Here is a 114,637-nt window from a genome sequence, read left to right on the forward strand (position 1 = left end):
GCCGGCTGTACGCCCCTGACGTGATCTTGGGCGTCTATACGCCCGACGAGCTTGAAGAAACGAACCGCGAAATGCGCGACATCACGCCGGCCGCGCCTGCAGCAGATGATCGCACCATCGATCAGCTGCCGGAATGTACGGACGAGCTGTTCAAGCAAAAAACGCCGGAATGGCGCCAAACCATCCTGAGCAAGAAGAAAACGCCGGCGCAGCTGATCGCAATGCTCAGCACCCGCGCCACGTTCACCGAAGTACAAAAAATGACCATCGACAGCTGGTCGCGCGAAAACGACTAATCGCCACATCCAACAATAAAACAATCGAGGACACATCATGCAACGCGAAAACACTCTCACCCGCGAAATCCACAATCTGCTCCAGGGCAGCGACGACTGGCACGCTTTCCGCTTCGACCACTATGGCGCCAGCGAGGCGGCCGCGATGCTTGGCCTTTCGAAAAAAGTAACCCGCAGCGAACTGGTGCGCATGAAGGCTACCGGCCTGGCGAAGGAATTCGGCGACTGGGTGCAAGAAAACATCCTGGACTACGGCCACGAAGTCGAAGCGCTGGCGCGCCCGCTTGCCGAGCGCATCATCGGCGACGACCTGTACCCAGCCACGCTGTCGCTGGGCAAGGAAAGTGCATCCTGCGATGGCCTGAATATGGCAGAGACCATCGGCTTCGAGCACAAACAATGGAATACCGAGCTGGCCGCATCGGTGCGTGCCGGCGTGCTGCCAGACGAGCACCAGCCGCAGGTCCAGCAGCAGCTGATGGTGACCGGCGCCGAGAAGTGGCTGTTCATGGCGTCCGATGGCACTGAAAACAACATGGTCTGGATGTGGGTCTATCCAGACGCGGCCTGGTTCGAGCGCATTGTCGCCGGCTGGGAGCAGTTCGACGTCGATGTGGCGAACTACATGCAGGTTGACCATTCGGTGAAGCCAGAAGCTGTGCCCGCCGCCGCCCTGCCCGCACTGGTCGTGCAGACAGAAGGCAAGGTCGTCAGCAGCAACCTGATGGCCTACCAGAAGGCGGCCGAGAAGTTCCTGTCGACCATCAAAACCGACCTGCAGGACGACCAAGACTTCGCGGATGCCGAATACAACGTCAAGTTCTGCGGCGAGGCTGAGGCCAAGCTGGAGCACGCCAAGGGCGCCGCGCTGGCGCAAACCTCCACCATCGACGAGGTGATGCGCACGGTCGACCACATCAAGGCGCAATTCCGCAGCAAGCGTCTGGAGCTGGAAAAGCTGGTCAAGACCCGCAAAGAGCAAATCAAGGAAACGATCCTGAACGACGGCCGCCGCGCTTACGCCGATCACGTTGCCACGCTGGAAACTGAGATTGCCCCGATCCGGCTGCAACTGGTCACGCCCGACTTTGCCGGCGCCATGAAGGCCAAGCGCACCCTGGCCAGCCTGCACGATGCGGTCGGCACCACCCTGGCCAATGCCAAGATTGCGGCCAATACCCAGGCAGCCGACTACCGCGCCAAACAGGCCTGGTGCCGCGAGCACGCCGCTACCTATGGCTTCCTGTTCATGGACATGGCCAACATCATCGGCAAGCCCATGGAAGACTTCCAGCTCGTCATTACCAGTCGCATCGCCGATCACAAACGCGCCGAGGAAGCGAAGGCCGAAGCCGAGCGGGCCCGGATCCGCGAAGAGGAGCGCGTCAAGGCAGAAAAGGCAGCCGCCGAAACGATCCGCCTGGCTCAGGTCGAATCTGACCGCCTGGCAGCTGAGGCCACGCAGGCCGAGCGCGAACGCGCGGCAGCCGACACGCAGCGCCAGCTGGCGAAGCAAGCCTCGCAGATCGCTGCCGAGCGCGCCGCCGAGCCGGTCGCCCAAGTGGCGACGCCCAAACCTACCGCGCCTATCACCGCGCGCCGCGCGCCGGCAGCCGCCGCACCGGCACCGGCGCCGATCCGCCCAGCGCCAGCACCTGACCTGCTCGACGCCGCTGCCGATGACCTCTACCCATCCGACAGCGACATCCTCGATGTGATGTATGACCAGTTCGGCCTGACGGCGGCCGAGGCCATCGATCGCCTGGCCAAGTTCGACTTTGCCGCCGCGCGTGCCGGCCTGGTCGCCGAAGCAGCATAAACACCGCCCCGCCCACCACCTGGAGAAACTAATGAATACAGCAGTCGCAGCACCCCAAATTACCCTGCAAACCATCCAGTCCTCGCAGATCGCTGCTATCGGCCACTGCCCGGCTACAGAAACCCTGGCCGTGCAGTTCTTCCGCAAGGGCGCGCCGGCAGACGTGTACCACTACGCCAACGTCACGGCCACCGAATACGCGGCCTTCGCCGGCGCCGAATCCATCGGCAAGCACTTCTACGCGCACATCAAGCCGCATGCCGACAAGCACCCGTACACGAACATGGGAACGCCGGCCATCGAGCTGGCGCCGGTCAAGCTGAGCAAGGAACTGCTGGCCGGCCTGCTGACGGGCCGCGAGTATGGCAAAGAAATGGCGAAGGAAGAAGAACTGCAGGCCAAGGCGGCCGGCCTGATCGTGATTTTCGGCGCCAGCGATGACTTGATGGAGCTGCGCGGAGCCATCAACGACGAATTTTCCTGCTATGGCGGCGGTGTCGCCCTGGTCGATGCCAAGGGCGTGCTGCCGTTCCGCGAGGATATCGATGACGACGAACAGCTTAAGGACTATTGGGCGCGGGTGCCAGCTGCGCGCGCGGTGGATGCCCTGCGGGCCAAGGAAGACGGCTACAGCTGGACCTACCGCACCGACGTGCCGCACGCCACCTTCGAAATCGTGGAAGACGGCGAGCCGTACTGCCGCGGCATCGTGATCGACGTTGTAGACCTGGGCGGTGCAGCGTGAGCAGCCGCGCCGAACACCAGGCAAAGGCGACCGCGCAGCTCCAGGCCACATGCGACAGGTTCAACACCGCGCACCAGGTCGGCGCCGCCGTCAGCGTCGAGCTGGATAGCGGCGAGGTCCGCAAGACGGTCACGACCAGCGAAGCGCAGGTGCTCAGCGGCCACACCGCAGTCATCTGGCTGGATGGCATCAGCGGCTGCTATGACCTGGAACGCGTGACGCCGCTCCCGCCAGCCAGCACGGCCGCAGGATCGCCGCCATGACGAAGCAAACCTACTTCCTCGTGCACGACGAGGCGCGGCGCCGGGCGGTTGAATTTGCCAAGACCGCGCCGCCCGGCTGGATGGTGGTGTTTTCCGAGCCGAAGAAGAAGCGCGCCCAGGAAGAGAAGTACCACGCGATGATCGGCGAGATCGCCAAGCAGGTCGAGCACATCGGGCGCAAGTGGGATGCGGATGACATGAAGCGGCTGCTGGTGGACGAGTTTGCCGACGAAATGCGCCTGGCCGGCACGCCGCTGCACCACGACGGGCGGGTGACGCCAAGCTTCGACGGGCGCCGGATAGTGCAGCTGGGCGTCCAGACCAGCGACTTCTACGTGAAGGAAGCCGCGCAGTTCATTGAATTTTTGTATGCCTTCGGTGCCGCGCGCGGCGTCGTGTTCTCAGAATAAGGAAGCGCCATGTTTTTCAAGAATCTTCAAGTCTACCGCCTGCCCGCAAACTGGCCCATGAGCGCCCCGGAGCTGAACAGCATGCTCGAGCGCCAGGCCTTCACGCCCGCCACAAGCATGGATCTTCTGCGCCAAGGCTGGGCCGCGCCGCGCGGCGCCGGCGAGCCGCTGGTGCACGCCGTCGGCGGCCAGTTCCTGCTGCAGCTGAAAATCGAGAAGAAGCTGCTGCCGTCGACCGTGGTCAACCAGGTGGCCGCCGCCCGCGCGCTGGAAATGGAAGAAGCGCAAGGCTTCGCGCCCGGCAAGAAGGCAATGAAGGAACTGAAGGAGCGCGTCACCGACGAGCTGCTGCCGCGCGCATTCGCCATTCTCAGCACCACGGCCGTATGGATCGATCCGGTCAACGGCTGGCTGGTGGTGGACGCGGCCAGCCCGGCCAAGGCCGATGAAGTGATCAAGCTGCTGCTGAAATCCGTCGATAAGCTGCCGCTGGAAAGCCTGCGCGTGCAGCGCTCGCCGGTCGGCGCCATGACGGAATGGCTGCAAGCGGACGAATCCCCTGCCGGCTTCACAGTCGACCAGGACGCGATCATGCGCGCCACCGGCGAAAGCAAGGCCCAGGTGGCATACAAGCGCCACACGCTGGAAGCGGATGATATCCGCCGCCACATCGCCGCCGGCAAGCAGTGCACGCGCCTGGCCATGACCTGGAGCGACAAGATCAGCTTCGTGCTGGACGAGTCGCTGGCCATCAAGTCCGTCAAGCCACTCGAAATCATCAAGGAAAGCGCCACCCGGAACGACGACGAGCGCTTCGACAGCGACTTCGCACTGATGTCGGGCGAGCTGGCCAAGATGCTGGCCGATCTGGTCGAGGCACTTGGTGGCGAAGCCGAGGTAGATGCGCGGCCGCCGGGCCCGACCGTTGACGCGGCGCCGGCCAAAGGCCACGAACCAGTGCGCGAACAACGCGTGGTGCTGGAATTAAACGGCGAGGCGCTCGGCACCGTGCCGGCAGGCGACGGCAGCGCGAGCGACCCGATGTATGACCAGGCCGTCGAGTTGGTGCGCAGCCGGCAGCGCGCATCGATATTGCTGGTGCAGCGATATTTAGGTATTGGCTACAACCGAGCAGGCAACCTCCTGGAAGCAATGGAGACGCAGGGGGTGGTGAGCTGCATGACATCGAATGGCAATCGAACGGTGCTGGCTGCGTCAGGAGCGGCACCATGAGCAGCCGCAGGCCTATACCTGCGCAGGAAACCCCGGCCGAGGCCGCCTACAAAGTGGACCGTGCCGTCCTGCGCGCGATCCACACCTGCCAGCCCGTGCTATTCGAAGGCAAGCAACACCACTTGCGCGGCATGAGCGCCCAGGTGCTGGGTGGCGGCGTGTCTTCCACGATTTACCTGATGGGCGACGCGACACCGCGCCAGCCCAGTGAGATAACCTTTTTGGAACATGCAGAATGAACAGCAAGGCTAGTATTGACGCGCTGGAGCAAGGTGTTCCTCCTTCGGTCGCCGCAGTACCGCAACAACTGGCCGTGCAGGATGGCTGGAAGCTGGTGCCCGCCGAGCCAAATGACGCCATGCAGGCCGCTGGCGCGCAGGCTGTGCGGATCGACACCACGGCCATCAATAAAATTTGGACTGGCAATGCTGTGTTCCGCGCCATGCTCGCTGCAGCGCCGGCCGCTCCAGCGATTCAGCGCGAAGCAAACCCGCATGCCGTACTTTACGCCGCGTTAGATCTGAATGGCCACGTCGTCTACAGCCACGAGAGCCTGGAAAACGTGGAAATGAACAGCAGGTACATCAAAACGCCAACGCGAGTTGTTGGCTTGGCCGCTATCGCTGTCAGTAAGGCGAATGGGAGCGCGCCATGAACATGAGCGAGCACGACGTGGTGGCCAGGATGGTTGCCGCAATCGAGCGTGCGCACCAGCCCCTTACTTGGGTGAAGCTGGAACGCTACGTCGAAATATCAGGCGATTCCGTCGATTCCGTGCAGGCCCGCCGCAAGGCTGGAAAATGGCTCGACGGCAATCAATGCAAAATTGTGGATGGCCGGCTGTGGATCAACCTGCCGGCAGTAGAAGAATGGGTAGCAAAATGGGAACAAGCAAGTCCAGCCCGCCAGGCGTCGAACTCCGGTCGGGCGTCCAAAGCGAATCGATCCGCATAAAATTCATGTACCGGGGCACCGAGTGCAGGGAAACGTTGAAGCTCGCCCACAGCAAGGCAAACATCAAATACGCCGAGCGGCTGCGCGGCGAGATCCTGAACGCCATTGCGCTGGGAACTTTCAATTATGCCAAGTACTTCCCCGAATCCATGCAACTGAAGAAGCTCGGCTTGCAACCTCGGGGCAAGGATGTAACCGTCGGCGACCTGCTTAAACAGCAGTTCGAAATCTACGAGCGCATCCTCGCGCCCAGCACGCTGAAAAGCTACAAACGGGTGCTCAACAAAATTCTACTAGAGCAATGGGGCGACACCCTGCTCAACGAGCTTACGCCGGCCGCGCTGCGCACCTGGATTGTCGATCTGTCGCTGAAAGCCACCTCGGTCCGTCAAATTCTCATTCCTCTGCGCGGCGCGCTCGAGCTTGCGATAAACGACGACCTGATCGACAGCAATCCGCTGGATCGGGTGAAATTGCAAAAAACCTTAGACCGCGACGCGTACAAGGCGGAATACGAGGTAGATCCGTTCTCCGCGCAGGAGATTGCGGCCATCCTCGGGGCGGCCCAAGGCCAGGCCAGGAACGTCTTTCAGTTTGCCTTCTTCACGGGAATGCGCCCGAGCGAGTACATTGCCCTTCGCTGGGAATCGATCGACTGGGCCGGGTTCAAAGCGAAAGTGGAGCGTTCGCGCGTGATGGGCGAGTCCCGAGAGGAGCTGAAGACGCGCGCCGGCCGGCGCTTGGTCGACCTGCGGCGCGGCGCCGTCGAGGCGCTGGTTGCGCAGAAACAACATAGCTTCCTCGCTGGCGGCCTGGTGTTCCTTGATCCGGCCACCGGCCAGGGCTGGGACAACACGCAGCGCCTGAGCCTCTTCTGGGCGGCAATGATCAAGAAAGCCCAGGTCCGCTACCGGAATCCGTATCAAACAAGGCACACCTTCGCGTCGACACTGCTCTCGACGGGAGCCAACGCAATGTACGTGGCAAAGCAAATGGGGCATACCGATACGACCATGATCACCCGGACGTATGGCCGCTGGGTTGAGCAGGAAGGTGGCGTGCTGCCTGATCAGTATTGCAAAATGACTGATGGGCTAAAGGCAGGGGTCGCTTAATATTTTCGCCCACGTTTCGCCCATGCAAACGGCAAAACGACTGGAACCCGCATGGATGCTTGCTTGTGGTGGCTAAAAGCAAGTTATACAGAAATTTTCATTTCTTGTCTTAAACCATTGCAAACCGCCGTGGCCGTCGTGCCACCAAGCGGGAAATGCGACGTGACGGCCTGCAAATGGCTGAAATGGCCCAGTTTTCGCTTTCCCCCCTTTCGATGACGTTGCCGAGATTGCCCAGCGCGCCCCATGAAACTGTCATGCCCAGGCCGGAGCAGCGCGCCTCCGCCATGGCAGTGCCCGCACGGGGTCCCGCTTCAACCCGGCCGATGTTCGTTTCGATGATGATCAGGGGGCGTCCACTGGCCTGGTAATGACGCAAGATGCCGCATCCTGGCGGATGATGTGGCCGCCGGCCACGGTCAACGGCGTGCCGTCGCTGGCGGTAGGATTGATCAGCACCACGGGGCCCGAGACACCGGACGCATTCGCAGGCGCGCCGGCAGTGACCAGACATTCGATCGTCGCCCCCATTGCTGAGCGCTTCATGCCACGTGGGAAAATTGTAATGTTGCGGCAGTCTGCGTCGATGCGAAGCTTGGCCTGGTTGGCATTGAAGGGTGCATCGTGCTCGGTACTGAAAGCATTAATGGTACCGTTCGAGCAATTCACAAAGTAGCTGTTAGCCGCGCCGGAAACACTGCCAGCGTCGAAGCCACTTCCGTTATTGCGTTCATGGAAAGAATCGAAGGTAAATCCATTCAAACTCCCAAGATAAAGGGCATTGCCTGTGCAGCCGGTGATGCTGACGCGACCAAAATTGACGTCGACCATGCGCGCCTGTGTCGCGCTGTAGGCAGTCTGAATCCCATAGCGGCCCGCATTTTCCATGGAAATGGACGAGAACTTGATGCTGCGTAGCCTGGTTCCAGCTGGCGTGTTAACGCCGATGCCGCCATCGCGCACGCCGCGCACATACAGCGCCATTCCCGCAGAGGCATGCACGACCGTGTAAGGGTCCTTGCCTGGCATCTCCTGGTTGAAAACCGTGATCGTGTCGGCAACTGCGTCCACTTCCCACACGACCAGGCCGTATGTGGGGGCGCCGGTGTTACTGCCGGACATAAAAACACGATGCCCGGGCCGCACGCCGGAGGCCGCGACCTGGCCGGGCGGCACCTGGATGCGCCGCGACTTCACGCTGGCCAGCACGCCTGTTGGCCCGACACTATATTTCGGCATCGACACGGCATCGATCGTGGTCGCGTCTGCAATTACCTTCTTGGCGCCGATGGCCGTGAATGGTCCGATATCGACAAATTCCAGGGAATTGTCCAGCTCCAGGCCAGTGCCGCAGTCCTCGAAGAACAGCGGCCCAATTTTAAGATGCTTCGACGGAAAGTTCGGCAGGCTGCCACTGGCGATCGTCCCCCCCGATGCATGGAAGCCAAAGCCAAGCTCGTTGCGGGCGCGCACGGATTTGATGATCGTTTGCGTCACATTGCTATAGATGAGAAAAAAGCCGCCAGAAAGCTCGTCGCCACCGCGGTTGTAGAAGCAGCGATGTCCGCCGCCATACGTTTCCAAATCGCCGAAGCTGTTATCCCGCACTTCTGGCCAGGTCGTGCCGCCGTCCGTCGATTCGCCATGCATGTGCAGCGCACGATAGCCATTCTCGAAACCGCGAAACCGCCCCACCGTGAAGCGGGTGACCTTGCCGACCACGATGCCGCCATGGAAATAGGCATGGGCGCAAATGATGCCGTCGATCCTGGCATCGGTCGGATCGACAATGCGCAGGCAGTTGCGAAAAGTGTCATCAGCCAGATAGTTGTACGGGTAGGCGTGAGTCCAGTTGCCGTCCAGTGTGGCCCAGCCTCCTGCACACGTCAGCGACCAGTTCGCACGTGCGATAGACGTAAAAATATTGATACGGGGATGAAAATTCAGGTTTGCCGGCGAAGGCTGCATTGTCGTCGGCATTTTGCTGAGCACGACACACCCCGGCCCGCACGCGGCAGACACGGATACCACGCTGGTGCCGTATTGAATTGCACCGAAAGGGTTTCCTGCCTGCAAATCAGCAGCACCATCCGACACCTGCATGCCGACCTGGATACCGCTGGTCTCCTCCACGGACACCACGCAATTATCACCTGTCCAGCTTGAAGCGACGACGGCCTTGTCCCGTACTTGAATGACTGCACCTGGCTCGAAGTCGATATGCAAATTTTCCGGACCCACCAATGTCTGATTCACGATATAAGGCTGCGCTCCCTTGCGAATGAACATCCGTCCGAAGCCTGTCGCTGCGCGGGTAATAGTTGCATTCAAGTTGGCCGCGTCAGTCGCTCCTGACAAATCACCACTGGGCAACGGCGCTTGAATCCCCCCATTCCGATGATCAGGCCGCCAGTTGCCTGGCGAACTGCCGCCATGTCAGCGGCGTCAGCGGCGTCAGCGGCGTCAGCGGCGTCAGCGGCGTCAGCGAACGGGCCAATGGCAGCAAGCGTGCCAGCGCCAATGGCCCAGGACTGCGGCGTATCGTTCCCATCCGGCGCCGGATCGAGGTGGCAGACCATGTCAGCAGCGCTCGTGCTGCCGCTGATATGCAGGACTTGCCCCTCTGGCAAGGTAATGGTGTGTGGCGTGGCAGTTGCGGTGGTGGTTGGCATGTCGCCCCTAGTGCGTGCGGTTGATGGAATGACCGGCGCGCAGCGGGCTGGTCGACTTCGGCTACTTTAACGCCTTTTTCCGGCTTCTTGGCAGATGCCGGCATGACGACGACAGCGCGCCCGGCTGGAGGGACTAGCCAGCGTTGCAGTTCGGCCTGAAACACCCGCGACAGTCAGGTGGACATGGTGCGCATGCCACAGCCCCATGCGGGACAGACCGCGTCCGCTGCTTCGTGGCTGGTTCTTACCAGCAGGAAAGCCGCGCGCTTGGCTCCTTCCGCATACTGGCAAGCATCGCCGCAGCAATAGCTGCGCCGTTCGATCTCATGGATATGCATCATTGTCCCGTCCCGTAGTAAAAGCCCGTGAAACCATCGCAGACACGCACGCCACCCGCCAGTTGCAACTGGCGAATGTACTCGCACGACTTTTCAAATGCCGACTTAGTCAACAGCAAGTTGTCACCGGTGGCATCTTCGCCGCTGCCCGTGTCGCCCATTCCGGTGACACCGTGCCAGAAGGGAAACCAGGTATCGCCGTAGGCGACGATAACATCGGCCATGCGCTTGATCTGCGATGCCTTTTGCCAGCCGGGAATATGCCCCGTCACGCCGCCGCTTACCCTGGCAACCCCGCTGCCGACGGCACTGCCCCAATCGCAGGCGCCGACGTGGTGCGGGTTATCGATGCCGAACGGCGTCACGCTCACATTGATTTTCCGGGCATGGCGCTGCATCTTGATGCCCGTCCCCCTGATGATCTTTTCCGACAGGCGACTGCTCGACGATTGCGGTGACGCATAGAATTCCAGGCCGCGCGTCATGCCGGCGTTCAGGTACATCGCCGTCACCGGAAGCACCTCGTACAGCAGTGCGCCGGGCGAGGTAATCGTGCTCATGGCATCGGCCCCGCCCAGGTGGTTGGTGCTGTGGTTGATGCAATCCCAGCCAGCGTCATAGGCCACTTGCAAAAAGGGATTCACGCCGCTCCAGTCGCTCACCACCTTGTCGCCATTGAGCCAGACGCGCCTGGGCACCGCGACATAGCCCTTCCAGTTATAGGTGTTGAAAATAGGCAGATAGTAGCTGGCCATGTCGGCGCCCACGGAGTCGGTGCCAAGCACGATCTGCGCCTGGGTGTCGAAATCCGTCCAGATGGAATCGAAGTACACATCCGCGCCCGCCATGTTCGACATGTCGATCTTCAGGCCGGTAATGGGTGCATCCTTGATATTGGCCGCCGCGCCCGTACGATACGCGCCGCCCAGCACGCCAAAGGGGTGATATTCGGCGACGCCGGAACCGCTGACATAAGCATTCGGATCGCGCATGACGAACTTGAGGAAATTCCAGCCTTCCCGCACCTGGTTCGAGTTGAAGCCCACCGTCAACGCATGCGCGTTCGAGCCGGCGGCATCCGTCGTCAACGTGAAGCCGATCGAGCCGGCCGGGGTTCCACCGGGCTCATAGCCGGGCAGGTTGTCGACATACACCCAGAGGCCGATTTTTCCTTTCAGGTCCTTGACGCGCGCGGACGCCGCGAAATTCGCCATTTTGATTTCATGCGTCGCGTTGGTGTTCGGAGACCAGCGCAGCATCTCGGCCTGGCCCGTGCGGCTGGCGATGCCGACCAGATTGCCGGACGCATCATAGCCGCCGTATCCCTGGACCAGCACAGGCGTGCCGCCGGCGACAACCCACACGCCACTGGTAAAATTTGCGACCATGCGGCCCGCACTCTTGAGACCACGCAAGATGCCCGTGGGCTGCCCGCATGCGAGGACGCGCCCCTCCCCCGCCTGAAAAGTCGGCACCAGCCTTGCCGGCGGGTCTGTCGCTTGTAGCGTGTTCACGGCATTGTCTATCATCGTTTACAACCTTTCCATGTCAGTTAGATCACAGTGGACTACCGGCCAGCCATCCTGGCCATGCCACCCAGGCGCCCAGTTCCAATAAAAAAGCCCGCGCAGTGCGGGCCCGGCAAGGCAGTGTCGCGTCAGGCGGCGGCGCTGGCATTGACAGCCATCAAATGACGCCGCACAGCCGCCTTCGCTACACGCTGCCGCCGGGCTGGGCGCCTCAGCCGGACGGTGGCGGCAACGCTGGCATCGGCGTCCAAGCCGCTTCGCGGTCAGCGGGATGGGTTAAGCCGGGCGCTTGCATATCCCACTCGCCGTCGTTGCAATGCGTCCGCCCACGTTGAACGGGCATGGCATGGCCTGTTTTTTTCAGCATTGCTCGCAATGGCTGGCTTTGCGGCCGCGTGCCGGTCCGCCAAACGCCGCGGCAACAAAAAAGCCCGCCGAAGCGAGCCGCGCCCAGTCACATGGTCAGCATGACCGGGAGGATGAAAAACAGCCACGATGCGACGTCGCCGCTGGCGGACCGGCCGCCCTGCCAGCGCGACCTGGAGTGCAGGTCTGTTTCAGGAGAATGGTTGCCGGCGCCGGCGAAGGGGACAACGATTTTTACTTAGATCATATTGCCATCCTAACACCGAATACTGTACATAAACACAGTTTGCAGAATTTATGTGCAAACGACGCCTGCGGTTAAAAACGCCGCGCAGCGGCGTCACCCATCCGCCGCCGGCGCCAACGGGGCCGGACCAGCCTGCGTGGTGAGCGGGGCCGCGCGCCGGCCACGCATGGGCGGCGCGCTGGCACAAGGCATGCGTCATGGAATTATCGCGTCTGGAATGGATGCGCGGCCGGCCACTCGTTGGCGGGCACGGGCGGGAGGGCATCGGGGGCAGCCGGCAAGGAAAACACCGAATCGAAGGCTGCCGGGCGGCACATCAGCGGGCTTCGTCAGCGGTCATGTGGATGGATATCCCCACCCTTGATGAGGAACGACGCGCCGCGATCAGGCCTTCGCCGGCTTGCTGCCGGCCCTGCGGCGGCGCGCCTCTTTCGGGTCCGCCTGCAGCGGGCGGTACACTTCGATGCGGTCATGCGCGCGCAACACGGTATCGAGCGATTTCTTCTTGCCATAGATACCGACCATGTTCACGGTCAGGTCGATGCCAGGATGCTCATGCAATAAACCGCTCTGCGCCAGCGCCTGCCCGAGGGTGGTGCCGGCAGGCACCGTCAAGCTGCGCAGGAAGCTGCTGTCCGGCAAGGCATGACAGACTTGCACTACCATATCCTGCGTGCCGGCGTCAGCCATACACGGTCTCCGCGCGCTTACAGAAGGAATCGACCATGCTGTTGGCGATCATGCCGAAGACGGGGCCGATGATCTGCTCGAGCACGCGGCTGGAAAACTCGTAATGCAGGTCCAGTTCGATCTTGCAGGCGTCCTCGCGCAGGGCCTTGAAGGTCCACACGCCATCGAGGGTCTTGAAAGGACCGTCCACCAGCTTCATCTTGATGGAGCTGAAAGGCGTGTTCTCGTTGGACGTGGTGAAGCTTTGGCGCACGCCGTGGTACTGTATGCCCACGCTGGCGACGACCGTGTTCTCGCCGCGCTCGCGTATTTCGACCGCGCCGCACCAGGGCAGGAATTTGGGATAATCCTCCACCGCCGCCACCAGCGAGAACATCTGCTCGGCGCTGTAGCCGAGAAAAACTGATTTATGTACTACTGCCATTGAAGAACCATTTGCTATGATGTTGGATACATTTGATTTTATCGCGCTTGCGCGAGACAGTAGTTTAACCGACCCGCGCACATTTACCATCTCATGACCATAGCAGACAACAGAAAAGCCTTCCACGACTACTTTATCGAGGATCGCTACGAAGCGGGTATCGCCCTGGAAGGCTGGGAAGTCAAAGCCATCCGCGACGCCCGCGTACAAATCAAGGAAGCCTACGTTGTCGTCCGCGGCGACGAACTGTTCCTGTTCGGCGCGCACATCAGCGCCCTGCCGACCGCCTCCACGCATATCCACCCGGAAGCCGTGCGCACTCGCAAGCTGCTGCTGCACCGCGCCGAAATCGATAAACTGATCGGCAAGGTGGAACGCTCCGGCTATACGCTGGTGCCGCTCAACCTGCATTTCAAGGGCGGTCGCGTGAAATGCGAAATCGGACTGGCGAAAGGCAAGAAACAGCACGACAAGCGGGCCGCGGAACGCGACCGCGATGGCGCGCGCGAAGTACAGGCGGCAATGAAGACGCACCGCCGCTGATCCAGGCAGGCGCGCATAACGCCCTGCCCTTCCGACAAACCCGGCTAAATGCCGGGTTTTATTTTGTCCCTTGCGGCTGGAAATGGGAAATTCAAAACGCGGCAACGATGGCGAAACAGGGGGATAAAACGAATAAGGCGGGAGCGAGGATTGATATCATTAAAATATCACTCGAATAACTGCGGGGGAATGAGGCTGGCCAGACCGGCCAAAAAGACAGACAGTAGAAAGTTCCGGATGCTTGCAGGCTGCTTGCTACGACACAGAACAAGCATCCGAATGAACGGTGTATGGGATTACACCTTCAGCAGATCACGCGACTTGCCCGAATCGGTCCATTCCTTGACCCATTTCGGTTGACGGCCACGGCCAGTCCATTGCTGCGTCGGATCATCCGGATTGCGATAACGCACGGCGACGGTACCGGTCTTGGCGCGAATACCCGTGCCAACCAGATCTTTGACGGAAACGCCAACGCTCTGGGCGATCGCCAGAATTTGCTCGCGCGCTTTGGACAGATCGTCCTGTTCGCGCTTCTTCATTTGCTTCTTGATGTCATCCTGCAGCGTACGCAGTTCGGACAGGGATAAGCTGGACAGATCCATGATATTTCCTTGTGTGAGTTGAAAAATATAACTGAACAGTTAAATTCTATCCAATTGTAACGCGACTGAGGTGATTTTTTTTGAAATTTGATTGTTTTTTACAATTCTTTTGGTAAAAAACCTACTTCTCATGGCTTGACGACGGAGGAAAACTGCAACGTCGTCAGGATGCGCATGGCAACCGAGGCAGCGGCACCATCAGCCCTGCTGTCTGAATCGCACAATTCAATACACACCATCCACAGCATTTATTTTGCAGCACTTTTTGATTCATTGCAATTTATAGTAATTACAAATAGCAATTTAAAATGCATATGGGAGCAATACTATCGCAATCAAACCCGCTGTAGGCAAAGGCACGCCTTTACACGCATGGGGTCATAATGACCGCAATAGTCAGGAGGCTGCGTGAGCGGACTCTACTTTAATTGAAAACAACATTCAACGCCGTACTGCAGAACATAATGCAGAAAGTACGCACAGCATAGCATGAAGAAAAAACGTCCGCCTGCATCAATTCAAACATGAATAGCCTCATGTCCCTCGCCATTTCTCAAGGAAAATCCAAATGCAAACCGCCCGCTATTCGGCGGGCGGCATTTTTCTCCAACGTGCAGCAAACTTACTGCCGGCTCACTACGGACTTACTATTCGCTAACCAGTCAGGACGGCACTCAGGGCATCGCCACGCCGCTTTTCGGCTTCTGCGTTTTGACCACCTGCATCGCCGTCGCAATCAGGCTGCTCATGTCGCCCAAATTGGCGGGCACGATAATCGAGTTATTCGTTTTCGCCAATTGCGCGAACGCGCCCACATACTGCTCCGCCACCTTCAGGTTGACGGCATCTTCGCCGCCCGGTTCGCGGATGGCGGCGCCCACCTGGCGCAATGCCTCCGCGCTGGCCTGCGCCAGCGCCACGATGGCCGTGGCCTGCCCTTCCGCGCGATTGATGGACGCCTGCTTTTCGCCTTCCGAACGGGCAATCGCCGCTTCGCGCTCACCGCTGGCAATATTGATCTGTTCCTGCTTGCGCCCTTCCGACGCGGCGATCAGGGCGCGCTTTTCACGCTCCGCCGTGATCTGCGCCTGCATCGCGTGCAGGATTTCCTTCGGCGGCGTCAAATCCTTGATTTCATAGCGTAATACCTTGACGCCCCAATTGGCCGCCGATTCATCGATGGCATTCACGATGGCCGTATTGATATGGTCGCGCTCTTCAAATGTCTTGTCGAGTTCCATCTTGCCGATGACGGAACGCAAAGTGGTCTGCGCCAATTGCGTAATGGCGGCAATGTAATTCGACGAACCATATGAAGCGCGCATCGCGTCCGTAATCTGGAAATACAGAATCCCGTCCACCTGCAATTGCGTGTTATCGCGCGTAATACACACTTGCGGCGGCACATCGAGAGGTATTTCCTTGAGCACATGTTTATAGGCGATGCGGTCAACGAAGGGCACGACGATATTCAAGCCGGGGCCCAGTACCGCGTGGAATTTACCTAGCCGTTCCACCACCCAGGCATGCTGCTGCGGCACCACATTGACCGTCTTGAAGACAAATACCAATGCCAGCAATAACAAGATCAGCGACACGCTTCCGATGTTTACTTCCATAATCTACTCTCCTGGTTATCCAACAATCAAACGGCTGCCGCGCACGGCGCGTATGGTGTATTGTCCGGCCTGCGTATCGCTGCCGGGAATCAATTCCACATCCCACAAGGCGCCGCGGTACATGACCCGCGCCGCGCCATCGACCCAATGCGCCACCGTCACGCTTTGGCCGATATCCAGATTTACATTCGGATCCTGGGCGGCGTCGCGCCGCGCCGCCTTGCCAAAGCGGCTGCGCCGCAATAACAGGGTTGCCACCACGCCGACAACGGCAGCCGTCACGGCCTGCCAGCTGCCATTTCCACCGGCCAGTGCCACCAGGCCGCCGGCACTGATGCCGATGGCAATCATCAACAGATAAAACGTGCCCGTAAACAGCTCCAGGATCAATACCGCGCCAGCCGCCACAAACCAGCCTACCCATTCAGCCATGATGCCTCCGTCTTTTTGAATCCGAAAATGAAAAACCCCGCAGCCTATATAAGCGACGGGGTTACATTGCAGTGCTGCCTGATATTATTCTTGCCAAACACCTATATACAAGCAGTCTAACGCAATTCCGGATGACGTCAATAGCCAGGGGCGAATTAGCGCCGCTGGCCAGGCGTTTATTCCTCCAGCAGGCTGCGCAACATCCACGCCGTCTTTTCATGCAGGTCCAGGCGCTGCGTGATCAGGTCGGCCGTCGGCTGGTCATTGGCTTTTTCCAGCAGCGGGAACAGGCGGCGCGCCGTGCGTGCCGTCGCTTCCTGTGCCGCGACCAGGTGGCTGACCATCTCCAGCGCCGGCGGCACGCCATCGATTTCCTTGATCGATGCCAGCTTGACGAATTCCTTGTAGGTGCCCGGCGCCGGATAGCCGAGGGCGCGGATACGTTCGGCGATCAGGTCCAGCGCGCCCCACTGCTCCGTGTATTGGGTCATGAACATCAGGTGCAGGGTGTTGAACATCGGGCCCTTGACGTTCCAGTGAAAATTGTGGGTCATCAGGTACAAGGTATAGCTGTCGGCCAGCAGGCCGGACAGGCCTTCCGCGATCTTCGCGCGGTCCGCTTCGGAAATGCCGATGTCGATCTTTGCAGCTTTGGTCGGTTTCTTGCTTGCCATGTGAACTCCCGTTTCAATGTATTGGTGGAATCATTTTAGCTGATCTGGCGCAAAGCCATCGAATACAGGCGTGCGCCGCATGGTTATCGCCATCCCCGTCAATACAGGCATAAAAAAACCCGCTGCGGTATTACCGGCAGCGGGTTTTATCAGTCACGGAAACGTCTTACGCTTTCAGCGCGGCCAGTTTCTGCCAGGTGTCGATCACCGAGTCGGGATTCAGGGACATCGATTCGATGCCCTGCTCCATCAGCCAGACGGCGAAGTCCGGATGGTCGGAAGGACCCTGGCCGCAGATGCCGATGTACTTGCCGCGTGCCAGGCAAGCCTTGATGGCCAGGGCCAGCAGGGCCTTCACGGCAGGATCGCGCTCGTCGAAGTCGGCGGCCAGCAATTCCATGCCGGAATCGCGGTCCAGGCCCAGGGTCAGCTGGGTCAGGTCGTTCGAACCGATCGAGAAGCCATCGAAATGGTCGAGGAACTGGTCGGCCAGGATGGCGTTCGACGGCACTTCGCACATCATGATGACGCGCAGGCCGTTCTCGCCGCGCTTCAGCCCATTCTTCGCCAGCAGGTCGATGACTTTCTCGGCCTGGCCCAGGGTGCGCACGAATGGCACCATGATTTCCACGTTGGTCAGGCCCATGTCATTGCGCACGCGCTTCATCGCTTCGCATTCCATGTTGAACGCTTCGGAGAAGTCGGCCGACAGGTAGCGCGCCGCGCCGCGGAAGCCCAGCATCGGGTTTTCCTCGTCCGGCTCGTAGCGCGAACCGCCGATCAGCTTCTTGTACTCGTTCGACTTGAAGTCGGACAGGCGCACGATGACTTTTTTCGGCCAGAACGCGGCGGCGATGGTGGCGATGCCTTCGGCCAGCTTGTCGATGTAGAACGCTTTCGGCGAAGCGTGGCCGCGCGCCACCGATTCCACGGCCTTTTTCAGGTCGGCGTCGATGTTCGGGTATTCCAGGATCGCGCGCGGATGCACACCAATATTGTTATTGATGATGAATTCCAGGCGCGCCAGGCCCACGCCGGCGTTCGGCACGGACTGGAAGTCGAAGGCCAGTTGCGGGTTGCCCACGTTGAGCATGATCTTGGTGTCGAGCTTCGGCAATTCGCCGCGCGACACTTCCGACACTTCCGTTTCCAGCAAGCCGTCGTAGATCTTGCCTTCGTCGCCTTCCGAGCACACCACGGTGACAAACGTGCCGTCCTTCAGCACGTCGGTGGCGTCGCCGCAGCCGACGACGGCAGGCACGCCCAGTTCACGCGCGATGATCGCCGCGTGGCAGGTACGGCCGCCACGGTTGGTGACGATGGCCGACGCGCGCTTCATGACCGGCTCCCAGTTCGGGTCCGTCATGTCGGCAACCAGCACGTCGCCCGGCTGCACGCGCTCCATGTCGGCCGGATCGTGGATCACGCGCACGGGACCGGCGCCGATCTTCTGGCCGATGGCACGGCCGGAAGTGAGTACGGTGCCCGTGCTTTTCAGCTTGAAGCGCTCTTGCACGTCGGTCGCCTTTTGCTGCGACTTGACGGTTTCAGGACGCGCCTGCAGGATATACAGCTTGCCGTCGCGGCCATCCTTGCCCCACTCGATGTCCATCGGACGGCCGTAGTGGTTTTCGATAATGACGGCGTATTTCGCCAGCTCCACCACTTCGGTGTCGTTCAGCGAGTAGCGGTTGCGCATTTCGACTGGCACGTCGACGGTTTTCACGGAGCGGCCGGCCTTGGCTTCGTTCGTGAACTCCATCTTCAGCAGCTTCGAGCCGATATTGCGGCGGATCACAGGCGACTTGCCCTTTTCCAGCATCGGCTTGTGCACGTAGAATTCGTCGGGATTGACGGCACCCTGCACCACGGTCTCGCCCAGGCCATAGCTGGAGGTGACGAAGACCACGTCCTTGAAGCCCGATTCCGTATCGATGGTAAACATCACGCCGGCCGCGCCCAGGTCGGAACGCACCATGCGCTGCACGCCGGCCGACAGGGCCACTTCCGCGTGCGTGAAGCCCTTGTGCACGCGATACGAGATGGCGCGGTCGTTGTACAGCGAGGCGAACACCTGCTTCATCGCGTCGAGCACGTTGTCGATGCCGACCACGTTCAGGAAGGTTTCTTGCTGGCCGGCAAAAGAAGCATCCGGCAAGTCTTCCGCCGTCGCCGAGGAGCGCACGGCAAACGACATTTCGGTGTCGGAGTCGGCCACGAGCTTGGCGTAGAACTGGTCGATTTCAGCGGCCAGGCGTGGCTGGAACGGCGTTTCGACGATCCATTGACGGATCTCGGCACCCGCTTGCGCCAGCGCGCGCACGTCGTCGATGTTCAAGCCTTCCAGGCGCTGGGCGATGCGTTCGGCCAGCGGCAAGCCGCCATTGGCGCTGTACGACAGGAAGTCGCGGAAGGCCTGCGCCGTGGTGGCAAAGCCACCGGGCACGCGCACGCCGGCTTCCGCCAGCTGGCTGATCATTTCGCCCAGGGAGGCGTTCTTGCCGCCGACGGATTCGACATCCGTCATGCGCAAATGCTCGAACGAGGCGACATACACCGCGTCCTTTTCCTGCTGTTGCGATACTGCGTTGGTCATAATGACACCCTTACTGATGATAGAAATCTTTACGCGCGGCGCACAGACAGTCTTCTTGTTATTCTTGGCGTCGTGCAGCACAATCATACCGTTACAGCCATTTTACCTTGTGCGGCGCAAAATGACGACGCACAATCTTGATCCGAAGACCCATGACACAAGAACCACGCCCCCCCCTGCCCCCTGCGGCCCGCACTGTTTTCTTTGTTTCGGACGGTACCGGCATCACCGCCGAAACCTTCGGCCATTCCGTGCTGACGCAGTTCGAACTGCGTTTCCGCCAAATCCGCCTGCCCTTCATCGACACCATGGACAAGGCGCATGATGCGGCGCGCAAGATCAACGAGGCATTCGCCACCGACGGCCAGAAGCCCATCATCTTCTCGACCCTGGTGAAGACCGACCTGTCGGCCGTGATCCGCAAGTCCAGCGGCATGCACATGGACCTGATCCAGACCTTCGTCGCCCCGCTGGAGCAGGAGCTGGGCGTGATGTCGACGCATACCATCGGCCGTTCGCACAACATCGTCGACAGCGAGGAATACAAGAACCGCATCGAGGCGATCAACTATTCGCTGGCGCACGACGACGGGCAGTCGCACAAGAACCTGTCATCGGCCGATGTCATTCTGGTGGGTGTTTCGCGCTCTGGCAAGACGCCGACCAGCCTGTATCTGGCGATGCAGTATGGCATCAAGGCAGCCAATTATCCGCTGATTCCCGACGATTTCGAGCGCGAGAAGCTGCCCACGGCCCTGCACGAATTTAAGAATAAAATTTTCGGATTGAGCATTACGCCCGAACGTTTGTCGGAAATACGCAACGAAAGACGGGCCGGAAGCAAGTATGCGGCCATCGAGAATTGCCGCTACGAGGTCAACGAGGCGGAAAAAATGATGAAACGCGAAGGCATCCGCTGGCTGTCATCGACCACCAAATCGATCGAGGAAATCTCCACGACGATCCTGCAAGAGATCAAGCCGAACCGCCGCGAGTACTAGAGCGCTTGACCAAGCCTGCTGCGCGCCGGCATGGGCGCCCTGCGATGCCCACCGGCTCGGCGCCGCCGTACCAGGTACGGGGGCGCTCCTCGATCACCTCTCCCTACCGCTCGCTATGGTTAGGCGTTCGCCTCGCCGGACAGCGCCGTCAGCGCCGCCACCAACCGGTCCAGCTCAGCGGTGGTGGTGGTGAGGGCCACCGTGGCGCGCACGACATCGGCATCGCCGATATTGCGCTCGACGGTAAACACGCCGAAGCGGTGCAATAAGGCCTGCTGCAGTTCGCGCGCACGCATGCCGTCGACGGCAAAGGCCACCAGCGCCGTGCCCCGTTTCGCATCAAGCGGCGACAGCAGCCGCACGCCGGGCAGCCGCGCGGCGCGGCTGACCCAATAATCGCGCAGCCAGGCCAGGCGTTCGGTCTTGGCCGGCGTGCCGCCCAGGCGCTCATGGAAGTCCAATGCCGCAGGCGCGGCCAGGATGGCGCCGATCGGCGGCATCCCCATGTGCAGGCGGCCGCGGATATCCCCCGGCGGATAATCGTCGTCGCCAAAATGCGGTTCGATCTTGTGCAGCTGCGATGCGCGGATGTAGACGACACCCAGTCCCGCCGGCGCGCCCAGCCATTTGTGCAGATTGAAACCGGCAAAATCGACGCCCATGGCCTGCACGTCCATGTCCACCTGACCCAGCGCATGCGCGCTGTCGAGCAGCACGTCGACGCCATGCTCGCGCGCCAGCGCCATGATGGCCTTCACGGGCATTTGCTGGCCGTTGGCCGGCGTCACCTGCGACAGCAGCAGCAACCTGGGCTTGACGGCCTGGCGCATGGCCCGCGCGTAGCTGGCGACGATCTCGTCATCGCTGATGGGCAAGCGCAAGGCGACTTGCGTGCTGGTGACGCCGCGGCGCTGCGCCAGCCAGCGCATGGCCGTGCGCATGGCCGGATAGTCGAGGTTACTCCACAGCACGGTCTCGCCAGGCGCCAGGCAGTGGTATTGCGTGATCAGCACCTGCATGGACTCGGTGCCGCTGCGGGTCAGCAGGATCTCGTGCGGTTCGGCATGGATCAGCGCGGCCACGCGCCGGCGCAGGATATCCACATGCGTGCGCGTGAACTCGCCGCGCACGAAAGGACTCAGTCGCTCGTTGGTGTAGCGCACGGCCTGCTCGAAAGCCGCCTGCACGGGCGCGGCCATGGCGCCGAAATAGCCGTGCTCCAGATTGACGATGGCGTCCGGCGGCGCAGGATAGAACGCGGCCACCTGGCGCCACCAGGCTTCGTCACGGCTCGCACAGGCGCCAGAGAGGGAGGGAAAAACCGGATGCACGGACATGACGAGCCTTGGCGTGAAGGTGGTTAGGACTGGTTTTGACGTACCTGCTCGAAGAAACAGACAGCGGCGCAGGCAGCCACGTTCAGCGATTCGATCTGGCCCAGGTGGGGAATCACCACCTGGTGCGTGGCCATCGACAGCAAGTCGTCGGCGACGCCCTGCCCTTCGTGGCCGAACAGCCAGGCCACGGGCTGGCGCAGGTCGACGTCATACAGGCGCTGCGTGGCGTAGCCGCTGGTGGCAAGCGTTGCCACCTTCGCGCCGGCCACCAGCGCGGCCAGGTCGACGTTCTCAAAGATGTCGAGCACAAAGTGCGCGCCCATGGCCGCGCGCAGCACCTTCGGCGACCAGCAGAAGGCCGTGCCGGCGCTGCAGTACACCTGCGTGATGCCGGCGGCGGCGGCGCTGCGCAGGATGGAACCCACGTTGCCCGGGTCTTGCAAGTTATCGAGCAGCACGGCCGAGACGCTGACCGGTGCCGTGACGGCGCGCTCGGGCGTCTCGATGAGGAACATCACGCCGACGCCGTGCTCCACCTGGCTCACGGCGTTGTACAGCGCATCGGGCAAGCCCAGCACGTGCGCCCGCAGGCTTTCCAGCTGGCCCACGATGTCCGCCACTTCCGGATTCCGCAAGGCGCTTTCGCTGACGATGCACTGCTCCGGCAGGCCGCGCAGCTGCAGGTAGGACTGGCACAGGTGCACGCCGTCGAGCAGGGTGCGGCCCGACTTGCGGCGCGCCTGCGAACTGCCCGCCAGCTTCAGCAAATCCTTGTATTGCGCGTTGTCGCGCGAGGTGATCGTCTTCATGCCGCTTCCTCCTGCGCGCCAAACAGGGCGATCACATTGCGCACGGGCGCGAACGAGCGGCGGTGCACGGGCGAGGCGCCGTGCAGGTGCAGGCGCTCCAGGTGCAGCTTGGTGCCATAGCCCTTGTGCTGGTCGAAGCAGTATTCCGGATAGGCCGCGTGCAGGTGCACGAGGGCCGCGTCGCGCGCCGTCTTGGCCAGGATCGAGGCGGCCGAAATCGAATCGACCTTGTCGTCGCCGCCGATGATCGCCATGCCGCGCACCGGCATCACGGGACAGCGGTTGCCGTCGATCAGGGCCAGGGTCGGCACGGTCGCCAGCGCCTCGACGGCGCGGCGCATGGCCAGCATCGACGCCTGCAGGATGTTCAGGCGGTCGATCTCTTCTTCCGACGCTTCGGCGATGGCCCAGGCCAGGGCCTTGGCCTTGATCTGCGGCGCCAGCAGGTCGCGCCTGGCTTCGGTGAGTTTTTTCGAATCGCGCAAGCCGTCGATCGGCTGGTTCGGGTCGAGGATCACGGCGGCGGCAAAGACGGGGCCGGCCAGCGGACCGCGCCCTGCCTCGTCGACGCCGCAAACGATTTCGTCGAGCGAGAATGGCAAGTCGTCAAACAGGCCGGGATAAATATTTTTCACGTTGAATCTTCAGTAGGGATTATTTTTTATTGTCGGCGATGACTTGCATCACCGCGTTGGCGCTCTCGCGCGCGCTGTCGCGCAGCAGGCTGTGGTGCATGTCCGTGAAGCGCTGCACCAGGCGCAGCCGGCCCGGCACATCGCTCAGCTGCCGCCACATGGCCTCGGCCAGCGCCTGCGGGCTGGCCGCGTCTTGCAGCAGCTCGGGCACCAGGTAGTCGCGCGCCAGGATGTTGGGCAAGCCGATCCACGGCTGGTAGCCCAAGTGGCGCATGATTTCCCACGACGCGCGCATCATCTTGTAGGCGATGACCATGGGCTTCTTGTACAGCGCCACTTCCAGCGAGGCGGTGCCGGATGCCACCAGCACGGCGTCGGCAGCACAGATGGCGGTATGCGAGCCGCCGTCGGTCAGCAGGATCTCGACGTCCTGCAAGCCCGCCTCGCGAACCAGCTGCAGGAAGTACTGGCGCTGTTTTTCGCCGGCCATGGGGGCGACGAAACGCAGCGAGCGGTCGCGCGCCAGCAGCAGCTTGCAGGCGCTGACAAAGGCCACCGTATTGTATTTGAGTTCGCCCATGCGGCTGCCCGGCATCAGGGTCACCACGTTGGCGTCTTCGGGCAAGCCCAGGATGCGCCGCGCGGCCGCCTCGTCGGGCTGCAGTGGGATCATTTCGGCCAGCGGATGGCCGACGTAGGTAACGGGCACGCCCGCCTTGCGGTAGATTTCTTCCTCGAACGGGAAGATCACCAGCATGTGCGAAACGGCCTTGATGATTTTCTTGATGCGGCCACCGCGCCAGGCCCAGATCTGCGGCCCGATGTAGTGCACGGTGGGGATGCCGCCTTCTTTCAGCTGCTGTTCCAGCCCCAGGTTGAAGCCCGGATAGTCGGCGCCGATGAAGACGGCCGGCCGTTCGGCCAGCAGCTGGTCGCGCAGCGCGTTCTGGATGCCCTTGATCTCGCGGTAGCGGGGAATGATCTCGAACAGGCCGCGCACCGTCAGCTTTTCCAGCGGCCAGTCGGAAACAAAACCCTGTTTCGCCATGTGCTCGCCGCCGATGCCGTGGAAGCGGGCGCCGGGCAGCTGCGGCACGAGGCCGGACAGCAGGCGGCTGGCCAGCAGGTCGCCGGACACCTCGCCGGCGACGATGGCGACCGACAGGCCGCCTGCCTGGTCAGCGGACGATGCCACGCGACGCCACGCCCAGGAATTCGCGCATGGCGCGAATGTGTTCGGCCACCTCGGGCAAGGACGCCTGTTCTTCTTCAAACAGGGCCGCCTTGGCCTCGTCGAGGGTCAGGCCCGAGCGGTAGATCAGTTTGTACGCGGTGCGGATGCCGTTGATCTGCTCGCGCGTGAAGCCGCGGCGTTTCAAGCCCTCGATATTCACGCCATGCGCCTGCGCCGGGTTGCCGCTCAGCAGCACGAACGGCGGCACGTCCTGCGTCAGGCTGGTGCTCATGCCGAGGAAGGCATGCGCGCCGATCTTGCAGAACTGGTGCACATTGGCGAAACCGCTCATGATGACCCAGTCGCCGATCTCCACGTGGCCCGCCAGCTGGGCATTGTTGGAAAAAATGGTGTTATTGCCCACCAGGCAGTCATGCGCCAGGTGGACATACGCCGAGATCCAGTTGTCATTGCCCAGGCGCGTCACGCCGCCGCCCTGCACGGTGCCCGTATTGAAAGTGCAGAATTCGCGGATGGTGTTGCGGTCGCCGATCTCCAGGCGCGTCGCCTCGCCCGCCCATTTTTTGTCCTGCGGCTGTGCGCCGATGGATGAAAACTGGAACAGGTGGTTGTCCGCGCCTATCGTCGTATGGCCGTCGATCACCACGTGCGGACCGACCTTGGTGCCGGCGCCGATGCGCACGTGCGGACCGATGATGGAATACGGACCCACCTCGACCGAGCTGTCGAGCTCGGCCTTCGGGTCGATCACTGCCGTAGAGTGGATGGCTGCCATGTTACTGTCCCGCTGGCTGGCTCGCAGACTGGCTGGCATCCTGCGCGCTGCGGATGGTGCACATCAGTTCCGCTTCCAGCGCGACCTTGCCGTCGACCGAGCCGACCGCCTTGTATTTCCAGATGCCGCGCGAGACGCGCAGGATTTCCACGTCCATCTTCAGCTGGTCGCCCGGCTCCACCGGACGCTTGAAGCGCGCATTGTCGATGCCGACAAAATACACCACCGAGTTTTCATCGGGTTTCACGCCCATCGTCAGGAACGACAGCAAGGCCGCCGTTTGCGCCAGCGCTTCGATCATCAGCACGCCGGGCATGACTGGCTTGTGCGGGAAATGGCCCTGGAAGAACTCTTCGTTGACCGTCACGTTCTTGATGGCGGTGATGGATTTGTTCGCTTCCCAGTCCAGCACGCGGTCCACCAGCAGCAGCGGATAGCGGTGCGGCAGCAGCGATTTGATGGCCAGGATGTCGAGGGTCTTTTTTTCAGTAGTCATTTTTCGTCTTGCGTGGTCAGTGTTTTAATTGTTTTTTCAAGCGCGCGGATTTTCTCGCGCATGCTTGACAGGTTGCGCACGATGGCGGCGCTCTTTTCCCAGTCGGCGTTCTTGGCCAGCGGATAGAAACCCGTGTACTGGCCCGGTTCCAGGATCGAACGCGAGACCATGCTGCCCGATGAAACGTGGACGCGGTCGGCGATCGTCAGGTGCCCCAGCACCATGGCGGCGCCGCCAAAGGTGCAATATTTGCCGATGATGGCGCTGCCCGCCACGCCGACGCAGCCGGCCATGGCCGTGTGTGCGCCGATATGGCAGTTGTGGCCGATCTGGATCTGGTTATCCAGCTTGACGCCATCTTCGATGATGGTATCGGCCAGTGCGCCACGGTCGATGGTGGTATTGGCGCCGATATCGACATCGTCGCCGATCACCACCCTGCCCGTCTGCGGAATCTTGATATACACGCCGCCTTCGTTGGCGAAGCCGAATCCGTCGGTGCCGATCACGGCGCCCGAATGGATGATGCCGCGCTGGCCGATCACGCAGCGCGCGTGGAAGGTGGCGTTGGCGAGCAACTGGGTGCCGGCGCCGATGACGGCGTCGCGGCCCACCACGCAGCCGGCGCCGATCACGCAGCCGGCGCCGATCGCGGCGCCAGCCTCGATGACGGCATTGGCGCCGATGGAGGCGCTGGCATCCACCTGCGCAGTGGCGTCGACCACGGCGCTGGCATGGATGCCCACGGGCGCCCTGATTTCATGCAGGGCGGCGAAATACTGCGCCGCGCGCGCGAAATACACATAGGGATTCGGGGTGATGATGCGCGCGCCCGCATACTCGGCGCCGATCAGCGCGTCGTCGGCCGGCGTGAGGATCAGCGCGGCGGCGCCGCTGCTGGCCGCCTGTGCGCGGAATTTACTATTGCTGAGAAAGCTGATGTGCGAAGCGCCGGCGTCGGCCAGCGGCGCGATGCCTGTGACTTCCAGGTTGGGATCGCCCGCCAATTGCCCGCCGAAGCGTTCGACCAATTCTCCTAGTCGAGTGCCCATCGATATACCCTTATAAAAACGCCTGACCATGCCTGCTGCGCGGCGCGATGTGCGGTCTCCGATGCGCACTGTGCTCTAGCACAGCTCCGCTTCTCAACCGCCACTCACATCCGCTCGCTACGGCACTGTCAGGCGTAAAACTATTACAATTACTTGTCCAGCGCCTTCAAGACCTTGTCGGTGATGTCGATGCGCGGACTGGCCCACAGGGCTTCCTGCAGCACGATGTCATATCCTTCGATATGCGCCATCTGCTGGATGATGGTGTTGGCTTTTTCCGCGATGGCGCTGCGCTCTTCGTTCGTGCGCTGGCTCAGGTCTTCGCGGAATTCGCGCTGGCGGCGCTGCAATTCCTTGTCCAGCTCGAAAAATTCGCGCTGGCGCTTGGCGCGCTCCGCCTCGCTCAGGGTCGGCATGTCCTTTTCCAGGGCCTCATTGGCGACCTTGAAACGGGCAGCCAGTTCCTGCACGGCCTTTTCACGCGAGCGGAACTCCTCGGCCAGCTTGGCGCTGGCCAGCTTGGCCAGCCTCGATTCGTTATAAATACGTTCGCTGCTGATCCAGGCGATCTTCGACTCCTGAGCGTGCGCCTGCACCGGCAACAGCGAACTCCAGCACAATGCGATCACGGCAAGGGACTTGGGCAGGGTAGCGGATGCGGTGTTCATGATACTCCATGGTCAAAAAGTGAAAGCTGGCGCCCCGTTCCAGTGAGCCCGGTCAGAAACCGGTACCCATCTGGAACTGGAAACGCTCCAGGCGGTCTGTCGGCTTGGCGTTCAACGGCTTGGCATAGCTCAGCTTGAGCGGGCCGACCGGTGAAATCCAGCTGATCCCCAAGCCAGCAGAATAGCGCAATTGCGAGATACGCATTTTTTCGCCTTCCTGGTAGACCTGGCCGCCGTCCAGGAAACCGAACCAGCGCAAGCTGCGGTCATTGCCCGAACCGGGGAATGGCATCTGCAGTTCCGCGTTGCCGATCAGGCGCGAAGCGCCGCCCAGGGCATCGTTGGTGCTCGGTTCGACCGCGCCCAGCGACGAGCTCAGGTAGCCGCGCACGGAACCGATGCCGCCGCCGTAGAAGTTCTTGAAGACGGGGTACACATGGTTGCCGATGCCATGGCCGTAATCGAGTTCGCCCTTCAGCGCCAGGGTGACCTTGCTGAACAGCGGACGGAAATACTGGTGCTCATAGATGGCACGGAAGTATTTCTGGTCGCCGATCAGGTCAGCCTCCAGGTTGATGCGCTGGTAGCGGCCGACCGATGGCGTCAGGGCGCTGTCGCGGCTGTCGCGCTGCCATGCCGCCGTCAGCGGAATGGAATTGGTGGTCGCCGAACCGATACCGTCGGACGGGCCGCCGTTGTCGATCACATACTGCTTGAAGCGCACCGGGCTGGTGATATCGGTCTCGATCTGCGAACGCTCGGCGCCGATGCCGAAGAAGACGGTGTCGACTTCCGAGAACGGCACGCCGAAACTGACGCGGCCACCCGTCTGCTTGATCTTGTAGCTGCCGATATTGAGCGCCGGCGGTTCCGTCGTGCGCAGGTAGACTTCAAAGCTGCGCGAAATGCCGTCATCCGTGTAGTACGGATTGGTCTGCGAAAACGCGATGGTGCGGCTGTAATGGCTGGTATTGAGTTCGATGCCGACCGTGTTGCCGCTACCGGCAAAGTTGGCCTGGGAAATCGAGGCCGACAGGGTGAATTTTTCCGATTGCGAGAAGGCGCCGCCGATCAGGAAGTTACCGGTCGGTTTTTCCACCACCGTCACGTTGACGTCGACCTGGTCGGTCGTGCCCTGCGCTTCCGGCGTGTCGATGGTCACGTCCTTGAAGTAGCCCAGGCGGTCGACACGGTCGCGCGACAGCTTGATCTTGTTGCTGTCGTACCAGGACGATTCGAACTGGCGGAATTCGCGGCGGATGACTTCATCGCGCGTGGTGGTGTTGCCGGCGATGTTCATGTGGCGCACGTAAACGCGCTTGCCCGGGTCGATGAAGAAGGTAAATGCCACTTCATGCTTTTCGCGGTTGATCTCGGGATTGGCGTTGACGTTGGCGAATGCATAGCCGAACGTGGCCAGGCGATCCTGGATGCGCTTGTTCGTCGCCGTCAGGCGCGCGCCGGAATAGATATCGCCTTCGCGCAGCAGGTTCAGGGCCTTCAGCTCCTCTTCGCGGCCGAACATCTCGCCTTCGAACTTGGTGCCGGAAACCTTGTACTTTTCGCCTTCGGTGATGTTGATCGTCAGGTAGATGTCTTTTTTATCGGGCGTGATGGACACCTGGGTCGAGTCGACCTGCATCTCGATATAGCCGCGGTCGAGGTAGAACGACTTCAGCGATTCGATGTCGCCCGTCAGCTTGGTCTTCGAATACTGGTCGGCCTTGGTGTACCAGCTGAACCAGCCGCCCGTGTTCAGGGCCAGCTGTTCGCGCAGCTCCTTGTCCGAGAACGCCTTGTTGCCGACGATGTTGATTTGCTTGATGCGGGCCACGTCGCCCTCGTCGACGGCGAACACCACGTTGACGCGGTTACGCTCGATCGGCGTGACGGTGGTGGTGATCTTCACGCCATACAGACCATGCGACAGATACTGGCGCTTGAGTTCCTGTTCCGCGCGGTCGACCGACGCCTTGTCGAAAATCTTGGCTTCACCGACGCCGATTTCCTTCAGCGCCTTGACCAGCACGTCTTTTTCAAATTCCTTGGTGCCGGTAAATTCCACCGAGGCGATGGCCGGGCGTTCCTCGACCAGCACCACCAGGACGTCGCCTTCGACTTCCAGGCGCACATCCTTGAACATGCCCGTCGCGTACAGGGCCTTGATGGCGGCAATACTCTTCTCGTCGGAGAACGTCTCGCCCACCCGCACCGGCAGGTAGGCGAAGACCGTGCCCGCCTCGGTACGCTGGATCCCTTCGACCCGGATGTCCTTGACAGTAAATGGCTGGACGGCCAGCGCATGGCCGGCACAGAAGGCCATGACGGCACCGGCGATCAGGCTGCGGCGAAAGGAAGGCAAGGCAATACGAGCAGAATGTAATTTCATTGGGGTTATTCAATGGTAAATCAATGGACAACATGCACAAAAGACTGCTTGTGCGACTCACGCATGGCCTCGGCCAGCGTATTAATTCATCAGCCGCAATACGTCATTAAAGACGGCAAGCACCATCAGGGTCAGCAACAGACCGATCCCCAGGCGCTGGGCAATCTCGCCTACGCGCTCCGGCAAGGGGCGTCCGGTCAAAACTTCCAGCGAATAATACAGCAAATGCCCGCCATCCAGAACAGGAATGGGTAGCAAATTCATCACGCCAAGACTGATACTGATGAAGGCAATGAAGCTCAGATAGCTTGCCAGGCCGATGCGCGCCGTCTGGCCCGCGTAATCGGCAATGGTAATCGGCCCCGTCACATTCTTCAGCGAGACCTGGCCGGTGACCATTTTACCCAGCATTTTCAGGCTCATCACGCTGGTATCCCAGACCTTGGCCGAGGCCTTTGCCACGGCGGCGAACGGGCCGGATGCCACAACGATCATATCCGGCACCTGCCCCAGCTTCGCCTGGATCTTACCAACTGTTACAGCTCCCTCTGCCCCGGCGCCTGGCACGGCTTCCGGCGTGATCGGCAAGCTCAGGTCCTGGCCCTGGCGCAACAGCTGCAATTGCAGGGTCCGGCCCGGCGCGCGGCTCAGGGTATCGATGATGGCCGCCACGTCGTGCACGGGCTGGCCGTCGATGGCGAGGATCTCGTCGCCCTTGCGCAGGCCGGCCCGCTCGGCGGCGCCACCTGGCAGGATTTCCATCATGGTCGGCGCCGACCGGGCCAGGGTCAGGCCCAGCTTGCCCAGCACGTCGCCCTCCAGGTCCGCTTCCGTCAGGCTGGCCGTCGGCAAGGTCGCTTCCTGCACGCCACGCTCGGGCCGGCGCACGTCGATGCGCGCCACCTGCTTGTCGAGCGCGGCCTGGATCACTTCCCAGCGCAGCTCCGACCAGCTGGCCACGGCCCTGCCATTCACCGCTTCCACGGTGTCGCCGCTGCGCAAGCCGGCCGTGTAGGCGGCCGTTGCTTCGGCTACGGGGCCGAGCTTGCTCGATGGCTCTTCGATGCCATGCATGAACAGGCCCGCGTACAGCACGATGGCGACGAGGAAATTGGCCAGCGGGCCGGCCGCCACGATGGCGATGCGGCGCCACACGCTCTGGCGCGTGAATTCGCGGCGCAATTCTTCTTCCGGCAAGTCGCCGAGGTCCTGCGCGCGGCTGTCGAGCATGCTCACATAGCCGCCCAGCGGCAGCGCGGAAATCGCCCATTCCGTCTGGTCCTTGCCAAACTTGCGCGAATACACCACTTTCCCCATGCCGATGGAGAAACGCAGCACTTTCACGCCGCACCAGCGCGCCACCAGGTAGTGGCCCAGCTCGTGCAAGGTGATCAGCGAGCCCAGCGCGACGATAAACGCCAGCAAGGTGGTAATCAGGGTCATGCGGCCAGCCTGCGCGCGATATACGCCTGCGCCGCCACCCTGGCCAGGCGGTCCTGCTCCATCACGGCGTCGATGCTGGAAGCGGCGCCATGCGGCACCGTCTCGATCACGTGGGCGATGACGCGGTCGATCTGGCGGAAGCCGATCTGCTCGTCGAGGAAGGCTTGCACGGCCACTTCATTGGCCGCGTTCAACAGGGCCGGCGCCGTGCCGCCCGCGCGCAAGGCGTCAAACGCCAGGGCCAGGCAAGGGAAACGGCGGAAATCGGGGCGTTCGAACTGCAAGGTGGCCACCTGCGCCAGGTCCAGCTGCGCCACGCCCGAGTCGATACGCTGCGGATACGCCAGCGCATGCGCGATGGGCGTGCGCATGTCCGGGTTGCCCAGCTGGGCCAGCACGGACCCGTCGATGTACGACACCATCGAATGGATCACGCTTTGCGGGTGGATCAGCACCTCGATCTGGTCGGCAGGCGCGCCGAACAGCCAATGCGCCTCGATCACTTCCAGGCCCTTGTTCATCATGGTGGCCGAATCGACGGAAATCTTGCGCCCCATGGCCCAGGTCGGATGCTTGCAGGCCTGGTCGGGCGTCACCTTGTCCAGCGTCTCGACATCGCGCGTGAGGAACGGCCCGCCCGAGGCCGTCAGCACGATCTTCGCCACGCCGGATGCGCCTGGCGCGCGGCCGTAGGCGTGCGGCAGGCACTGGAAGATGGCGTTGTGCTCGCTGTCGATAGGCAGCAGCACGGCGCCGTTGTCGTGCACGGCATCGATGAACAGCTGGCCGGACATGACCAGCGCTTCCTTGTTGGCCAGCAATACTTTCTTGCCAGCACGGGCAGCGGCCAGGGTGGGCGCCAGGCCGGCGGCGCCGACGATGGCAGCCATCACGCCCGTCACTTGGGGGGCGCTGGCGATGGCGCACAGGGCGTCCTCGCCGTATTCGACCTCGGTGGCCACGCCCTGCCCGCGCAGCAAGCGCGTCAGTTCAAGGGCGGCGGCGGCCGTGCCGACGACGGCGCGCTGCGGACGGAATTGCAGGCACTGGGCAGCCAGCTCGGCCACGCGTGTGTGCGCGCTCAGCGCATACACGCTGTATTGCCCGGGATGGCGCGCGAGCACGTCCAGGGTGGACACGCCGATCGAGCCGGTCGCGCCAAGGATGGTGATGTATTGCATGAAAGTTTCCTTAAAGCCAGCTTGCCACCAGGGCGGCAAACGGCAGGACCGGGATCAGCGCGTCGATACGGTCAAGCACGCCGCCGTGGCCAGGCAGCAGCTTGCTGCTGTCCTTGATGCCGGCGCGGCGCTTCAATTGGGATTCGAACAGGTCGCCGACGATGCTGGCGGCGACGATCAGCAGCAGCACCAGCAGGGCCACCAGCCAGCCGCGGCGCAATTGCAGCTGCACGGCGAAGGTATCCTGCAGCACCGGCAGCGCTGGCGCGGCGAAAATCGTGATGGCGGCAATGACGAGCACGGCGATGCCGCCGCCGATGGCGCCTTCCCAGGATTTCCCAGGGGAAATACTTGGCGCCAGCTTGCGCTTGCCGAAAGCCTTGCCCGAGAAATACGCGCCGATATCGGCGATCCAGACGAGCGCCATCACGGACAGCAGGAACAGGGGGCTATGCAGGAACAAGGCGATGATGGCGACGAAGCAGCCGACGATGGTCACCGGATACACCAGGCTGAGCAAGGTATTGCCCAGGCCTTCGGTGGGCGGCAAGCCCGTCGCCAGCGAAGGCACGAAGCGGATCAGCCAGATGGCCACGCACAGGGCAAACCAGAAATTGAGCTGCGCCATGCCGTTGCCGACAAAGAAGGTATACGCGAAGGCGGCCGTCCAGACGGCAGCGATCGGCAGCGCATGGCGATTTTTGAAGATACGGAAGCTTTCCCACACGGCGGCGCCGAAGAACGCCGTGGCGATCACGGCGAAGGCGGGAAAATAGTTGAGATACAGAACCGGCAGCAAGACCGCCAACAAGACCAGGGCGGTGATAATCCGTGTTTTCAGCATCAGTTTGTCTTTTCAGTTAGTTGCGCGCTGGTACGGCCAAAGCGCCGTTCGCGCTGCTGGTAGGACGCGATTGCCGCGTCGAGGCAGTCGACATTGAAGTCGGGCCAGAAAGTCTCGGTGAAAAACAGCTCAGTGTACGCCAGTTGCCACAGCAGGAAGTTGGAAATGCGCTGCTCCCCGCCCGTGCGGATGAACAGGTCGGGCTCGGGCGCATACGCCATGGCCAGGTGCGGCGCCAATTGTTCTTCCGTGTAGGCTTGTCCGACGGGCTGACCATTGGCAGCCGCCTCGGCCGTCATTTTATTGACTGCCTGCATGATGTCCCAGCGGCCGCCATAGTTGGCGCAGATGGTCATGGTCAGGCGCGTGTTGCGCGCCGTCTTGCGTTCCGCATTGGCGATCAGGGTTTGCAACTGTTCATTGAAGCGCGACAAGTCGCCCACCACCTTCAGGCGGATATCGTTGGCATGCATCTTCACCACTTCGCGTTCGAGCATGGTGACGAACAGGCGCATCAGCATCGACACCTCCTCTTCCGGCCGGCGCCAGTTTTCCGAGCTGAAGGCAAACAGGGTCAGATACTCGACGCCACGTTCGAGGCAAGTCTCGACGATGCCGCGCACGGCGTCGGCGCCCTTGACGTGGCCGGCCACGCGGGGAAGGAAGCGCTTGGTTGCCCAGCGGCCGTTGCCATCCATAATGATTGCCACGTGGCGCGGCACGGTACCCACCTCCGGTACTGCCGTTGTCGAACTCGAATAGATCATGAAAACACTAATGCCAAAAATAAAAGATAACTATTATGCGCCAAATAGCACTGCCCGGAAAAGCCATGCTTTTCCGGGCAGCGTAAAAAGGGGCCGAAAGCTAGACCGTCAGCACTTCTTTTTCTTTATCGACAACCATCTTGTCGATGTCGGCAATGAACTTGTCCGTCAGTTTCTGCACTTCTTCCGACGAGCGGCGCTCATCATCTTCCGAGCAGGCTTTTTCCTTGACCAGTTTTTTCAGCGATTCATTCGCGTCGCGGCGAATATTACGTACAGCAATCTTCGCATCTTCCGCTTCGCTCTTGACCAGCTTGACCATTTCCTTGCGGCGCTCTTCCGTCAGCGGCGGCGTCGGTACGCGGATCAGGTCGCCCTGTGCCGATGGATTCAAACCCAGGTCGGCGTCGCGGATGGCTTTTTCGACGGTCGAAGCCATTTTCTTTTCGTATGGCTGCACGCCGATGGTGCGCGCATCGATCAGGGTCACGTTGGCTACCTGGGTCAACGCCGTCGGCGAACCGTAGTAGTCGACCATCACGTGGTCCAGGATACCCGTATGGGCACGGCCGGTACGCACTTTGGCCAGGTCGGCCCGCAGTGTTTCCAGCGATTTCGTCATACGTTCCTGGGCGTTCTTTTTAACGTCAGCTAAGGACATGCTGCTCTCCTGTGGTGGCGCCCGTCAAAACCTGCTGCGCGTCGGCATAGGCGGCTTGCGATGCTCACCGTACCTTCGTACGGTTGCGCTTCTCGGCCACCTCTTCCTTACGCTCGCGACGGTTTTGTCAGGCGTTATTAATGATAACTACTATTAAATTGCATCTGTTACACGTGAACCAAAGTACCTTCGTCCTCGCCCATGATGACGCGCATCAGCGCGCCTGGCTTGGTGATCGAAAACACCTTGATCGGCAGTTTCTGGTCGCGGCACAGGGCGAATGCGGTGGCATCCATCACTTGCAGGTGCTTGGCGATGGCGTCGTCAAACGTGATCGTGTTGAACAGGGTCGCGTTCGGGTCCTTCTTCGGATCGGCCGTGTAGACGCCGTCCACCTTGGTGGCTTTCAGGACGATTTCGGCGCTGATCTCGGAACCGCGCAGGGCCGCTGCCGTGTCGGTGGTGAAGAACGGGTTGCCGGTACCGGCGGCGAAGACCACCACTTTACCCTCTTCCAGGTATTGCAGGGCTTTCGGACGCACGTACGGCTCGACGACTTGCTCGATGCCGATGGCCGACATGACGCGCGCCGTGATACCCACGTGGCGCATGGCATCGGCCAGGGCCAGTGCGTTCATCACGGTGGCCAGCATGCCCATGTAGTCGGCGGTGGCACGGTCCATGCCTTGCGCGCCGGGCGCGACGCCGCGGAAGATATTGCCGCCGCCAATCACGATTGCCAGTTCCACACCCAATTTCGCCACCTCGGCCACATCGGCCACCATGCGCTCGATCGTGGCGCGGTTGATGCCGTAGGGATCATCACCCATCAGGGCTTCGCCGGACAACTTGAGGAGGACGCGCTTGTAGGCTGGTTTTGACATGAGCTGGGGCTCCATAAATGAGGTTATTCGAGTATGACATGGCGCAGCGCCTTGCAGCGCCGGACAGGCGCGCGGGGCTGCCCATGCCGCCGCCCGGCACGACGGGTGCGGGCGGGCCAAAAAAACGGGCCTCTCGGCCCGCTTTACTTACGCTCCCTGGGAGGCAGCCATCTGTGCTGCGACTTCTGCTGCGAAGTCGTCCTGCTTCTTCTCGATGCCCTCGCCCACGACGTACATCGCAAAACCTTTGACGGTGGTGTTCGCCGCCTTCAGCATTTGCTCAACCGACAGCTTGTCGTTTTTCACGAAAGCTTGGTTCAGCAGGGAAACTTCTTTCAGGAACTTCTGCACGGAACCTTCCAGGCGCTTGGCCAGGATTTCCGGCGATTGCGCTGGCTTGCCTTCGGCGGCCGCTTTGGCTGCGTCTTCTTCGGCTTTCAGTTGTGCAACCGAACGCTCTTTTTCGATCAGTTCCGCTGGAACTTCGTTCGACGACAGCGACACTGGCTTCATTGCAGCGATGTGCATGGCCACGTCTTTGCCTACTTGCTCATCGGCGCCGTCGAATTCGACGATCACGCCAATGCGCGAGCCGTGCAGGTACGACGCCAGCTTGTTGCTGGTTTCGAAACGCTGGAAGCGGCGGATGGTCATGTTTTCGCCGATTTTGCCGATCAGGGCAGCGCGCACTTCGTCCAGGGTCTTGCCATCGAGTGGCAGGGCCAGCAGGGCAGCTACGTCAGCCGGGTTGTGTTCCGCGACCAGACGGGCGGCATTGTTTGCCAGCGCCAGGAAGTCGTCGTTTTTCGCAACGAAGTCGGTTTCCGAGTTCACTTCGACCAGGGCGCCTACGCCGTTGGCGATGTAGGTTGCCACTACGCCTTCAGCGGTGATGCGTGCCGATGCTTTCGATGCCTTGCCGCCCAGTTTGACGCGCAGGATCTCTTCCGCACGAGCCATGTCGCCATCGGCTTCGGTCAGTGCTTTTTTGCATTCCATCATTGGTGCGTCGGTTTTGCCGCGCAATTCGCCTACCATCGCTGCTGTAATCGCTGCCATGTGTTTCTCCTGATTCGGTGAGTCGATAGTCGCGGCCCGGGCTTGCACCCCGCCTGCGGTCACTATCGTTTTTTTGTTAAAAAAAAGGGGGAGCTGCTGCCACCCCTTTTCCCTTACTGCTGTGCTTACAAACGGCTATCTTGCGACAGCCTGGCCATTAAGCCTGTTCGTTTACTTCGACGAATTCGTCGCCAGCGGCTGCTTTAACCATTTCAACAACTTCGTTACCGGCAGCTGCACGGCCTTCGATGATTGCATCAGCAACACCGCGAGCGTACAACATGATGGCTTTCGAGGAGTCATCGTTACCTGGGATCACGAAGTTCACGCCTTCTGGGGAGTGGTTGGTATCGACAACGCCGATGACCGGGATGCCCAGTTTAGCTGCTTCGGTGATCGCGCCTTTGTGGTAGCCGACGTCGACAACGAAGATTGCGTCAGGAACGCCGCCCATGTCCTTGATGCCGCCGATCGATTTTTGCAGCTTGATCATTTCGCGGGAGAACATCAGCGCTTCTTTTTTCGACAGCTTCTCGATCGAACCGTCTTCGACCATCGCTTCCATGTCCTTCAGGCGCTTGATCGAGGTTTTGATCGTTTTGAAGTTGGTCAGCATACCGCCCAACCAACGTTGATCAACGAAAGGCACGCCAGCGCGTTGTGCTTCAGCAGCGATGATTTCGCGAGCTTGACGCTTGGTGCCAACCATCAGGATGGTGCCACGGTTTGCAGCCAGTTGACGCACGTGCTTCATTGCGTCCTGGTACATCGCCATGGTTTTTTCCAGGTTGATGATGTGGATCTTGTTGCGATGGCCGAAGATGAACGGTGCCATTTTTGGATTCCAAAAACGGGTTTGGTGACCAAAGTGGACACCGGCTTCCAGCATTTCGCGCATTGTTACGGACATTATTAACTCCAGGGTTGGGTCTGGAATCCGATCAGTCACCATACAGGCACCCTTGTCGACCGGATTCGCGTGTTTATATAAATTAAAGACACTGTTTTACTGCATTGCTTAAAAGAGAATTCAAGCAACCCGGGATTCTACACCGAAATGACTGCCACATCAAGTCCGCGGCGCAAATCGCGCGCCCTGCGGAAACAGCCGATGCACCACACTGGTGCAAGGTGTGGCGGCAGCGCCTTTTCCGCCATGAATCCCTGCCCCGCCATAGGAAGGAGGCGGCGGATTCGGGGCGCCTCGTTTATAATTTCGACATATTTGCAGACGTTTCCTCCTCCGCCAGGACGCGTCTGTGCTTTCCACCTGAATATCTTGCAGATTGCGAATCACACCATGTCCACCATCCGTATCAATACCGCCGCCGACATCGAAGGCATGCGCGTTGCCGGCAAGCTCGGCGCCGAAGTGCTCGACTACATCACTCCCTTCGTCAAGGTGGGCGTCACGACGGGCGAACTGGACCGCCTGTGCCACGAATACATGGTCAACGTGCAAGGCACCATCCCGGCCCCGCTGAATTATTGCCCGCCCGGCTATACGCCCTACCCGAAAGCCATCTGCACGTCCGTCAACGACGTCATCTGCCATGGCATTCCCGGCGACAAGGTGCTCAAGAGCGGCGACTCCGTCAACCTCGACATCACAGTCATCAAGGATGGCTACCACGGCGACAACAGCCGCATGTTCCTGGTCGGCACGCCGACCATCCTGGCCAAGCGCCTGTCGGAAATCACCTATGAATGCATGTGGCTGGGCATCGCCCAGATCAAGCCCGGCGCCCACCTGGGCGACATCGGCCATGCCATCCAGCAGCATGCCGAAAAAGCCGGCTACAGCGTGGTGCGCGAATTCTGCGGCCACGGCATCGGCAAGGTCTTCCATGAAGAACCGCAGGTATTGCATTACGGCAAGCCAGGCACCCTGGAGCGCCTGGAAGCGGGCATGATCTTTACCGTCGAGCCGATGATCAATGCGGGCCGCCGCGAGATCCGCGAAATGAACGATGGCTGGACCATCAAGACCAAGGATCGCAGCCTGTCGGCGCAATGGGAGCACACGGTGCTGGTGACGGAAACGGGCTACGAAGTTCTGACCGTGTCGCCCGGCATGCCGCCGCCACCGTCCATCATTGCCAAAAAAGCCTGAGAAGTGTAATCAGGCAAACCTGCCCCACCCGACCCACCGCCACCCAGGGCCCAGATGAAAAAGCAAGTTCGGGAACAGCTGAAGCAGCAACTGAAAGCCGACCGCCAGGTCGTCATTGCGGCCTTCCAGGCCGATGGCAAGCCTGAAAAGCTGCTGCGCAGCCTGCGCCACAGCGTCGATGGCGTGCTGGCGCGCGCCTGGCAGGAAGCGGGCTTGCCACCGGGAACGGCGCTGGTGGGCGTGGGCGGCTATGGCCGCGGCGAACTGTTTCCCTATTCCGACGTCGACCTGCTGATCCTGCTGCAACAGGCGCCCGATGCGGCCACGCAGGAAAAACTTGAGGAACTGGTGCAGCTGCTGTGGGACCTGGGCCTGGAAATCGGCCACAGCATCCGCACCGTCGATGAATGCATGGTCGAATCGAAAGCCGACATCACCGTGCAAACCAGCCTGCTCGAAGCGCGCCTCGTGTGCGGCAACGCGGAACTGTTCGCGCAGTTGCAGCAGCGCTACGAAGCGGCCATGGACCCGCAAGCGTTTTTCCAGGCGAAAACGGCGGAAATGCGGCAGCGCCATGCCAAATATGAAGACACGGCCTTCAGCCTGGAACCGAACTGCAAGGAAAGCCCGGGCGGCCTGCGCGACCTGCAGGTGATCCTGTGGGTCGCCAAGGCAGCCGGGCTGGCCAACTCCTGGCGCACCCTGGCCACGGGCGGCCTGATCACCCTGACGGAAGCGCGCCAGCTGATGGAAAAAGAACGCGCCTTCAAGGATATCCGCGTGCGCCTGCACCTGCACGCGGGCCGGCGCGAAGACCGCCTCGTGTTCGACGTGCAGACGGCGATCGCCGAATCGCTGGGCCTGCAAGCGACGGGCAGCGGGCCGCACATGCGCCGCGCCAGCGAATTTCTCATGCAGCGCTATTACTGGGCCGCCAAGACGGTGACCCAGCTCAACACGATCCTGCTGCAGAACATCGAGGCGCGGCTGTTTCCACAGGATGACGTGGCCGTGCCCATCAACGAGCGCTTCAATGAAGTCAACGGCCTGATCGACATCAGCGCCGACGACACCTTCGAGCAATATCCGTCGGCCATGCTGGAAATTTTCGTCCTGATGACGGAACGCCCGGCCCTGAAAGGCATGACTTCGCGCGCCACGCGGGCCCTGTGGCACGCGCGCTTCAAGATCGACGCCGCCTTCCGCCAGGACCCCGTCAACCGCGCCCTCTTCCTGCGCATCATGCAAGCCCCCGTTGGCATCATCCATGCGCTGCGGCGCATGAACGAGATGAGCATCCTGGGACGCTACCTGCCGAATTTCCGCCGCATCGTGGGCCAGATGCAGCACGACCTGTTCCACGTGTACACGGTGGACCAGCATATCCTGATGGTGGTGCGCAACATGCGCCGCTTCACCATGAGCGAACATGCGCACGAATACCCGTTCTGCAGCCAGCTGATGGCCGATTTCTCGCAGTCGTGGCTGCTGTACGTGGCGGCCCTGTTCCACGACATCGCCAAGGGCCGCGGCGGCGACCATTCCAAGCTGGGCGTGGCCGACGCCACGCAGTTCTGCCAGGACCACGGCCTGTCCGCCGAGGACACGGAACTGATCGCCTTCCTGGTGGAAAACCATCTGACGATGTCGCAAGTGGCGCAAAAGCAGGATTTGTCCGATCCGGACGTCATCGGCGCCTTCGCCAAGGTGGTCAAGGACGAGCGCCACCTGACGGGCCTGTACCTGCTCACGGTGGCCGACATCCGCGGCACCAGCCCGAAGGTGTGGAACGCGTGGAAAGGCAAGCTGCTGGAAGACCTGTACAAGATCACCCTGCGCGTGCTCGGCGGCGAACCGCACACGGCCGACCGCGAACTGAAGAACCGCCAGCAGGAAGCGCTGGCCACCCTGCGCCTGTACGGCTTGCCGCCGGACGCGCATTTGAAACTGTGGCAGCAGCTGGACGTGGCCTACTTCCTGCGCCACGACGCGTCCGACATCGCCTGGCAGACACGCTCGCTGTATGACAAACTGGACAGCAAGTTGCCGGTGGTAAAATGCCGGCTGGCGCCCATCGGCGAAGGCTTGCAGGTGGCCGTCTACGTGGCCGACCAGCCCGACCTGTTCGCGCGCATCTGCAGTTACTTCGACCGCAAGAACTTCAGCATCCTCGACGCGAAGATCCACACCACGAAGAACGGCTATGCGCTCGACACTTTCCTCGTCACCGAGCAAAACTTCGCCAAGAGCTACCGCGACATCATCAGCCTGATCGAGCATGAACTGGGCGAGCTGCTGCAATCGCAGGCGCCGCTGCCGCCGCCGGGCAAGGGACGGCTGTCGCGCCTGTCGCGCACCTTCCCCTTCCAGCCGACGGTCGACCTGCGGCCCGACGAAAAGGGTCAATACTATTTGCTGTCGGTGGCCGCCAACGACCGCACGGGCTTGCTGTACTCGATCGCCAACGTGCTGACCAAGTACCGCATCAACCTGCACACGGCCAAGATCATGACCCTGGGCGAGCGGGTCGAAGACGTCTTTCTCGTCGACGGCCCCGCGCTCAACAATGCCCGCAACCAGATCTTGCTGGAAACCGATTTACTCGATGCGCTGAAGGTCTAAGGCCTCCCGCGCAGCACCCACTTTTACTGAAACTGAATCAACATGACCGAAGAATTATTACGCTTGTCCAAACGCATGTCCGAACTGGGCCTGTGCTCGCGCCGCGAAGCCGATGAATGGATCGCGCGCGGCTGGGTCCGCGTAGATGGCAAAGTGGTATCCGAACTGGGCAGCAAGGTCTACCCGAGCCAGCGCGTCACCGTGGAGCGCCAGGCGGCGGCCGAGCAGTCGAAGCGCGTCACCGTGCTCATCAACAAACCCGTGGGCTATGTCAGCGGCCAGGCCGAAGATGGCTACACGCCCGCCGTGGCCCTGATCAAGGCGGAAAACCGCTGGGCAGAAGACCGCAGCCCGGAACAGTTCCACCCCACGCAGCTGCGCAGCCTGGTGGCGGCGGGCCGCCTGGACATCGATTCCGTCGGCTTGCTGGTCTTGACGCAGGACGGCCGCGTGGCCAAGCAGCTGATCGGCCACGATACCGATATCGACAAGGAATACCTGGTGCGCGTGAGCTACACCAAGGGCGGCACCCTGCCCGACAGTGAGTTGAAAAAGCTCAACCACGGTCTGTGGCTGGACGGCAAGCCCTTGCTGCCGGCCAAGGTACGCTGGCAGAACGAAGACCAGCTGAGCTTTACCCTGCGCGAAGGCAAGAAACGCCAGATCCGCCGCATGTGCGAAGCCGTGGGCCTGAAGGTGCTGGGATTGAAGCGCGTGCGGATCGGCAAGGTCAAGCTGGGCGACTTGCCGACGGGCCAGTGGCGCTACCTGAGCGCGGACGAGCAGTTTTAAGCGGCAGCATCGACATGGCATGCCGCACGGCATGCCATACTATCCCAGCAGCAGGGAGATAGTGCCTTAAAGTCAATTATTGTGATTTGGTTAGCAAATATTGCTCTGAACCTATACACTACCCCCACCAGAACATAAGAGATACGCTGTCGTGAACGATCCCATTCCTAATCCCCTGCGCAAGGGCGCGCCCAGCCTGGCCGACGTGGCCGAGCCTATGGCGCCCGGCACCAAGCCGCACCACATGAGCGACCCGTGGGATATCGGCGAAACCCTGTGCAGCCTGGCCGATAATGGCGACGCCATCTCCATTTACCCCACGGGCGGTGAAGATGTCATCATGGCGCGCATTTTGTCCGTCGACGACGACTTGCCGCAGTTCGTGCTGGAACTCAATGAAGGCAGCACCCTGCCGCCCGGCGGCGCCACGTTTGTCTCGTGGGTGCAAAGCGCCAAGCTGCAATTTACCATCAATGGCGAATGGCAAGCCTATCCCGACCGGCCGAACGTCTATCTGACGAATTTCCCCACTCATTGCCTGGTGCTGGAACGGCGCGAATCGACGCGCCTGGAAACGCCGCTGGGCGTGTACTACCTGGCCGCCTTCGTGCTGGAAGGCCGGCCGTACGAACTGCAGCTGTATGATTTCTCGGCTGGCGGCATCGGCATGCGCGCCCATCCGCGCGACACGGTGGGTCTGTACGTGGGCCGCAAGCTGTCGCGCGTGCGCCTGGAGCTGGGACCGGACAAGGTCATGATCGCCGACCTGGAAATCCGCCTGTCGCGCACCTTCCGTTCCTTCCTGCTGGGCGAGCAGGTGCAGATCGGCTGCCGCTTCCTGAACCTGTCGGAAGCCATGCAGGATGAATTGAAGGTGCTGCTCGACAACCTGGGCAGCAGCCGCAAGGTGCGCTAGGCTCGCTTCAAGCATGAAAAAATGGCCGCCCAGCTGATGCTGCGCGGCCATTTTTTTGATAGTCATCATCACCAGGCGCCTGAAAAACGGTCAGGGCAAGGCGTATTGCCGAAGACAGTACGAACAGTACGGCGAGGCTATGCAACGCCGCCATGGGCGTTTTCTCAGGCGCCGATCAATCGTCGTCGTGCGGATCGAGGTCTGGAAACATCACGTCAGTAAAGCCGAACTGCGTGAAATCGACGATGCGCATCGGATACAAAATGCCATGCAGGTGATCCACCTCATGCTGCACCACGCGCGCATGGAAACCGTCGCAGTCGCGGCTGATGGGCTGGCCGAACTGGTCGAAGCCTTCGTAGTGCAGCTCGCTCCAGCGCGGCACGCTGCCGCGCAGGCCCGGCACGGACAGGCATCCCTCGAAGCCCTCTTCCTTGCGTTCCGACAAAGGCGTCAGCACCGGATTGATCAGCACCGTTTCCGGCACTTGCGGCGCGTCGGGGTAACGCAGATTCTGCTTGAAGCCGTAGATCACCACCTGCAGGTTGACGCCGATCTGCGGCGCCGCCAGGCCCGCGCCATTGGCGGCATGCATGGTGTCGAACATGTCGGCGATGAGGGCGTGCAATTCCGGCGTGTCGAATTCACGCACGGGCTCGGCCATCCGCAGCAAGCGCGGATCGCCCATCTTCAAAATTTCACGCACGGTCATTTGACATCCAGTATCGATTGCAACTCTTGCAGATAGCTGCGGAAGGCGGCGCCCGTTTCCGGATGCTTCATGCCCATTGCCGTGCTTGCCTTCAGGTAGCCGAGCTTGGAACCGCAGTCATAGCGCTGCCCCTTGTAGCGGTAGGCCAGCACGCGCTCTTCGCGCATCAGGGCGGCAATGCCGTCCGTCAGCTGGATCTCGCCGCCGGCGCCCGTGCCGATGTTTTCCAGGTGCTCAAAGATACGGCTGGTCAGCACGTAACGTCCCACCACGGCCAGTGTCGACGGTGCTTCTTCCGGCGCGGGCTTTTCCACGATGGCCGAGACCAGTTCCAGGTCAGGCTGATAATTCTTCGCCGACACGATGCCGTATTGCTTGGTTTCCGCGCGCGGCACGTCCTGCACGGCCAGCAGCGAGCAATTCTCATACTGGAAGACATCGGTCATCTGTGCCAGCACGGGACGTTCTCCCGCTTCCACATCCATGAAATCGTCGGCCAGCAGCACGGCAAACGGCTCGTCGCCGATCACGGGACGGGCGCACAGCACGGCGTGTCCCAGGCCCAGCGGCGCCGACTGGCGGATGTAGATGCAATTGATGTGCTTGGGAATGACGTTTTGCACCATGTCCAGCAACTGGCGCTTGCCTGCCGCTTCCAGTTCCGATTCCAGTTCATAGGCCGTATCGAAATGGTCTTCGATGGCGCGCTTGTTGCGGCCCGTGATGAAGATCATTTCCGTGATGCCGGCCGCCACGGCCTCTTCCACTGCGTACTGGATCAGCGGCTTATCGACGATGGGCAACATTTCCTTCGGTTGCGCCTTGGTGGCAGGCAAGAAACGGCTGCCCAGGCCGGCGACGGGAAAGACTGCTTTTTTGATTTTTTTCATGGGTCTTCTATAAAGTTTGTATGGTTAGTCCTGCGACAGCAAGGCCAGTAATCCAGCCTCGTCCAGCAAGGGCACGCCCAGTTCCTGGGCCTTGGCCAGCTTGCTGCCAGCGTCCGCACCGGCCACCACGTAGCCGGTCTTCTTCGACACCGAACCGCTGACCTTGCCGCCTGCCGCCTCGATCAAGGCGGCCGCGTCATCCCGGCTCATGGTGGGCAAGGTACCCGTCAAGACAAAGGTCTTGCCGTCCAGCTTGCCGCCAGCGGCTGGCATTTCAGGCAATTGTGACAGTAATTCATTTCTCAGGGCGTCCAATTGGTGCAGCGCAGCGACATTCGCCTCCTCCGCCAGCCAGGCGGCCAGCGACTCGGCCACGGCGGCAGGCAAGCCGGCATGGAAACTGGCCCCTTGCGCGGCCAGGCCGGCCAGGGTCACGCCCCGCTCCACCAGCTGCTTGCTGCGCGGTTCCGTCAGTTTCGGAATGCCGAGCGCGGCCAGCAGCTTGGCTTGCTCGAGCTGCGCGCGCAGCTTGGCGCTGGGCGCATGTTCGCCCTGCGGCGTCACGCCCGCATCGAGCAACGCCTGCAGCGCCTGCTGGTTTTTTTCTTCGGCAAAGAAATCGGCGATCGATTCCGCCACCGTGCCGCCGATATCGGGCAGCACGCGCAGCAAGGCGGCTGGCGCGCGGCGCACATGGTCGAGACTGCCTAGCCACTCGGCCAGCGTCTTCGCCGTCGATTCGCCCACGTGACGGATGCCCAGGGCAAACAGGAAACGCTCAAGCGGAGGACGCTTGCTCGCTTCGATGCCGGCCAGCAGATTTTCCGCCCACTTGGTGGGAATCTTGCCTTGCTGCACTGTTTCAGGCGTGGAACCATCGCGCTCGTCGGCGCGCTGCTTCATTTCCAGCAATTTGTCCAGGGTCAGGCTGTACAGGTCTGCCAGGCCATGCACGTATTCCAGTTCGACCAGGGTATCGATATAACGTTCGCCCAGCCCTTCGATATCCATCATGCGCCGCCCCGCAAAGTGGCGGAACGCTTCCTTGCGCTGGGCCGAGCAGAACAGGCCGCCAGAGCAGCGGGCGATGGCCTCGCCCTCTTCGCGCACCACGTGCGAGCCGCACACGGGGCAGCTTTCCAGCATCTTGAACGGCGGCGGCGCCGGTGCCGGGCGCTTCTCCAGCACCACGGCCAGCACTTCCGGGATCACGTCGCCGGCCCGCCGCACGATGACGGTATCGCCCACGCGCACATCCTTGCGCAGCACTTCATCTTCATTGTGCAAGGTCGCGTTGGTCACCGTCACGCCGCCAACGGAAACGGGCGCCAGGCGCGCCACGGGCGTCATGGCGCCCGTGCGGCCCACCTGGATATCGATGCCCAGCACCTGGGTCATCGCCTCTTCGGCGGGGAACTTGTGCGCCAGCGCAAAACGCGGCGCGCGCGAGACAAAACCCAGTTCCTGCTGGTCTTCCGTGGCATTGACCTTGTAGACCACGCCATCGATTTCATACGGCAAGGCGGGACGGCGCGCGCCGATGTCGGCGTAATAGTCGAGCAAGCCCTGCGCACCGAGCACCACCTTGCGCTCCTTCGACACGGGAATGCCCAGGGTGTCGTACCAGTCCAGCAAGGCCGAATGCGACACGGGCATGGCCGCGCCGTCGAGGGCGCCGATGCCGTAGGCATAAAAACGCAGCTTGCGCTGGGCCGTGATGCGCGAATCGAGCTGGCGCAGGCTGCCGGCCGCCGCATTGCGGGGATTGGCGAATTCCTTTTGCCCCGCTTCGCGCTGGCGCTCGTTGAGGCGGGCAAAGTCCGCCTTGAACATCATCACTTCGCCGCGCACGTCGAGCAGCGCGGGGATGGTCGCGCCATGCAGGCGCAGCGGAATGCCGGAAATGGTGCGGATATTCGCCGTCACGTCTTCCCCCGTGGCACCGTCGCCGCGCGTGGCCGCCTGCACGAACAGGCCAGCTTCATAGCGCAGGTTGATGGCCAGGCCATCGAATTTCACTTCGGCCGCATACGCGACGTCCTGTCCGTCCAGGTCCAGTCCTTCGCGCACGCGGCGGTCGAAGTTGACGATATCGTCATCGGTGAAACCATTGTTCAGCGACAACATCGGCACCGTGTGCGTGACTTGCTCGAATTGCGGCAGCGGTGCCGCGCCCACGCGCAGGGTGGGCGAATCGGGCTGCAGCAACTCGGGGTGGGCCGCCTCCAGCGCCTGCAGTTCGGCAAACAGCTTGTCGTACTCGGCGTCGGGAATGGTGGGATTGTCGAGCACGTGGTAGGCGTGCAGGTGCCGGTTGAGTTCGGCGGTGAGTGCCAGGACCCGCTGGGCGGCGTCCTGGTTGGTCAGATCAGTCATTGTTGCGGGATTCTTCAGCTAAATAAACGCAGGGCGCGGGTGGAACCGGCCGGGATGTCGGCCGCGTCCATTTCCTGGTAAAACTCTTGCACCTGGCCGGCGATCTCGGCCAATGCCGCGTCCGACAGGGCCTGGTTGTAATCGTCGACGATGGTCGCGTCCAGGCGGCCCACCAGCGCGCGGGCGCAGGCGACCATGGCGCCGAAGCCGTCGCGCGCGGGCGCCACGCAAGGCACGTCCAGAAGCAGGGTCAGCCGGGGCGTGGTTTCCTCGGCCAGGGTGACATTCGTCGACAGCGAGAACAGATAGCCGCCGTCGCCGTCGGGCATGACGAAGCGGCCGTCCGGACGCACGTCGAAGCCTTGTTTTTCCAGCGCCACGAGCAGGGTGGAAATGGCCCATGGCGCGCCGTTGGTGTGCAGGTTGACGCCCAGCTGGGCGTCGTGGCCGGCGACGAAGCGGTGCAGATTGCGCGCCTCGGCCATCACTTCCATCATGTCCGGCACTTCCGGTTCCGCGCCGATGTCGTCGGCCACGCCACGCAGGCGCGTGACCAGTTCCGAGTATTCCAGTTCATTCAGGGCCGTGCTGCGGCTGGCCAGCTGCACGCCGCCCTGCATCTTGGTGTAGACACCGCCATGCGTGATCGGTTCCCAGTCGCCATTCACGTGCAAACCAATGAAGTGCACGGGCTTGTTGCCCACCAGGCGCAGGGTTTGCAGCACGGGCAGGATCTTGTCGCCGCGCACGGGCGCTTCCAGCGACAGGGGCAGCAGGCAGTCGATCAGCGGGTCGACCAGGCAGGTGGCCTGTTCGCTGGCGGCGCTGACTTCTTCCTGCACCGGGGCAGCCGGCGCGGCAACGGCGCCAGCAGATGCAGGTTCGGCAACCGCACCGCCCAGCGATGGTTCCGCATGCACGGGAGCATCGGCCACGGCGACGGGGGGCGGCGCGCCGAACGACGGTTCCGCCTTGACGGCGGGCGCCGCATCGAAGCGCGGTTCCTGGCGCAGCACGGGTTCCTGGGCATCGGCGACGGGCGATTCGCCTTCGCGCATCAGCACGTCATCGTGGTCGGTGGAAAAGGCGCGTTCCACGCTTTTCTTGGCCTTGTATTCCTGCCATTTGTTGTAGGAGAAAACACCGACGATAAAGACGCCGCCGGCGCCGAACAAGGTAATTTGAAGGTCTGTCATGCTGCTTGTGCCTCGGTAGCAAAATTTGCGGCGGACTCCATGTCCACCGCCACGATGCGCGATACGCCTTGCTCCTGCATCGTCACACCGATCAATTGATGGGCCATTTCCATCGCAATCTTGTTATGCGAAATGAAAAGGAATTGGGTCTGGTCGGACATGCGCTTGACCATGCGGCAGAAGCGTTCCGTGTTCGAATCGTCCAGCGGTGCATCGACTTCGTCGAGCAGGCAGAACGGCGCCGGGTTCAGGCGGAACATGGAAAACACCAATGCGGTCGCGGTCAGCGCTTTCTCTCCACCGGACAACAGGTGGATGGTGGCATTTTTCTTGCCAGGCGGCTGTGCCATGACTTGTACACCGGAATCGAGAATCTCGTCGCCCGTCATGGTGAGCCTGGCCTGGCCGCCGCCAAACAGAATGGGGAACAGCTCGGAAAAGTGGTGGTTGACCTTGTCGAACGTGTCTTGCAGCAGGTCGCGCGTTTCCTTGTCGATCTTGTGGATCGCGTCTTCCAGGGTGTTGATCGCTTCCGTCAGGTCGGCATTCTGGGCGTCGAGGAAATTCTTGCGCTCGGACGCCTGCGCCAGCTCGTCGAGCGCGGCCAGGTTGACGGCGCCCAGGCCCGTGATGGCATTCGTCAGGCGCGTCACTTCGCCCTGCAGATACGATGGACGCATGTCCGGGTGCAGCTTTTCCGTCAGGGCGGCCTCGTCGGCGCCCGATTCCAGCAGTTGCTGGGCGAATTGTTCCTGGTTCAGGCGCGCAGCCTGTTCCTTGAGCTGCATTTCCATGATCTTGTCGCGCTGCGGCTGCAGGCTGCGTTCCGATTGCGTGCGCGCATCCTCGGACAGGCGCAGCTGCTGCGTGATCTGGTCCAGCTCGTGACGTGCATCGGCCAGCGCCCGCTCCTGCGTGGTGCGGCGCTCGAGCAGATCCTGCAAGCCGTCGGCGGCGGCGCCGCTTTCCAGGTTGGCCAGTTCCAGCTGCCCCGCCTGCAGACTTTCCGTCACCTGCTGGGCCTGCGTACTGGCCGTGGCGATATTGCGGCGCAATTCCTCGATCTTCGCGCGGTGGGCTTTTTCCGCGTATTCCGTATCCTTGGCGGCCCGCTCCAGGTCGCGCAAGGCTTCGCGCGCCTCGGCCAGGCGCTGTTCCTTCTGCAGGAAGTCCGTATGGCCGTCTTCGTGCGCTTCCTGCAAGTTGCCCAGTTCCATGTCCAGCTGTTCGAATTTTTCTTCCGATTCCAGCTTGGTCTGCATCTGTTCCGCTTCCTGCGCGGCGATCTCGGCCAGGTCGGCGCCGATCTGCGTGCTGCGCTGGTTGAAGCGCGCCTCCACTTCCGACAGTTTCACCACATCCAGCTGCAAGGTGTGCACGGAAGAAGTGAGCTGCTGTATGCGCAGGCGCAAGTCCGACAGGTTGCGCGTCAGGGCGCCCACGGCCGCGTCGGCCCGCACGGAACGGGCGCGCGCCTCTTCGGCCAGCAATTGCTGGGCGCGCAACTGTTTGCCGATATTGTCAATTTCCTGCTGGCGGCCCAGCATGCCTTCCTGCTCCGAATCGGCCGCGTAGAAGCGCACGCTGGACGCCGTCACCACGTGGCCCTGGCGCGTGACGAAATAGCCGCCCGGCGGCAGCTTGCCCCGTTCAGCCAGCGCCTCGGCTGCGTCTTCCACGGCGTAGGCGTTGTACAGCCAATCCTGCAACAAGCCGCGCAAGCCCGGATCGTTGAGTTTCAGCAAATTCAGGAACGGTTTCAGGCCCGGCACTTCCGGCACGGGCAGCGGCGCCACGGTGGAGGGCGCGTACAGGGCCAGCTTGGCAGGCGGCGCGTCCGCAAAGAAAGCCTTGGCCCAGTCGATATTCGACAGCTGCAGCGCCGACGTGCGCTCGCGCAGGACAGCTTCCATGGCCGCTTCCCAGCCCGCCTCGATCTGCAATTTTTGCCACAGGCGCGGCAAGGTGTCGAGCTCGTGCTTCTTCAGCCACGGCTGGACCTTGCCCTGGGTCTGCACCCGCTCCTGCAATTGTTTCAATGCGGAAAGGCGTGCTTCCAGCTGGGCATTCGCCGCCGTTTCCGCATTGACTTGCGCCTGCGCTTCGGCCCGCTCCTGCTCCAGCTTGGGCTGCTGTTCCAGCGCTTCTTCCAGGTAAAAGCTCTGCTCTTCCAGCGCCTGCTGTTTTTCTTCCAGTTGCAGCTTGAGGTTTTCCAGGTGGCTGCTGTCGGGCAGGCTGAGGCTGTTCTTTTCCTGCTGCAGGCGCTCGCGGCGCGTCAACAGGCTGGCCAGGATGTTCGAGGCGTTGCGCTGGTGCGCCGATTCCAGTTCCAGTTGCTGCTGGGCCTGCATGATCTTCGCCCGCGACTCCGTGCTCTTGTACTGCGCGGCGCGCCAGGCGGCATCCAGCTCGGGCAATTGCTCGCCCTTCTGTTCGGCCATCATCTGCGACTGCTCCACCTTGGCGGCCAGCTCCTCGAGGTGGAACTCCGCCTCTTCGATCTGTTCCTGGTACTCGACGCCCTGGCTGCTCCATTGGTCGCGCTGGGCCGTCAGGGTGGCCAGCTGCGCCTGCAGGCGCGCGCGCGATTCGATGACGAACTTGATCTGCGCTTCCAGGCTGCCGATTTCCGCATTCGTCTGGTACAGATGGCCTTGCGCCGTATGCAGGCGGTCGCCCACGGCAAAGTGCGCCTGGCGCATCTGCTCCAGGGTCAGTTCCACGTTGCGCAGCTTGGCCGTCTGCTCTTCCAGGTCTGTCTGCGCCTGTTCCACTTCGCGGAAGTAGCGCGTCTGCTCGTTCTGCGCCTCGTTCTTGCGCAGCAGCCACAGCAGCTTCTGCTTTTCTTCCTGGTCCGCCTGCAAGGCATGGAAGCGCGTGGCGACGGCCGCCTGCGCTTCCAGCTTTTCCAGGTTGGCATTGAGTTCGCGCAAGATGTCTTCCACGCGCAGCAAGTTCTCGCGCGTGTCCTGCAAGCGGTTTTCCGTCTCGCGGCGGCGTTCCTTGTATTTCGATACGCCGGCCGCTTCTTCGAGGAAGACGCGCAATTCTTCGGGGCGCGATTCGATGATGCGCGAAATCATGCCCTGGCCGATGATGGCGTAGGCGCGCGGGCCCAGGCCCGTGCCGAGGAAGATATCCTGGATGTCGCGCCGGCGCACGGGCTGGCCATTGATGTAGTAGGTGGACGTACCGTCGCGCGTCAGGGTGCGCTTGACGGCGATCTCGGCGTACTGGCCCCACTGGCCGGACGCCTTGCCATCATTGTTGTCGAACACCAGCTCGACGGAGGCGCGGCCGGCCGGCTTGCGGTGCGTGGAACCGTTGAAAATGACGTCCTGCATCGACTCGCCGCGCAACTCCGACGCTTTCGATTCGCCCAGCACCCAGCGCACGGCGTCGATGATGTTCGACTTGCCGCAGCCGTTCGGTCCGACCACGCCCACGAGCTGGCCTGGCACCTGGAAATTGGTGGGATCGACGAAAGACTTAAATCCCGACAACTTGATGGAAGAGAGACGCACGTGTTTTAGAGTTCCTGGCCTATGCTGGCGGTTGATTTATGGGTGAACCCGGTTCGTATTCGGTTTGCTGGTCACCATTGCGGCGACGGCAGTCTGGCCATTCGCCGCAGGGCGTGGTTGATCATACCATTTCCTGATGCTTTTCTGGCCAAAAAACAGCAGCGCCAGGCGCCGGCCGCCACCACATCACGGGGCTGGGCGCCCGTCTTGCGCCAGTTTCCAGTCAGCCCGGGAAAAAACCCGGTCATGGCCCGACAAGACCTTGGCCAGTTTTTGCAGCCACAATTCGGTCGGCATCGGCTCCGCCTTGAAGCTGAGCACCACCATCAGCACCAGGCTGGCCAGGGCCAGCGCATGGCTAACGGCGATATTCACGGCGCCGCGGGCATTCCACATGAAGCCCAGCGCCACCGCCAGGCCCAGCAAGCAGCCGCTGACGGCTTCCGACACGCTGTGCGCATGCACGACGACGCGCGAAATGGCCACCAGCACGGCGAACGCCACGCCAGCGAGCACGCCGGCATGGCGCCAGGGACGCTCCGCCCGCTGCAGCAAGACATACATCAGGACGGGAAAGACGGCGCCGGCGCGCATGGCATGGCCGCTGAAACCGGTAAAGTCGAGGCTGCTGCTGCCCACGCCCCAGCTCATGAAAGCCAGCTTGGACAGCACCACCAGCGCCAGGCCGCCGCCGTACCACAGGCTCCAGCTGAACACCAGCCGCCACTGGCGCGACACCAGCAGCCACAGGGCGATCGCCACCCCTGCCGGCCCCATCAGCGACATATCGGCCGCAAAAGAAATTCCATTCCACCAAGTCATCGTGCCAGCGCTTATTTCATGATCAGCCCGCACTATGCCATGACTCGCCCCTGTTCCGCGCGGCTTTTCAAAAACCGGGGCCAAGAATTACATTCCATTACAAATTACCCAATGGAAACAATCCTGCCTACCCCGGTGACGCTCCCGGCGGCTCAGATATTCGTCAGGCGCTTGCCCTTGGGCGGCGCAAAGTCGCGGATCGCGGTGATCATGCCCACGTCCAGCGCCTGCTCGGCCGTCAGGTGCAGGTCGGAATACGCATGCACCTGCCACTGCTCTTCCGTCAGCTTGACGTGGTTGCGCAGGATGCGCTCCGTGCGCATGTCGTCGGCGCGCAGCCCCTCGACGATGATGCTGAGCGCATCGGGGCGCGATCCGGGCGAGGCCGTCGCGTGCGACTTGTGCACCATGAAGCGGGCCGTGTCGCTGGCATGGCGCTGGCGCCCCGACAGGAACAGGGTCACGGCGATGGATGCCACGGCGCCGCCGTTATAGGTGATGATGTCGAGCGGCAACTTGCTGAGGAAGTTATACAGGCAGATGCCATCGCTGACATAGCCCCCGTTCGACTGGATCAGGATATGCGCCGTGGTGAGCTTGTCTTCCGTGATGTCGGCCACGGCGTTGAAGACGCGCCGCACCATGTCACTGTTGACGTCGCCGGAGAGGGTGAAATAACCGTGCTGCTCGGTGTTGTTTTGCGTCTCGTTTTGCGTATTGTTCATGGCAGGCACCCGCAAGAAAGCCAGGATTTCATGATAGCGCATTCCTGCGCGGCTGCGCGCCGATTTGCAACGGGGCAGGACCTCCGCCAGCCCCGCAAAACGGCGCTTTTGCGGCACTTTTGCCACACCCGCGCCACGTCTTTACAGATTGACAGAACCACCCTGCTGGCATATATTCCTCCCACTTGATCGGGAGAGGGCAAACCAGCGTTGCCGCCGAAGGGGCACTACCCAAAAACTCTCAGGCAAAAGGACCGATCAGGCGGACTGAAGCTGTTGCTTTGGCGACACGTTTTAGCTCAACTCTGGAGAGCGGCCGCGGCTATTGCCGGCGGCCCACCGAAGGGGCGCACGGGGCAAGCCCCCGTAATCTCTCAGGTACAAAGGACAGGGGGGTCAGTGATCACGCTGGAAAGCCGTGTTTGGCTATTCTATGTTTTGTTAACTCCCCTTTTACCTTCGTCCCGAGGAATCCATGACGCTCAAAGCGACCCCACTCAATAACGCCCACCGTGCCCTCGGCGCCCGCATGGTCGATTTCGGCGGCTGGGACATGCCCGTCAACTACGGCTCGCAAATCGAAGAGCACAACGCCGTGCGCGGCGACGCCGGCATGTTCGACGTGTCGCATATGTGCGTGGTCGATATCGAAGGTCCGAACGTGCGCGCCTTTTTGCGCGGCCTGCTGGCCAATAACGTCGACAAGCTGCAAGTGTCGGGCAAGGCGCTGTACTCGTGCATGCTCAACGCCGAAGGCACCGTCATCGATGACCTGATCGTCTACTTCTTCAACGAAAACTGGTTCCGCCTGGTCGTCAACGCGGGCACGGCGGAAAAAGACGTGGCCTGGATGCAGCAGCAAAACACGGCCACCGACAGCGGCCTGACGATCACCCAGCGCCGCGACGGCAGCGACGCCATCGCCCTCGTCGCCGTGCAAGGCCCGAATGCGCGCGCCAAGGCGTGGCAAGTGCTGCCGGAAACCCAAGCCGCCTCGGAAGCCATCAAGCCCTTCAACGTCGTCATCGTCAAGGACACGGCCTTCGGCGAGATCATGCTGGCGCGCACCGGCTACACGGGCGAAGACGGCTTTGAAATCGGCGTGGCCGCCGGCCAGGTGGAAGCGCTGTGGAATGCCCTGGCCGCCGCCGGCGTCAAGCCGGCCGGCCTGGGGGCGCGCGACACCTTGCGCCTGGAAGCGGGCATGAATCTGTACGGCCAGGACATGGATGAAACGGTCAACCCGCTCGACGCGGGCCTGGCGTGGACCATCGACCTGGTCAGCGAACGCGATTTCATCGGCAAGGCCGCCCTGCTGGCCAAGGGCCAGAACGCGCAATTCGTCGGCCTGATCCTGCGCGAAAAAGGCGGCGTGCTGCGCGCGCACCAGAAAGTCATCATCGCCGGGACCGAAGCCACGGGCGAAATCACCAGCGGCACCTTCAGCCCGACGATGCAGGAAGCGATCGCCCTGGCGCGCGTGCCGAACGGCGTGGCCGTGGGCGATACCGTGCACGTGGAAATCCGCGGCAAGCAGCTGGCCGCTTCCGTCGTCAAGCTGCCTTTCGTGCGTAACGGTAAAATCCTGGCTGCGTAAGCGATTAGCAATAGAGAGCCACCGCCCGCAAGACCGTACAACCATAATCAATAACGAACACTTACCATCTGGAGCCACACATGAACATTCCTGCAGACCTGAAGTACACCGCTTCCCACGAATGGGTACGCCTTGAAGCAGACGGCACCATCACCGTCGGCATCACCGAATACGCGCAGGATGCACTGGGCGACATCGTCTTCGTCGAACTGCCAACCGTGGGCAATACCTACGGCGCCGGCGACGACGCCGCCGTGGTGGAGTCGGTGAAAGCCGCCAGCGACATCTACGCGCCGATCGCCGGCGAAGTCGTCGCCGTCAACGACGACGTGGTCAACTCGCCTGAGTCGATCAACGCCGACGCCTACGCCAACTGGCTGTTCAAGATCAAGCCAGCCGACGTGTCGGCCCTGGACGGCCTGCTCGACGCTGCCGCCTATGGCGCCACCACCGGCGCGTAATCGCGTTTGATTCACGGGCCGCCATCGCGGCCCGTTTGCATTTTTTCTGCGCTGCGCCCGCGCCCCGCATCCCGGTTTTTCAGTCTTTTTTGGCCTCTATATCATGACCCGCACCAGCCTGACCCAACTCGAAGCACGCGATGCCTTCATCGCCCGCCACATCGGCCCTTCCCACACCGAACAAGCCGCCATGCTGGCGACCCTCGGCTATCCATCGCGCGCCGCGCTGATCGATGCCCTGGTACCGGCCAACATCCGCAACAAGGGCGCCCTGCCATTGGGCGCATACTCGCAGCCGATGCCGGAACAGGAAGCGCTGTCGCGCCTGAAAGCCATCGCCGGCAAGAACCAGGTCTTGAAATCGCTGATCGGCCAGGGCTACTACAACACCTTCACCCCAGGCGTCGTGCTGCGCAACATCTTTGAAAACCCGGCCTGGTACACGGCGTACACGCCTTACCAGCCGGAGATTTCGCAGGGCCGCCTGGAAGCGATCCTGAACTTCCAGCAAGTGATCACCGACCTGACCGGCATGGGCATCGCGAATGCCTCGATGCTGGACGAAGGCACGGCCGCCGCCGAGGCGATGACCCTGATCCAGCGCGTGGGCAAGTCGAAGTCGAACGTGCTGTATGTCGCCAGCGACGTGCTGCCGCAAACCCTGGAAGTGGTGCAGACGCGCGCCCAGCCGATCGGCATCGACGTGCGCACCTTCGATCCTGCGGAAATCGAATCGCTGGACGCCTGCTTCGGCGTGCTGCTGCAATACCCGGGCGTGAACGGCGTCGTGCGCGACTACCGCGCCGGCGTGGAAAAGCTGCACGCGAATGGCGCCATGGTCATCGTCGCGGCCGACCTGCTGGCCCTGACCATGCTCACGCCGCCGGGCGAATGGGGCGCCGACGTCGTCGTCGGCAACAGCCAGCGCTTCGGCGTGCCGCTCGGTTTCGGCGGCCCGCACGCGGGCTACCTGTCCACGCGCGATGAATTCAAGCGCAACATGTCGGGCCGCCTGGTGGGCGTGACCGTCGATGCGCAAGGCAACAAGGCGTACCGCCTGGCCCTGCAAACGCGCGAACAGCATATCCGCCGCGAAAAAGCGACCTCGAACATCTGCACGGCGCAAGTGCTGCTGGCCGTGATGGCCTCGATGTACGCCGTCTACCACGGCCCTGCCGGCCTGCTGCAGATCGCCCGGCGCGTGCACCGCTACACGGGCGTGCTGGCGGCCAACCTGAAAACCCTGGGCTACGGCATCGCCAACGCCACCTACTTCGACACCCTGACGGTCAACGTCGCCGATGCGGACAAGCTGCACGCGGCAGCCCTGAAGCACGGCGTCAACCTGCGCAAGGTCGATGCCACCCACGTCGGCCTGTCGCTGGACGAAACCACCACGCGCGACGATATCGCGCTGCTGTGGAAGGTGTTCGCCGACGGCGTCGCCAACGCGCCTGCCGCGCCTGACCTGGACAGCGTGGAAGCCAATGTGACCAGCGCCCTGCCGGCGCAGCTGAGCCGGACCAGCGCCTACCTGACGCACCCCGTCTTCAACAGCTACCACTCGGAACACGAAATGCTGCGCTACCTGCGCAGCCTGGCCGACAAGGACCTGGCGCTGGACCGCACCATGATCCCGCTCGGTTCGTGCACCATGAAGCTGAACGCGACGAGCGAAATGATCCCCGTCACCTGGCCCGAGTTCTCCAACATCCACCCGTTCGCGCCGGACGCGCAGACGGTCGGCTACCGCGAAATGATCTCGCAGCTGGAAGAGATGCTGTGCGCGCTGACGGGCTACGCCGCCGTCTCGCTGCAGCCGAACGCCGGCTCGCAAGGCGAATACGCGGGCCTGCTGGTGATCAAGGCCTACCACGAATCGCGCGGCGAAGGCCACCGCAACATCTGCCTGATTCCATCGTCGGCGCACGGCACCAACCCCGCATCGGCCAACATGGTCGGCATGCAGGTGGTCGTCACCAGTTGCGACGCCAACGGCAACGTGGACCTGGCCGACCTGAAGGCGAAAGCGGAAAAGCACAGCGCCAACCTGGCCTGCGTGATGGTCACCTACCCGTCCACGCACGGCGTATTTGAAGAAGGCATCCAGGAACTGTGCGAGATCATCCACTCGCACGGCGGCCAGGTGTACATCGACGGCGCCAACATGAACGCGCTGGTCGGCGTGGCCGCTCCCGGCAGTTTTGGAGGCGACGTGTCGCACCTGAACCTGCACAAGACCTTCTGCATCCCGCACGGCGGCGGCGGACCGGGCGTCGGCCCGATCGGCGTGGGCGCCCACCTGGCGAAATTCCTGCCGAACCAGCGCTCCTCCGGCTACCAGCGCGACGCTGCCGGCATCGGCGCCGTCAGCGCCGCGCCATTCGGCTCGGCCAGCATCCTGCCGATTTCGTGGATGTACATCGCCATGATGGGCGCGGAAGGCTTGACGGCCGCCACCGAGACGGCAATCCTGGCGGCGAACTACATCGCGCGCCGCCTGGCGCCGCACTACCCCGTGCTGTACTCGGGCCACGACGGCCTGGTCGCCCACGAGTGCATCCTGGACCTGCGCCCGATCACGGACGCCACCGGCATCAGCAACGAAGATGTGGCCAAGCGTTTGATGGACTTCGGTTTCCATGCGCCGACCATGAGCTTCCCCGTGCCGGGCACCCTGATGATCGAGCCGACGGAAAGCGAATCGAAAGTGGAGATCGACCGCTTCATCGACGCCATGATCGCCATCCGCGCGGAAATCGCCAAGGTCGCCAGCGGTGAATTCGACCACGACGACAACCCTTTGAGGAACGCGCCGCACACGGCGCAGGTGCTGCTGTCGGACAACTGGGAACGCAAGTACAGCCGCGAAATCGCCGCCTACCCCGTCGCTTCCCTGCGCCAGCGCAAGTACTGGCCGCCGGTCGGCCGCGCCGACAACGTGTACGGCGACCGCAACCTGTTCTGCGGCTGCGCGCCGATCAGCTCGTACGAAGAAGAGTAAACCCCGGGCGCCCGCTCCGGCGGGCGTATCGACGACGAGAAGGCAGGCCACGCGGCCTGCCTTTTTTTATGCCTACACATCCACGTAGGTCCGATTAGCGCGCAAGCGCGTAATCCGACACAGGGTTGGCGCTCGTGGCGATGTCGGATTACGCTCCGCTAATCCGACCTACAACTCCGCCAATTCGGCCTACAGCGCCAGCAAGGCCGCGCCCGGCAAGCCCAGGGCCGTGCCCAGCATCGTCAGCAACACGACATCGCGCCGCTCGCAGCGGGCGCGGTGCGAACTCCAGGCGGCGAACAGCAGTGCCACGGCCACGCCGCTGAGCGAAATGCCTACTTCCGTCATGCCCACTCTCCCCGCGGATGCCGCGCACCCGTCATGGTTTCTTTATTCATCGTCCTCATCCTTTTCAGTGATTGGGTAAACTACCTATCGGTAGGTAGCCAGTGTACAATAAAAAAGACGGCAGTGTCCATGCCGTGTTTTTTGACGATATGAAAGAAGCGCAATGCAGCAGCAATCCCCTCTCCCCGCCGCCAGTCTCGGGCTGGCGGCCTCCCTGGCCCTGGTGGCCGTGCTCGGCCCGGCCGGCATCGATATGTACCTGGCCTCGATGCCGGCCATGGCGCGCGAGCTGCACGCCTCGTATGCGAACGTGCAGCTGAGCCTGACCGTCTTCCTGCTGGCCCTGGGCGGCGGACAGCTGCTGTGCGGCCCGCTCACGGACATGCTGGGCCGGCGCCGCCCGCTGCTGGCCGGCATCGCCGTCTACATTCTTGCCGCCGCGTGGGCGTCGCAGGCGGACCAGCTGGGCACTCTGCTGCTGGCGCGGCTGGCGCAAGGCCTGGGCGCCGCATTGACCCTCGTCGTGGTGATGAGCATGGTGCGCGACGTGGCCGATGGCGTCAAAGCGGCGCAGCTGTTTGCCCTCCTGATGACCATCGTCGGCCTGGCGCCCGTGCTGGCGCCCGCCGTGGGCGGCATGCTCGATGCGCATTACGGCTGGCGCGCCGTGATGCTGGCCCTGGCCGCGCTGGGCGCCATCACCTTGCTTAACAGCGCACTGTTCCTGCCGGAAACCTTGCCGCCCGCGCGCCGGGTCTCGCCGCAAGGCCTGCACCGCACGTATGCGCGCATTGCGCTGGACCGCGCCTTTTTGCTGCCCGCGCTGGCCCTGTCCGCCAGCTTCTTCTTCCTGTTTGCTTATATCGGCGGCGCGTCGCTCGTCTACCAGCGCGACTTCGGCCTGTCCGCCAGCAGCTTCGGCCTCGTGTTTGGCGCCACGGGCGTGGCCGTGCTGCTGGGCGCGCTGGCCAGCGGACGCCTGGTGGAGCGCCATGGCCTGGCGCGCCTGTGCATGGCCGGCAGTGCCGCCATGCTGGGCGGCGCCGCGCTGGCCCTGCTGGGCGCATGGGCCGGCTACGGCATCGCGGCCGTCGTGCCCGGCATGTTCATGGCCCTGTTCGGCCTGGGCATTGCGGAAGCGGCGCTGATGGCCATGGCCATGGGTTCGCAACAGCGGGCGCTCGGCTCCACGGCCGCCTTGCTGGGCGCCATCCAGATGACCTTGTCGTCGCTGGCCACGCCGCTGGCCGCCGGCCTGTCCGAACGGGGGCCGTTGCCATGGCTGCTGTTCTTGACCGTTTCCGGCCTGCTGGTATCATGGCTGACCCTGGCAACTGCGCGCCGCCATCCGGTCGCCGCCGCCAGCCAGGGAGCGCACTGACGCCTCACCTCATATCACCCCAATGATGAAAAAACGCTCGGCCTCGGCCGATAATATCTGTGCCGTCGCCGTCGTCCACTTTTCGGAGCACGGCTACGACGCCTCGTCCCTCAGCGACATCGCCGAGCTGGCAGGCATGCGCAAGGCTTCGCTGTATTCGCATTTCGCCGGCAAGGATGCCCTTTTCCTCGACGTCTTTGCCGACGCCCTGGCAGAAGAGCAGGCCTTCATGGACGCCTGCTTTGCCGATGAAGCGGCGCTGGCGCCGGGCGCCGGCGGCCCGCTGGCCGGCTCGCTGTACTGCGACCGCATGGCCCAGCGCTATGCGGACTCGGCCCACCTGCGCTTCCTGCTGCGCACGGCCTACCTGCCGCCCGCCACCCTGCGCGTGGAAGTGGGCACCGGTTACGAAACGCTGCTGGCGCAATTGCAGCGCCATTACGTGGCCAGCCTGGGCCGGCTGGCGCCATCCTTGCCAGCGCAACGCAGCGAGCTGTACGCGCAAGCCTACCTGGGCATCGTCGACAGCCTGCACGTGGAACTGATCTACGCAGGCGGTGCGACATTACAGCAGCGCCATGCCGCGCTGTGGCAGATATTGTCCGATTCGCTGGCGCTGGCCACGCAACATGGCTGAGCATGCGGCCTGCAACCGTCACATTACACTTTGGAAACCTAAGATTTCTTCAGTTGACACTCTTGCAGCACGTGCATAAGATGCCCCCATTATTCATTTACGGAGTCCCACGTGGGTACTTGTTCTAGTGACAGTAGCCGATCTTGTATCGGTGATTGCCTCGGCAGCTAAACAGCAAGCAACACGGGTTCCTTCCGCCGTGCCTTGCTGAGCAAGGTGCGGTGTCTCTCGCGGCCAGTCGGGCGCGCGCCTCTCCCCCTCTTTCCGATCGCGACCGGCTACTGACCCGGATTGCCCTCAAGCACCATGGTTGCCCATGGTACGCTTGCGGCACGCAAGTCTTGCCTGCGGCTGCGCCGCCCGTCAACACCTCGTCGTGAAAGGAAGAGCATGAATCTCTTCACCCGCCTGTTCGAATCGTTCCTGCGCAAACGCCACACGGCCGGCCATTTCCGCCGCCGTGCCATGCCGCTGGAAAACAGCACGGCCCGCCCCGTGCCCGACCATCTGGCGCGCCAGTTGCTGGGCGCCGCCCATGAAGACTTGGATAGCGCCCTGAACCGCCTGCACACGCGCCTGGAAGGCTTGCGCGATGCCGAGGCGCAGGTGATCGGCGCGCAAACGGGGCCGAACGAGGTCGAGCATGAAAAACCGCTGGCCTGGTACCAGCATCTGTGGCTGTGCTACAAGAACCCGTTCAACCTGCTGCTCACCGTGCTGGCGATCGTGTCCTACCTGACGGAAGACCCGAAGGCCACCATCGTCATCGGCACCATGGTGATTTTGTCGACCCTGCTGCGCTTCGTGCAGGAAGGCCGCTCGAACCGTGCCGCCGAGCGCCTGAAAGCCATGGTCAGCAACACGGCCACGGTGCTGCGCAATGGCCAGCAAACGGAATTGCCGATCCGCCAGCTGGTGCAGGGCGACATCATCGTGCTGTCGGCCGGCGACATGATCCCCGCCGATTGCCGCTTGCTGTCCGCGAAAGACCTGTTCGTCAGCCAGGCCGCCATGACGGGCGAATCCCTGCCCGTGGAAAAAATGGCCGAACTGGCCGACGCCCATGGCAAGGATCCCATGGAGCTGGCCAATCTGCTGTTCATGGGCACCAACGTGATCTCCGGCGCCGCCACGGCGCTGGTGCTGGCCACGGGCAACCGCACCTATTTCGGCACCATCGCCACGCGCGTGACGGCCACCGAACGCACGCCGACGGCGTTCGAGGCGGGCGTGAACAGCGTCAGCTGGCTGCTGATCCGCTTCGCCCTCGTGATGGCGCCGCTCGTGTTCCTGATCAATGGCTGGACCAAGGGCGACTGGATGGAAGCGTTTCTCTTTGCCCTGTCCGTGGCTGTCGGCCTGACGCCGGAAATGCTGCCCATGATCGTCACCAGCACCCTGGCCAAGGGCGCCGTGAAACTGTCTAAAAAGAAAGTTGTCGTGAAACGCCTGGACGCCATCCAGAACTTCGGCGCCATGGACGTGCTGTGCACGGACAAGACAGGGACCCTGACGCAGGACAAGATCGTGCTGGAGCGCCATACCGACGTCTTCGGCCAGCCGTCCGACGAGGTGCTGCAATTTGCCTATTTGAACAGCCACTACCAGACGGGCTTGAAAAACCTGCTGGACCGCGCCGTGCTCGACCATGTTGAATTGCAGACGGAAATGCAGCTGGCCCGCGATTACGTGAAGGTCGATGAAATCCCCTTCGATTTCGTGCGCCGCCGCATGTCCGTCGTCGTCTCCGAGCGCGACGACCACCATGAGCTGATCTGCAAGGGCGCCGTCGAGGAAATCCTCGCCGCCTGCAGCCATTTGCGCCTGGGCGGCGTCAGCATTCCGCTCGATGCGGCCCTGCTGGCGAAAGTGCTGGACACCACGCACGGCCTGAATGCGGAAGGGCTGCGCGTGGTGGCCGTGGCCGTCAAGGAAGTGCCGCCCCATAAAACCGTGTACGGCGTGGCCGATGAAACGGCGCTCACGCTGATCGGCTACGTGGCCTTCCTCGATCCGCCGAAGGAATCGACGGCGCCCGCCCTGCGCGCGCTGTTTGAGCACGGCGTCACCGTGAAAGTATTAACGGGCGACAACCACCTGGTGACGGCGAAGATTTGCCGCGAAGTGGGCCTGGCCGTGCATGGCGTGCTGCAAGGCCCGCAGCTGGACGACATGGATGACGCCACTTTGGCCCGCGCGGCCGAAGAGAACACTGTGTTCGCCAAGCTCAGCCCGCTGCACAAGGAGCGCCTGGTGCGCGCCCTGCGCGGCAATGGCCATATCGTCGGCTTCATGGGCGACGGCATCAACGACGCGCCCGCCCTGCGCGCGGCCGACATCGGCATTTCCGTCGATTCGGCCGTGGATATCGCCAAGGAAGCGGCCGACATCATCTTGCTGGAAAAGAGCCTGATGGTGCTGGAAGAAGGCGTGCTGGAAGGCCGCCGCACTTTCAGCAACATGCTCAAATACATACGCATGACGGCCAGCTCGAACTTCGGCAATGTGTTTTCCGTGCTGGTGGCCAGTGCCTTCCTGCCGTTTCTGCCCATGCTGCCGCTGCATCTGCTGGTGCAAAACCTGCTGTATGACGTGTCGCAGATCGCCATTCCATTCGACAATGTCGACGCCGAGCTGATCCAGCAGCCGCTGAGCTGGAACCCGCGCGACATCGGCCGCTTCATGGTGTTTTTCGGCCCCATCAGCTCGATCTTCGACATCAGCACCTTCATCCTGATGTGGCATGTGTTTGGCGCAAACAGCCCGGAACAGCAGACCCTGTTCCAGTCCGGCTGGTTCGTCGTGGGACTGTTGACGCAAACCCTGATCGTGCACCTGATCCGCACGCCCAAGCTGCCCTTCATCGACAGCATCGCTTCCGTGCCCTTGCTGGTGGCCACCACCGCCATCATGGCCGTGGGCGTGTTCCTGCCGATGGGTCCGTTGGCGAGCTACTTCAAGCTGCAAGCTTTGCCGCTGAGCTATTTCCCCTGGCTGCTGGGCATCCTGGTCTGCTACACGCTGCTGACGACGTTCATGAAACGCGTGTACCTGCGCAAATTCGGCTGGCAATAGTATGATGGACCGCTCTTTCCCCTACAAAAGGCGCGCATGAGCGGCTCCCCCTCCTCTTCATCAACATCCAAACGCACGCAAGCCCTGCTGCTGTCGGCGCTCGTCTTTCCCGGCAGCGGGCATTTTTTGCTGGGGCGCAAGGCGCGCGGCTGCCTGTTCGCCGTACCGTCGCTCATCGCCCTGGCGCTCGTGTTGCGCCAGATCATGGCACGATTGGATCAAGTCATGGCACAGATCGACAGCGGCACCCTGCCCTTCGACCCGCAGCTCATCATGGAAAAAGTGGAAGCGCTGTCCGCCAACGATGGCCCGGCCATGACGGTGGCCGTGGGCGTACTGGTGCTGTGCTGGATAGCCAGCCTGGTCGATACCCTGCGCATCAAGCCATGACGCCGGAAGCAGTGGCGCGCAAAGCGCGCAAGGAAGCAAAAATGCTGGCGCGCCGCGCGCAGCTGGCGCTCACCCGGCAAGACCACGGCGGGCCGCTGGCCTGGCGCGGCTGGTTCGACGGTTCCGCCCATCCGAATCCGGGCAAGCTGGGCATCGGCGCCCTGCTGCTGGGACCGCATGGCGAGCGCATCGAAGTGAGCCGGGCGGCTGGCTACGGCAGCAGCAGCGACGCGGAATATGCGGCCCTGGCGGCCGTGCTGCAGGCGGCGCTCGGCGTGCGCCCGCCGCCCGTGCAACTGCTGCTGTATGGCGACAGCCAGGTGGTGATCAACGATGTGCTGGGAACGACGCCGGTCGGCGCCAAGGGGCTGGAAACGCAAAGGGCCAGCGTGGTGGCCCTGCTGGAACAATTCAAGGACGTCAGCTTGCGCTGGCTGCCGCGCCACCGCAATGGGGAGGCGGACAAATTATCGCAGATGGCGATCGCCGGCTGGGTGGAAGACGATCCTCCACCCGCCGAAGACGCTTAAGCGGCGCGGCCGATCCGCAAGGCTTCCTGCGGCGCTTTCGCCACCGGCCGCTGGCCGCCATGTACTGCCTTCAAGCCGCCGGTCACGGCCTGCTGGCCGTTGAGCTTGAACACGCTGACCACTTGCGCCAAGCTGTGCGCCTGATGCTGCATGGATTCGGCGGCCGCCGCGGATTCCTCCACCAGCGCCGCATTCTGCTGTGTCACGGCATCCATCTGGCCGATGGCGCGGTTGATCTCGTCGATGCCCACGCTTTGCTCGCTGCTGGCGGCCGTGATTTCCGTGATGATGTCGCTCACGCGCTGCACGCTGTCGACGATGTCATTCATGGTCGAACCGGCTTGCGCCACCAGCATGCTGCCCGCGTTGACCTGTTCCACGGACGCGCCGATCAGGGTCTTGATCTCTTTTGCCGCCGACGCCGAGCGCTGCGCCAGGTTGCGCACTTCGGATGCCACGACGGCAAAGCCACGGCCCTGCTCGCCGGCGCGCGCCGCCTCCACGGCCGCGTTCAGGGCCAAAATATTCGTCTGGAAGGCGATGCCATCGATGACGGAAATGATGTCGACGATCTTGTTCGACGAGGCATTGATCGATTGCATCGTGCCCACCACCTGCGCCACCACGTCGCCGCCCTTGACGGCCACCTGCGCCGCCGATGCCGCCAACTGGTTGGCCTGGCGCGCATTGTCCGCATTCTGTTTCACGGTGCTGGTCAGTTCTTCCATCGACGAGGCCGTTTCTTCCAGCGAACCGGCCTGCTCTTCCGTCCTGCTCGACAAGTCCTGGTTGCCGGCGGCAATCTGCGTCGACGAGGTGGCGATGCTGTCCGTGCCGCTGCGCACTTCGCTGACGATGTTGAGCAGGCTCGTGTTCATGTCCTTCAGTGCCAGCAACAGTTGTCCCGTTTCATCCTTGGCGCTGGCGTCGATCTGCGCCGTCAAGTCGCCATCGGCCACCTTGCGGGCGATCTCCACGGCCGTGCGCAGGGGGCGCACGATGCCCATGGTCAACAACCAGGCGCAGACGACGCCAAAGCCCAGCGCCAGCACGGCCAGGGTCAGCAGCAGGTTGCGGCTCGTCTTGGCCACCTCGTCGATCTCGCGCGCCGTCGCGTCGATGCTGGCGCGCTGGTGCTGCAGCATGTCATTGACCACTTTCAGGTATTTCGTCGAACCGGGCACGAAAACGCCCTGGAACGCCTGCGCCGCTTCCGCTTCCTGGCCGTCCGCCTTCAGCTTCGACACTTGCGCGCGCGAATCCAGGTACACCTTGCGCTGCTCGCTCACCAGGCGGAACAGTTCTTTCTCTTCCGGGCTGGAAATCAGCGCCTCGATTTTCTTTTGCAGCTCGCCCGACACCACCGACGATTGCTTGGCTTCTTCCGCAAAATACGCACCCAGTGTCGTGTCGCTGCTGCGGGCGATGGCGGTGGTGCGGCGCACGCCGCTGTCGATCTTCGCATACCAGTCGGAAATATACCGCTCCTTGGCCAGCGGCAATTCCATCATGTTGCGCGTGGCCACGGCCACGTCGTGCAAGCGCCACACGCTGATGCCCGTGATGACCATGGAAAACAGCAAGATCACGGCAAAACCCAGGCCGAGGCGCACACCAATACTGACGTTTCTTAACAAATTCATGTGAATATCCTGAAAGAGCGGAAGCAGACTACATAAAAATACAGAAGGGCATTAAGTGCGGCTGAACCCGGCAGCCGCGACCGCATCAGCGCGCGCCGAGTCTCAGGGCCATCTTCGCCCCTTGCGCGGCCGGACGCTTCAACCCCGTCAAGCCGGCGCCAGCGGCCTGCTGGCCGTTAAGCTTGAACACGCTGACCACTTGCGCCAGGCTGTGCGCCTGATGCTGCATGGATTCGGCGGCCGCTGCGGATTCCTCCACCAGGGCCGCATTCTGCTGCGTGACGGCATCCATCTGGCCGATGGCGCGGTTGATTTCATCGATGCCCACGCTTTGCTCGCTGCTGGCGGCCGTGATTTCCGTGATGATGTCGCTCACGCGCTGCACGCTGTCGACGATGTCATTCATGGTCGAACCGGCTTGCGCCACCAGCATGCTGCCCGCGTTGACTTGTTCCACGGACGCGCCGATCAGGGTCTTGATCTCTTTTGCCGCCGACGCCGAGCGCTGCGCCAGGTTGCGCACTTCCGACGCCACGACGGCAAAGCCACGGCCCTGCTCGCCGGCGCGCGCCGCTTCCACGGCCGCGTTCAGGGCCAAAATATTCGTCTGGAAGGCGATGCCGTCGATGACGGAAATGATGTCGACGATCTTGTTCGACGAGGCATTGATCGATTGCATCGTGCCCACCACCTGCGCCACCACGTCGCCGCCCTTGACGGCCACCTGCGCCGCCGACGCCGCCAACTGGTTGGCCTGGCGCGCATTGTCCGCATTCTGTTTCACGGTGCTGGTCAGTTCTTCCATGGACGAGGCCGTTTCTTCCAGCGAACCGGCCTGCTCTTCCGTCCTGCTCGACAAGTCCTGGTTGCCGGCGGCAATCTGCGTCGACGAAGTGGCGATGCTGTCCGTGCCGCTGCGCACTTCGCTGACGATGTTGAGCAGGCTCGTGTTCATGTCCTTCAGTGCCAGCAACAGTTGTCCCGTCTCATCCTTGGCGCTGGCGTCGATCTGCGCCGTCAGGTCGCCGTCGGCCACCTTGCGGGCGATCTCCACGGCCGTGCGCAGGGGGCGCACGATGCCCGCCGTCAAGATCCACGCGCAGACGACACCGAAAGCCAGCGCCAGCGCGGCCAGCGCCAGCAGCAGGTTGCGGCTCGTCTTGGCCACCTCGTCGATCTCGCGCGCCGTCGCATCGATGGTGGCGCGCTGGTGCTCCAGCAAGTCCGAGACCATTTTCTGGTACTTGGCGGCGGCCGGCACGAAGGTTTTTTCAAACACTACATTGGCCGCCTCGACCTGCGATTCGCCCTTCAATTTGTAGACCTGGTCGCGCGAGCCGATGTACACCTTGCGCTGTTCCAGCAAGCCCGCGAACATGGCTTTTTCGGCGGGCAGATCGATCAGTGCCTCGATCTTTTTCTGCAGTTCGGCCGAACTGGCCGATGACACTTTCGACTCTTCGGCAAAATAGCCGCTCAGCGAGGTGTCGCTGCTGCGGGCGATGGCAATGGTGCGGCGCACGGCGCTGTCGATACGACCGTACCAGTCGGAAATATAGCGCTCCTTGGCCAGGGGCTGCTCCATCATGGTGCGCGTGGCCGTGGCCACGTCGTGCAAGCGCCAGGCGCTGATGCCCGTGATGAGCATGGAAAACAACAAGATCACGGCAAAACCGAGTCCCAGACGGACTCCGATGCTGACGTTACGTAATACATTCATGTGACTATCCTAAAAAGCCCTGCTGCCAGATGCGGAAAAGCTTGCGGCAACCCATGGGGTGCGATGGCTGGCGGCAGTATCGAAGCGGGCGTAAAAAATGAAACGAAAGTGAAACTGGCGCACGGTCCGCGTGAACCGTGCGCCAGGAAATGCGCTAGCGTGCGCCTTGCAGAAAATGCAAGCAATGCTTGGGGTCAATTGTTTCTAAAAAAAACCTCTCGGCACTAGGGTGTCAGGGAATTTGCAGGGCACGGCAACGCGGTTCTGACTTTTCCTGGCGGCCTAGGCGGCCAGTTTCTCGATCAGGCCCATCTCGGCGCTGGACATCAGGAGATCGATATCGACCAGGATCAGCATGCGCTCGTCGATGGTGCCCAGGCCGATCACGTATTCCGTATTGATCGAGCGGCCCATGTCCGGCGCCGGCTTGATCTGTTCCGGCAGCAAGGTGGTGACGTCGGAGACGCGGTCGACCACCATGCCGACCACGCGGTTGCCGATATTGAGGATGATGACGACGGTGAACTGGTCATAGCTGGGCGTACCCAGGTTGAACTTGATGCGCATGTCGACGATCGGCACGATAATGCCGCGCAAGTTGACGACGCCCTTGACGAACTCGGGGGCGTTGGCGATGCGCGTTGGCGTTTCATAGCTGCGGATTTCGCTGACTTTCTGGATGTCGATGCCATATTCTTCCTGGCCCAGGGTGAAAGCCAGGTATTCGGCAGCCTTGGCGACAGCCGCGCCCGATTCGCTGGAGATGGTGCTCATGATAATCCTTTAGTTAATTCACCTGGGAAGCGCGCGTTTCGCACGCAGGCCATCGGCGTGACAAGAGACATACAGGGGATGGCCCACGCATGTCTCTTTGCAAATATTTCATTGCTGAATTTATGTTTCTAATTTCCGTGCGGCAATGTTACCGCATGTAAATTTTACATGCACTAAAAAACAGCATGGCCCACCCCACTCGCTGCCGATGGCGTGGCTTTATCGCCAAAGCAAGCCTGGGTAGTCAGGCGCCTATTCCGCCGCTTTTTCGCCGTCCTTGCCTGTCGAGGGCATATTGAACGTTACCGTATACACGAAGTCCATGGTACAAGGCACGCCCTTGCACATGCCCGGCTTGTAGCGCTGCTTGATGGCCGCGGCGGCGGCAAAATGTGCCATTTTTTCGTCAGGAGACTCGAAGATGGACACTTCCTTGCCCTCGCCCTTGCTATTGACCTGCACTGCCAGCACCAGCTTGCCCCGCACCCCCAGGACGCGCTGCGCCGCGTAGACCTCGCGCATGAAAGGCTCCGGCCCCTTGACGGGATACGGTGGCTCGTCCGTCTCCGGCATGCCATCGTATTGGTCGCGCACGGCGCGCTTCTGCTCCTCGCTCAGCTGTTCATAGCCGTAGTTCAAGGGAATATTCGCCGTCACGCCCTTGCGCTTGATGATGGTTCCCGTTTGCGCCACATCATCCGTCAAGGCATAGCGAGGGGCCTCCTGGGCCCAGGCAAGCGCCGGGCCGCAGGTCAACAGAAAACCCAGTGTCAGCAAATTACGGTGCATTTATTTCTTTCTCAGGTTTAAGTTATTGTTTTTAAGGATATTTAAATAGGCAAGCAAATGCCACGGCGTGCATTCTGCTCAGGGAAGGAAGGAAAAGCAAGTTCCGCCAGACCAAGATGGCGGCCGCGTTTTATGCCACACTGGCGGCCCTGGCTTTTTACGGAACCGAACACGCACCATGCAATCCTTGCTTACTCAATGGCAACCACGCCTGCTGGCACTGGCCACGGCTGGCCTGGGCGACGACAGCGCCCACGACATCAATCACTTGCAGCGCGTCTGGCGCAACGCCGCCGTGCTGCTGCGGGAACACCCGGAAGCCGATGCCCTCACCGTCATGGCCGCCTGCTATCTGCACGACCTGGTCAATTTGCCAAAAAACCACCCCGAGCGACACCTGGCCTCGCGCCAGGCGGCTGCGCTGGCTTGCCGTCAGCTGGCGGAACTGGATTTCCCGGCCGAGAAACTGGCAGGCGTGGCCCACGCCATCGAGACGCACAGTTTTTCCGCCGACCTGCCGCCGCATACCATCGAGGCGCGCATCGTGCAGGATGCGGACCGCATCGACGCGCTGGGCGCCGTCGGCCTGGCACGCCTGTTTTATACGGCGGCGCGCATGGAGAGCGCGCTGGCGCATGGCACGGACCCGCTGGCCGCCCGCCGCCCGCTCGATGACAAGGCATACGCGCTCGACCATATCGTCACCAAGCTGGACAAGCTGCCGGGCAAGATGCAGACGCCAGGGGGCCGCGCCCTGGCCGCGCAGCGGCTGGCCGTGCTGACGGATTTCCGCGCCGCTTTCGCCGAAGAGTGGGGCGTTGGCGCCTAGCATTGGTGGCGATAGCCAGCACGGCCCATGCTGTCTATAATACAAGGCTCAGCCATCGCGCCGCGGCGTCAGCAGCAATTTGCAACGCGCAGGCGCAACGCCAACAACTGAACCCCGCCGGCCTCTGGGCGGCGCGGGGTGTGCGCCGAAAGAATGCATGTCCGAAAGCAAAACTCCACCCTCTCCCGCCGCGCCCGCCAGCGCCGGCAACCTCAATTTCATCCTCGTCTGCGTCTTCATCGACATGCTGGGCATCGGCCTGGTGGTGCCCGTGCTGCCCATCCTGATCGGCGACTATGTCAGCGGCAAGGAGGCGCAGGCATTCTGGTACGGCATCATGGCGGCCGTCTTCGGCTTGCTGCAGTTCATCTTCATGCCCATGCTGGGTGCCATCAGCGACCGCGTGGGGCGCCGCCCCGTGCTGCTGTATTCGATGGCCGGCATGGGCGTCAACTTCCTGGCCACGGCGCTGGCGCCGAACCTGGCCTGCCTGTTCATCGGCAGGGTCATCGGCGGCATTTCCTCGGCCAGCATGTCGGTGGCATCCGCCTATGCCTCCGATATTTCCACGCCGGACAACCGCGCCAAGAGCTTCGGCAAGATCGGCGCCGCCTTCGGCCTGGGTTTCATCTGCGGCCCCATGCTGGGCGGCCTGCTGGGCGACGTCAACCTGCACCTGCCCTTCTTCGTGGCGGCGGCATTGTCGGCGGCCAATTTCGTCTACGGCTATTTTTTCGTCCCCGAATCGCTGGCGGCGGGAACGGGAGCGCGCGCGCCGTTCACCCTGGCGCGCATCAATCCCTTCGCCGCCCTGCTGAAACTGGTGCGCCGCGTGGACATCCGCGGGCTGGTACTGGCCTTTGGCCTGATGACGTTTGCGCAAATGATGCTCAATACCACCTGGGTGCTGTACACGCACTTCCGCTTCGACTGGACGCCGCGCCAGAACGGCATCGCCCTGTTCTGCGTGGGCCTGTGCGCGGCCGTGGTGCAGGCAGGGCTGCTGGGCATCCTGATCAAGCGCTTTGGCGAAGTGCGCCTGTCCCTGCTGGGCATGGCCTCGGGCGCCCTCACCTACCTGCTGTACGGCATGGCGACGCAAGGCTGGATGATGTACGCGCTAATCCTGTGCAACCTGCTGGCGTTTGCCGCCGGGCCGGCCCTGCAAGGCATCATTTCCAAAGCCTCGGCGGCCAGCGAACAGGGTGAACTCATGGGGTCCCTGCAATCGATCAGCAGCCTGGGCATCATCATCATGCCTTTGCTGGGCAGCATGATCCTTGGCGAGGTCAGCCACTTGCCGCCACAGGACTGGCGCATCGGCAGCACCTTCTACCTGTGCGCCATCATGCAAACCCTGGGCATCGTGGTGGCCTGGCGTTACTTCAAGGCGCAGCGCGACAGCAGACTTGCGGTTTCCACCACAAAGTAGTCGGCAAGATAATATTGCATTTGGGAAATAAATAGGCGAGAATGGAGAAATCAGCCGCGCGTTACCGACGCCCGGCATTCGATGGTGAGCAAGGATGGGTATGACTGACTTTTATTCCAGCGCCTGGCGCCGAAGCGTGGCCATGCTGGCGCTGGCGCTGCCGTCTCTGGCGGGCGCGCAATGCTCGCGCGACATTCACGTGCCCGTCTCGGCGATCGGCGCCAGCGTGGTGGTCAATGGCGCCAATGTCAGCGGCATCTATCCCGACCTGCTGCGCAGCATGGGCGCCAAGGTCGGCTGCAATTTCATTTTCTCGCCCGTGCCGCGCGCACGCCTGGAAGCCATGTTCGAGGCGGGCAAGGCCGACATGCTGATTCCCGCCAGCAGCACCTTGCGGCGCGACCAGCACGGCCTGTTCATCCCCCTGATGGGCAACCGTCCCTTGCTGATCTCGCTGCAAGGCACGCGCGCCCCCATCAATACCATGCAGGAATTGATCGAGCGGCGCGAATTGCGCGTGGCGCTGGTGCGCGGCTATGACTATGGCGCCTCCTACCAGGCGCTGGCCAAGGAACTCAGTACCCAAGGCCGGCTGTTCTACGAGGTCGATGCGCTTTCCGTGGCGCGCCTGATGCAAAGCGGCTTCATCGACGCCACCATCATGGGTCCCACCATCCTGGCCGGCGTGGCGCAAAACGACGCGCGCGTGTACGGCCTGGCCGACCGCCTGCGCATGGAAGCGCTGCCGGAATTGCCTTGGGGCATGAGTGGCGTTTACCTGTCGCGCAAGTCGCTGACCTCCGATGACCAGGCCATCCTGCGCGAATTGCTGGAGAAGGCAGGACGCTCGGGCATCCTGATGGACGGCTTCCAGCGCCATCACCGCCAGGAGCTGCTGACGCTCAGCATACGTCCACGCTAAGGCCCGCATGTCCGGCACCGTCGTCGCAGTCGTCCTGTTTGCCGCCCTGCTGCATGCCAGCTGGAATGCCATCGTCAAGTCGGGCAAGGATACGTTCCTCAGCACCGCGCTGGTCTCCGTGGGCGCGGCGCTGATCTCGCTGGCCGTCCTGCCCTTCATCCCATCGCCCGCTCCTGCCAGCTGGCCCTATCTGCTGGCCTCGGCCGTGGCGCAGCTGGCCTATTATTCCCTGCTGGCGGCCGCCTACAAGGCGGGCGACATGAGCCACGCCTACCCTTTGATGCGCGGCAGCGCGCCGCTCCTCGTGGCGCTGGCCAGCTGGCCGCTGATCGGCGAACGCCTGTCCGCCATGCAGACGGGCGCCGTCGGCTGCATCTGCGCGGGCATCCTCGGCCTGTATGTTGCTGCCCGCCGGCCCGCCGCGGCCGGCGCACCCAGCAACACGGGACGCGCCACCGCCTTCGCCCTGGGCAACGCCTGCGTCATCGCCAGCTATACCCTGATCGATGGCATCGGCGTGCGCCTGTCCGCCGCGCCCGCCGCCTACACGATGTGGATCTTTGTCCTGAACGGCGCGGGACTGTTGCTGTGGACGCTGCTGCGCCGCCGCGCCGGCTTGCTGGCGTACGCGAAAACGCAATGGCATCTGGCCGCCTTTGGCGGTTTCGGCACGCTGGCCTCGTATGGCCTGGCCCTGTGGGCCATGACGCAGGCGCCTGTGGCCGCCATCGCGGCCCTGCGCGAAACGTCGATTTTGTTCGCCATCGCCATCGCAGCCCTGTTCCTGCGCGAAAAAATCAGCCCCCGCCGCTACCTGGCTATCGCCCTGATAGCGGCAGGCGCCGTGCTGATGCGGGTCGGCTAGGCACCCGCCCCCGTACAGCGCCATACTTAATGGCAATAAAGCCACACCTTCTAGTGATTTACGGAAATATATTTATGTTTTGATAATTTCATTTTACCATCTGGTTTTCGACAGCCAACCAGGAGGTAACATGCGAGTATCCCATTCTGGAAAACGCCACGCCAGCGCGCTGGGGATCCTGTTCCTGCTTGGCGCCAGCGCGGCGCCGCCGGGCAGCGCGGCGATAGACTGGCCATGGGACAGCAGCGGCTGGCCGAAGATCACCGCCGCCAAGGGCACGCTGGAAGAACAGCTGGAAACGGTATTCGGCCAGCTGTCCACCGATTGCGCGATCTGGCCGAAAGGCAAGCTCAGGGAGAATATCTCGCAAATTCCCGCGCCGATCAAAAAAGAGGCTGCCGTGCTGAAATTGAGCGAACGAGTGCAGGTCGTGCCGGACGACTCTGCCAACCGCCTGATGAGCTTTTTGTTCGCCGGCGACAACCTCAATGATGTAGCGGGCCGCAGACTCGACGGCAATAACTACGTCGTCGATGAAAAAGCCGATTTCGCCACCCTGTCCGCGCCGCGCGCCGGCTCGGACACCGTGGGCTACAGGCATACGTGCAGCTCCTACCTGTCCGCCGCCCTGGAAGCAGGTTCTTCAATACCGATGGCCAGCATCGCTGCCGCATTGAAGACGGAATCGACGGAAACGGCGCATCTGCTGCTGTTGAAGGGAACGTTTGAAAACCCGCTCTACCTGAGCGCCAGCGCACAGGACTTGCCAACCTTGCTGCGCTACTGGAAAGCGTATAGCCTGGGCAATGGCTATGCGGACAATTTGCGCATCATCAAGGCATTTCCTGGCGTGATCGCACTGCGCGTCAAATCCAGCGACCGCAAATCGAGCTTCAATGTCGATGCGAAAAGCACCGTCAATTTGCCAATGCTCAATACTTCACTGGCCACAGCGGGGGTGATGAGCAGTAGCAGCTCGCTGGAGGGGAAACAGTACCTGACATATATCTATGCCTCCACGCCGACGGCCGCGCTATTCGCGCCGGCCCCGCCCCCCAGCCAGATCAGGGACGCGTTCAGCCGCGCCGCGCTGGCTACCGGCACGCCCGGCGGCGCCTACCTGTTTGCCGACCGGCGCTTCGAGTTCTGGGCCGATGTCGATAGCATTCCCGCCGACATGTGCAGCGATACTTACTGGGGCATGGGCTATCCGCAGGAAGGCACGCGCCTGGCGAACAGCAAATTGCGCGTGAGCGCGCTGGCGGACAAGGGCTGCCGCTTCACCTTCAGCGGCGACGCGCCCGACAACCTCACGGCGCCAGGGAACGTCCAGCTCGACTATCTGATACTCAGCCGCAAAAACCAGAAGGAAAAGAATGCCGACGTCCAGTTGAGACTGAAGGCCAGCCTGCCCGCGCAGCTCTCCAGCCATCCCGTATATCGTCCGCCGGCAACGCCCGTCGAAGGCGCCAAGTACGCTTCCGGCGCCGTCAGTTGGGAGTACCAGCTCGATTTCCTCGAGACGGAACGGGCCATCGATGGCAGTCGCCTGCAGCAGGTGAGCAGCAGCGGCCAGCCCGTGCTGGCATGCAAGGAAAGGAACCTTGCGCTGGTGGAAAGCGTCAGCGTGGGCGCGGGCGGACGCCTCCGCCTCGCGCTCAAGCCCGCCGCCATCGCCGCGCTGCCCAGCGGCGAAGTCTGCACGTTGAAGGGACTGGCATTGCGCTTACCCGCCGTCAACACCACGCCCCTGGTGACGCGCCCCATCGAAGCCGAGCTGCTGATTCCCTAGGCGAAGGCGCGCCGGGTGTGCCTGCTAGCGGGCGTCGAGCGGCGTGATCGGCAACTCGACCGCGCTGCCCGCCCCCGCCGCGTGGTACACGCGCTGCGTCGCCTTGCGATAATCGCCGGGCTGGGCCAGGAAGATGTTCGGCACGAAGGTTTGCGGGTTGCGGTCATACAGGGGGAACCAGCTGGACTGGATTTGCACGGCGATGCGGTGGCCGGGCAGGAAGACGTGGTTGGCGTTCGGCAAGGCGAAGCGGTAGCGCTCGATCTTACCGGCAGGAATTGCCGTCGGATGCTCCAGGCTGTCGCGGTAGCGGCCGCGGAAGATATCCATCGCCACGCCCAATTGATACCCGCCCAGGGCCGGCTGCGACGGCACTTCGTCCGGGTACACGTCGATCAGTTTCACGACCCAGTCGGCATCCGTGCCGCTGGTGGCGGCGTACAGGTTCACCATCGGCGCGCCGGCGATGCGCACGGCCTCCTTCAGCGGCTCGGAAACATAGCTGAGCACGTCCGTGCGGTCCGCATAGCCGCGCTGGTCGCTGACCAGCCATGGCTTCCACACGTCGCCATCGTTCAGGCGCACGGGACGGGGCACGAAGGGCACGGGCTTGGCCGGATCGGCCACGTATTCATCGTAGGCGCCTTCAGCCGCATCCGCAGCGCCCGATGGCGCCGCAAAGCCCAGCCTGTAGCCATCCTGCAGGTAGATCGGCGTCAGCGTCGTCTCGCACGTTTCGCAGGCCAGCGGCCACTGCTGCAAGCGCTGCCATTGATTCGTGCCGCTCTGGTACGAGGTGACGGGCGCCGTGTTCGCTTCCGGCGCGCCATCCTTCAGGTACTGGTTCAAAAATGGCTGCATGACCTTTTCACGGAACTGGCGCGCCGTGTCGCCGTCAAACTTCAGGGCGCCCAGGCTGGAACCGTCATAGTTGACGCCGCTGTGGCGCCACGGGCCGATGGCCAGGTAATTGAGGTTGTTGCGCTTGTCGCGCCCCTCCATCGCCCAGTAGCTGGCGTAGGGACCATAGATGTCTTCCTGGTCCCACTGCCCCACCACGTGCATGGTGGGCACGATCAGCGGACGTTTCGCCAGGATTTTATCCAGCGCCTGTTCCTGCCAGTAACTGTCGTAGGCCGGATGCGCGAACAGCTTTTTCGTGTAGGTCAGCTTGTCGATGCCAAATTTCTTCGCGTAATCACCAGCCGAGCCGATGCGCAGATACGCGTCGTAATCGTCGTAAACGCCCAGGGCCGGGGATTCGCCGCCGCCGCGCACGCTGGTCTGGCCCGCGATGTAGGACAGGCTGGGCATGCGGAAGGCGCCATTATGAAACCAGTCGTCGCCGCGCCAGCCATCGACCATGGCGCTCATGGGAATGGCCACCTTCAGGGCCGGATGCGGGTCCACCAGCGCCATCAGCACCGTATGGCCTTCGTACGACGATCCCAGCATGCCCACCTTGCCATTGCTTTCCGGTACGTTCTTCACCAGCCAATCGATGGTGTCCCACGCATCCGTGACGTTGTCCACCTTGGTATTGTTGAGCGGGCCGCGCACGGGCCGCGTCATCACGTAATCGCCTTCCGAACCGTACTTGCCGCGCACGTCCTGGAACACGCGGATGTAGCCGTTTTCCACTAGGGTGTCGTCGCCCTGCGGCAAGGTGGCCAGCATGCTGGGGCTGGCCGCGCGCTGGGCCCGCCGGGCCGCGTTGTACGGCGTGCGCGTGAGCATGATGGGGGCGCGCTGCGCGCCCTTCGGCACGACGATCACCGTGTACAGCTTGACGCCATCGCGCATGGGGATCATCACCACGCGCTTGACATAGTCGTTCAGGTCGGGCATCACCAGTTTGGCGCCGATATCGGGCGTCATCGGCGCGGTCTGCGCCAGCACGGGGGCAGTGAACAGGGTACTGACCAGCAGGGCCAGGCCGCTCAGGCGGACGGGGGATACGACAGGCATACGCTTCTCCAAAAAATTCATGCTGGCAATAGTACCCGCAAAGCAAGTTTGACAGAAATCCAGCGTCTGCCCGCGCGGCAGATAAATCGGGGCGCAACTTGACAGAACGCGTGCGAACTGCAACCATAACGCCATGAAATTTATCCCGTCACAACACGCCTGCTTGAATTGGTGGTCCCGCTCACTTTCGCGCGGCCACTGCATAGTGATGTGAATTTGATCCACGCCGCCTCGATCGGTGGCGTAACAGGCTCAGCCTGGATCATCCCCGATGCAGGCGGCTCAAAAGGAAACTTGATGAGCTTGCCTAATACCCCAGACACTCCCGACACCGACAACACCCCGGCCGCGCCCCTGTCCGCCGCCGCCATCGCCTCGCAGTCCGTGATCCTGACGGGCGACCGCCCCACCGGTCCCCTGCACCTGGGCCATTTCGTCGGCAGCCTGCGCGACCGCGTCAGCTACCAGAACAGCTACAAGCAGTTCATCATGCTGGCCGACGCGCAAGCGCTGACGGACAATATGGAAGACATCGACAAGGTGCACCGCAATGTGGTCGAAGTGGCGCTGGACTACCTGGCCGTCGGCATCGACCCGACGAAAACCACGGTCTTCATCCAGTCGCAGATCCCGGAACTGGCCGAGCTGACGTTTTACTACCTGAACATCGTCACCGTGGCGCGCCTTGAGCGCAACCCCACCGTCAAGGAAGAAATCCGCCTGCGCGGCTTCGAGCGCGACATTCCTGCCGGTTTCCTGACCTACCCGGCCAGCCAGGCGGCCGATATCACGGCCTTCAAGGCCGGCGTGGTGCCCGTGGGCGAAGACCAGATCCCGATGATCGAGCAGACGAATGAAATCGTGCGCCGCTTCAACCGCATGTACAACCGCGAAGTGCTGATGGAATGCAAGGCGCTGGTACCGGACATCGGCCGCCTGCCCGGCATCGATGGCAAGGCGAAGATGAGCAAGTCGCTGGGCAACACCATCAACCTGGGCGCGACCTCGGCCGAAATCACGGCCGCCGTGAAAAAAGTCTATACCGACCCGCTGCACCTGCGCGTGGAAGACCCGGGCCACCTGGAAGGCAACATTGCATTTACCTACCTCGATGCGTTCGACCCGGAAAAGGCGGCCCTGGCCGAAATGAAGGCCCATTACGTGCGCGGCGGCCTGGGCGACAGCATCGTCAAGAAGCGCCTGGACGTGGTCTTGCAGGAATTGCTGGCGCCGATCCGCGCCCGCCGCGAAGAATTCGCCAAGGACAAGGGCCAGGTCATCCAGATGCTGAAGGAAGGCACCTTCAAGGCCCGCGAAGTGGCGGCCCGCACGGCCGATGAAGTCAAGTCGGCGCTGGGCCTGAATTACTTCTAATTCCCGCCGCCAACAACAAACTGATGCGCCCTGCCGGAGTCGGGTAGAATCCCGTCTCCGCCAGGGCGTTATTCGTTTGTCACCATGGCTTCAGCAATCAGCAAGGAAAACAACGCGCAATGACCGATACCGCTATCGAACAGCTGCTGCAGCAGCATTTTTCCATCGATGCACTGCAGCAGGCACCCGCGCCCTTGCTTCAGGCTCTGCGCATGCTGGGCGGCTGGCTGGCCGCCGACCGCGACGCGCCATATCCGCATGTGCCCTACGCGCAATTGCTGACGCAGCTGTCCGACATCCGCCCGCCCGCGCACGGCATGCCCGTGACGGACTTCCTGCAAGAACTCGACACCACCGTGCTGGCCAATACGGCCCAGCTGAACCACCCCCAGTACATCGGCCACATGACCCAGGCCCTGCCCTGGATCAGCGTGCTGGCCGAAGCGTTTACGGCCGCCCTGAACCAGAACCAGGTCAAGATCGAGACGGCATATGTCTCGACCCTGATCGAAAAACAGATCCTCGGCTGGCTGCACCGCCAGGTCTACCAGCAGCCCGACGCCGTCTACGCGCAGGCCATGGCCGCCACCAGCGGCGCGCTGGGCAATGTCGTCAATGGCGGCACCATGGGCAATCTGACGGCCCTGGCCGTGGCACTGGAAAGCCAGTTGCCGGGCACGCGCAAGCGGGGCCTGTTCGCCGCCATGCAGGAATCCGGCCATGCGGGACTGGCCGTGATCGGCTCGGCGCGCAGCCATTATTCCGTGAAAAAGGCGCTGGCGACCCTGGGCCTCGGTGAAAACGCCCTGCACCTGGTGGCCGTCGACCGCGACAACCGCATCGATGTCGCCGCGCTGGAAGCCGCCATTGCGGACTTAAAATTGCGCAAGATCAAGGTGGTGGCCATGATCGGCATCGCCGGCACGACGGAGACGGGCGCCATCGACCCGCTGGCCGCCATGGCGGCCATTGCCGCGCGCGAAAATATCTGGTTCCACGTGGATGCTGCCTGGGGCGGCGCCCTCCTGATCGCCGAGCAATACCGTCACCTGTACGACGGCATCGCCCTGGCCGACTCCGTCGTCATCGACGGGCATAAACTGCTGTGGGTGCCGATGGCGCAAAGCATGGTGCTGTTCAAGGACAGCGCCAGCCTGAACCTGCTGAAACACAACGCCAACTATATCCTGCGCGACAATTCGGGCGACCTGGGGCAGACTTCGCTGGAAGGCTCGCGCCGCTTCGACGCCCTGAAACTGTGGACCTCGTTCAAGGTGCTGGGCGTGTCCGGCTACACGACCTTGCTGCAACAGGCCGCCACCCTGTCCGGGCAGTTGCAGGATTTATTGGCCGACCAGCAGGATTTCGAGCTGGTCACGCGCTCGGACACCTTCATTCTCACCTACCGCTATGTGCCCGTGCATGTACGCCAGCGCATGGACGGCTTGCTGGCCAGCGGGCAGCTGGACGCGGCGACAGAGCTGAACAGGCAGCTCAACACGCTTAACGCCAAGCTGCAGAACCGGCAAAAGGCGGAAGGCCACAGCTTTGTCTCGCGCACGGTGCTGGAATCGACGCGCTATCCGGGCCCGACGAATGTGCTGCGCGTGGTCATGACCAACGTCAAGACGCGTCCCCGCCACTTGCGCGCCATCCTGGCCGAACAGCGCGCCATTGGACAGGCGCTGGCGGCGGAGCTGGGCTTGCCCGGTTGATTATTATCAAAATTCAATAGTCTGCCTTGCGCGGCAGTGCTAGAATTTCCAACGGAGATGGCATTCCTCCCACGCAACTGCGCGTGAACCGCCCTCGGGCTGATGATGCCTGCACACTTTCCTGGATTGCCGGAAAGCTGCAGGCATGCGCCCGGCGCCGATGCAGCTTCCGCCACCTGTCCAGGTTCGGCCCGCACCAGACTGGACACCCACGATGACACACCGCGTTACCGCCCTTGCCGATTTATTGCTGCATCTGTTGAAATGGCTGCTGATCGCCTTTGCCGTGGCCGTCCTGGCCGGCACGGCCTCGGCCGGCTTCCTGTTTGCCCTCGACTGGGCCACCCGCACGCGCCTGGCGCACGCCTGGCTGATCTGGCTGCTGCCCGCGGCCGGCTTTGCCGTCGGCTGGCTGTACCTGCGCTACGGCAACGCGGTAGAAGGCGGCGCCAACCTGCTCATCGATGAAATCCACGATCCGAAAAAAATCATTCCATTGCGTATGGCACCGCTGGTGCTGGGCGGCACCATCGTCTCGCACCTGTTCGGCGCGTCCGTGGGGCGCGAAGGCACGGCCGTGCAGATGGGCGGCGCGCTGGCCGACCAGCTCACGCGCCTGTTCCGCCTGGACAGGGAAGACCGCCGCATCATCCTGATGGCCGGCATCAGCGCCGGCTTTGCCTCCGTCTTCGGCACGCCGCTGGCGGGCGCCCTCTTCGGCCTGGAAGTGCTGGCCATCGGCCGCCTGCGCTACGAAGCCATGCTGCCCTGCCTGGCTGCTGCCGTCATCGCCGACCAGGTGGGCTTGCTGTGGGGGGTGCAACATACGCATTACGCCGTGCCTTTGATCCCCGCCATCTCGGCCTGGACCTTGTCGGCCATGGTCATCGCCGGCGTGCTGTTCGGCGTGACGGGCAAGGTCTTCGCGCAAGCCACGCATGGCGTGAGCGGCTGGATGAAGCGCACGATTGCCTATGCTCCCCTGCGCCCGCTGGCCGGCGGCGTGATCGTCGCGCTTGCCGTATGGCTGCTGGGCACGGACAAGTATATCGGCCTGGGCATTCCCACCATCGTCGAAGCGCTCAAGGAACCGTTGCCTGCGTATGACTTCCTCGGCAAGATGGCGTTTACCATTGTTTCCCTCGGCACCGGCTTCAAGGGCGGCGAAGTGACGCCCCTGTTCTTCATCGGCGCGACCCTGGGCAATGCGCTGGGGCCGCTGCTGCACCAGCCCGCCACCTTGCTGGCCGCCATCGGCTTTGTCGCCGTGTTTGCGGGCGCGGCCAACACGCCGATCGCCTCGACCCTGATGGCCATGGAATTGTTTGGCGCCGAGATCGGCGTGTACGCGGCCGTCGCCTGCGTCGTGGCCTACCTATTTTCCGGCCACGCGGGCATTTACCGGGCGCAGCGCAGCGGCCATGCCAAGCGCACCGTCCACAAGGATGCAGACACATGACACAGAATATCTACGACAACGATGCCTTCTTTTCGGCCTACAGCCAGCTGCCGCGCTCGATTGGGGGCCTGGATGCGGCGCCCGAGTGGCCATCGCTGCGCGCCCTGCTGCCCGAACTGCAAGGCAAAAGCGTGCTCGACCTGGGCTGCGGCTATGGCTGGTTCTGCCGCTGGGCAGCGGAGGCGGGCGCCATGCAGGTGCTGGGCGTGGACGTATCGGAAAAGATGCTGGCGCAGGCGCGCGGCATGGGCGAACACCCGGCCGTCCGCTATGCCAGGATGGACCTCGAACGGCTTGCCGTGGCGCCAGCGGCCTACGACCTCGTCTACAGTTCGCTGGCCTTCCACTACATCGAACAGTTCGCTACCCTGCTGGCGGCCATCCGCCGCGCATTAACGCCCGGCGGCAAGCTGGTATTTTCCATCGAGCACCCGATCTTCATGGCGCCGCGCCAGCGCGGCTGGCTGACGGATGCGCAAGGACGCAAGAGCTGGCCCGTCGACAGCTACCAGCAGCAAGGCCCGCGCCTGTCCGACTGGCTGGCGCCCGGCGTGCTCAAGCAGCACCGCACCCTGGGCACGACCTTGAATGCATTGATACAAGCCGGTTTCCGGATCGACCACGTGGAAGAATGGGGTCCTACCGATGCACAGGTGGCGCAACAGCCGGCCCTGGCAGAAGAGCGCGAACGGCCCATGCTGCTGCTCATCGGCTGCCGCCTGGCGTAAAGGCGCCCTCAGCTGACCACATTGCGCGTAAAGCGCGCGGCAGACGCGCCGGCGTTGACATAGCAATACGCCTGCGCGCTGCTGAACACGAAAAACTCGCCCGAGGCCAGCCGTTTCGTTTCCGCCGCCAGCACGAGCTGCAGTTCGCCTTCCAGCACATACAGCATTTCACTGAAGCCGGCCGGGTCCGCTTGCGCATCGTAGCGCTCGCCCGGCGCCAGGGTCCACGACCATAACTCCACCTGCCGCCTGGCGGGCGCGGCGCCCAGCAGCACGGCCTGGCTTGCCTGTGTGGCGCTTTGCCACATCAGCACGCGCAAGCTGTCGTGCGGCTGCTGGGGTGGCTGGACCAGGTCGACAAAGGCCACGTTCAGCGCGGCCGCCACATGATCGAGGTTGGCCAGGCTGATGTTGGTACCGCCGGCCTCGACGCCATTGACCATGCGCCGGCTCAGGCCCGACAGGCGGGCCAGCTCTTCCTGGCTCAGGCCCGCAGCCAGGCGCAAACGCCGCAGATTTTTGGCCAAGTGCTCCAGCACGCCACCTGTTTCAGCTTGACTGCGCAATATATTGCTCCTATGATGTGGGAAATATTTTGCTCATAGCATAGCCTCCCATGAAAACACACGCAAGTCCCCCGCCCGCCCTCGGCCTGCCCGAACTGGCCCTGATCGCCATCACCTTCATCTGGGGCGGCACGTTCCTCATCGTGCAGCATGCCGTGACGGTCAGCGGCCCGCTGGCGTTTGTCGCTGCCCGCTTCGCCGTGGCAGCCGGCATCGGCGCCCTGATCTGCCGCGGCCAGCTGAGGCAACTGAGCAAGGCCGAGCTGTTCACAGGCATGGCCATCGGCGTGAGCATCTTTGGCGGCTACGCGCTGCAAACCTATGGCCTGATGCATATCACGAGCAGCAAGTCGGCCTTCATCACGGCCTTTTACGTGCCCATCGTGCCGCTGGTGCAATGGCTGGTCTTCAAGCAGCGGCCCCACCCTGCCGTGTGGGCGGCCGTGGCGCTGGCGTTCGCTGGCTTGCTGATGCTCACCGGCACGGACGGGCTGGATATGGGGTTAAGGGGGTTGGGCAAAGGCGAACTGATCACGGCCGTGGGCGCCATCGCCATCGCCCTGGAAATCATCCTGATCAGCCGCGTCTCGCCGCAGCTGAACATCTTGCGCGTGACCATCGTGCAGCTGGCCACGGCATCGCTGATCGCCCTGCTGCTGATGCCCGTCATGGGCGAAGCGCCGCCAGTCCTGAGCAAGACATTCATCTTCAGCGTGCTGGCCCTGGGCTGCGCCAGCGCCCTGATTCAATATGTGATGAACTGGGCGCAAAAGCGCATTTCCGCCACCAAGGCCACCCTGATCTATGCGGGCGAGCCCGTGTGGGCCGGCGTGATCGGGCGCATCGCCGGCGAACGCCTGCCGGCCCTGGCCATCGTGGGCGCCATCCTGATCATCGCCGCCGGCATCCTCAGCGAGTGGCGGCCGAAGAAGGCGCGCAGTGCAGCCGAGGCCGAGGCCGTGCAGCCATAGGGCCATGGCGCAACCCGACAGCCTGGCCCTCTTCAGCCCAGACCCATCTCTTCTGGCCAGCCGGGAAAGCCCAGCGCGTGGGCGGCCCGCACCAGGCTGGCTTGCTCTTGCGCACTGGCATGCCGCAATTCGGCGGCAATTGATTCCAGTGCGGCAATGTCGGCATCGGGATCACCTTCCTCCTGGCCTTCGATGCCGGTGGTGGCGAGTATCCGGGCGCGGGCGAGGCTATCGATATGCTGCGCCGGCAGTGATTCAGGAATGCTGTTCAATCGGCCGCGCGCCGCACCGCCGCATCCCCATGCAGGGCAAACGGCACGGCCCTGGCCCAGCGGTTCGAGGACAGCGAAAACGTCAGCGCCCGCACTTGATGATACCAGCCGGCGGGCACGTACAGCATGTCGCCCGGCTCGACGATGCATTCGATCATGCTGGCCTGGCGCGCCAGTGGAAAGCGCTCGAAATCGGGCGCTTCCGGGTCGAATGGCGAGCCGAACAGGATGGCGTTCGCTTCGCTGGGGTACAGGAAGGCGTCGTGGTGCGGCGGCGACAAGATGATGCGCTTGCGGCCCCATACTTGCGCGAAGATATTGTCGTCGTAATCGCAATGCAAAGGCGTCACCGTGCCGGCCGGCCCCACCCAGAAACGCGGCGGCCCCATCTTGTCAAAATACGTGGGCCAGTGGCACAGGCTGTTCAATTCGCGCAATTCCAGGTTGCCCAGGTACGGCGGCAAGGCGTGCGCCTGCGCTTCCACGATGTCCAGGTATTGCCCCATCGACATGTCCTGCATGGCGCGGTCCGCCGCGAAGGCCGTGTTGATGTAGTCTCCCACCCTGGCCCGCACGGGCACGTGGCTGTAGCGTTCGCGCAAGACCTGCGGCCCCAGCGCGGACAAGGGCCAGCGCCGCACCAGGCCGCGCATCAGGAATGGCAAGCCCAGCGCGGCCCGCGCGCGGAAGGCGGCCGCGTCCAGCATGCGCAGGCTTGGCACCTCGGTAATCGACGGCAAGGCGCGCGCGGCCAGGCGAATGGCATCGCGCATGGCATGGATGGACGTGACGCCGCGCACCTGCGCATCCTTGTGTTCGCGCGCCTGCTTGCGCGCGAGGGCCGCTTCGGGCGAACTGAACTCGGCGGGCGGCCGCGGTGCCAGCGGGCGCGGTGCCGCTGGCGCCAGGGCGGCATCGGCTGGCAAATTTTTTTCTACTGGCATAAACCTTCTTTGGACTCGGAGCGCAGCACGGCGTGGCGCGGCAGAGCGCTATTTTAAGCCAGCAAGGCCTGCTTGAGCAGCTCGGCCTGTTCGCGCGCCTGGCGCGCCTTGTCGCCATACTCGCTGGCCGTGCCCGGATGCAGCCAGGCCTGGGCCCTGGCGGCCAGGCTCAGGTACAGCTTTTCCTTTTCCTGCAGCGCCCGCACGGCGGCCCAGATGGCTTCCTCCGCCTTATCATGCTGCAGTTCCCCCAGGATTTTTGCCGTGAAACCATGCCCCGTATGGCAGCGGAAACGCTGCGGCTGCTGATCATGCAGCTCCCACAGGGTGCCCTGGCACTCGGGGCAGGTAAACGTCGACGGCGTGGCGATTTTTTCCAGCTGTTCCATATTTCCTACTCCCCGGGCAAAACGGTTTTCCGCGGCGACCCAGTGCGGCACCGGCTGCTGGGGCTGCGACGTCAGGGCACTGGCCGGCTTGCCGCTGGCCAGTGCCAGCAAGGCCGGGGCGATTTCGGCCACCGGCAAGCGCCAGTCCACGTCCACATGGTCGATCGCGCTTTGCGGCATCGATGGCGCTTGCGCCTCCTGCGGTTCCTGCACCAGCGCCTTGCCGCCACAGGCCTTGATGGCCTGCAAGCCCGCCGTGCCATCGTCGAGGTAGCCGCTGAGGATCACGCCCACCACCTTCGGGCCGAAAGCGGCGGCGGCGCTGCGAAACAGGGGGTCGATGGCGGGGCGCGTATGATTTTCCTTCGGCCCCCGCGTCAGTTCGATGCTGGCCTGGCCAGCCGTGTTGGCGACCAGCATGTGCCGGTCGGGAGGCGCCAGCAGGATGCGCCCGGGACGCACGGGTTCGCGCTCCTCGGCGAAGCGCACGGGCAAGGCGGACGTCTTGCCGAGTATTTCGGGCAAGGCACTCTTGCGCGCCCCCACATGCGCCACCACCAGCACGGGCGCCGGCAAGTTGGCGGGCAGATCAGCAAAGATGGTGGACAAGACCTCCATCCCGCCCGCCGAAGCTCCGATGAGTATCAACGCCTGCATGCCAGCCCCTCTCGCCCAAGTCCAGCAGTTATTCTGCTGCGCCTCGAATCGCGATTCCGTGCGCCGCCTAACACAGGGCCACATGACGCCATGTCCCCCTGCAACGCATCGACGCCTGAGAAAACCTGGCGAGCGGCAGCGATTGCTGGCCGAGAAGCGCCACCATCCTTTAGTACGGGGCCGCCGGGCCGGGGGCGGTGAGCATCGCAGGCCGCAAGGCGCGACGCGCAGCAGGTCTGCTCAGGCGCCCTCAGACAGGGGTTTTGAAGATGGGATCGACGATAAACTGCTGCGCCTTGATGCGCAAGGTGCGCTCTTCGTCCAGCTCGGCGCGGGTTTCGCCCAGCTCTTCGCGCTCCGCTTCCAGTTCCAGGCGCACCGTGGCCAGTTCCGTTTCCACGCGCGTCAGGCTTTCCAGCTTCAGCTGGGCCTGGATCAGTTCGGCGCGCGCCGCTTCCGCCGCCTCTTCCAGGCGGGGGATGCCCTCGAGCTTGAATTGCGCCTTGGCCAGGTCCATGCGCGCCTGCTCGGCCGCCTCTTCCAGGCGCGGCAAGCCTTCCAGGCGCAATTGCGCCTTGGCCAGGTCCGTGCGGGCCTGGTTCGCCACTTGCCGCTCGCGTTCGAGTTCCTCGCGCAAGGTGTCCAGCTCGCCTGCCTGCAGGTCGAGCAGCTCTTGCTGCCGCTCGTTTTCGCTGGCCAGGTCCATCAATTCCTGTTGATTGTCGTTCATCTCGGCTTCATGCGCGCTGTGGCTGGCGCTTAATTCCTGTCCTACATAATCGAGGATGGCTTTTTGCAACACGGGCGACAGCTCGGCCGCGGCAGCGATCTGGCGCTGTGTGCCTGCCTTGCGGCGCTGCAAGAGCTTGCTGATGGTGCCCAGGCAGGCGCCATTGCCCAGCCGCTCGCGCAGCGCGCGCACCGTGATGGCCTGGCCTTCGCCCGCCATCGCTTCCATTGCCGCATTAATCTGTTCCGCACTTGCTTTTGCCATGTCGTACTCTCGTGAATGTTGCCTGGGGCCATCTTATTGGGACTATCTTGCCCAGGGGCATTATCTTATGCCAGCGGCGGCACAGCGTAAAGTATTTCTCAACAGAAATTGCAATTGCACAACAGAAGCGTGTGCAGCCATGCGGGTTCCCCTGTTTACTCTTCCAGCAAGCCGTTTTCCGTCAGCATGTCCTGCACCAGCTCCAGGCGCAGCACGGGATTATCCTGACTGAGCAGCAATTGTTTTTGCATGGCGCTCAGGGACAACAGTTCGCACCAGCGGTTTGCCACCCAGCCGCATTCGTCGAGGCGGTATGGCGGCTGCAGCGGCATTTGTTCAGGCGGGATTTTTTGTTCCTGCAAGGTGCGGATCAGCGCGCCAAGGGCGTCGGCCACGTTTTGCTGATCCTGGGGGATGGGGATGGCTTTATCGGGCGGCAAGGTTTCGATCCGCGCCGTCCACAAGCCATGCTTCAGCTGTTCGCTCGAGACGATGCGGAAGCGCTGCATGCCCATGCATTTGATTTGCAGCAGGCCCGACAAGGGTGCGGCCCAGTCGATGACGCGCGCCAGGGTGCCCACGGGCGCCAGGGTTTCCAGCTGGCCCGGCTTGCGCACTTCCGCGCCGTCCAGCAACTGCACCACGCCAAACGGCTGCTCGCCCATGATGCACTTGCGTATCATGTCCAGATAGCGCACCTCGAAGATTTGCAGGGGCAGATAGCCATCGGGATACAGCACCGTATTGAGCGGAAACAAAGGTATCGAAGTCATAGGCGCATGATGGCACGAATGGCATATCCGTGCTGCGCGCCTTGCCCCGCCTGCCGAACGGCGCCGCCTACTTGTAGAAGCGGCGCTTCTTCGCGCGCTCGGCCGCCTTCGGCGCCAGCACTTTCACGGCCTTCTTCTGGATGGTGCCGCCAGCGGACGTGCCCGGCACGCGGTGTTCCGCCTCGAAACCGGGCTCTTCGCTGCGCTTCAGGGTTTGCCGGGTCAGCGCTTCCACGGCCGACAGCAATTCCACCTCGTCGGCACAGACCAGGGAAATCGCTTCGCCCGAGGCGCCCGCGCGGCCCGTGCGGCCGATGCGGTGGATATAGTCTTCGGCCACGGTAGGCAAGTCGAAATTGACGACGACGGGCAGCTGGTCGATGTCCAGGCCGCGGGCGGCCACGTCGGTGGCCACCAGCACCTGCACCTCGGCGGCTTTAAAACGCGCCAGCGCGCGCAGCCGGTTCGGCTGCGTCTTGTCGCCGTGAATCGAGTCGGCGCGCACGCCCTGCTCCAGCAAGGTTGCCACCAGCTGCTCGACACCCTTGCGCGTCTTGACGAAGACCAATACCTGGCCCCAGCGCTTTTTCTTCAGCAAGTGCAAAAACAGTTCCGGCTTGCGCTTCTTGTCGCACACGATCACGGATTGCTTGACGGCTTTGACCGTGCTGTTGCGCGCGCTCACCTCCACCGAGACGGGGTCCTTCAGCATGGTTTTCGCCATGGCGCGGATGGCGTCCGAGAAGGTGGCCGAGAACAGCAGGGTCTGGCGCTGCTTGGGCATGCTCATCAGCAGCAAGTCCAGCTCGCGCTCGAAGCCCAGGTCCAGCATGCGGTCGGCCTCGTCCAGCACCAGGGTCTGTACCTGCTCAAACTTCACGGCGCCCTGCGTCTGCAAGTCCAGCAAGCGGCCCGGCGTGGCCACCAGCACGTCGAGGCCCTTGCGCAATTTGCTGATCTGCGGCTCGATGGGCACGCCGCCGTAGGCGACAAAACTGCGCAGCGGCAAGTTGCCGCCATAGCTGCGGAAGCTGGCATAGACTTGCTCGGCCAGTTCGCGCGTGGGCACCAGCACCAGCACGCGCACGCACTGCGGCGCCACGACGCCTTCCAAAGTCAGGCGCTGCAGCAAGGGCGCGGCAAAGCCGGCCGTCTTGCCCGTGCCCGTCTGTGCGGCGGCCATCAAATCGCGGCCAGCCAGGACAAAGGGAATCGCCTGCGCCTGCACGGGCGTGGGCTTGGCATAGCCGAGCTCTTCAAGTTTGCGGACCAGGGGATCGATCAGGCCGAGGGAGGAAAACGTCATGGGGGAAAGCAATCTTGGCAAAGTAAAAGGCGGCGCGCACGGACCGGCCATGCGCGCAATTGCCGAGATTATAGGCCAGCGAAGGGCCTGGCCGCAGTTTTCAATGCGACCGCATGGCCCTTAAAACTTCATTTCCATGATCGCGCGCGCCTGCGGCGAACTGGTGGAAATGCCATTGCGGGCGATGGTGCCGCTGGCGTCCGTGTAGCTGGTGTTGCTTTCAAAATCTTGCGCCAGCAGATTCGACACGGCCACGCGCAGCTGATTCTTCGCATCGAACTTCCACACGGCGTACAGGTCGAGGTCGCGCCGCGGCGACGTGTATGCGCTCTGCCGCTCCGTGATGCGCACGGGACCGCCCGTGCGGAAATTGAAGCTGCCACCCGTGCTCAGGACGCCATCGGGCGTCTTGTAGTCGAGACCAAAGTTGCCGCTGAGCGGGGTTTGCTGGTCGAGGCGGTTGTCCGGCCCCGACACGTGCTCCACCTGCGACCAGTTGCGGCTGATGCTGGCGCGCACGTCGAGCGCCGGCGCCGGTGCCGCCAGCACGGCGCGCAACGGGAACTTCGCTTCCAGTTCCAGTGTCTGCGTATTCGCGCGGCCATCATTGATGGGCGTGGAGACCCAGCGCTCATCGATGAACAGCAAGCCCTGGCGCGTATAGCCGTCGATGCGGCGAGCCGAGGCGCGCGCACTGAGCAAGGCGCTTTCGGCCCAGTAGTGTTCGTACGAGGCATCGATGCCCAGCGCCAGTTCCGGCTTCAAGTTCGGATTGCCCTCGCGGTCAGGCTCGGTCTGGCTATTGTTTGTCGCGATACTACGGCGAGGAATCAAGTTCGACGTCGATGGCGACTTGTAGGTACGCGTCAGGGCCAGGCGCACCTGGTCGCCCTTGGTGTCGGGCAACTTCCACAGGGTTTGCAGCAGCGGGCTCCAGACACTGCTGCGCTGCTGCACGGCCGCAAAGGTATCGCCCGCGCTGCGCGTGTCGATGCCTTCCCAGCGCAAGCCCGCATACATGGACCAGCGCGGCGTGATATCCCATTCATCCTGCGCAAACACGGCCAGGAGCTTGATGTCGGCATCGAAATGCTCATCGCTATCGACAGGCGGGCGTCCTCCGGGCAAGGCCTGCTCACGCTGGCGGCGCTCTTCCTCGCGCTGGCTGAGCGTGCCATCCCAGCCCATGGACAAGGCATGGCCCGGCATCCATGGCGTGGAGTACTTGCCGGTGGACGACAGGCTGCCATAGGTCGCCTCGACACGCACGTTGCGGTCCAGCACCAGCCCCGCGCCGTCGATATAGCCGAGCGGACGGCTATCGGCCGTATTGCTGGTGGCGCTGGCCCGCAGGCCCAGTTCCAGCCTGGCGCCGGCGTCGAGCTTGCGCACCCACGTCAGGTCCGCGCGGCCGAAAACATAGCGGTTGCCGGAGGTGCCGTCATTCGTGTCGTAGTCGGGCCGCGCGCCCAGCAGCGTTTCCGTCCGGCCATGGCTGCGGTTATCGCTGCGCCCGCCATTGAGAAAAAATTGCGCCGTCAGGTTGTCGCCGTCGGCGAAAGCCCAGTTCAGCCGGGGCGACAGATTGATGCCTTCCGAACGGCCGTCGCCCGTGCCGGTGATGCGCCGCAGCAGGTTGGGCTGGCCATCAGGCAGATAGCCCAGGTCCAGCGCCGGCTTGTCGGCCGGATTCTCATAGTGATAGTCGTAGCGGTAGAACGAGGCAGCCAGCGAATACGAAAAAATGCCGTCCTTGTCGGACCACTGCAGATTGCCATTGCTGGAAAACGCATCGCGGCCGCCGCCCATGCCCAGCTTCACGTCGCGCTGCGCCGTCTTCACGGCTTTCTTCAAGACCACGTTGATGGTGCCGGCGATCGACTGCGTGCTGTATTCGGCGCTGGCCGCGTGCAGGATTTCGATGCGTTCGATGACGTCGGGCGACAGGGTGTCGAGCGAGAAACCGGCCGGCGCCCTCTCCCCATTGAGCAAAATTTGCGTGTAGCCGCTGCCCAGGCCGCGCATGCGGATTTCGCCGCCCGAGCGCCCTGCCGCACCGGAAACGGTAATGCCGGGCAAGCGCTTGAGCACGTCGGTGACATTCGTGTCGCCATACTTGAGGATTTCTTCGCTACTGACGATCATCTTGCTGGCCGTATCGTCGCGCCGCGGATCATAGCCGCTGCCCTTGATTTCCACGCTCTGCATGACAGGCTCCACCGCTTTTTCCGCTTTTTCCGCTTTTTCCGCTTTTTCCGCCTTGCGCGGCGCGGCGGCAGCGTCGCCGACGACTGGCGCTTCGGACGGCTGGGCGTGGACATGACAGGCGAACAGGACGGCGGAGGCAACAACGGTGAGGCGGAACGGACGGCGTGGCATCATGAGCAGGCTGAAAAGTTGGCTGAATAAAAATGGCTAAAAGCTAAAAAACAGTCAGCCGTATTTTGCGACAATTTTGCACATATGACACAGTTCCCTGAAAATATTTCCTACAGCGAATTAAATTCGGCACGGGCAATTGAAAAAACCGCGTCGCGCGCGCCCCGTATCATTGCGCAGCACATCGCCGCTATAATGCGTTTTCGCCATTATTCCCATCACCCCGTCAAAGGCTTCCCATCGTGTCTGACCGTCTTGCCGTCCTGCCTCAATATCTGCTTCCCAAAGGAGCGTTGACCAACTTCGCCGGCCGCATCGCCGGCGCCAAGGGCGGCGCCATGACAACTCGCCTGATCCGCTGGTTCGTCGGCCGCTACAACGTCAACATGGATGAAGCGCTGGACCCGGACATCACGCACTACACGAGCTTTAACGACTTTTTCACGCGCGCGCTGCGGCCCGATGCCCGCCCGCTGGCAAAAGCCGACTACATCTGCCCCGTCGATGGCCGCATCAGCCAGTTCGGCACGATCGACAAGGACCAGATCTTCCAGGCCAAGGGCCACAACTTCAGCACCACGGCCCTGGTGGGCGGCGATGCGGCCCTGGCCGCGCAGTTCGAGCACGGCAGCTTTGCCAACCTGTACCTGAGCCCGCGGGACTACCACCGCATCCACATGCCGTGCGACGGCCGTTTGACGCGCATGATCTACATTCCCGGTGAGCTGTTTTCCGTCAACCCGACGACGGCGCGCGGCATTCCCGGCCTGTTCGCCCGCAACGAGCGCGTCGTCTGCGTGTTCGACACGGCCAACGGTCCCTTCGTCATGACCCTGGTGGGCGCCACCATCGTCGGCAGCATGGCCACCGTCTGGCACGGCGTCGTCAACCCGCCACGCACGGGTGAAATTCGCGACTGGAGCTATGCGAACGACAATGTCGTGCTGAAACAAGGCGAGGAACTGGGCCGCTTCCTGCTGGGTTCCACCGTCGTCATGCTGTTCCCGAAAAACACGGTCGATTTCAATGCCAGCTGGCAGCCGGCCGGCCCCGTGCAACTGGGCCAAGTCATGGGCAACCTGCCCAAGTAAGCGCGAACGGAGGCGCCTGCCTACACAGGCGCGTCCGTGCGATACATTTCTTCCATCAGATCCAGGAACGCGCGCGTCTTGGCCGGCATCAATCGCCGGCCGGGAAATACGGCCCAGCCCGTGACGAGCGGAAAACGCCACTCCGGCAATACCCGCACCAGCTCCCCCGTCGCCACATAGGCCTTGGCAAAGCGGTCCGTGCTGGCCGCGATGCCCACGCCCGTGCACGCCATGCGCACCAGCAATTCCGGCGAGTTGGCCAGCAGGCGCACGGGCAAGTCGCGCTCCCAGGTCGTCTTGCCGCGGATCAAAGTCCAGTGCACGAGACCATGCACGGCCCGTGGCAAACTGAGCAAATCGTGGCCATATAAATCGTCGGGATGCTCGGGCAAGCCGTGCACGCTCGTGTATTGCGGCGAGGCATACAGCGCCAGGGTGCTGAACGCCACGCGGCGCGCCGCCAGGCTGGCGTCGTCGGGCAGGTTGCCCATGCGGATGGCCAGGTCGAAGTTCTCTTCCAATAAATCCACGCGGCGCGCAGACAAGTCCAGTTCCAGCGAAATGGCCGGATAGCGGCGCACGAACTCGGCCAGCACCTGGCGCATCAGGGTGTCGCCGAAATCGGCCGGCATGGAAATGCGCAGCAAGCCGCTGGGCCCGGCCTGGCGGTGCTGCGCCAGCGCGCCGGCCGCTTCCGTTTCCTCCACCACCTTGCGCGCATGCTCGAGCAGGCTGGCGCCGAATTCCGTCAGCGCCAGCTTGCGCGTGGTGCGCAGCAGCAGGCGTTCGCCCAGCCGCGCTTCCAGCTGCGAGATGCGCCGCGACAGGGTTGACTTGGGCAAGTCCACGCGCACGGCGGCGCGACTGAAACTGCCGCATTCGACGACGCGCGCGAACAGCAGCAGATCTCCGGGATCGATTTCCATAGCTTGCCTTTACTTTCGATTGTTCCATCAGTGGATTAATGTTATCCATTTTAACGGCTTCCGGATGGTTTTTGGAATTGCTATAGTTCATCCATCGCAAGACACCTCACAACGGAGAAAACAAGATGAACATCCTGCAAATCAATTCCAGCGCCCGCAGCACCGGCTCCGCCTCCACCCGCCTGGCTGACGCCATCGTCGCCCGCGTGCAAGCGGCCAACCCGCAAGCCACCCTGGCGCGCCGCGACCTGGCCGCCGCGCCGCATCCCGTGCTCGACGAGCCGACCCTGCAAGCGCTGTTCACGCCAGCGGACCAGCGCACGCCGGAGCAGGCGGCCCGCATCGCCCTGGACGACGCGCTGATTGCACAAGTGCAAGCGGCTGACGTGATCGTCATCGGCGCGCCCATGTACAACTTCGGCATCACCGTGCAGCTGAAAAGCTGGTTCGACGCGATTGCCCGCGCCAACGTCACCTTCAAGTACACGGAAACCGGTCCCGTGGGCCTCTTGACCGGCAAGAAAGTCTACGTGGGCCTGTCCCGCGGCGGCTTGCACCGCGATAGCGCCCACGACAGCCAGGTGCCTTACCTGAACACCATGTTCGGCTTCCTGGGCATGACCGACGTGCAGTACGTGTATTCGGAAGGCATGGGCATGGGTCCGGAAGCTGTGGCCAAGGCGCAAGCCCAGGCGGACGCCGAGATCAACGCGATCCTGGTGTAATCGCCAGGCGCGGCAGCAAATATTCAGCCAGCATTAATTGGAACGGCGCAGTGGCGCCGTTCTTGCCAACAGGAGAACACCATGAGCGACATTACCATCAGCAAAGCACGCGCCGTCGAGCGCGTGATCGCCGGCCAGGCAGTCATGGATGGCGCCGGCGTGAAGATCAACCGCGTGCTGACGCAGCAGCTGCAGCGCCGGCTCGACCCGTTCCTGATGCTCGACAATTTCGCCAGCGACAAGCCGAACGATTACATCGCCGGCTTCCCCGAGCATCCGCACCGCGGTTTCGAGACCGTCTCGTACATGATCACGGGACGCATGCGCCACAAGGACAGCGCCGGCAACGAAGGCTTGCTGACCTCGGGCGGCGTGCAGTGGATGACGGCCGGCAGCGGCGTGATCCATTCGGAAATGCCGGAACAGGAAGAAGGCGTGATGGAAGGTTTTCAGTTATGGCTGAACCTGCCAGCGCGCGACAAGATGCGCACGCCGTGGTACCGCGATTTCGACAGCAGCGAAATTCCCCGCTACACGACGGACGCGGGCGTGGCCGTGCAAGTGATCGCCGGCGAGAGCCATGGCGTGACGGGCGCCGTGCAGCGCGACGTGACGGAACCGCTGTACCTCGACATCGACTTGCCGGCCGGCACCAGTTTCGAGCAGCCGCTGCCGGAAGGCCATAACGCCTTCCTGTACACCTTCCGCGGCGAAGTGCAGGTGGACGGCAAGGCCGTGCCCGCCCTGCGCATGGCGATCTTCAGCGACACGCCCGGGTCGGACGGCGTGCGCATCGAAGCGCCCGCAGGCGGCCGCGTGATCCTGATCGCCGGCAAGCCGCTGAACGAGCCGATCGCGCAGTACGGTCCTTTCGTCATGAATACCCAGGCGGAAGTGTTCCAGGCCGTACAGGACTTCCGAGAAGGAAAGTTTGGCGAAACGGCCGCGCAGTAAGCTGCCCTGCCCCATGAAAAACCTGCAGTCCTCCGTGACTGCAGGTTTTTTTTCGTGCCGACTGTTTTGTTGCTTTTCAATTACACTGACGGCAACATCATTCCACAAAGCATTCCATGCATCCGACGCACGACAGCACCGAACACGACGCCACCCACCTGCACGCGCATTTGAAGGGCGATGCCAAGCATACCCACTCGTTCGAGGGGCGCAGCCAGAGCATCCTCGCGTGGGCCCTGGGCCTGACCCTGTCGTTTGCCGGCATCGAGGTGATCGCCGGCTTCATGTCCAATTCGCTGGCCCTGATTTCCGACGCCGGCCACATGGTCACGGACGCGGCCGCCCTGGGCCTGGCCCTGCTGGCGCAACTCATCGCGCGCCGCCCGCCCTCGCCGCGCCACTCGTTCGGCTTTGGCCGCGCCGAAGCGCTGGCCGCCTTTGTCAACGGCCTGGCCATGCTGTGCGTAGTGGGCTGGATCTGCTATGAAGCCGTGCTGCGCTTTTCCACCCCGCAAACCGTGCAGGGCGGCATGGTCTTCGTCGTCGCTTTCATCGGCCTGCTGATCAACCTCGTGGTGGCGTGGGTCTTGTCGAAGGACAAGCAGAGCGTCAACACGCGCGCCGCCCTCGTGCACGTGATGGGCGACTTGCTCGGTTCCGTCGCCGCCATCGTCGCCGGCGCCGTGATCTACTTCACGGGCTGGATGCAGATCGACCCGCTGCTGTCCGTGCTGGTGTCCCTGCTGATCCTGAAATCGACGTTCGGGGTGTTGAAAGAGTCCTACCACTTCCTCATGGAAGGCGTGCCCATGCACATCGACTACATCGAAGTGGGCGCGGACGTGGAGCAAGTGGACGGCGTGCTGTCCGTGCATGATCTGCATGTGTGGGACATGTCGCCCGGCCAGCCGGCCCTGATCGGCCACGTGCAGATCGAACACCTCGACCACTGGCCGACGGTCTTGCGCGCGATCAAGAAGATGTTATTAGCCAAGCATGGCATCGACCACATCACCCTGCAGCCGGAGACGGCCACGATGGCGGGCTTGCATGCGGGCGACAAGACGCATTGACAGCGGGCTCAAAAAACGTTGCAACGTCGGACAAAACCGTAGCGAGCGGAAGGGAGAGGTGGCCAAGAAGCGCCCCCGTACTAAGTACGGGGGCGCCGAGCCGGTGAGCATCGCAGGCCGCCTATACCGACGCGCAGTAGGTTTGGTCAGACGTCAGCTACGCCGCGCTTCCAGCACCCCGCTCACATCCTTGATCACGTTCAGCGCCTTCAACAACTGCGCCGTCGAGCTGATCTCGGCGGTAAACGTCATGCGGGCCTGGCCCTTGGCGCTCTGGGTATTGACGCCGATGACGTTGATTTTCTCGCGCGAGAAAATTTCGGAGATGTCGCGCAGCAAGCCCTGGCGGTCGCCGGCGAGAATGAAAATGTCGACCGGATACACCGTGTCGTGCCCGCCCGTGCTGCCCCACTCCGTGAAGATCACGCGCTCGGGCGCCTTGGCGCGCATTTCCTCGAAATTCTTGCAGGTGGCGCGGTGGATGGAGACGCCCTTGCCGCGCGTGACGAAACCGACGATGCTGTCCGGCGGCGCCGGCTTGCAGCACTTGGCCAGCACCGTCATCAAGCCCTCGGTACCCACCACCAGCACGCCGGACTTGGCGCCCTGCTCCACGCTGGAGGCGCGGCTCTTGCCCACCAGCACGGCGTCTTCCGGCACCGCCACTTCGCCATTGTCGTGCAGCGCCTGCTCCACGTGGCGCAGGCTGAATTCATCCTTGCCCACCGACAGGAACAGCTCGTCGACTTTCGCAAAGCCCAGCTTTTGCGCCAGCGCTTCGAGGTTGACGGCCGTCTTGCCTTCGCGCTGCAACGATTTTTCCACCAGCGCGCGGCCGTGGGCCAGGGTTTCCTGCATGTCGATGGCGTGGAACCAGGCGCGGATTTTTGATCGCGTGCGCGTGCTGACGGCGTAGCCGGCGCTGAGCCAGTCGCGCGACGGACCGGCCGTGCCCGGCGCGCCCTTGGCCGTGATGATCTCGCAGGTCTGGCCGTTCTTTAATTGCGTATTCAGGGGCACCATGATGCCGTCGACCTTGGCCCCGCGGCAGCGGTGGCCCACATCCGTATGCAGGTGATAGGCAAAGTCGACGGGGGTGGCGCCGACGGGCAATTCCAGCACGCGCGCCTGCGGCGTCATGACGAAGATGCGGTCATCCAGCGTGGCGGACTTGAGCTTTTCCACCCATTCGCGCTGGATTTCTTCCTGGCCCACGACGGCGTCGGCCACTTCCGTTTTCCATGCCAGCAGCTGGCGCAGCCAGGCGATCTTTTCATCGTATTTCTGGCCGGCAAAGTTCGAACCGCCCTCTTCCTTGTAGCGCCAGTGCGCGGCCACGCCGTACTCGGCAAAGCTGTGCATTTCGTTCGTGCGGATCTGCACTTCCAGCGGCCGGCCGTCTTCGGCCGTCACCACCGTGTGCAGCGACTGGTAGCCGTTGGGTTTTGGCCGCGAAATGTAATCGTCGAATTCCTTCGGGATGGGGGTCCAGATATTGTGCACCACGCCCAGCACCGTGTAGCACGTCTTGACGTCGGCGACGATGACGCGGAAGGCGCGCACGTCGTACAGGGCCGTGAAGTCCAGCTCCTTGCCGCGCATCTTGTTCCAGATGCTGTAGATATGTTTCGGGCGGCCAAACACTTCCGCCTGGATGCCGGCCGACGCCAGTTCCGTCTGCAGACGCAGGATCGCCGAGGACACGAAGCCCTCGCGCATCATGCGCTTTTCTTCCAGCATCTTGGCGATGCGTTTATACGCTTCCGGCTCGATGAAGCGGAACGACAAATCCTCCAGTTCCCACTTCAGCTGCCAGATGCCGAGGCGGTTGGCCAGCGGCGCGTACAGGTCCAGGGTTTCCTTGCCATATTCACGCGTCATTTCATTGAACAGTTTCAGTTCGGCGAAATAACGCAAGGTCGTCACGCAGGCGGCCAGGCGCACCAGCACGACACGCATGTCGGAGGCCATCGCCAGCAGCATCTTGCGCAGGGTTTCCACCTGGGCCACGGCTTGCTGCGCCGCATTCTTGCCACGGCCGGCGCTGCCGCCATGCTGCGCCTGGGTCAGCGCGCGCAAGCGGATCAGCTGGCGCACGCCGGTGGCCAGGTCGCACACCTGCTTGCCGAAGCGCGGCTCGATATCGGCCGCGGTGTCCGGCTCGAGCAGGGTCAGCTCGAACATCAGGCCGGCAATGCGCGTTTCCGCATCGCTGCGCAGGAACGCCAGGGTGGTGGCCACGCCGATGGCGAAGTCCAGCGCGGAGCGGCCGGCAAAGGTCAGCTTGTCGCCATATGCTTCGGTGGCATAAGCGAGCGCGTCCAGCACGCGCGCGCTGTCCGGCGCACTCAGCCCCTCTACCAATTGTTCCGATGTGGCGCTATTCGGGGCCGAGATGGAAACCATGTAATACCTTCAACTTAGTAACTGAACAACTTGACTTAACGCTCTGCAGCGATGATGACGATTTCAACCAGGCAGGCCGGATTGGCCAGCTTCGCTTCCACCGTGGCGCGCGGCGGCGTGTGGCCGGACGCGACCCAGTCGTCCCACACTTCATTCATGCCGGGAAAATCCTTCATGTCGGCGATATAGATCTGGCACGACAGGATGCAAGTCTTGTCGCTGCCCGCTTCCATCAGCAGGCGGTCGACGTGGCCCAGCACTTCGCGCGTCTGGCCGACGATGCCCTGCGTGGTGTCTTCCGCGATCTGGCCAGCCAGGTAAATGGTGTTGTTGTGAATGGCTACTTCGGAGAGGCGTTTGCCTACGTGCAGTCGTGTGATTTCCATGCTTTTACTTTCGGTTGTTTCAAAATCTGTACAGCGTTATCTGTGATTACTTGCCCAGCAAAAACTTGCGCGCGATGGCGATCTGGTCGTCGTGCACGAAGGTGGGCGCATGGCCCACGCCTTCGATTTCCACCAGCTGCGCCTTCGGCCCGCGGCCCAGCATGCGCGTGGCCGTTTCATGCGACAGCAAATCGGATTCCGACCCGCGCACCAGCAAGGTGGGGCAGCGCACGGCATCATACGCGGCCCACAGCATGGCTTCGTCGCTGGCCGCCGATTCCGGCGTGGCCGAACGGAACGGCATGGCCAGTCCCATATCGTAGTGGCGGCGCCAGTGGCCATCCTTGTCCTGGCGCAATACATCCACCGCCAGTTTATGCCATTCCGCGTCCGTATGCGGGCCGAAGCTGGCGGACACGTCGCGGACAAAGCGCGCGCCCTGCTCGAACGTTTCGAAGCGCAGGTCCTGGCCGATGTAGTCGCCGATGCGCTGCAGGGCTTCCGGCGCCAGGGTCGGACCGATATCGTTCAGCACCAGCTTGCTGATCGGGCTGTCCGGCAGCGATGCCAGCCCCAGGCCGATCAAGCCGCCCATCGAGGTGCCGAACCAGTCCACCGTCTGGCGCTCGCCATTGGCCAACACGCGCGCCAGCAGGGTCACCATGTCGCTCACATATTGCGGCACGCGGTAGAACTGCGGATTGGCCAGCCAGCCCGAACGGCCGCGTCCCACCACGTCGGGACAGATCACGCGGTAATCGCTGGCCATGGCGCGCGCCAGGTTGTCGAAGTCGTCGGCCACGCGCGTCACGCCATGGGCGCAGACGAGCACGTTCGGATTGTCGGCTGCGCCCCACTCTTTATACGACATGCGGTGCAGGCCCGCCGGCGAGATGCATTGCACTGACTTGATGCTGGCTTCGATCATGCGATTCCTTTAACACCGGGGAAAACCTGCTGCGCCGGTTTTCTCGGGCGTCGTAATTGGCTAGTAAAAAACACAGAAACCGGCAATTTGCCGGATGCCCCGCGCGCGACTCTCCGGCAGTGTAGCGCAGCGCGGGCAATGCTCCAAGCGCACGGCTGAAATGCTGCGGCGCAGCACGAGCATCATGGGGCAATACCCGATATAGCGAAAATGCATATCTGCGGTTATCCACAATTGAGCCTGCCTGCCAATGGGCGGATGATCGCAGCATCAACCCGCAAGAGGAGACCACTCGTGAAAAAACCATTTTATAAAATCCTGTACGTGCAGGTGCTGTTCGCCATCGTGGCTGGCGTGCTGCTGGGGGTGTTCTACCCGTCGAACGCCGTCGACATGAAACCGCTGGGCGACGGCTTCATCAAACTGATCAAGATGATCATTGCCCCCGTCATCTTCTGTACCGTGGTCTCCGGCATCGCCGGCATGCAGGACGTCAAGAAAATCGGCCGCGTGGGCGGCAAGGCCCTGCTGTACTTCGAAGTGGTTTCCACCTTCGCCCTGGCCATCGGCTTGCTGGTGGCGAACATCCTGAAACCGGGCGCCGGCTTCAACGCCGATCCGGCCCACCTGGACGCCAAGTCGATCGCGCAATACACGCACGCCGAAGGCTTGAGCACCGTCGACTTCCTGATGAACATCATCCCGAAGACTTTCGTTGACGCCTTCGCCAAGGGCGACATCCTGCAAGTGCTGCTGATCGCCATCCTGTTCGGCTTCTCGCTGTCCCTGCTGGGCGAGCGCGGCCGTCCCGTCACCAAGCTGATCGACGAACTGTCGCATGCCATCTTCGGCATGGTCAACATCATCATGAAAGTCGCACCGATCGGCGCGTTCGGCGCGATGGCGTTCACCATCGGCAAATACGGCCTGGCATCGCTGATCCCGCTGGCCAAGCTGATGGGTTCGTTCTACCTGACCTGCTTCCTGTTCGTCTTCGTCGTGCTGGGCGCCATCGCCAAGTACACGGGCTTTTCCATCGGCCGCTTCCTGCTGTACATCAAGGAAGAACTGCTGATCGTGCTGGGCACGAGCTCGTCGGAATCGGCCCTGCCGGCCCTGATGAAAAAACTCGAGCGCCTGGGCTGCTCGAAACCGGTGGTCGGCCTGGTCGTGCCTACCGGCTACTCGTTCAACCTGGATGGCACCAACATCTACATGACCATGGCGGCTCTGTTCGTGGCGCAAGCCACCAACACCGACCTGACGATCTGGCAAGAGCTCACCATCCTGGGCGTGGCGATGCTGACCTCGAAAGGCGCGTCCGGCATCACCGGCGCCGGCTTCATTACCCTGGCCGCCACCCTGGCCGTGGTGCCGACGATCCCCGTGGCCGGCATGGCGCTGATCCTGGGCATCGACCGCTTCATGAGCGAGTGCCGCGCGCTGACCAATTTCGTGGGCAACGGCGTGGCCACCATCGTCGTGTCGAAATGGGAAAAAGAACTGGACATGGACAAGCTGCACAGCGAACTGGCCCATCCCACCCACCCGACCGACGAATCGTATGTCGCCCCCAGCGTAAATATCGTCAAGTAAGCGACGCGTTCAAGCGACTCTTCCTCCTGAAAAGCCCCGCAGAGCCATCTGCGGGGCTTTTTTCATGGGCACGCACTTTCCGCAGAATCATCAACCATGGGTAAATCATGCATCAATATTTCATCAGATGATCAATGGATGGAAAACTATTACAGTACGTTCACTGTTCCCCGGTAAGCTCCCGCATAATGACATTGCGTTAATGCAAGCCTGACACCGAACCATCCACCCTTTTGAATGGAGTACGTCATGTCCCTCACGCCCGCCTTCTACGCCACCTGGAGCCCACGCCTGCTGGGTCTGCTTCGCATCATCCTGGGCTTTCTCTTCCTGCAGCACGGCACGGCCAAGCTGTTCGGCGCACCCCATGTGGCCATGTTCGACGGCCTGCAACTGTTTTCCGTGATGGGCGCGGCTGGCGTCATCGAACTGGTGGGCGGCACCCTGCTGCTGCTGGGCCTGTTCACGCGCCCCGTCGCCTTCATCCTGTCGGGCCAGATGGCGGCCGCCTATTTCATGGCGCATGCCCCCGCCGGCTTCCTGCCCATCCTGAACGGCGGCGAAATGGCCGTGATGTACTGCTTCACCTTCCTGTATTTCGCGGCAGCGGGCGGCGGCGCCTTCAGCCTTGACGGGCTGCGCGGCAAGGCTGGGGCATAAAAAAAGGGCGGACCTCTTTGGCCGCCCCTCTATTTCTTGCAACGCTGCGCTTATACGGCAGACACGTCCAGTTCGGCGCCCGTGGCCGCCTGCACCTGCTCTTTCGTCACGCCCGGCGCCAACTCCACCAGCTTCAGGCCCTTGTCCGTCACGTCGATGACGCCCAAGTCGCTGATGATGACATCGACCACGCCGACGCCCGTCAATGGCAGGTCGCACTGTTTCAGCAGCTTGTGCGACGTCGTGCCGTCCTTGGCCGTGGCCACGTGCTCCATCAGCACGACGACGCGCTTGACGCCGGCCACGAGGTCCATCGCGCCCCCCATGCCCTTGACCATCTTGCCCGGAATCATCCAGTTCGCCAGGTCGCCCTTTTCCGACACTTGCATGGCGCCCAGGATGGCTAGGTTGATCTTGCCGCCGCGGATCATGCCGAAGGAATCTGCCGAGCTGAAGTAGGCGGCGCCGGGCAAGGCCGTCACCGTCTGCTTGCCGGCGTTGATCAGGTCAGCGTCGACTTCGTCGTCCGTGGGGAACGGACCGATGCCCAGCAAGCCGTTTTCCGACTGCAGGAACACTTCGATATTCTCCGGTACATAGTTTGCCACCAGGGTCGGCAAGCCGATGCCCAGGTTCACATAGAAACCATCCTGCAATTCTTTTGCCGCGCGCGCGGCCATTTCGTCACGTGTCCAAGCCATTATCATCTCCCTCAATTTTCGTGGAACGCCTGTCAAAACCTCGCTTGGCGCGCTTGGCGGCCTGCGATGCTCAGCGGCTCGGCGCCTTCGTACTCAAGCACGGGGGCGCTTCTTAGCCACTAAGCACTGCCGCTCGCTACGGTTTTGCCATGCGTAAATCTTCTATTTATTAATCAGTGTGCACGGTGCGCTGCTCGATGCGTTTCTCCGGGTTCGCGTTGACCACGATGCGGTGCACGAAGATGCTGGGCGTATGCACCTGGTCCGGGTCGATCTCGCCCACTTCGACCAGCTTTTCCACTTCGACGATGGTAATCTTGCCGGCCATGGCCACGTTCGGGTTGAAATTGCGCGCCGTCTTGCGGTAGACCAAATTGCCTGCGCGGTCGGCCATGTAGGCTTTGACCAGCGACACGTCGGCCACGAGGCTGCGCTCCATCACGTATTGTTCGCCGTCAAACTCGCGCAGCTCCTTGCCGTCGGCGACGATGGTGCCCACGCCCGTCTTGGTGAAGAAAGCGGGAATGCCGGCGCCGCCGGCGCGCAATTTTTCGGCCAGGGTGCCTTGCGGCGTGAATTCCAGTTCCAGTTCGCCGGCCAGGTACTGGCGCGCGAATTCCTTGTTTTCGCCCACGTAGGAGGCGATCATTTTTTTGATCTGGCGCGTGGTCAGCAGCTGGCCCAGGCCGAAGCCGTCCACGCCGGCGTTGTTGGAAATGGCCGTCAGTCCCGTCACGCCCGAATCGCGCAAGGCGCCGATCAGGGCTTCGGGAATGCCGCACAGGCCGAAGCCGCCGACGGCGATGGTCTGGCCATCTTGGACGATACCGGCCAACGCCGAGGCGGCGTCAGGATAAACTTTATTCATGGGTGTCCCTCTATCTTTTGTTAAGCTTTGGTCTTGAGTCCATGACTCAGGCAGCGACTCAGCATAAAATACGCGAGTGGAAAGTACAATACCGTAGAACTACCGGCGCCGTGCCGGCAATCCCCCTGTGAGAGTGATACGTATCAGATGAATGCCGCGTCAGCCATCGATTATGAAAGCATCTTCCTGCATGCGCCCGTCGGCATGTGCATGTCGGAAAACCGCATCATGCGCAGTTGCAACGAGGCGCTGGCCGGCATGTTCGGCTATGCGCGCACCCAGCTGGACGACCAGTCGTTTGAAGTACTCTACCCCACGCACGACGAATTCCTGCGCACGGGTGAGCGCATCATTCCCATCATGAACGCCAGGGGCCGCTATTCGGACGAGCGCATCATGCGCCGCAGTAATGGAGAATTGTTCTGGTGCCACGTCACGGGCCACGCCATGCTGGCCGCGCAGCCGCTGGGCGCGGGCATCTGGACGTTCGAGGATGTCAGCGAGAAGCGTCCCGTGACGGCGGAACTGACGCCGCGCGAGCGCGAGATCGCCGCGCTGCTGGTGGAAGGCAAGACCAGCAAGCTGATCGCCCGCCAGATCGACCTCAGCCCCCGCACGGTGGAAATGCACCGCGCCAAGCTGATGCGCAAGTTCGCCGCCGCCACGTCGTCGGAACTGGTGCACAAGCTGGTGGGACTGCAACTGCCGCGCTAGAGCCGCGGCCGAGGCCACTTGCCTTTCACGCCGAATAAATCCGTCGCGGGCGGCAGCGCGGCGCGGCGCGCCCTTGTGGCCGAGACGCGCCACCGTACTCGAGTACGGGGGCGCCGAGCCGGTGGCGCCGAGCCGGGGGCGCCGAGCCGGTGAGCATCGCCGGCCGCAAAGCGCGCCGCGCGGCAGCTTGTCTGGCGTTAAAACGTGCTCATGCCGCCATCGGCGGAGATGATGGCGCCGTTGATGAAATGCGAATCCTCGCCCGCCAGCAGCAACAGCAGGCCATCGAGGTCTTCCGGCTTGCCGGGGCGCTTGTTGGGCAGCATTTCGATCAGCTTCTTGCCCTGCTCGGTGGCGAAATAATCCTCGTTGATTTCCGTGGAAATATAGCCGGGGCAGATGGCGTTGGTGTTGATGCCATACTTGCCCCACTCCACCGCCATGGCGCGCGTCATGTGCACCATGCCCGCCTTGCTCATGCAATACACGCCGATCTGCGGCAGCACCTGCAAGCCCGCCATCGAGGCGATATTGATGATGCGGTGCTGTTTCTTCGGGTCGCCCTTGGCGCGCGCGATCATGCGCTTGGCCGTCTGCTGGGCCACGAAGAACGATCCGCGCAGGTTGGTGTCCATCACGAACGAGTAATCCTCGGGCGTGACGTCGACCAGGCGTTGCGTCGTCGACACACCGGAATTGTTGACGAGGATATCGATGGGACCGGCTTCCGTTTCCGCGTGCGCGATGGCTGACTTGATGCTGGCGAAATCCGTCACGTCCAGCGAGACCACGTGCGCGGCGCCGCCGTCCGCCTCGATCTCGGCGCGCAACTCCTTGAGCCGCTCGGTGCGGCGCGACGCCAGCACGACCTGGGCGCCCGCCTGGGCCAGCACTTTCGCAAAGCGAGCGCCGAGGCCGCTCGATGCGCCGGTAATCAGGGCTATCTTGCCCTCGAAATTGACTTCTATGCCCACGAGCTACTCCTGTTTTATTTTAGATAACACTTTACGCCGTGCCTATGGCACAGGGGCAAAATCGCCCGCGGCGCACTTGAGCAAAAGTAAACGCCATCATTACACAAAATGGCTGGATTTAGATTGCGGCGTGGGGCAATGTCACGCAAAATGGCGCCAAAGTTGCAATCCTCGCCAAAAACAAGCACACTCGTGCTTAAATTTCCCCGATGATGCTTTAATCCCTATCCTTGCTACCTAATTGAGTGACTATAAATCGAGACCATGACACAGCCTAATAACTTAGTTGAACAGTACGGACCGCGCGAAGCCATGGAATACGACGTGGTGATCGTTGGCGGCGGCCCCGCAGGCCTGGCGGCCGCGATCCGCCTGAAGCAGCTGGCCGCTGAAAAGAACCAGGAAGTGTCCGTCTGCGTGCTGGAAAAAGGCGGCGAACTGGGCGCGCATATCCTGTCGGGCGCCATCATGGACCCGAAAGCCCTGACCGAACTGATCCCGAACTGGAAGGAACTGGGCGCGCCCCTGAACACGGCAGTGACGGAAGACCGCATCCTGTTCCTGACCGAAACCAAGGCGTATAAGACGCCGAACTTCGCCGTGCCGGCCTGCTTTGAAAACCACGGCAACTACATCGTCTCGCTGGGCAATGTGGTGCGCTGGATGGGCCAGCAGGCGGAAAACCTGGGCGTGGAAATCTTCCCCGGCTTCCCCGCCGCGGAAATTCTCTACAACGACGACGGCGCCGTCCGCGGCGTGGCGACCGGCAACATGGGCGTCAAGCGCGATGGCGAGCCGGGCCCTGACTTCCAGCTGGGCATGGAATTGCACGCCAAGTACACGCTGTTCGCCGAAGGCGCCCGCGGCCACCTGGGCAAGCAATTGATGGCCAAGTACGACTTGAACGCCGGCAAGGACCCGCAATCGTACGGCATCGGCATCAAGGAACTGTGGGAAATCGACCCTGCCCTGCACCAGCCGGGCCTGGTGATCCACTCGACGGGCTGGCCGCTGGACGCGAAAACCTACGGCGGCTCCTTCCTGTACCACCTGGAAAACAACCAGGTGATGGTCGGCTACGTGGTGGGCCTGGCGTATGAAAATCCCTACCTGTCGCCGTACGAGGAATTCCAGCGCTATAAAACCCACCCGGAAATTCGCAAGTTCTTCGAGGGCGGCAAGCGCATCTCGTACGGCGCGCGGGCGATCACGGCGGGCGGCCTGCAATCCTTGCCGAAACTGGTGTTCGCCGGCGGCGCGCTGATCGGCTGCGACGCGGGCTTCCTGAACATGAGCCGCATCAAGGGCAGCCATGCGGCCATCAAGAGCGGCATGCTGGCGGCCGAAGCGGCCTTTGGCGCACTGGGCGAATCGCGCCAGCACGACGAGCTGGCCAGCTACCCGGTGGCGTTCGAACAGTCCTGGCTGCATGAAGAACTGCACGTGGCGCGCAACGTCAAGCCGTGGCTGTCGAAAGGCCTGTACCTGGGCAGCCTGATGACGGGCATCGACCAGATCATCTTCCGCGGCAAGGCGCCCTGGACCTTGCACCACACGCATGGCGACCACGAATGCCTGAAACCGGCGGCCCAGTCGAAAAAGATCGTGTATCCGAAACCGGATGGCAAGCTGACGTTCGACAAGATGTCCTCCGTCTTCATCTCGAACACGAACCACGCGGAAGACCAGCCGATCCACCTGACCTTGAAAAACGCCAGCGTGCCCGTCGACGTCAACCTGGCCACGTATGCGGGTCCGGAAGCGCGTTACTGTCCCGCCGGCGTATACGAGTTCGTGAAGAACGACGACGGCGCCGAACGCCTGCAGATCAATGCGCAGAACTGCGTGCACTGTAAAACCTGCGACATCAAGGACCCGACGCAGAACATCGTCTGGGTCACGCCGGAAGGTGGCGGCGGGCCGAATTATCCGAATATGTAAACGTCGCCATCAGCACGGTGAAAACAGCGCGCAGCCAACCGGCCCGCGCTGTTTTTTTATGTTAGCTGTTTTGGAGGAAACTAGGCATTTCCACGGCATGGCAGTTACAATCGTCACCACCAGCATTCTTGAATCCATCGATGAGCGATACCGTCACCAATGCGCACAGCGCCGCGCATGCGCTCCAGACCCCGGTGCGCGCAACGCGCGCCCCCGGCCGTTTAGACGTGCAGCCAGGTACCGCATGAAAACCATCGCCATCATGCAGCCGTATTTCCTGCCCTATCTCGGCTATTTTCAACTGCTTGCCGCCGTAGACAAATTCGTCCTGCTCGATGATGTCAATTACATCCGTGGCGGCTGGATAAACCGCAACCGCATGCTGATGAACGGTGCGCCGCATTTGTTTACGCTGCCTTTACGGGGCGCCAGCCAGAACCGCCGCATCTGCGATCTCGCGCTGACGGAGGAAACGGCATGGCGCGACAAACTGCTGCGTTCGATAAACCAGGCGTATGGCCGGGCCCCCTACTACGCTCAGGTGATCGGCCTGCTGGAACAGACGCTGCACTGCCCCCATCCGCAACTCGACCAGTTCCTGCTCAACAGCTTGCGCCAGGCCATGCGCTATCTCGGCCTGGAAACGGAGCTGGCCCCCACCACGCGCGCGTATGCCAACGACGAACTGGCGGGTGCCCGGCGCATCATCGACATCTGCGTACGCGAAGGCGCGAGCCGCTATATCAATCCCATCGGCGGGACCAGCCTGTACCGCCATGAGGACTTCCAACAACACGGCATTGCCTTGCATTTCCTGCAGAGCCGCCCAACCAGCTACCACCAGGGCAAACACCCGCACGTCGCCGGCCTGTCGATCATCGATGTGATGATGAACAATGCGCCAGCGACGATCAGGCAGTTGCTCATGGAAAAAGATTTGCTGTAAGGCGGAGCGCCATGCATGACTTGATCATCAGCTATCGCATCGACACGACGGACGAGCATACCGTCGAAGCACATCTGCGTGCCTGCGACACGCGCTTCATGTCCTTGTCTGCCGATGCCGATGCGCTGCCTGCCTATGCAAAAAAACTCGCCTCCCGGGCCCGGCGCTGCGAGGCATGGGCTGGCCAGGCATTGGTGGGCCTCGTCGCCCTGTATTGCAACGATAGCCACAGCCGCACGGCATTCATCAGCAACGTCAGCGTATTGCCGGACTGGGGCGGCAAGGGCATCGCGACCCGGCTGCTCCGCAGCGCCACGGAACTGGCGCGCCTGGCCGGCATGCACGAGATCCGGCTCGAAGTCGATCGGGGCAATGTCCGCGCCATCGGCTTGTACCGCAAGGCGGGCTACGCCGCGTTACCGGGTGCATCCCCGGCCATGTCGATGGCGCGCCTGACAGATAGCTGAGCAGGGCACGGTGAATTTCGCGACCGATCGCAAACGGCAAGAAAAATTCCTTGAGGAAATTTTCCATTTCAATTTTCAACAGTTACAATCCCGGCTGGTCCATCCTTCCGTTCTTTCATGCTAACTGCGTCCGCTGGCAGCGTCTGCCTGTCAAACCTGTCAAATGCAAAGAATAACCTGGCCGTAACGCCAGGCAGGTGTCTCCATCCATTCGCCATTTCCTATCACCGCAAGGAGAATCCATGAGCCAGCCATCCAGCCCAGGCAAACCCATTCTTGTTTTTCCAGCCGGCATGCCGCGCTCGCTTGAGTATCTGGAACAGTGCCAACGCAATGGGCAGGCAGTCATCGGCTCTTCTTCCCTCGCATACGACGTGGCAAAGGCCCGCTATTCTCACTGGGAACATTTGCCTTACATTACCGATCCAGCCTTCAACGCAGCCTTGACCGCCCTGCTCACCGAGCATGGCATCAGCGGCATCTATACGCCCAACCCGGTCGCATGGACCTATTTGAACAAGGTGCTGAAGACCATCGCCCCGCATGTTCCCTTGGTCAATGCCTGGCCGGTGCAGGAAGAACTGAGCGGTTACCGCGCCGCCATCCAACGCGGCCAGCAGCAGGATCAGGCCATGCCCCTGGCATCGGCCACGCCGCCCAAGCCAGCCGTGTCGAACATGGAGCTGGCCGCGCTGTATCGGCATGCAAACATCATCCCAGGCATGTGCGACGATGAAAAAATTGGCGCCCTGTGTGAAATCGCGCGCCATAGCGTCGCGGGAGATATTGTCGAGATCGGCAGCGCCTATGGCAAGTCCGCCTTCGTGCTGGCGCGCCTGTCGCGGCTCTATGGGATCGGCAAACTGTTGTGTGTTGACCCCTGGAAAAGCGAATACCTGGTACAGAATGACGCGGCAGGACTCGTCGACGATTCGATCCAGTATTTCGACCTCGACGAAACGCTGCGCGTATTTGAAATGAGTTTATTACCTTACAACAATGGCGACATCAACTACCTGCGCCTGCCATCGACCGAGGCGGCCCGGCATTACGCGGCGCGGCGCGAGGTGGTCACCGGCACCTTCGGCAATACCAGCTACTGCGGCAAGATCGCCTTGCTGCACATAGACGGCAATCACAGCTATGAAGCGGCGCGCGACGACGTGCAGGCCTGGATAGGCCACCTTGTCGCGGGCGGCTGGGTCATCATCGATGACTACGTCTGGCCATACGGCGACGGTCCCAAACGGGTTGGCGACGAATTGCTGGCCGCGCACCAGGAGCGCATCGACTCGGCATTTGTCATGGGCACCGCCCTCTTCGTGCAACTGCATTGAACCATGCCGCCGGCGCCTGTCCCTGCAGGCGCCGGCCCTGTCCGCACAGGACAGAAACAGCACAACAATGCCAGAAAAATCATGCTTTCCAGCGCGCTCTTCACCGCGTGAAACAGGATATAAAAATTCCATGTGGAAATTTTCTATTTCTCCTGTCCAACAGTTACAATTCCCGCTGGCACACTTTTCAAGTCCCCCACATGAGCACCCACACCCCTGACGCAGTGAACCTCGACGCTGAACTGCAGCGCGCCATCGAACATCACCAGGCAGGGCGGTATGCGCAAGCGGAAGCGCTTTACCTGTCGATTGTGCAGGCGCAGCCCTACCATGCCGTGGCCAATCACAATGTGGGTTTGCTGGCAGGGCAACTGGGTTTTCACGATGCCGCCCTGCCCTATCTACGTACCGCGCTCTCCGTCAATCCCGACGAGGGCCAGTTCTGGCTCTCGTATGCCACGGGCCTGCTGTCGGCCGAACAGGCCGAGCACGGCCTGGAAATCATCGAAAGCGCCATCCAGCGTGGCCTCGACAACGTGGAATCGCAGGCACTGCTGGCACGTGCCAGGGCCGCCGTCGCGCAATTGCCGCAAACCCCGACGGCGGAAGAAATGCAGCATGTGGTCGCACTGTATAACGCGGGCCAGTATGCGGCACTGGAGAGCGCCACGCGTGCCCTGATTGCCAGCTACCCCGCATCGGGCTTCGCGTGGAGCGTCCTTGGCACGGCCCTGCAACTGCAAGACAAGGACGCCTTGCCTACCTTGCAAAGAACCGTGAAACTGGCACCGCACGACGCCGAGGCACACGGCAACCTGGGCAATGCCTGGCAAGCGGCGGGCCAGCATGCGTCCGCCATTGACTGTTATCTGCGGGCACTGGAAATCCAGCCCGACTTTGCCGAGGCGCACAGCAACCTGGGCAGCGCCTTGCAGGCACTGGAGCGGCTGGACGAAGCGGCGCACGCCTATCGCCAGGCCTTGGCCATCAATCCGGACTATGCCTTGGCGCATTTTAATTTGGGCAATACGCTCAAATCCCTGGGCGATCTGGAGGGCGCGGTCGCCAGCTACCGCAACGCGGCAGCCATCGCCCCCGACGATGCGGAACTGCATGGCAACCTGGGCAACGCGCTACAGGCCCTCCAGCAGCTCGACGCAGCGGCAGCCAGCTACCGGCACGCCATCGCACTGGCTCCCGGCTATGCACTGGCGCACAGCAACCTGGGCACCACATTGCAAGATCTGCAACAGCTTGACGCGGCGCTGGCCAGCCATGAAGAGGCGGTCCGGCTCGATGCTGGCACCGCCGCATTCCAGAACGGCCTGGGCCTGTGCCTGAAAGCCATGGAGCGGCCGCAGGAGGCACTGGAGGCCTTCCAGCGCGCACACCGCATCAATCCGCATGAGCTGGGCATACGCACGAATCTCGGCAGCGCACTGTTTGCGCTGGAGCGCAAGGCGGAAGCACTCGAAATCTACCAGGCCCTGCTGGAAATTGACGGGGAAAACGCCAGCCACTACAACCATCTTGGCCTGATCCTGCACGACCTGGGACGCGTGGACGAAGCCATTGCCACGCACCGCAAAGGCTTGGCGCTGGCGCCGGCCTCCGGCACGGCCCTGCTGCACCTGGCCGAAGCACTGAGCAGCGCGCGCGACTTTGATGGCGCCGTGGACTGTCATCGGCAGGCGCTGGCGCTGGAACCGGCGTCGGCCGACCTGCACAACCGGCTCGGTATAGCCCTGCAAAAAGCCAAGTGCTATGACGAAGCCCTGCTCGTGTACGGCCAGGCGCTCAAGCTGGAGTCCGAGCACGCTGTCGTGCACAGCAATATCGGCGCCGTCCTGCACGACATGGGCCGCTACGAGGAAGCGCTGGAGCAATATGAGAAGGCCGTCGCGCTCAATCCTGATTTTGCCGCTGCGCACATGAACATGGGCATGGCCTATCGCCTGCTGAACCTTTTTGACGAGGCCATCGCAGCGTTCAGGCGAGCAATCACACTCAGGGACGACTACCTGGAAGCCCACACCAGCCTGGGCGCCACGCTGTGTGAAAAAGGCTTGCTTGAAGAAGCCATCATCAGTTGCCGAGCCGCCTTGGCGATCGATCCGCACTGCGCGCCGATCTACAGCAATTTGCTGTTCTGCCTTACGCACCTGGACTATCCCGATCCCGCGGCACTGTTTGCGGAACACCAGAAATTTGCCGAGATATTCGAAACGCCGCTGCGCGCCAGCTGGCCGCGGCACGGGAACGCGCCCGATCCGGAGCGCGTACTGCACATCGGTTTTGTCTCTGGCGATTTCAACAATCATGCCGTGGCCAACTTTATCCTGCCCATCTTTGATCACCTGAGCCGCTCGCCGCGAGTCGTGCTGCACGGCTACTATACAAGCCTGCTCGATGACGACTGCACGACGCGCGTACGCTCGCTGCTCCACCACTGGCATGCTATCCACCACCTGAGCGACGCCGCCCTTGCAGCCAAGATCGAAAGCGACGGCATCGATATCCTGATTGACCTTGCCGGGCATACGGGAGGAAACCGCTTGCTGGCCTTCGCGCACAAGCCCGTGCCCGTACAGGCGAGCTGGATAGGCTATCCCGGCACCACCGGCCTGCAAGCGATGGATTATTTCCTGTGCGACCGTTTTTACCTGCCGCCCGGCGCCATGGAAGAGCAGTTCAGCGAAGCCATCGCCTACCTGCCGGCCGCAGCGCCGTTCCTGCCGTCTGCGCTCTCGCCCCCCGTCAAGGCACTGCCCGCGCTGCAGAACGGCCACATCACCTTCGGCAGCTTCAATCGCCCAAACAAACTCAGCCGCGAGGTAATTGCCGCATGGGCGCGTCTGCTGCGCGCCCTTCCCTCCTCGCGCATGCTCATTGGCGCCATGCCAAAGAGCGGCGGCTACGACACCTATATCGACTGGTTTGCCCACGAAGGCATCGCGCGCACACGCCTCGATTTTTATCCGCGCACCTCGACCGGGGACTATCTGGAGCTGCACAACAAGGTCGATCTGTGCCTCGACACCTTCCCGTACACGGGCGGCACCACCACCATGCATGCCCTGTGGATGGGAGTGCCCACGCTGACCATTCCCGGCAACACCCTGCCAGGACGCGTGACCGCCTGCGCGCTCAGCCACATGGGCATGGCAGCCTTCATCGCCAACGACATCGATGATTTTGTCGCCAAGGGCAGTTATATCGCCAATGATCCGGCGCTGCTGTCAGACATTCGCGCCAATTTGCGGCAGATCATCACGAACTCGCCCATGGGCCGTTCGGAAATTATCGCCGCAGGCTTCGAAGGCGCGCTGCGCGTCATGTGGCACCGCTGGTGCGCCGGGCAGGCGCCGGCCTCGTTTGAAATCGAACTGGATCCGGCGCAAGCCGATGCACAGGCATGAATCCAGCCGAAGGCCAGCCCCCCATCTATGTCACCCAGCCAACACTGCCGTCGCTGGAGGAATTCCTGCCCTACCTGCAAGAAATATGGGGCAATAAAATCCTCACCAACGGCGGCCCGTTTCACCAGCAACTGGAACAAGCGCTGGCGTCCTACCTGGGGGTACCGCATATCTCGCTATTTGCCAATGGCACGCTGGCGCTGATGACCGCCTTGCAATCGCTGCGCATTAAGGGCGAAGTCATCACGACGCCCTATTCGTTCGTTGCCACCGCGCACTCCTTGCTGTGGAATGACATCAAGCCTGTTTTTGTCGATATTGAGCCGGACGGCTTCAACATGGACCCGGCCAGGATCGAGGCGGCCATTACGCCACAGACCAGCGCCA

At 62.5% G+C, this 114,637-nt stretch carries 102 protein-coding genes, 1 pseudogene and 3 riboswitches (2 of these 106 cut by a window edge); of the genes and pseudogenes, 48 read left to right on the plus strand and 55 right to left on the minus strand.

The window, feature by feature from the left end; translation table 11 throughout:
- The 11 genes and pseudogenes from ACZ92H_RS13145 to ACZ92H_RS13195 all read left to right on the plus strand — a co-directional run.
- On the plus strand, window positions 1–296 hold the final stretch of the coding sequence (locus ACZ92H_RS13145; protein ID WP_465049720.1) for a RecT family recombinase. The gene continues 643 nt to the left of window position 1, outside the view; 296 of the gene's 939 nt are visible here — the last part of the coding sequence; the start codon falls outside the window, past its left edge; it ends in the stop codon at window positions 294–296.
- A 37-nt stretch (window positions 297–333) separates the two neighbouring features.
- Entirely contained in the window at window positions 334–2,115 is a 1,782-nt protein-coding gene (locus ACZ92H_RS13150; protein WP_465049721.1) for a YqaJ viral recombinase family protein, read from the plus strand.
- A 31-nt stretch (window positions 2,116–2,146) separates the two neighbouring features.
- Complete coding sequence (locus ACZ92H_RS13155) at window positions 2,147–2,860, plus strand: KTSC domain-containing protein (protein WP_465049722.1); 714 nt, start codon at window positions 2,147–2,149, stop codon at window positions 2,858–2,860.
- Window positions 2,857–3,123 (plus strand): hypothetical protein, encoded by a 267-nt coding sequence (locus ACZ92H_RS13160; RefSeq protein ID WP_465049723.1) that lies wholly within the window; start codon window positions 2,857–2,859, stop codon window positions 3,121–3,123. Before ACZ92H_RS13155 ends, ACZ92H_RS13160 begins: the two co-directional genes overlap by 4 nt.
- A complete protein-coding gene (locus ACZ92H_RS13165) occupies window positions 3,120–3,533 on the plus strand; it encodes a recombination protein NinB (RefSeq protein WP_099376061.1) in 414 nt (137 codons plus the stop codon). The genes ACZ92H_RS13160 and ACZ92H_RS13165 overlap by 4 nt, the downstream gene beginning before the upstream one ends.
- 9 nt (window positions 3,534–3,542) lie before the next feature.
- Window positions 3,543–4,427: pseudogene (locus ACZ92H_RS13170) on the plus strand (recombination-associated protein RdgC); the annotation flags it as partial.
- Window positions 4,428–4,574: 147 nt separating this feature from the next.
- Window positions 4,575–4,766, plus strand: coding sequence for a DNA translocase FtsK (locus tag ACZ92H_RS13175; protein WP_465049824.1), 192 nt, complete (start codon window positions 4,575–4,577; stop codon window positions 4,764–4,766).
- The gene (locus ACZ92H_RS13180; RefSeq protein ID WP_465049724.1) at window positions 4,763–5,005 is read left to right on the plus strand and encodes a hypothetical protein; all 243 of its coding nucleotides are present in this window, start codon (window positions 4,763–4,765) and stop codon (window positions 5,003–5,005) included. Before ACZ92H_RS13175 ends, ACZ92H_RS13180 begins: the two co-directional genes overlap by 4 nt.
- Entirely contained in the window at window positions 5,002–5,421 is a 420-nt protein-coding gene (locus ACZ92H_RS13185; protein ID WP_465049725.1) for a hypothetical protein, read from the plus strand. The genes ACZ92H_RS13180 and ACZ92H_RS13185 overlap by 4 nt, the downstream gene beginning before the upstream one ends.
- Window positions 5,418–5,720, plus strand: a complete 303-nt coding sequence (locus tag ACZ92H_RS13190) for an excisionase family protein (RefSeq protein ID WP_314632788.1) — start codon at window positions 5,418–5,420, stop codon at window positions 5,718–5,720. Before ACZ92H_RS13185 ends, ACZ92H_RS13190 begins: the two co-directional genes overlap by 4 nt.
- Window positions 5,721–5,725: 5 nt before the next feature.
- Window positions 5,726–6,835: an Arm DNA-binding domain-containing protein gene (locus ACZ92H_RS13195; protein ID WP_465049726.1), complete on the plus strand. Its 1,110-nt coding sequence runs from the start codon at window positions 5,726–5,728 to the stop codon at window positions 6,833–6,835.
- 345 nt (window positions 6,836–7,180) lie between these two features.
- Here ACZ92H_RS13195 and ACZ92H_RS13200 read toward each other — a convergent pair whose 3' ends face one another.
- From ACZ92H_RS13200 to ACZ92H_RS13220, 5 genes are all read right to left on the minus strand, one after another.
- Complete coding sequence (locus tag ACZ92H_RS13200; protein ID WP_465049727.1) at window positions 7,181–9,166, minus strand: hypothetical protein; 1,986 nt, start codon at window positions 9,164–9,166, stop codon at window positions 7,181–7,183.
- A 514-nt stretch (window positions 9,167–9,680) separates the two neighbouring features.
- The gene (locus ACZ92H_RS13205; protein ID WP_465049728.1) at window positions 9,681–9,848 is read right to left on the minus strand and encodes a hypothetical protein; all 168 of its coding nucleotides are present in this window, start codon (window positions 9,846–9,848) and stop codon (window positions 9,681–9,683) included.
- Entirely contained in the window at window positions 9,845–11,374 is a 1,530-nt protein-coding gene (locus tag ACZ92H_RS13210) for a hypothetical protein (protein ID WP_465049729.1), read from the minus strand. The genes ACZ92H_RS13205 and ACZ92H_RS13210 overlap by 4 nt, the downstream gene beginning before the upstream one ends.
- A gap of 997 nt (window positions 11,375–12,371) precedes the next feature.
- A complete protein-coding gene (locus tag ACZ92H_RS13215) occupies window positions 12,372–12,653 on the minus strand; it encodes an RnfH family protein (RefSeq protein WP_465049825.1) in 282 nt (93 codons plus the stop codon).
- Window positions 12,654–12,669: 16 nt separating this feature from the next.
- Complete coding sequence (locus ACZ92H_RS13220) at window positions 12,670–13,101, minus strand: type II toxin-antitoxin system RatA family toxin (protein WP_131378628.1); 432 nt, start codon at window positions 13,099–13,101, stop codon at window positions 12,670–12,672.
- 93 nt (window positions 13,102–13,194) lie between these two features.
- On the opposite strand from ACZ92H_RS13220, the gene smpB reads away from it, so the two are divergent.
- On the plus strand, window positions 13,195–13,644 hold the full coding sequence (gene smpB / locus ACZ92H_RS13225) for an SsrA-binding protein SmpB (protein ID WP_092804361.1): 450 nt from the start codon (window positions 13,195–13,197) through the stop codon (window positions 13,642–13,644).
- Window positions 13,645–13,940: 296 nt separating this feature from the next.
- Here smpB and ACZ92H_RS13230 read toward each other — a convergent pair whose 3' ends face one another.
- From ACZ92H_RS13230 to ppsA, 5 genes are all read right to left on the minus strand, one after another.
- Window positions 13,941–14,249 carry an H-NS histone family protein gene (locus tag ACZ92H_RS13230; protein WP_076569808.1) on the minus strand — a complete coding sequence of 103 codons (309 nt, stop codon included), beginning with the start codon at window positions 14,247–14,249 and terminating at the stop codon, window positions 13,941–13,943.
- A 674-nt stretch (window positions 14,250–14,923) separates the two neighbouring features.
- Window positions 14,924–15,868: an SPFH domain-containing protein gene (locus ACZ92H_RS13235; RefSeq protein ID WP_131378630.1), complete on the minus strand. Its 945-nt coding sequence runs from the start codon at window positions 15,866–15,868 to the stop codon at window positions 14,924–14,926.
- A 15-nt stretch (window positions 15,869–15,883) separates the two neighbouring features.
- Window positions 15,884–16,300: an NfeD family protein gene (locus ACZ92H_RS13240; protein WP_131378632.1), complete on the minus strand. Its 417-nt coding sequence runs from the start codon at window positions 16,298–16,300 to the stop codon at window positions 15,884–15,886.
- Between the two features lie 176 nt (window positions 16,301–16,476).
- Window positions 16,477–16,974 (minus strand): Dps family protein, encoded by a 498-nt coding sequence (locus ACZ92H_RS13245; protein WP_131378634.1) that lies wholly within the window; start codon window positions 16,972–16,974, stop codon window positions 16,477–16,479.
- Window positions 16,975–17,140: 166 nt separating this feature from the next.
- A complete protein-coding gene (ppsA, locus tag ACZ92H_RS13250; protein ID WP_131378636.1) occupies window positions 17,141–19,570 on the minus strand; it encodes a phosphoenolpyruvate synthase in 2,430 nt (809 codons plus the stop codon).
- A 152-nt stretch (window positions 19,571–19,722) separates the two neighbouring features.
- Here ppsA and ppsR point away from each other — a divergent pair, with 152 nt between their 5' ends.
- A complete protein-coding gene (gene ppsR, locus ACZ92H_RS13255; RefSeq protein ID WP_131378638.1) occupies window positions 19,723–20,571 on the plus strand; it encodes a posphoenolpyruvate synthetase regulatory kinase/phosphorylase PpsR in 849 nt (282 codons plus the stop codon).
- Window positions 20,572–20,690: 119 nt separating this feature from the next.
- Here ppsR and ACZ92H_RS13260 read toward each other — a convergent pair whose 3' ends face one another.
- The 17 genes from ACZ92H_RS13260 to rpsB form a co-directional block, all read right to left on the minus strand.
- A complete protein-coding gene (locus tag ACZ92H_RS13260; protein WP_465049730.1) occupies window positions 20,691–21,908 on the minus strand; it encodes an aminotransferase class V-fold PLP-dependent enzyme in 1,218 nt (405 codons plus the stop codon).
- A 23-nt stretch (window positions 21,909–21,931) separates the two neighbouring features.
- A complete protein-coding gene (locus ACZ92H_RS13265) occupies window positions 21,932–22,717 on the minus strand; it encodes a TrmH family RNA methyltransferase (protein WP_465049731.1) in 786 nt (261 codons plus the stop codon).
- Complete coding sequence (gene rnhB, locus ACZ92H_RS13270; protein WP_465049732.1) at window positions 22,714–23,352, minus strand: ribonuclease HII; 639 nt, start codon at window positions 23,350–23,352, stop codon at window positions 22,714–22,716. The genes ACZ92H_RS13265 and rnhB overlap by 4 nt, the downstream gene beginning before the upstream one ends.
- A 19-nt stretch (window positions 23,353–23,371) precedes the next feature.
- Window positions 23,372–24,547 carry a lipid-A-disaccharide synthase gene (gene lpxB / locus ACZ92H_RS13275; RefSeq protein ID WP_465049733.1) on the minus strand — a complete coding sequence of 392 codons (1,176 nt, stop codon included), beginning with the start codon at window positions 24,545–24,547 and terminating at the stop codon, window positions 23,372–23,374.
- Window positions 24,531–25,322, minus strand: a complete 792-nt coding sequence (gene lpxA / locus ACZ92H_RS13280; protein WP_465049734.1) for an acyl-ACP--UDP-N-acetylglucosamine O-acyltransferase — start codon at window positions 25,320–25,322, stop codon at window positions 24,531–24,533. The genes lpxB and lpxA overlap by 17 nt, the downstream gene beginning before the upstream one ends.
- Before the next feature lies 1 nt (window position 25,323).
- Window positions 25,324–25,818: a 3-hydroxyacyl-ACP dehydratase FabZ gene (gene fabZ / locus ACZ92H_RS13285; protein ID WP_071324018.1), complete on the minus strand. Its 495-nt coding sequence runs from the start codon at window positions 25,816–25,818 to the stop codon at window positions 25,324–25,326.
- Window positions 25,815–26,870, minus strand: coding sequence for a UDP-3-O-(3-hydroxymyristoyl)glucosamine N-acyltransferase (lpxD, locus tag ACZ92H_RS13290; protein WP_131378650.1), 1,056 nt, complete (start codon window positions 26,868–26,870; stop codon window positions 25,815–25,817). Before lpxD ends, fabZ begins: the two co-directional genes overlap by 4 nt.
- A gap of 149 nt (window positions 26,871–27,019) precedes the next feature.
- Window positions 27,020–27,538, minus strand: coding sequence for an OmpH/Skp family outer membrane protein (locus ACZ92H_RS13295; RefSeq protein ID WP_131378652.1), 519 nt, complete (start codon window positions 27,536–27,538; stop codon window positions 27,020–27,022).
- A 52-nt stretch (window positions 27,539–27,590) separates the two neighbouring features.
- Window positions 27,591–29,927, minus strand: a complete 2,337-nt coding sequence (gene bamA, locus ACZ92H_RS13300) for an outer membrane protein assembly factor BamA (protein ID WP_131378654.1) — start codon at window positions 29,925–29,927, stop codon at window positions 27,591–27,593.
- 81 nt (window positions 29,928–30,008) lie between these two features.
- Window positions 30,009–31,370, minus strand: a complete 1,362-nt coding sequence (rseP, locus tag ACZ92H_RS13305; RefSeq protein WP_465049735.1) for an RIP metalloprotease RseP — start codon at window positions 31,368–31,370, stop codon at window positions 30,009–30,011.
- The gene (gene ispC / locus ACZ92H_RS13310; RefSeq protein ID WP_465049736.1) at window positions 31,367–32,551 is read right to left on the minus strand and encodes a 1-deoxy-D-xylulose-5-phosphate reductoisomerase; all 1,185 of its coding nucleotides are present in this window, start codon (window positions 32,549–32,551) and stop codon (window positions 31,367–31,369) included. The genes rseP and ispC overlap by 4 nt, the downstream gene beginning before the upstream one ends.
- A 10-nt stretch (window positions 32,552–32,561) precedes the next feature.
- The gene (locus ACZ92H_RS13315) at window positions 32,562–33,395 is read right to left on the minus strand and encodes a phosphatidate cytidylyltransferase (RefSeq protein WP_131378660.1); all 834 of its coding nucleotides are present in this window, start codon (window positions 33,393–33,395) and stop codon (window positions 32,562–32,564) included.
- A complete protein-coding gene (gene uppS / locus ACZ92H_RS13320) occupies window positions 33,395–34,162 on the minus strand; it encodes a polyprenyl diphosphate synthase (RefSeq protein ID WP_131378662.1) in 768 nt (255 codons plus the stop codon). Before uppS ends, ACZ92H_RS13315 begins: the two co-directional genes overlap by 1 nt.
- Window positions 34,163–34,262: 100 nt before the next feature.
- Complete coding sequence (gene frr / locus ACZ92H_RS13325; RefSeq protein WP_092802600.1) at window positions 34,263–34,823, minus strand: ribosome recycling factor; 561 nt, start codon at window positions 34,821–34,823, stop codon at window positions 34,263–34,265.
- 167 nt (window positions 34,824–34,990) lie between these two features.
- Complete coding sequence (gene pyrH / locus ACZ92H_RS13330; protein WP_092715775.1) at window positions 34,991–35,707, minus strand: UMP kinase; 717 nt, start codon at window positions 35,705–35,707, stop codon at window positions 34,991–34,993.
- Between the two features lie 147 nt (window positions 35,708–35,854).
- Window positions 35,855–36,766, minus strand: coding sequence for a translation elongation factor Ts (tsf, locus tag ACZ92H_RS13335; protein WP_131378663.1), 912 nt, complete (start codon window positions 36,764–36,766; stop codon window positions 35,855–35,857).
- Window positions 36,767–36,923: 157 nt separating this feature from the next.
- Entirely contained in the window at window positions 36,924–37,676 is a 753-nt protein-coding gene (gene rpsB / locus ACZ92H_RS13340) for a 30S ribosomal protein S2 (RefSeq protein ID WP_086145236.1), read from the minus strand.
- Window positions 37,677–38,066: 390 nt separating this feature from the next.
- Between rpsB and map the strand changes: the two genes are divergently transcribed.
- The 4 genes from map to ACZ92H_RS13360 all read left to right on the plus strand — a co-directional run bounded on the left by map (window position 38,067) and on the right by ACZ92H_RS13360 (window position 43,209).
- The gene (map, locus tag ACZ92H_RS13345; protein ID WP_465049737.1) at window positions 38,067–38,879 is read left to right on the plus strand and encodes a type I methionyl aminopeptidase; all 813 of its coding nucleotides are present in this window, start codon (window positions 38,067–38,069) and stop codon (window positions 38,877–38,879) included.
- A gap of 54 nt (window positions 38,880–38,933) precedes the next feature.
- On the plus strand, window positions 38,934–41,501 hold the full coding sequence (locus ACZ92H_RS13350; protein ID WP_465049738.1) for a [protein-PII] uridylyltransferase: 2,568 nt from the start codon (window positions 38,934–38,936) through the stop codon (window positions 41,499–41,501).
- Between the two features lie 42 nt (window positions 41,502–41,543).
- Window positions 41,544–42,293, plus strand: coding sequence for a pseudouridine synthase (locus tag ACZ92H_RS13355; RefSeq protein ID WP_034752263.1), 750 nt, complete (start codon window positions 41,544–41,546; stop codon window positions 42,291–42,293).
- A gap of 151 nt (window positions 42,294–42,444) precedes the next feature.
- Window positions 42,445–43,209, plus strand: a complete 765-nt coding sequence (locus ACZ92H_RS13360) for a flagellar brake protein (protein WP_465049739.1) — start codon at window positions 42,445–42,447, stop codon at window positions 43,207–43,209.
- A gap of 175 nt (window positions 43,210–43,384) precedes the next feature.
- Here ACZ92H_RS13360 and def read toward each other — a convergent pair whose 3' ends face one another.
- The 7 genes from def to ACZ92H_RS13395 form a co-directional block, all read right to left on the minus strand.
- Complete coding sequence (gene def / locus ACZ92H_RS13365; protein WP_465049740.1) at window positions 43,385–43,921, minus strand: peptide deformylase; 537 nt, start codon at window positions 43,919–43,921, stop codon at window positions 43,385–43,387.
- Complete coding sequence (gene galU / locus ACZ92H_RS13370; protein ID WP_465049741.1) at window positions 43,918–44,811, minus strand: UTP--glucose-1-phosphate uridylyltransferase GalU; 894 nt, start codon at window positions 44,809–44,811, stop codon at window positions 43,918–43,920. The genes def and galU overlap by 4 nt, the downstream gene beginning before the upstream one ends.
- A gap of 24 nt (window positions 44,812–44,835) precedes the next feature.
- On the minus strand, window positions 44,836–47,187 hold the full coding sequence (gene ligA / locus ACZ92H_RS13375) for an NAD-dependent DNA ligase LigA (protein WP_465049742.1): 2,352 nt from the start codon (window positions 47,185–47,187) through the stop codon (window positions 44,836–44,838).
- 14 nt (window positions 47,188–47,201) lie between these two features.
- Window positions 47,202–48,383, minus strand: a complete 1,182-nt coding sequence (locus tag ACZ92H_RS13380) for a cell division protein ZipA C-terminal FtsZ-binding domain-containing protein (protein WP_131378676.1) — start codon at window positions 48,381–48,383, stop codon at window positions 47,202–47,204.
- Window positions 48,380–51,907 carry a chromosome segregation protein SMC gene (gene smc, locus ACZ92H_RS13385; protein ID WP_465049743.1) on the minus strand — a complete coding sequence of 1,176 codons (3,528 nt, stop codon included), beginning with the start codon at window positions 51,905–51,907 and terminating at the stop codon, window positions 48,380–48,382. The genes ACZ92H_RS13380 and smc overlap by 4 nt, the downstream gene beginning before the upstream one ends.
- 186 nt (window positions 51,908–52,093) lie before the next feature.
- Entirely contained in the window at window positions 52,094–52,693 is a 600-nt protein-coding gene (locus tag ACZ92H_RS13390; protein WP_131378863.1) for a phosphatase PAP2 family protein, read from the minus strand.
- A gap of 188 nt (window positions 52,694–52,881) precedes the next feature.
- Window positions 52,882–53,454: an ATP-dependent Clp protease proteolytic subunit gene (locus ACZ92H_RS13395; protein WP_465049745.1), complete on the minus strand. Its 573-nt coding sequence runs from the start codon at window positions 53,452–53,454 to the stop codon at window positions 52,882–52,884.
- 180 nt (window positions 53,455–53,634) lie between these two features.
- A riboswitch (glycine riboswitch) is annotated at window positions 53,635–53,721 on the plus strand.
- A 28-nt stretch (window positions 53,722–53,749) separates the two neighbouring features.
- A riboswitch (glycine riboswitch) is annotated at window positions 53,750–53,855 on the plus strand.
- Between the two features lie 74 nt (window positions 53,856–53,929).
- Here ACZ92H_RS13395 and gcvT point away from each other — a divergent pair.
- The 3 genes from gcvT to gcvP all read left to right on the plus strand — a co-directional run bounded on the left by gcvT (window position 53,930) and on the right by gcvP (window position 58,516).
- Window positions 53,930–55,051, plus strand: coding sequence for a glycine cleavage system aminomethyltransferase GcvT (gene gcvT, locus ACZ92H_RS13400; protein ID WP_465049746.1), 1,122 nt, complete (start codon window positions 53,930–53,932; stop codon window positions 55,049–55,051).
- An 80-nt stretch (window positions 55,052–55,131) separates the two neighbouring features.
- Window positions 55,132–55,512: a glycine cleavage system protein GcvH gene (gene gcvH / locus ACZ92H_RS13405; RefSeq protein WP_131378684.1), complete on the plus strand. Its 381-nt coding sequence runs from the start codon at window positions 55,132–55,134 to the stop codon at window positions 55,510–55,512.
- 103 nt (window positions 55,513–55,615) lie between these two features.
- On the plus strand, window positions 55,616–58,516 hold the full coding sequence (gene gcvP / locus ACZ92H_RS13410) for an aminomethyl-transferring glycine dehydrogenase (protein ID WP_465049747.1): 2,901 nt from the start codon (window positions 55,616–55,618) through the stop codon (window positions 58,514–58,516).
- Window positions 58,517–58,705: 189 nt separating this feature from the next.
- Here the strand turns inward: gcvP and ACZ92H_RS13415 are convergent, their stop codons facing one another.
- The gene (locus ACZ92H_RS13415; RefSeq protein ID WP_171985004.1) at window positions 58,706–58,864 is read right to left on the minus strand and encodes a hypothetical protein; all 159 of its coding nucleotides are present in this window, start codon (window positions 58,862–58,864) and stop codon (window positions 58,706–58,708) included.
- Window positions 58,865–59,027: 163 nt separating this feature from the next.
- Between ACZ92H_RS13415 and ACZ92H_RS13420 the strand changes: the two genes are divergently transcribed.
- From ACZ92H_RS13420 to ACZ92H_RS13440, 5 genes are all read left to right on the plus strand, one after another.
- Window positions 59,028–60,245: a Bcr/CflA family efflux MFS transporter gene (locus ACZ92H_RS13420; protein ID WP_465049748.1), complete on the plus strand. Its 1,218-nt coding sequence runs from the start codon at window positions 59,028–59,030 to the stop codon at window positions 60,243–60,245.
- Between the two features lie 22 nt (window positions 60,246–60,267).
- A complete protein-coding gene (locus tag ACZ92H_RS13425; RefSeq protein WP_131378690.1) occupies window positions 60,268–60,882 on the plus strand; it encodes a TetR/AcrR family transcriptional regulator in 615 nt (204 codons plus the stop codon).
- 390 nt (window positions 60,883–61,272) lie between these two features.
- The gene (gene mgtA / locus ACZ92H_RS13430; protein WP_465049750.1) at window positions 61,273–63,957 is read left to right on the plus strand and encodes a magnesium-translocating P-type ATPase; all 2,685 of its coding nucleotides are present in this window, start codon (window positions 61,273–61,275) and stop codon (window positions 63,955–63,957) included.
- Window positions 63,958–63,993: 36 nt separating this feature from the next.
- Window positions 63,994–64,347, plus strand: coding sequence for a hypothetical protein (locus ACZ92H_RS13435; RefSeq protein ID WP_465049751.1), 354 nt, complete (start codon window positions 63,994–63,996; stop codon window positions 64,345–64,347).
- Window positions 64,344–64,877, plus strand: coding sequence for a ribonuclease HI family protein (locus tag ACZ92H_RS13440; RefSeq protein ID WP_131378696.1), 534 nt, complete (start codon window positions 64,344–64,346; stop codon window positions 64,875–64,877). Before ACZ92H_RS13435 ends, ACZ92H_RS13440 begins: the two co-directional genes overlap by 4 nt.
- Here the strand turns inward: ACZ92H_RS13440 and ACZ92H_RS13445 are convergent.
- The 4 genes from ACZ92H_RS13445 to ACZ92H_RS13460 form a co-directional block, all read right to left on the minus strand.
- The gene (locus tag ACZ92H_RS13445; protein ID WP_465049752.1) at window positions 64,874–66,520 is read right to left on the minus strand and encodes a methyl-accepting chemotaxis protein; all 1,647 of its coding nucleotides are present in this window, start codon (window positions 66,518–66,520) and stop codon (window positions 64,874–64,876) included. The genes ACZ92H_RS13440 and ACZ92H_RS13445 overlap by 4 nt on opposite strands.
- Before the next feature lie 85 nt (window positions 66,521–66,605).
- Window positions 66,606–68,240, minus strand: a complete 1,635-nt coding sequence (locus ACZ92H_RS13450) for a methyl-accepting chemotaxis protein (RefSeq protein WP_465049753.1) — start codon at window positions 68,238–68,240, stop codon at window positions 66,606–66,608.
- A 282-nt stretch (window positions 68,241–68,522) separates the two neighbouring features.
- Window positions 68,523–69,014 (minus strand): chemotaxis protein CheW, encoded by a 492-nt coding sequence (locus tag ACZ92H_RS13455; protein ID WP_131378701.1) that lies wholly within the window; start codon window positions 69,012–69,014, stop codon window positions 68,523–68,525.
- A gap of 252 nt (window positions 69,015–69,266) precedes the next feature.
- Window positions 69,267–69,803 (minus strand): energy transducer TonB, encoded by a 537-nt coding sequence (locus ACZ92H_RS13460; RefSeq protein WP_131378703.1) that lies wholly within the window; start codon window positions 69,801–69,803, stop codon window positions 69,267–69,269.
- 178 nt (window positions 69,804–69,981) lie between these two features.
- Between ACZ92H_RS13460 and ACZ92H_RS13465 the strand changes: the two genes are divergently transcribed.
- The 5 genes from ACZ92H_RS13465 to ACZ92H_RS13485 all read left to right on the plus strand — a co-directional run bounded on the left by ACZ92H_RS13465 (window position 69,982) and on the right by ACZ92H_RS13485 (window position 75,643).
- Window positions 69,982–70,632 (plus strand): HD domain-containing protein, encoded by a 651-nt coding sequence (locus ACZ92H_RS13465; protein ID WP_465049754.1) that lies wholly within the window; start codon window positions 69,982–69,984, stop codon window positions 70,630–70,632.
- A 157-nt stretch (window positions 70,633–70,789) separates the two neighbouring features.
- Complete coding sequence (locus tag ACZ92H_RS13470; protein WP_465049755.1) at window positions 70,790–72,064, plus strand: MFS transporter; 1,275 nt, start codon at window positions 70,790–70,792, stop codon at window positions 72,062–72,064.
- 100 nt (window positions 72,065–72,164) lie between these two features.
- Entirely contained in the window at window positions 72,165–72,986 is an 822-nt protein-coding gene (locus ACZ92H_RS13475) for a substrate-binding periplasmic protein (protein WP_465049756.1), read from the plus strand.
- 7 nt (window positions 72,987–72,993) lie between these two features.
- Window positions 72,994–73,851: an EamA family transporter gene (locus ACZ92H_RS13480; RefSeq protein WP_465049757.1), complete on the plus strand. Its 858-nt coding sequence runs from the start codon at window positions 72,994–72,996 to the stop codon at window positions 73,849–73,851.
- 130 nt (window positions 73,852–73,981) lie between these two features.
- Window positions 73,982–75,643 (plus strand): hypothetical protein, encoded by a 1,662-nt coding sequence (locus ACZ92H_RS13485; RefSeq protein WP_465049758.1) that lies wholly within the window; start codon window positions 73,982–73,984, stop codon window positions 75,641–75,643.
- A gap of 24 nt (window positions 75,644–75,667) precedes the next feature.
- Here ACZ92H_RS13485 and ACZ92H_RS13490 read toward each other — a convergent pair whose 3' ends face one another.
- Window positions 75,668–77,611: a CocE/NonD family hydrolase gene (locus ACZ92H_RS13490; protein ID WP_465049759.1), complete on the minus strand. Its 1,944-nt coding sequence runs from the start codon at window positions 77,609–77,611 to the stop codon at window positions 75,668–75,670.
- Window positions 77,612–77,908: 297 nt separating this feature from the next.
- Here ACZ92H_RS13490 and trpS point away from each other — a divergent pair, with 297 nt between their 5' ends.
- The 4 genes from trpS to ACZ92H_RS13510 all read left to right on the plus strand — a co-directional run bounded on the left by trpS (window position 77,909) and on the right by ACZ92H_RS13510 (window position 82,887).
- Window positions 77,909–78,985, plus strand: coding sequence for a tryptophan--tRNA ligase (gene trpS, locus ACZ92H_RS13495; protein WP_465049760.1), 1,077 nt, complete (start codon window positions 77,909–77,911; stop codon window positions 78,983–78,985).
- A gap of 119 nt (window positions 78,986–79,104) precedes the next feature.
- Entirely contained in the window at window positions 79,105–80,700 is a 1,596-nt protein-coding gene (locus ACZ92H_RS13500) for a pyridoxal-dependent decarboxylase (protein ID WP_465049761.1), read from the plus strand.
- Window positions 80,701–80,744: 44 nt separating this feature from the next.
- Window positions 80,745–80,819, plus strand: a riboswitch (Fluoride riboswitch).
- Between the two features lie 95 nt (window positions 80,820–80,914).
- Window positions 80,915–82,159 carry a voltage-gated chloride channel family protein gene (locus tag ACZ92H_RS13505; protein ID WP_465049762.1) on the plus strand — a complete coding sequence of 415 codons (1,245 nt, stop codon included), beginning with the start codon at window positions 80,915–80,917 and terminating at the stop codon, window positions 82,157–82,159.
- Window positions 82,156–82,887: a class I SAM-dependent methyltransferase gene (locus tag ACZ92H_RS13510; RefSeq protein WP_465049763.1), complete on the plus strand. Its 732-nt coding sequence runs from the start codon at window positions 82,156–82,158 to the stop codon at window positions 82,885–82,887. Before ACZ92H_RS13505 ends, ACZ92H_RS13510 begins: the two co-directional genes overlap by 4 nt.
- Before the next feature lie 8 nt (window positions 82,888–82,895).
- Here ACZ92H_RS13510 and ACZ92H_RS13515 read toward each other — a convergent pair whose 3' ends face one another.
- Complete coding sequence (locus tag ACZ92H_RS13515) at window positions 82,896–83,414, minus strand: helix-turn-helix domain-containing protein (protein WP_465049764.1); 519 nt, start codon at window positions 83,412–83,414, stop codon at window positions 82,896–82,898.
- An 89-nt stretch (window positions 83,415–83,503) separates the two neighbouring features.
- Here ACZ92H_RS13515 and ACZ92H_RS13520 point away from each other — a divergent pair, with 89 nt between their 5' ends.
- Window positions 83,504–84,424, plus strand: a complete 921-nt coding sequence (locus tag ACZ92H_RS13520; RefSeq protein WP_465049765.1) for a DMT family transporter — start codon at window positions 83,504–83,506, stop codon at window positions 84,422–84,424.
- 32 nt (window positions 84,425–84,456) lie between these two features.
- Here the strand turns inward: ACZ92H_RS13520 and ACZ92H_RS13525 are convergent, their stop codons facing one another.
- The 7 genes from ACZ92H_RS13525 to ACZ92H_RS13555 form a co-directional block, all read right to left on the minus strand.
- A complete protein-coding gene (locus ACZ92H_RS13525) occupies window positions 84,457–84,696 on the minus strand; it encodes a hypothetical protein (RefSeq protein WP_465049766.1) in 240 nt (79 codons plus the stop codon).
- Window positions 84,693–85,640 (minus strand): cupin-like domain-containing protein, encoded by a 948-nt coding sequence (locus ACZ92H_RS13530; RefSeq protein ID WP_465049767.1) that lies wholly within the window; start codon window positions 85,638–85,640, stop codon window positions 84,693–84,695. Before ACZ92H_RS13530 ends, ACZ92H_RS13525 begins: the two co-directional genes overlap by 4 nt.
- 53 nt (window positions 85,641–85,693) lie before the next feature.
- Window positions 85,694–86,686 carry a chemotaxis protein CheB gene (locus ACZ92H_RS13535; RefSeq protein WP_465049768.1) on the minus strand — a complete coding sequence of 331 codons (993 nt, stop codon included), beginning with the start codon at window positions 86,684–86,686 and terminating at the stop codon, window positions 85,694–85,696.
- A gap of 250 nt (window positions 86,687–86,936) precedes the next feature.
- Window positions 86,937–87,680, minus strand: a complete 744-nt coding sequence (locus ACZ92H_RS13540; RefSeq protein WP_465049769.1) for a DNA-binding protein — start codon at window positions 87,678–87,680, stop codon at window positions 86,937–86,939.
- Window positions 87,681–87,835: 155 nt separating this feature from the next.
- Window positions 87,836–88,453, minus strand: coding sequence for an LON peptidase substrate-binding domain-containing protein (locus ACZ92H_RS13545; protein WP_465049770.1), 618 nt, complete (start codon window positions 88,451–88,453; stop codon window positions 87,836–87,838).
- Window positions 88,454–88,520: 67 nt separating this feature from the next.
- Complete coding sequence (locus ACZ92H_RS13550; RefSeq protein ID WP_131378737.1) at window positions 88,521–89,759, minus strand: DEAD/DEAH box helicase; 1,239 nt, start codon at window positions 89,757–89,759, stop codon at window positions 88,521–88,523.
- Window positions 89,760–89,879: 120 nt separating this feature from the next.
- Window positions 89,880–92,141, minus strand: a complete 2,262-nt coding sequence (locus tag ACZ92H_RS13555) for a TonB-dependent receptor plug domain-containing protein (RefSeq protein WP_465049771.1) — start codon at window positions 92,139–92,141, stop codon at window positions 89,880–89,882.
- Between the two features lie 239 nt (window positions 92,142–92,380).
- On the opposite strand from ACZ92H_RS13555, the gene asd reads away from it, so the two are divergent.
- Window positions 92,381–93,229: an archaetidylserine decarboxylase gene (asd, locus tag ACZ92H_RS13560; RefSeq protein WP_465049772.1), complete on the plus strand. Its 849-nt coding sequence runs from the start codon at window positions 92,381–92,383 to the stop codon at window positions 93,227–93,229.
- 20 nt (window positions 93,230–93,249) lie between these two features.
- Here the strand turns inward: asd and ACZ92H_RS13565 are convergent, their stop codons facing one another.
- On the minus strand, window positions 93,250–94,155 hold the full coding sequence (locus ACZ92H_RS13565) for a LysR family transcriptional regulator (RefSeq protein WP_131378741.1): 906 nt from the start codon (window positions 94,153–94,155) through the stop codon (window positions 93,250–93,252).
- Between the two features lie 125 nt (window positions 94,156–94,280).
- Here ACZ92H_RS13565 and ACZ92H_RS13570 point away from each other — a divergent pair, with 125 nt between their 5' ends.
- From ACZ92H_RS13570 to ACZ92H_RS13580, 3 genes are all read left to right on the plus strand, one after another.
- Entirely contained in the window at window positions 94,281–94,880 is a 600-nt protein-coding gene (locus ACZ92H_RS13570) for an FMN-dependent NADH-azoreductase (RefSeq protein ID WP_131378743.1), read from the plus strand.
- Window positions 94,881–94,961: 81 nt separating this feature from the next.
- Entirely contained in the window at window positions 94,962–95,834 is an 873-nt protein-coding gene (locus ACZ92H_RS13575; protein ID WP_465049773.1) for a pirin family protein, read from the plus strand.
- Between the two features lie 116 nt (window positions 95,835–95,950).
- Window positions 95,951–96,907, plus strand: coding sequence for a cation diffusion facilitator family transporter (locus ACZ92H_RS13580; protein WP_465049774.1), 957 nt, complete (start codon window positions 95,951–95,953; stop codon window positions 96,905–96,907).
- A gap of 153 nt (window positions 96,908–97,060) precedes the next feature.
- Here ACZ92H_RS13580 and ACZ92H_RS13585 read toward each other — a convergent pair whose 3' ends face one another.
- The 3 genes from ACZ92H_RS13585 to ACZ92H_RS13595 are packed head-to-tail and all read right to left on the minus strand — an operon-like array spanning window position 97,061 to window position 100,627.
- Complete coding sequence (locus ACZ92H_RS13585) at window positions 97,061–99,313, minus strand: RelA/SpoT family protein (RefSeq protein ID WP_465049775.1); 2,253 nt, start codon at window positions 99,311–99,313, stop codon at window positions 97,061–97,063.
- A 35-nt stretch (window positions 99,314–99,348) separates the two neighbouring features.
- Window positions 99,349–99,699, minus strand: coding sequence for a RidA family protein (locus ACZ92H_RS13590; protein WP_034784210.1), 351 nt, complete (start codon window positions 99,697–99,699; stop codon window positions 99,349–99,351).
- A 46-nt stretch (window positions 99,700–99,745) separates the two neighbouring features.
- The gene (locus ACZ92H_RS13595) at window positions 99,746–100,627 is read right to left on the minus strand and encodes an alpha/beta fold hydrolase (protein WP_131378751.1); all 882 of its coding nucleotides are present in this window, start codon (window positions 100,625–100,627) and stop codon (window positions 99,746–99,748) included.
- Window positions 100,628–100,921: 294 nt separating this feature from the next.
- On the opposite strand from ACZ92H_RS13595, the gene ACZ92H_RS13600 reads away from it, so the two are divergent.
- Both ACZ92H_RS13600 and ACZ92H_RS13605 read left to right on the plus strand, forming a co-directional pair.
- On the plus strand, window positions 100,922–102,223 hold the full coding sequence (locus ACZ92H_RS13600) for a dicarboxylate/amino acid:cation symporter (RefSeq protein WP_131378753.1): 1,302 nt from the start codon (window positions 100,922–100,924) through the stop codon (window positions 102,221–102,223).
- A 249-nt stretch (window positions 102,224–102,472) separates the two neighbouring features.
- Window positions 102,473–102,883 (plus strand): DoxX family protein, encoded by a 411-nt coding sequence (locus ACZ92H_RS13605; protein WP_131378755.1) that lies wholly within the window; start codon window positions 102,473–102,475, stop codon window positions 102,881–102,883.
- A gap of 50 nt (window positions 102,884–102,933) precedes the next feature.
- Here ACZ92H_RS13605 and ACZ92H_RS13610 read toward each other — a convergent pair whose 3' ends face one another.
- Both ACZ92H_RS13610 and ACZ92H_RS13615 read right to left on the minus strand, forming a co-directional pair.
- Window positions 102,934–103,584, minus strand: a complete 651-nt coding sequence (locus tag ACZ92H_RS13610; protein ID WP_131378757.1) for a CoA transferase subunit B — start codon at window positions 103,582–103,584, stop codon at window positions 102,934–102,936.
- A 169-nt stretch (window positions 103,585–103,753) separates the two neighbouring features.
- Window positions 103,754–104,452: a CoA transferase subunit A gene (locus ACZ92H_RS13615; protein WP_465049776.1), complete on the minus strand. Its 699-nt coding sequence runs from the start codon at window positions 104,450–104,452 to the stop codon at window positions 103,754–103,756.
- 147 nt (window positions 104,453–104,599) lie between these two features.
- On the opposite strand from ACZ92H_RS13615, the gene ACZ92H_RS13620 reads away from it, so the two are divergent.
- Window positions 104,600–105,166 (plus strand): LuxR C-terminal-related transcriptional regulator, encoded by a 567-nt coding sequence (locus ACZ92H_RS13620; protein WP_131378759.1) that lies wholly within the window; start codon window positions 104,600–104,602, stop codon window positions 105,164–105,166.
- 197 nt (window positions 105,167–105,363) lie between these two features.
- Here the strand turns inward: ACZ92H_RS13620 and ACZ92H_RS13625 are convergent, their stop codons facing one another.
- A complete protein-coding gene (locus ACZ92H_RS13625) occupies window positions 105,364–106,140 on the minus strand; it encodes an SDR family oxidoreductase (RefSeq protein ID WP_034752351.1) in 777 nt (258 codons plus the stop codon).
- A gap of 264 nt (window positions 106,141–106,404) precedes the next feature.
- On the opposite strand from ACZ92H_RS13625, the gene ACZ92H_RS13630 reads away from it, so the two are divergent.
- The 6 genes from ACZ92H_RS13630 to ACZ92H_RS13655 all read left to right on the plus strand — a co-directional run.
- Window positions 106,405–108,081, plus strand: coding sequence for an electron transfer flavoprotein-ubiquinone oxidoreductase (locus ACZ92H_RS13630; protein ID WP_465049777.1), 1,677 nt, complete (start codon window positions 106,405–106,407; stop codon window positions 108,079–108,081).
- A gap of 97 nt (window positions 108,082–108,178) precedes the next feature.
- A complete protein-coding gene (locus ACZ92H_RS13635) occupies window positions 108,179–109,027 on the plus strand; it encodes a WbqC family protein (RefSeq protein ID WP_465049778.1) in 849 nt (282 codons plus the stop codon).
- Between the two features lie 11 nt (window positions 109,028–109,038).
- A complete protein-coding gene (locus ACZ92H_RS13640) occupies window positions 109,039–109,494 on the plus strand; it encodes a GNAT family N-acetyltransferase (RefSeq protein ID WP_465049779.1) in 456 nt (151 codons plus the stop codon).
- Window positions 109,495–109,736: 242 nt separating this feature from the next.
- Window positions 109,737–110,831 carry a class I SAM-dependent methyltransferase gene (locus tag ACZ92H_RS13645; protein WP_465049780.1) on the plus strand — a complete coding sequence of 365 codons (1,095 nt, stop codon included), beginning with the start codon at window positions 109,737–109,739 and terminating at the stop codon, window positions 110,829–110,831.
- A 200-nt stretch (window positions 110,832–111,031) separates the two neighbouring features.
- On the plus strand, window positions 111,032–114,250 hold the full coding sequence (locus ACZ92H_RS13650) for a tetratricopeptide repeat protein (protein WP_465049781.1): 3,219 nt from the start codon (window positions 111,032–111,034) through the stop codon (window positions 114,248–114,250).
- Window positions 114,247–114,637, plus strand: the start of a protein-coding gene (locus ACZ92H_RS13655) for a DegT/DnrJ/EryC1/StrS family aminotransferase (protein WP_131378769.1). The gene runs 746 nt beyond the window's last position; the window shows 391 of its 1,137 coding nt (coding positions 1–391); its start codon is at window positions 114,247–114,249; its stop codon lies off the right edge, out of view. Before ACZ92H_RS13650 ends, ACZ92H_RS13655 begins: the two co-directional genes overlap by 4 nt.

It is taken from the genome of Janthinobacterium foliorum (genome assembly GCF_978021625.1).

Coding starts and splice junctions, on each gene's coding strand:
- ACZ92H_RS13150 (WP_465049721.1), top strand. CDS start 334: ATGCAACGCGAAAACACTCTCACCCGCGAAATCCACAATCTGCTCCAG.
- ACZ92H_RS13155 (WP_465049722.1), top strand. CDS start 2,147: ATGAATACAGCAGTCGCAGCACCCCAAATTACCCTGCAAACCATCCAG.
- ACZ92H_RS13165 (WP_099376061.1), top strand. CDS start 3,120: ATGACGAAGCAAACCTACTTCCTCGTGCACGACGAGGCGCGGCGCCGG.
- ACZ92H_RS13175 (WP_465049824.1), top strand. CDS start 4,575: ATGTATGACCAGGCCGTCGAGTTGGTGCGCAGCCGGCAGCGCGCATCG.
- ACZ92H_RS13180 (WP_465049724.1), top strand. CDS start 4,763: ATGAGCAGCCGCAGGCCTATACCTGCGCAGGAAACCCCGGCCGAGGCC.
- ACZ92H_RS13185 (WP_465049725.1), top strand. CDS start 5,002: ATGAACAGCAAGGCTAGTATTGACGCGCTGGAGCAAGGTGTTCCTCCT.
- ACZ92H_RS13190 (WP_314632788.1), top strand. CDS start 5,418: ATGAACATGAGCGAGCACGACGTGGTGGCCAGGATGGTTGCCGCAATC.
- ACZ92H_RS13195 (WP_465049726.1), top strand. CDS start 5,726: ATGTACCGGGGCACCGAGTGCAGGGAAACGTTGAAGCTCGCCCACAGC.
- ACZ92H_RS13205 (WP_465049728.1), bottom strand. CDS start 9,848: ATGATGCATATCCATGAGATCGAACGGCGCAGCTATTGCTGCGGCGAT.
- ACZ92H_RS13210 (WP_465049729.1), bottom strand. CDS start 11,374: ATGATAGACAATGCCGTGAACACGCTACAAGCGACAGACCCGCCGGCA.
- ACZ92H_RS13215 (WP_465049825.1), bottom strand. CDS start 12,653: ATGGTAGTGCAAGTCTGTCATGCCTTGCCGGACAGCAGCTTCCTGCGC.
- ACZ92H_RS13220 (WP_131378628.1), bottom strand. CDS start 13,101: ATGGCAGTAGTACATAAATCAGTTTTTCTCGGCTACAGCGCCGAGCAG.
- smpB (WP_092804361.1), top strand. CDS start 13,195: ATGACCATAGCAGACAACAGAAAAGCCTTCCACGACTACTTTATCGAG.
- ACZ92H_RS13230 (WP_076569808.1), bottom strand. CDS start 14,249: ATGGATCTGTCCAGCTTATCCCTGTCCGAACTGCGTACGCTGCAGGAT.
- ACZ92H_RS13235 (WP_131378630.1), bottom strand. CDS start 15,868: ATGGAAGTAAACATCGGAAGCGTGTCGCTGATCTTGTTATTGCTGGCA.
- ACZ92H_RS13240 (WP_131378632.1), bottom strand. CDS start 16,300: ATGGCTGAATGGGTAGGCTGGTTTGTGGCGGCTGGCGCGGTATTGATC.
- ACZ92H_RS13245 (WP_131378634.1), bottom strand. CDS start 16,974: ATGGCAAGCAAGAAACCGACCAAAGCTGCAAAGATCGACATCGGCATT.
- ppsA (WP_131378636.1), bottom strand. CDS start 19,570: ATGACCAACGCAGTATCGCAACAGCAGGAAAAGGACGCGGTGTATGTC.
- ppsR (WP_131378638.1), top strand. CDS start 19,723: ATGACACAAGAACCACGCCCCCCCCTGCCCCCTGCGGCCCGCACTGTT.
- ACZ92H_RS13260 (WP_465049730.1), bottom strand. CDS start 21,908: ATGTCCGTGCATCCGGTTTTTCCCTCCCTCTCTGGCGCCTGTGCGAGC.
- ACZ92H_RS13265 (WP_465049731.1), bottom strand. CDS start 22,717: ATGAAGACGATCACCTCGCGCGACAACGCGCAATACAAGGATTTGCTG.
- lpxA (WP_465049734.1), bottom strand. CDS start 25,322: ATGGCAGCCATCCACTCTACGGCAGTGATCGACCCGAAGGCCGAGCTC.
- fabZ (WP_071324018.1), bottom strand. CDS start 25,818: ATGACTACTGAAAAAAAGACCCTCGACATCCTGGCCATCAAATCGCTG.
- lpxD (WP_131378650.1), bottom strand. CDS start 26,870: ATGGGCACTCGACTAGGAGAATTGGTCGAACGCTTCGGCGGGCAATTG.
- ACZ92H_RS13295 (WP_131378652.1), bottom strand. CDS start 27,538: ATGAACACCGCATCCGCTACCCTGCCCAAGTCCCTTGCCGTGATCGCA.
- bamA (WP_131378654.1), bottom strand. CDS start 29,927: ATGAAATTACATTCTGCTCGTATTGCCTTGCCTTCCTTTCGCCGCAGC.
- rseP (WP_465049735.1), bottom strand. CDS start 31,370: ATGACCCTGATTACCACCTTGCTGGCGTTTATCGTCGCGCTGGGCTCG.
- ispC (WP_465049736.1), bottom strand. CDS start 32,551: ATGCAATACATCACCATCCTTGGCGCGACCGGCTCGATCGGCGTGTCC.
- ACZ92H_RS13315 (WP_131378660.1), bottom strand. CDS start 33,395: ATGCTGAAAACACGGATTATCACCGCCCTGGTCTTGTTGGCGGTCTTG.
- uppS (WP_131378662.1), bottom strand. CDS start 34,162: ATGATCTATTCGAGTTCGACAACGGCAGTACCGGAGGTGGGTACCGTG.
- frr (WP_092802600.1), bottom strand. CDS start 34,823: ATGTCCTTAGCTGACGTTAAAAAGAACGCCCAGGAACGTATGACGAAA.
- pyrH (WP_092715775.1), bottom strand. CDS start 35,707: ATGTCAAAACCAGCCTACAAGCGCGTCCTCCTCAAGTTGTCCGGCGAA.
- tsf (WP_131378663.1), bottom strand. CDS start 36,766: ATGGCAGCGATTACAGCAGCGATGGTAGGCGAATTGCGCGGCAAAACC.
- rpsB (WP_086145236.1), bottom strand. CDS start 37,676: ATGTCCGTAACAATGCGCGAAATGCTGGAAGCCGGTGTCCACTTTGGT.
- map (WP_465049737.1), top strand. CDS start 38,067: ATGTCCACCATCCGTATCAATACCGCCGCCGACATCGAAGGCATGCGC.
- ACZ92H_RS13350 (WP_465049738.1), top strand. CDS start 38,934: ATGAAAAAGCAAGTTCGGGAACAGCTGAAGCAGCAACTGAAAGCCGAC.
- ACZ92H_RS13355 (WP_034752263.1), top strand. CDS start 41,544: ATGACCGAAGAATTATTACGCTTGTCCAAACGCATGTCCGAACTGGGC.
- def (WP_465049740.1), bottom strand. CDS start 43,921: ATGACCGTGCGTGAAATTTTGAAGATGGGCGATCCGCGCTTGCTGCGG.
- galU (WP_465049741.1), bottom strand. CDS start 44,811: ATGAAAAAAATCAAAAAAGCAGTCTTTCCCGTCGCCGGCCTGGGCAGC.
- ligA (WP_465049742.1), bottom strand. CDS start 47,187: ATGACTGATCTGACCAACCAGGACGCCGCCCAGCGGGTCCTGGCACTC.
- ACZ92H_RS13380 (WP_131378676.1), bottom strand. CDS start 48,383: ATGACAGACCTTCAAATTACCTTGTTCGGCGCCGGCGGCGTCTTTATC.
- ACZ92H_RS13390 (WP_131378863.1), bottom strand. CDS start 52,693: ATGTCGCTGATGGGGCCGGCAGGGGTGGCGATCGCCCTGTGGCTGCTG.
- ACZ92H_RS13395 (WP_465049745.1), bottom strand. CDS start 53,454: ATGAACAATACGCAAAACGAGACGCAAAACAACACCGAGCAGCACGGT.
- gcvT (WP_465049746.1), top strand. CDS start 53,930: ATGACGCTCAAAGCGACCCCACTCAATAACGCCCACCGTGCCCTCGGC.
- gcvH (WP_131378684.1), top strand. CDS start 55,132: ATGAACATTCCTGCAGACCTGAAGTACACCGCTTCCCACGAATGGGTA.
- gcvP (WP_465049747.1), top strand. CDS start 55,616: ATGACCCGCACCAGCCTGACCCAACTCGAAGCACGCGATGCCTTCATC.
- ACZ92H_RS13415 (WP_171985004.1), bottom strand. CDS start 58,864: ATGACGGAAGTAGGCATTTCGCTCAGCGGCGTGGCCGTGGCACTGCTG.
- ACZ92H_RS13420 (WP_465049748.1), top strand. CDS start 59,028: ATGCAGCAGCAATCCCCTCTCCCCGCCGCCAGTCTCGGGCTGGCGGCC.
- ACZ92H_RS13425 (WP_131378690.1), top strand. CDS start 60,268: ATGATGAAAAAACGCTCGGCCTCGGCCGATAATATCTGTGCCGTCGCC.
- mgtA (WP_465049750.1), top strand. CDS start 61,273: ATGAATCTCTTCACCCGCCTGTTCGAATCGTTCCTGCGCAAACGCCAC.
- ACZ92H_RS13435 (WP_465049751.1), top strand. CDS start 63,994: ATGAGCGGCTCCCCCTCCTCTTCATCAACATCCAAACGCACGCAAGCC.
- ACZ92H_RS13440 (WP_131378696.1), top strand. CDS start 64,344: ATGACGCCGGAAGCAGTGGCGCGCAAAGCGCGCAAGGAAGCAAAAATG.
- ACZ92H_RS13445 (WP_465049752.1), bottom strand. CDS start 66,520: ATGAATTTGTTAAGAAACGTCAGTATTGGTGTGCGCCTCGGCCTGGGT.
- ACZ92H_RS13450 (WP_465049753.1), bottom strand. CDS start 68,240: ATGAATGTATTACGTAACGTCAGCATCGGAGTCCGTCTGGGACTCGGT.
- ACZ92H_RS13455 (WP_131378701.1), bottom strand. CDS start 69,014: ATGAGCACCATCTCCAGCGAATCGGGCGCGGCTGTCGCCAAGGCTGCC.
- ACZ92H_RS13460 (WP_131378703.1), bottom strand. CDS start 69,803: ATGCACCGTAATTTGCTGACACTGGGTTTTCTGTTGACCTGCGGCCCG.
- ACZ92H_RS13465 (WP_465049754.1), top strand. CDS start 69,982: ATGCAATCCTTGCTTACTCAATGGCAACCACGCCTGCTGGCACTGGCC.
- ACZ92H_RS13470 (WP_465049755.1), top strand. CDS start 70,790: ATGTCCGAAAGCAAAACTCCACCCTCTCCCGCCGCGCCCGCCAGCGCC.
- ACZ92H_RS13475 (WP_465049756.1), top strand. CDS start 72,165: ATGACTGACTTTTATTCCAGCGCCTGGCGCCGAAGCGTGGCCATGCTG.
- ACZ92H_RS13480 (WP_465049757.1), top strand. CDS start 72,994: ATGTCCGGCACCGTCGTCGCAGTCGTCCTGTTTGCCGCCCTGCTGCAT.
- ACZ92H_RS13485 (WP_465049758.1), top strand. CDS start 73,982: ATGCGAGTATCCCATTCTGGAAAACGCCACGCCAGCGCGCTGGGGATC.
- ACZ92H_RS13490 (WP_465049759.1), bottom strand. CDS start 77,611: ATGCCTGTCGTATCCCCCGTCCGCCTGAGCGGCCTGGCCCTGCTGGTC.
- trpS (WP_465049760.1), top strand. CDS start 77,909: ATGAGCTTGCCTAATACCCCAGACACTCCCGACACCGACAACACCCCG.
- ACZ92H_RS13500 (WP_465049761.1), top strand. CDS start 79,105: ATGACCGATACCGCTATCGAACAGCTGCTGCAGCAGCATTTTTCCATC.
- ACZ92H_RS13505 (WP_465049762.1), top strand. CDS start 80,915: ATGACACACCGCGTTACCGCCCTTGCCGATTTATTGCTGCATCTGTTG.
- ACZ92H_RS13510 (WP_465049763.1), top strand. CDS start 82,156: ATGACACAGAATATCTACGACAACGATGCCTTCTTTTCGGCCTACAGC.
- ACZ92H_RS13520 (WP_465049765.1), top strand. CDS start 83,504: ATGAAAACACACGCAAGTCCCCCGCCCGCCCTCGGCCTGCCCGAACTG.
- ACZ92H_RS13530 (WP_465049767.1), bottom strand. CDS start 85,640: ATGCCAGTAGAAAAAAATTTGCCAGCCGATGCCGCCCTGGCGCCAGCG.
- ACZ92H_RS13535 (WP_465049768.1), bottom strand. CDS start 86,686: ATGCAGGCGTTGATACTCATCGGAGCTTCGGCGGGCGGGATGGAGGTC.
- ACZ92H_RS13540 (WP_465049769.1), bottom strand. CDS start 87,680: ATGGCAAAAGCAAGTGCGGAACAGATTAATGCGGCAATGGAAGCGATG.
- ACZ92H_RS13545 (WP_465049770.1), bottom strand. CDS start 88,453: ATGACTTCGATACCTTTGTTTCCGCTCAATACGGTGCTGTATCCCGAT.
- ACZ92H_RS13550 (WP_131378737.1), bottom strand. CDS start 89,759: ATGACGTTTTCCTCCCTCGGCCTGATCGATCCCCTGGTCCGCAAACTT.
- ACZ92H_RS13555 (WP_465049771.1), bottom strand. CDS start 92,141: ATGATGCCACGCCGTCCGTTCCGCCTCACCGTTGTTGCCTCCGCCGTC.
- ACZ92H_RS13565 (WP_131378741.1), bottom strand. CDS start 94,155: ATGGAAATCGATCCCGGAGATCTGCTGCTGTTCGCGCGCGTCGTCGAA.
- ACZ92H_RS13570 (WP_131378743.1), top strand. CDS start 94,281: ATGAACATCCTGCAAATCAATTCCAGCGCCCGCAGCACCGGCTCCGCC.
- ACZ92H_RS13575 (WP_465049773.1), top strand. CDS start 94,962: ATGAGCGACATTACCATCAGCAAAGCACGCGCCGTCGAGCGCGTGATC.
- ACZ92H_RS13580 (WP_465049774.1), top strand. CDS start 95,951: ATGCATCCGACGCACGACAGCACCGAACACGACGCCACCCACCTGCAC.
- ACZ92H_RS13585 (WP_465049775.1), bottom strand. CDS start 99,313: ATGGTTTCCATCTCGGCCCCGAATAGCGCCACATCGGAACAATTGGTA.
- ACZ92H_RS13590 (WP_034784210.1), bottom strand. CDS start 99,699: ATGGAAATCACACGACTGCACGTAGGCAAACGCCTCTCCGAAGTAGCC.
- ACZ92H_RS13595 (WP_131378751.1), bottom strand. CDS start 100,627: ATGATCGAAGCCAGCATCAAGTCAGTGCAATGCATCTCGCCGGCGGGC.
- ACZ92H_RS13605 (WP_131378755.1), top strand. CDS start 102,473: ATGTCCCTCACGCCCGCCTTCTACGCCACCTGGAGCCCACGCCTGCTG.
- ACZ92H_RS13610 (WP_131378757.1), bottom strand. CDS start 103,584: ATGGCTTGGACACGTGACGAAATGGCCGCGCGCGCGGCAAAAGAATTG.
- ACZ92H_RS13615 (WP_465049776.1), bottom strand. CDS start 104,452: ATGAATAAAGTTTATCCTGACGCCGCCTCGGCGTTGGCCGGTATCGTC.
- ACZ92H_RS13620 (WP_131378759.1), top strand. CDS start 104,600: ATGAATGCCGCGTCAGCCATCGATTATGAAAGCATCTTCCTGCATGCG.
- ACZ92H_RS13630 (WP_465049777.1), top strand. CDS start 106,405: ATGACACAGCCTAATAACTTAGTTGAACAGTACGGACCGCGCGAAGCC.
- ACZ92H_RS13635 (WP_465049778.1), top strand. CDS start 108,179: ATGGCAGTTACAATCGTCACCACCAGCATTCTTGAATCCATCGATGAG.
- ACZ92H_RS13640 (WP_465049779.1), top strand. CDS start 109,039: ATGCATGACTTGATCATCAGCTATCGCATCGACACGACGGACGAGCAT.
- ACZ92H_RS13645 (WP_465049780.1), top strand. CDS start 109,737: ATGAGCCAGCCATCCAGCCCAGGCAAACCCATTCTTGTTTTTCCAGCC.
- ACZ92H_RS13650 (WP_465049781.1), top strand. CDS start 111,032: ATGAGCACCCACACCCCTGACGCAGTGAACCTCGACGCTGAACTGCAG.